Here is a 112,269-nt window from a genome sequence, read left to right as displayed (position 1 = left end):
GAGCGCCGTCGCGAAGGCGTCCTCGCGCTCACGAAGCCGGAAGGGCGCGATCAGCGGCGGGAAATCGGCATCCTCAAGCGCAGGCAGGTCCATACGGCGCGGTCATCCTGTCCATCCGGGCTCCGATACGGGATTTGAACGCATTTTCCGCACGCCCCTTGTCTCCCGGAACGCAACGTTATTTGTAGGGATTCCAAAAAAGACAAGGGCGAAGCGAGATTGCGCCGCCTGCCGCCGAGGGAGAACCGACCCGCCATGACCGACGCGATCGCACGCCCGGAATCGCCGGAATCGCCGCGGGAAACGCTGTTCGTCTGCTCCTGCGAAGGCAGCTTCACACCGGATCTTGCGGCGATCGGCCAGACGATCGCCGGGAGCGACGTCGTGTTGCGCGCCTGCGAGCATCTCTGCGGGCCCGAGCGCGACCGGCTCGCCGAGGCTGCGCGCGGCAGCGCCGTCACCATCGCCTGCCGCCAGGAGGAGGCGGGATTGCGCGCCGCCCTCGACGATCTCGGCTTCGAAGGCACGCAGACCTATGTCGATATTCGCGATTCGGCCGGCTGGTCGCGCGAGGGCGCGGCAGCCGGCGCGAAAATGGCGGCACTCATCGCCGCCGCGCGCCTCGCGCCGCCCGCCCTGCCCTTCGTGACGCTCGAGAGCCAGGGCGTGATCCTCGTCTATGGCCGGGACGAGACCGCCATCGAGGCCGGGCGTCAGCTCGCCGAGAGCCTCGACGTCACGGTGATGCTGAACGCCCCGGGCGATATCATCCCGCCGGTCGCGCGCGATTTCCCGATCCTGCGCGGCCGCATCCGCCAGGCGAAGGGCTGGCTCGGCAATTTCGAGCTGACCTGCGACGAGGTCGCGGCCGCGCGGCCCTCCTCGCGTGCGCGCCTCGAATTCGGCCCGCCGAAATCCGGTGCCGTCTCGCGCTGCGACCTTATCCTCGATCTTGCCGGCGAAACGCCGCTCTTCGCGGCCGGCGCGCTGCGAGACGGCTATCTGCGCGCCGATCCGAACAGCCCGGCGGCGGTTGCGGCCGCGATCGCCCGCGCGCGTGATCTCGTCGGCACCTTCGACAAGCCGAAATACGTCGATTTTCACGCCGAGCTCTGCGCGCATTCCCGCAACCGGATCACCGGCTGCGCGCGCTGCCTCGAAATCTGCCCGACCGGAGCGATCACCCCCGCCGGGGATCATGTCGCCATCGATCCGCATATCTGCGCCGGCTGCGGCGGCTGCGCGTCCGTCTGCCCGACCGGCGCCGCCGCCTATGCGCTGCCTTCGGCCGAGGAGACGATGCGGCGCCTGCGCACGCTGCTCGCCACCCATGCCGCAGCCGGCGGGCGCGACGCGGTGCTCCTCGTCCATGACACGCCGCACGGCGCCCCGCTGATCGCGGCGCTCGCCCGCCATGGCGAGGGGCTGCCGGCACGCGTCCTCCCGCTTGCGCTCAATGAAGTCACACAACTCGGCATCGGCGAGATCGCCGCCGCCTTTGCGTATGGCGCGGCGGGGATCGCCTTCCTCGTACCGGAGAAGCCCAAGCACGATCTGGCGCCGCTCAGCCGGCTCGCGGCGCTCGCGGGCGCGCTCATGCCGGCGATGGGCCACGCGGCCGAGGCACTCGCCGTGATCCAGACCGACGATCCCGATGCGCTGCTCGCGCGGCTCCGCGCCCTGCCCCGCGGCGGCGCGACGCCGCCCGCGACCTTTCAGCCGCGCGGGGCCGGGCGGGCGCTGACGATGCTCGCCCTGCGCGAATGGCACGCGCATGCCCCGGCGCGACCGGAGCGGGTGGCGCTGCCGCCGGGCGCCCCCTTCGGCCGCGTGACGATCGAAGCGGAGGGCTGCACGCTCTGCCTCTCCTGCGTCTCCGCCTGCCCGGCCGCGGCGCTTTCCGCCAATCCCGACCGGCCGGAACTGCGCTTCCAGGAGGATCTCTGCGTTCAATGCGGGCTCTGCGTCGCGACCTGCCCAGAAGACGTGATGACGCTGGAACCCCGTCTCGACTTCACCCGCATCACCGCGCCGCCGCTGACGCTGAAGCAGGAGGAGCCCTACCCTTGCGACCGCTGTGGCAAGCCCTTCGGCACGAAGGCGACAATCGAACGGATCAAGGCCAAGCTCGCCGGCCAGCACTGGATGTATTCCGGCCCCAATGCCGACCGCCTGAGCCTCGTCGGCTATTGCGACGATTGCCGGATCGAGACCGCCGCCTTGGCCGGGTTCGATCCCTATGGGGGACCGGCGCGGCCGCTGGTCCGGACCAACGAGGATTATCCGCGCACAAACCATGACGCCGCGGCGGATGGGGAACACAACTGACGGATTGGGCGACAGAACCTCCCGCCCTCCGCCGGGTTCAGTCCTCGTCGAAGAAATAGAAGCGGCCGATCACCGGCAGATGGTCACTCACGTTGTCGACGATCCATTCGAGCGCCTTGCGGCTGCCGTCGAGCTTCGTCCATTGCAGGACTTCGGCCTTGGTATGCGCGGCCGATGTGGCCTTGCTCGCGCCGGCCGAGAGCATGATGTAATCGAGCCGCGATTTCTTGCCATTCTTGAAGAGATGGCTCGCCTCGTTCTTTGGGTTGTAGGATTCGAACGCCACCTCGCCCTTCTCCTCCAGTGCGCGGATCGGCGCGAATTCCGGGCGCTCGGCCAGCGTGTTCCAATCGCCGGCCATGATGAGGTCGGAATCGGTGGCATCGCCCTCGATCCATTCGGCGAGCTTCCTGGCCGCTTCCTCGCGCTGGGCGGTTCCGTCATCGCCCGACGCATCCGGGCGCTGGCTCTTCAGATGCAGGCCGACCAATTCGAAATCGAACGGCGAGAGCTCCCCGCTCGGCTCGCGGGCGAGGACCGTGAGTCCGACCTGCACCGGCAGGCGCGGAAAGACCCGCTTGCGCGTGCCGGGAATGACGAGATCGGGCGAGAACAGCTCCGTCGGATTCGAGGTCGCGCGCACGAAGGCGGTATCGTAGAGCAGGGTTACGCGCTGATCGCCGCCGAGCGAACCGTAATAGCTCTTGTAGGAGCCCGCGCCGTATTCGAACAGCTTCCGGATGACCGGCTCCATGGATTGATCCTCGATCTCCTGGAGCACGAAGACATCCGCGTTGATCTCGGCCATGATTTGGGCAATCAGATCGACCCGCTTCGGATCCTTGACGTTGAACCATTTGATGTTCCACGTCACGAGATCGAGAAACTTGTCGCTTCCCCGCTGTTCCGGGGTCAGGAAATCGTTGAAGACGATCTTGCCCAGATTGTCGTTTTCGACGGCGACGACATCAACGAGCGGTTTCTTCGGCGTCTTTCTGGTTTTCTTAGCCATGAAAGTATTCCTCCCCCCGTATTGGAGGAGGATGCCAGAATATAGGAATATAAGCAAACCTGCCGTGGATTTCAGCGACTTGCCTTGTCGAGGAAATCCACCAGCGCCTCGCGGTCCGCGGCGCCGGTGATGATCTGCTCCGGCATCTTGGTTCCCGGAGTATAGGCATTGGGGCCGATCTCGAACAGCCGCGCGACGGTCTCGCGCGTCCAGACGATATCCATCCCCGTCAGCGCCGGGGAAAAGGCATAGCCGGGGGCGGTGGCGATCCGGCGCCCCATGATCCGGTGCAGGCTCGGCCCGGCGCGGTTGCCGTCATCCTCGGACAGGGTATGGCAGGCGATGCAGGCCCGGAACACCTCAGCGCCCGGATGGTCGGCGAAGGCTTGGAGCCGCGCCTCCGTGGCCTCGGCCAGGATCGGATTCACCGGCTCGCCGGTGGCGAGCGTCCAGCGCCGGACGAGCCGGTCCGCGCCGCCGGTGAGGATCTCCGCGCCATCCGGGGAGAAGGCCAGCGACCAGACGGGAAATGCCGGCCCGGCGAGGCGCCGGACGATGCCGCGGCTGTGCCGGTCGATGATTGCGAGCGCGCCGCGGAACCCGGCCGCGGCGATCATTCCGCCATCCGGGCTCACCGCGAGCGCGACGATCGGGGTCTCCGCGATCTCGATCCCGGCCGCGACGCGTCCCGTCTGATCGATGAAGCGGAGCATGCCGTCTGCCCCCGCGGCGACGATCTCGCCGCCGGCGAGCGCAAGCGCGTTGAGTGGCACGCCGAGTTCGAGGATGGTCGGCGCCCCCGCCGACGGGTGGAGGCGCAGCGTGCCGTCATAACCGGCGGTCGCGAGCCGGCCGTCGGGCAGGAACAGCACCGCATTGACCTGCCCGCGATGCCCTTCGATCACCCGCGCGCGTCCGGTTGCGAGATCCCAGATCCGGGCCGTCCCGTCCCAGCCCGCCGAGGCAAGCGACGCGCCGTCTGGCGCGAGCGCCAGCGCCGCGATCGGTGCCTCGTGGCCTTCGAGAACCCGCACCGGGGCAGCCGCGTCGGAATTCCAAAGCGCGATCCGCCGGTCCTCGCCGGCGCTGGCGATCCCGCCGCCGGGCAACGCGGCCAGCGCATTGACCACGCCGTCATGGAAGCGGAGGACATCGCGCGCCGTGCCGCGCGCGGGATCCCAGCGGATCACATGCGTATCGAACCCCGCTGTCGCGATCTCTCCGGGGCTGACCAGGATGGCCCGCACCGGCCCGCCATGGCCGCGCAGGTCGCGCGCGGCAACGGAGCCCGCTCCAGCGCCAAACAGGCCGAGGACGAACGCGCCGACGGCAAGGACGACGATGAGGCAGCGGGCGCGAAATGGCATGGCGGGCTCGACAACAGGCGAATGGCGCAGCATATGGCGACCGGCGCGGTGACGGGAAGCCCCCGGATCGCCGCAGCTTTTCCGGAGCAGCGCGACCCCGATGCCCCCCCGAACACTCGATCTTTTAGGTTTGAAATGTCCCCTGCCGGCGCTCAAGACCCGCAAGGCGCTCAAGGGGTTGCAACCGGGCGAGCGTCTTGTCGTCACCTGTTCGGACCCGATGGCCGCAATCGACATCCCCAATCTCCTCCGCGAGACCGGCGATTACCTGCTCGCGGCGCATCGCGAGGAGGCGCGCCTCGTCTTCGAGATCGAGAAGCGCTGAAATCCAGCCGGAGCCACTAATGCGCCGGCGCCGCGAAGGCGAGCGCCGCCGCGAGCCCGATCATGCCCTTGCGCCTGCCGCCGGGCGCGACGAGCCGGCGCAGACGCTCCTCGGCGAAGCGGTTGCGGCGGCGCGTCCTCAGCCGCTCCGTCAGCAGCGCACGGGCGATGTCGCCGGCACCGGCGCGCAGCGCCGCCTCGACCAGCACCTGCTCGAACACGTCGCGCTGCGCATCCGAACCGCCGATCAGCACGCGCTCGCCACGCGCTGCCAGCAGGCGCTCGAGCGCGCGGTCCATGTCGCCATCGGCGAAATGCACGAGCCCCTCGGCCAGCGCCCGGCCGGTGCGCTCGACGACCGGCACCTGCGCGGCATGGCGCGGCTCGGCGCGGCCGATCGAACGCGCAAGCGTCAGCGCGGCGGCATTGCGCCCCGCGCCGATGAGCGCCAGCAGGTAATGGAGATCGGCGAAGACCAGGCTGCGGTCGGCCAGACGGGCCTCCGCCTTGTCCGCAAGTTCCTCCCAGCGCGCCCCGACATCGTGGCCGTCGAGTTCGAGCCGCGTCAGCAACGAGGCGCCGTTGGCGATATCGCGGAAATCATCGCTCTCCTCGGCACGGATGCGACGGTCATAGAGGTCGAAAACCTCTGCAATAGCACCGCTTTCGAGCTTGAACAGCGCGAGATGCCAGAAGAGATGTCCGCCGAAATTGTTGCAATGCCGGAAACTGTCGGCCCCGGCCTCGATCCAGCGGATGCCCTCCGCGTGCCGGCCGGTCATCTCGTGGACATGGCTCACCGCGTGCAGCCCCCAGGCATCGCGCGGCTCGAGCGCCACGGCGTGGCGGCCCGCCGCCTCCGCCTCGGCGTAGAGGCCGTTCTCCTCCAGCGCGAAGGCGTGGCAGCCGGCGAGAAACCCGGCATGGGCATGGCCGGCCGGGAGGCGGCGCCGCGCGCGCGTGATGGAGCGTAGCATCCCGGCCTTGTCGCCCAGCATGAAGCGCAGCGCGTGGCTCATCTTCACCGAAAGCGAATCGCTCGGATCATCCGCAAGCGCGGCCTCGATCTGGTCGATCGCCACCCGCCAGGCGCCGTGGGCGGCCGCACCCGCCGCCGCGACAAAGGCCTTTTCGCCGGGGCCAGCCCCGGCATCGAGGCATCGCGCCGCATGCGCGGCGCTTTCCCGTGCCGCGCCAACCAGTTCGCCGCGCGCAAGCAGCACCAGCATCAAGGCCTTGGTCGCATGGAGCCGCGCACTTTCCGGCGCCGCATCGAGCGCCGCCTGGAGCAGCGCGGGCGTTTCCCGGCTATGCGCGAGAAACGCCCCGGCCAGCCGCTGGCCATCCGGTTCGGCATGGATGGGCGCGGACGCGCCGCGTTCGGAAGGCTGCCGGAGCCCCGGATCATGGGTCATGGAATCCTCGCTGAAGGGCGGTCGCGGAACCCGGTTCCGCCTGCTCCGCATTCTGCGCGAGGGCGACCGCGCAAGGAACGCACAAGCGCTCGCGCCACGATCAAGGCTTTGTGAGACCTGGCGAAAACGCATCCCGGCTTGTTCTGCAAACCGGACGATCGTAAGGCTTGACAGAACAGGTCCTGCCGGACCGCCGGAGTTGCCATGCGCGATCTCGATCGGGCTCTACCTCATCCGCGCGCCGCCCTTGCGCGAACCCTCCCCGCTTTGGCCGGATTCGCGCTGCTCGCGGCGCTTGCCGGTGCCATGGGCGGGCCGCGCCTCGCCCTGCTGGCCCTGATCGGCCTGATGGCAGGCGTGGCGCTCTACCATGCGAGCTTCGGCTTCACCGCCGCATGGCGCCGCTTCATTCTCGAGCGGCGCGGCGCCGGCCTGCGGGCGCAGATCCTGCTGCTTGGCGTGACGAGCCTCGCCTTCTTCCCGCTGCTGGGCATGGGCGAGCTGTTCGGTCGGCCGCTGGGCGGGTTCGTCTTCCCGATCGGCTGGGCGCTGCTGCTCGGCGCCTTCCTGTTCGGCATCGGCATGCAGCTCGGCGGCGGATGCGGCTCCGGCACCCTGTTCACGGTCGGCGGCGGCTCGGCGCGCATGGTGGTGACGCTCGCCTTCTTCATCCTCGGCTCGACCTTGGCCACCGCCACATCGGATCATTGGCTCGCCTGGCCGGATCTTCCGCCCCTGTCGTTCATCGCGTGGTTCGGCTGGCCGGCGGCGCTCGGCGCGATGCTGGCCGCGCTCGCACTGCTCTTCGCCCTCGTCCGCGCCGCCGAGCGCGCGCGCCATGGTGATATCACGCCGATCCACCGCCTGGAGACGCGCTGGCTCACCGGGCCGTGGTCGCTCGCCGCCGGGGCCCTCGCGCTCGCGGGCGTGAATGTCGCGGTGCTGCTGGTGCAGGGCTGGCCCTGGGGCATCACCTCGGCCTTCGCGCTCTGGGGATCGAAACTCGCGGCGCTGATCGGCTTCGCGCCAGCGCAATGGGCCTATTGGCGCGGCCAGGAGGCGGTTCTCGCGGCGCCGATCCTCGCCGATCCGACGAGCGTCACCGATTTCGGGATCATGCTCGGCGCGCTGCTTGCCGCCCGCGCGGCCGGGAAGTTCCGGCCGAGCCTTGCGATTCCCGCCCGCTCGCTGGCTGCGGCGATGCTCGGCGGCCTGCTGCTGGGGATCGGCGCCCGGCTGGGCACGGGGTGCAATATCGGCGCCTTCTTCTCGGGCACCGTCTCCGGCAGCCTGCATGGCTGGGTCTGGCTGGTGTTTGCCTTCGCCGGAAACATCATCGGCGTGCGCCTGCGCCCGGTTTTCCGGCTCGATTGATCATTCCGCCGGCGCGGCGCGGGGCACGGCATCGCCGCCGTTCGACGCCGCTTCGGGGCGGGATCGCGGCGCGGAACCGGGTTTGCCGCCGCCCTTGTAATCGCGCGCGAGCACCGCGACGAGCACCAGCCCGGCGAAGCCGGCGAGATTGACGAGCGCGATCACGCCCTGCGCGCGGCCGAGCGCATCGAGCAGCATGCCGCCCGCCCAGGCGAGCAGGATCGAGGCCATGAAGGTGGCGAGCGCCTGCTGGCCGACCAGCACCACCGGGCGGATCGTGGCGAGCCGTGCCCGGACCGGCTCCACCAGGGTCAGCACGACATAGGCGCTCGCCAGAAAATGCAGGTAAAGCGCGGGTGCAAGGTCGGTCTTCCCCCCTTCCGGCACGAAGCGGTCATGGATCGCCGCCAATGCGGGAAAGGCATCGGTGAAGGCCCAGAAATTCACCGGGACCGACAGGACGAGCAGCGCGGCGCAGCACCAGAACAGCCCGCCACGCCGCAGGGCGGGGCGCGGCAGCCAGCCCATGCCGAAGGCGAATCCGCTGAAGAACACGAGCTGCCAGGCGAAGGGATTGAAGAACCAGACGCCGCCCGGCGCCGGTCCGCCCGGCAGGTTGAACCCGTAAATCTGCACCGAAAGCCAGAGCACCGGCAGCAACGCCAGCGGCAGCAGCGGCGTCAGCGCCGCCGCACCCATCACCAGCGGCACCATCGCCAGCAGGACGAGATACATCGGCAGGATATCGAGGAAGGCGGGCATGAAGCCGAGCGTCATCAGCGCGAGGAGCCCCTCCCCGGCATGGGAGAGGAACCAGTCGAGCCCGAGCCGTCCCGGATAATCGATGCCCGTCAGCCGCAGCGCGGCAACGCTCAGGGCCATCAGCGCCAGCGCAAGCCCGATATGCGCCCAATAGACCTGCCAGATGCGATGCAGGATGCGGCGTGTGCCGGCGCGCCAGCCCTCTCGGGTGAAGACCCGGCCGAAGGCGAAGGCCGAGGCGAGTCCGGAGCAGAAGACGAACAATTCCGCCGCCGAGGAGAAGCCGAACCGCGCGGGAATGAAATCGAACCAGGAATTGCCCGGCAGATGCGCGATGAAGATGACGAACATCGCGAGGCCGCGGAAGAAATCGAGCCGCACATCGCGCCGGGAACCGCCGGCCTGCGGCGCGGCGGGACCGGAAAAGGCGGGTTCCGGCGCCATCACAGCCGCCCCGCATAGGCGTCGGGTGCGATCCGCGCCGCGATCAGCGAAAACCGGTCGCGCCGGGCGAGCGCGGCGGCGAAAGCGGCCGCAAGCCCACCCCGATCCGAGACATTGACGCCGGCGCCGCCGAAGGCCGTCGCGACGGCCGCGAAATCCGTGCCGCCGAAGCGCACGCCGCACTCGACATGGCCCAGCGCACGCTGCTTGAGGTCGATCAGCGCCAGCCTCTCATCCTGAAGCACCACGATGATCACCGGCAGGCCGAGATCGCGCGCCGTCGCCAGCTCGCCGATGCCCATTTCGAGCCCGGCATCACCGACGAAGGCGATCACCACCGCCTCCGGCGCCGCGAGCTGGGCGCCGAGCGCGAGCGGCAGCGCGCAGCCCATGGTGCAGAGCGCGGAGGATTGCATCAGCCCGCGCGGCGCGCAGGTCGTCCACATCTGGCTGAGCAGGATGCGGTGCGCGCCGGAATCGGCGCTCGCGAGCGCCGCGCGCGGCGCGAGGCGGCGGATGGTATCGAACACCACGCCCGGCCCCCATTCCGGCTCCGGTGCGAACGCCGATGCGAGATCGTGCCGGAGCCTTGCGATCGCCGCGGATCGGGGCTGGCTCCGGCGCCCGACGGCCGCGTGCAGCGCCGCCAGCATCGCGCCGATATCGCCGATCAGCAGGTGATCCGCCCGATGCATCTGGTGGGTCGGCAGGGTCGAAGCGATCTTGATCGCCGGCACGCCGGGCGGAAACGGGTCGCGCCAGTTCGCGCGCATCTCGATCGGATCATACCCCGCGAGAAGGATGCAATCGGCCTCGGCGAGAAAGGGCAGGACGAGGCTGTCCGCCCTGGGCGAGAGGCCGATTCCGCCGAGCGCCAGTTCGGAATCCTCGGCGATCAGCCCCTTTGCCTTGTAGGTGGTGAGCACCGGCACGCCGAGATCCGCGGCGAAGGCCTGCAGGGCGGGACCGGCCCCGTCATTCACCGCATCGACGCCCGCGATCATCACGGGGTTGCGGCTCGCGCGGAGCAGCGCCCCGATTTCCGACAAGCCCGCTGGTGCAGGCGCGGGGCGCATCGGTGCCGGTCGCGCAAAGGCATGCGCCGGCTCCGCCCCTTCCGCAACCGAGATCGGCACATCAACATGAACCGGCCCCGGCTGCCCGTCGAGCGCGATCCGCACCGCCCGGTCGATCACGCGGGCGACGGCGCCGCGGCTCGCGCTCAACGTTGCTTTGGTAACGGGCCGGAACAGCGCCTGATGGTCGAAAACCTGATGCGTGTAGCTTTCCGCATCAGCGGCATCGACGCGTCCCGTCAGCACGATCAGCGGCACGCGGTCCTGATACGCGTTCGCGACCACATTGACCGCGTTGGCCGCGCCCGGCCCGAGCGTCGCGACAAGGATGCCCGGCGCCCGCACGCCGCTCTCGGCCTGGCGGTGCCAGAATCCCTCCGCCATGAAGCCTGCCGCGTTCTCGTGCTTGGTCAGCACGAAGCGTATACCGGCTTGGGCGAGCCCGTCGATCAGGGCGAGAACCTCGCCGCCGGGCATGCCGAAGGCGATACGGCACCCTTCGGCCGCCAGACGCTCCGCGATGATCGCCGCTCCGCTGGGCATTTCGTCTCCTCTCGGCCTTCCTGCCCGATCGCCGGGACAAGCGCATTTCGCAATTGCGTGATCGTCGCGAAAGCGGGAAAAGCGGAATCCCGCCCTTTCTCCGCCAGGCTCCGCCATGCCGCGTTTCGCCGCCAACCTGACGATGATGTTCACCGAAATGCCGTTCCTGGACCGTTTCGAGGCGGCGGCGCAGGCCGGGTTCCGGGCGGTGGAATTCCTGTTCCCCTATGCGTTCCCGGCCACGGCGATCGGCGCGCGGCTCGCGGCGCTGGGGCTCGAGCAGGCGCTGTTCAACCTGCCTCCCGGAGATTGGGAGCGGGGCGAGCGCGGGCTTGCGAGCCTTGCCGGCCGCGAGGCGGAATTCGCCGCGAGTCTCGTCGAGGCCCGCCCCTATGTCGAGGCGACCGGCGTGAAACGGCTGCACCTGATGGCCGGCCACGGCAACCGCGCCGATGCCGCCGCCCTGCGCCGCTACCGCGACGCGATCACCCGCGCGGCCGAGGCCTTCGGCCCCATGGGGGTGGAGATCCTGCTCGAACCGCTCAACCGCCGCGACATGCCGGGCTACATGCTCGACGATTACGATTTCGCCGCCGAGCTGATCACCGGGCTCGGGCTTCCGAATGTCCGGCTCCAGTTCGATCTCTACCATTGCCAGATCCTGCACGGCGACATCACCACGCGGCTGCGCCGGTTTTTGCCGCTCATCGGCCATATTCAGGTGGCGAGCATTCCCTCCCGCCACGAGCCGATGAGCGAGGAACTGAACGATCGCTTCCTTTTCGACGAACTCGATCGATTGGGCTATGCCGGCTTCGTCGGCTGCGAATACCGCCCGCGCGGCGAGACACGCGCCGGCCTCGGCTGGTTCGCGCCCTATGCCGCCCCCGGAAGCCCGGGGGCCTGAGACCCGGAGATCCTCATGCAGATACGCGAATTCGGCCGGACAGGCGACGAGACAATCGCCGAGATCGAACTCGGCAACGCCGCCGGCGCCGTCGCGAAGATCATCACTCATGGCGCAGTTCTGCGCGATCTCGTGGTGCCGAAGCCGGGCGGCGGCACGCAGCGCGTGGTTCTGGGGCTGGAGACGCTCGAGGATTACCGCAACCATTCCCCGCATTTCGGCGCCATTGCCGGCCGCTATGCCAACCGCATCGGCCAGGGCCGGTTCCTGCTCGACGGAAGGGCCTACCAATTGCCGCTCAACCAGGAGAACCGCCATTCGCTGCATGGCGGCGGCCACGGCTTCGGCAAGCGCGCCTGGACCCTGCTCCATGCCGAGCCCGGCGCGGCGACGCTCGGCCTCGTCTCGCCGGACGGCGATGCGAACTATCCCGGCACGCTGGCCGTGACCTGCCGCTACCTGCTCGGCACGCTGCCCGCGATCGACGCCGCACAGAACCCTGAAGCCCCGCCGCGCAGCGTCCTGCGTGTCGAACTGTCCGCCTTCACCGACGCGCCGACCATCGTCAATCTCTGCCATCATTCCTATTTCAACCTCGACGGCGGCCCGGACATCCTCGACCATGATCTCATGCTGCGCGCGCCGATGATGACGCCCGTCGATTCCGACCTGATCCCCGACGGCGCGATCGCCCCGGTCGCCGGCACGCCCTTCGACTTCCGCCGGCCGCGTCCCATCCGGCATCTGGACGAGGACGGCACGCGGTTCTGGTACGACCATAATTTCGTGCTGCGCCGCGAGAAACGCGAACCCCCGCTCCATGGCGTGGAACTGGCGCACGCGGCCACGCTGGCGAGTGCCCGCTCCGGCCTCACGATGGAGGTCTGGACCACCGAGCCCTGCCTGCAATTCTACGACGGCTTCAAGCTGAACCTGCCGGTCAGCGGGCTTGACGGCACGCATTACGGCCCCAATGCCGGGCTGTGCCTCGAACCGCAGCACGCGCCGGACAGCCCCAACCATGCGCATTTCCCCACGACCGTGCTCCGGCCCGGCGAACTCTACCGGCAGGTGACGGAATTCCGCTTCGGCCCGGCGGCCTGAACGTTCAGCGGAAGATCATGCCGAGGCGGGTCGTCATGTCGGCCAGCGCGGCTTCCACCGTCTTGCCGCCGGCGAGCACGGCATGAAGATTGCCCCGGATGATCTCCGACACCTCGCCGTAGCGCGGCGTCGCCGGCCGCGCCCTTGCGCTTCCGATGACCGGCAGAACGGCGGCGAGCCATGGACGCGCGCCCAGCAGGTCCACCTCTCCGTAAAGCGCCGGGAAGACCGGCATCAGCCCCGCTTCCCGCGCGAATTGGCGCCCCGCCGCCGGCCCGGCGAGATACCGGGCAAGCCGCACCGCCTCCGGCTTCTGGCGCGAGAAGGCGCTGACCGCGACAAGCCAGCCGCCCGCGCAGCCGGCCCCCGGAAGCGGCGCGATGCCGACCCGTCCGTGCATCGTGGATTCCGCATCCTCCTCGAACCGCGCGCGGGCATAGCCCCAGCCGATGGCGAAGATCAGCTCCCCCGCCTGCATGTTGAGCCGGACGCGGTCCGTATGGATCTCGGCGAGATTGGCCGGTGCGATCCCCGCAGCCTTGAGATCCAGCCAGAGATCGAACGGCCTGCGCGCCGCCTCGCCGGGCAGCGCGAGCCGACCCTCCTTCAGCAGCTCCTCACCGAGGCTCCAGAGCGGCGCCAGATACGAGCAGACCGCGCTCTCGACCGGCGCGCCCACCGTCTCGAACCCGCGCAGGGCCGGGTTATTCTCGCCGGCGAGGACCACCCGCGCCGCCGCCTTCAGCTCATCCCAGCTCGTCGGCGGGGCGAGGCCGTATTTCTGCAGCAGGTCGCTGCGGTAGTAGAGGAACTGCGCATCCGCCAGCATCGGCAGCGCGACCAGCTTGCCGCCGACGATCCCCGCCTCGCGCCAGACCGGGAAATAGCCCGCGAGCACCGAATCCCGCTCGGCGCCGAGATGGGAATCGAGCGGCTCGACCCATTGCGCGGCAGCGAATTGCGCCGGGCGGAGCATGTCGAGCAGGAAGAGATCCGGCCCGGGATCCCGCGTCGCGAGGACGCGGTTGAGATAGGCCTGCCGCTCCTCCGGCGTCGCGCCGCCGCTCTCGATCTCGACGCGCACCGAGGGATGGGCGGCCATGTAGCCTTCGAGCACCGGGCGCAGCATCTCGGCGGGCAGGGCCTGGCCGGAAAAGATCCGGAGCACCGTCTGCGCCCCGGCGTCACCGGTCCCGGCGAGGATGCCGCTGAGCACCAGCAAGGCGGCGGCGATCCGCATCCGACAGATCCGAATCCGGCCGTGCCCGGTGCGGACGAAGCCCCCATCCTCGCCTTGGAGCAAGTGCGTTTGCGTTGCGCGCCGGCTTCGCGCAGTTCGCATTCGGTGTCTTGTAAAAGATATAAGACTTGATAGCATGCTCTTGCCAATCCGCCGCCGCTGCGGTTCAACCCGCCCGGCCGCCCGGCGTCAACAGGATGCGCATGCCCCGCCTTCTCGCAATCGGAATCGCCGTGCTCGACGAGATTTTCGTCGTGCCCGTGCCATTGCGACCCGGCGAGAAGCACCGCGCGAGCGCGGTGCGCACGGTGATCGGCGGCAATGCCGTGAACGCCGCCTTGGCGATCGCGCGGCTTGGCGGCGAACCCTTCCTCGTGACGCGGTTCGGCGACGATCCCGCCGCCGGCACGATCCGCGCCCGGCTTGCCGATCTGGGTATCGACGCGAGCCTGTCGCGCGCCTGTTCCGGCAGCGCCTCCTCGCGTTCCGCGATCGTGATCGAGCCCAATGGCGACCGGACGATCGTCAATTATCTCGATCCCGACCTGCCCGATCTGCCGGAATGGCTGCCCGCCCGTCTGCCGGAGGGCACGCGCGCCGTGCTGGGCGATACGCGCTGGGAAGCCGGAAGCCGCCATGTTTTCACGCTGGCGCGGGCCGCCGGCATCCCGTCGCTGTTCGACGGCGACCGCGCCCCGCAGGACCCCGCGCTGCTCGAAATCGCAAGCCATGTCGTGTTCTCGGCGCGCGGCGCGCGCGAACTCGCCGGAACCGACGACCTCGCCGCCGCCCTGCTGCGGATCGCCGCCGGCCGCTCGACCTTCATCGCCGCCACCGACGGCGGCAGGGGGGTGTTCGCGGTGGAGAACGGCACGGTCCGGCATCACCCGGCCTTTCCGGTAACCCCGGTCGATACGCTCGGGGCGGGCGATGTCTGGCACGGCGCCTTCGCGCTGGCGCTGGCCGAGGCGATGCCGCTTGACGCGGCGATCCGCTTCGCGAGTGCCACCGCCGCGATCAAGTGCACGCGGCCGGGCGGTTCCGCCGGCACACCGTCACGCGAGGAGGTGATGCGCCTTCTCGCCGGGCAGGGGTTCTGAAGGAGAGCGACATGAAAAGTCTGAGCGCGGGCAAGCTCAGGGGCCTGCGGCGTATGGCCGATGCCGCCGGCCGCTTCAAGATGACGGCGGTGGATCAGCGCCCGCCGATCGTCAACCCGATCGCCGCCGCGCGCGGCGGAACGGCGCCATGGGGCGATGTCGCGCGGTTCAAGACCATGCTCGTCGAGGAATTGCAGGGCGAATCGACCGCCATGCTGCTCGACCCGAACTACGCCTATCCGATGGCGGTGACCCGGCTCGACCCGCGCCTCGGGCTGATCATGACGCTCGAGGATTCCGCCTTCCGCGAGACCGGCGAGGGGCGGCTCTCCGCGGAGATCGACGATTGGTCGGTCGAGAAGATCAAGCGCGCCGGCGCCGACGCGGTGAAGGTGCTCGCCTGGTATCGGCCGGACGCACCGGAAGCCGTCAACCGCCATCAGCGCGATTTCGCGCGGAGGATCGGGGAGGCCTGCCTGCGCTACGACATCCCCTATCTCTTCGAACTGCTCGTCTACCCGCTGCCCGGCGAGAAGAACCAGACGACGCAATATATCGAGATGGCGGAGAAGAAGAGCGAGCTCGTGCTTGAAAGCGTGCGCGAATTCGCGAAACCGGAATACGCGATCGACGTGTTCAAGCTCGAAAGCCCCGTCCCCGCGCGCGATTGCGACGGGTCGGCCGGGGTGCAGGCGCTGTTCGACGAGATGGGCCGGCTTGCCGGCCGCCCCTGGGTGATGCTCTCGGCCGGGGCCGGCATGGCCGAGTTCCGCAACGTGCTGGGCCATGCCTATGCCGCCGGCGCCTCCGGCTATCTCGCGGGCCGCGCGATCTGGTCCGAGGCGTTCAAGGCCTTCCCGGATTGGGACGGCATCCGCCGTGGTCTCCAGCAGGGCGGCGTGTCCTATATGCGCGACATCAACCGCCTGACGGATCATCAGGCGCATCCGTGGTGGCATGCCTGGGGCGGCGCGGACATGGCGCATGCCGATGCCGGCTTCCGCCACGCCTATCCCGGCTTCGGGGAGGCCGCGCGATGAAGCCGGTCCTGACCCTCGCGCTTGCCCGGGCGACCTTCGACGTCCCCTTCGCGGAGGATCTCGCCCAGCGTGCCTTCGCCGCCGCCGACCGGACGGGGCTGCCGACGATCGGCCCGCGCGAATTGCTGTTCGACGCCGATTCCGCCCGCGCCGCCATCGCGGGGATTGATCCGGCTTCGGTGAGCGGGGTCCTGCTGATCCAGGCAACCTTCACCGACGCGACGATGACGGTCGAGATCGCGCGCGCCTTCGCCGGAACCCCGATCGCGATCTGGGCCTTTCCCGAACCGCGGCTCGGCGGGCGGCTGCGGCTCAATGCCTTCTGCGGCCTCAATCTCGCCGCGCACGCGCTCCAGCGCGCGGGGATCGCGCATGGCTGGCTCTATGCGCTGCCGGAAGCCTCGCATATCGTCGAGTTCCTGCGCGATCTCGCAGTGCCGAACCAGGCGCGACGCTCGCGCCAGCGTCTCGCCCGGCCGCTCGACGACACGGTGAAGGCAGCGGCCGAACGGATCGACGCCCGGCTCGGCGGCCGCCGGATCGGGCTGATCGGCGAGCATCCGGTGGGGTTCGACACCTGCCGCTACGAGCCCGAGGCTCTGGTCGCCCTCGCGGGAATCGCCGTCGCGCCGATCCCGCTCGACGAGACCTTCGCGCGCGCCCGCGCCGTGCCGGACACCGCCATCGCCGCGCGGCGCCTGAAGGCGGCACGGGATTATGAAGGCCTCGATTCGGTCGATCCCGCACAGCTCGGCCGCTCGCTGGCGCTCCACGCGGCACTCGAGGATATTGCACGGGAACGGGGCCTCGATGCCCTGGCGATGCGCTGCTGGCCCGAGACCTTCACCGAATTCGGCTGCGCCGTCTGCGGGCCGCTCGGCATGCTGACGGAGGCGGGCACGCCCTGCGCCTGCGAGGCGGATGTCTATGGCGCGCTGACCGCGCTGCTGATGCAGGAGGCCGCCGGCAGCCCCGCCTGGCTGGTCGACATCGTCGATATGGACACCGCGAGCGACACCGCCGTGCTCTGGCATTGTGGCTCGGCGCCGCTCTCGATGCGAGACCCCGAGGCGGCCGCGCGCGCGCAGATCCATTCCAACCGCCGCATGCCGCTGCTCGCCGAATTCCCGCTCAAGCCCGGCCGGATCACGCTCGCCCGCGTTTCGCAGGCGCGCAACCGTCCGCTCCTGGTGCTGGGCTCCGGCGAGGTGCTGCGCGCGCCGAAGAGCTTCACCGGCACCTCGGCGGTCGTGTCGCTGAAGGGGGGCATCGCCCCCGCGCTCGCGACCCTCGTGGACGAGGGGATCGAGCACCATCTCGCCATCACCTACGGCGACCAGCGCGATCTTCTCGAAGCCTGGGCCGGCCATCGCGGCCTGCCCGTTCTCGATCTCACCGCGTGAACCCCATGACCAGAACCCTCCGCTATGGCCTGATCGGCGCCGGCATGATGGGCCGGGAACATATCCGCAATCTCGCGCTCATCCCCGGCTCGGCGCTGACCGCGATCTCCGACCCCACCAATGCGCAGATCGCGCTCTCCGTCGCCGAGGCTGAGCGGGTGCTCGGCCAGGCACCGCGCGCCTTCGCGAACCATCGCGACCTCCTGGAAAGCGGGCTCTGCGATGCCGTGGTGATCGCGAGCCCCAACGACACCCATGTCGAGATCCTGCACGACATCTTCCGCATGGCGCCGATGCTCGGCATCCTCTGCGAGAAGCCCGTCGCGACATGCGAGGCGGATTGCGCGGCGCTCGAAGCCGCGGCGGCAACCCATCGCGCGCCGATCTGGGTGGCGATGGAATACCGCTACATGCCGCCCGTGGCGGAGTTGCGCCGGGCGGTGCGCGCCGGCGAGATCGGCACCCTGCGCATGTTCGCCATCCGCGAGCATCGCTTCCCCTTCCTGGAGAAGGTCGGTGACTGGAACCGCTTCGCGGAACGCACCGGCGGCACGCTGGTCGAGAAATGCTGCCATTTCTTCGATCTGATGCGACTTGTGGTCGGCGCCGAGCCGGTGCGCGTCTATGCCTCCGGCGCCGCCGATGTGAACCACCGCGACGAGCGCTACGCCGGCCGAGTGCCGGATATCCTCGACAACGCCTTCGTGATCGTCGATTTCGCCAATGGCTTGCGCGCGGCGCTCGATCTCTGCATGTTCGCGGAAGGCGCCTATTTCCAGGAGGAGATCGCCGCGACCGGCGATGCCGCCCGGATCGAGGCGCTGATCCCCGGCCCCGCGCGCTTCTGGCCGGGCGGCACCGAGCGCGAGAGCGAGATCGTCGTCTCGCCGCGCGCGCCGAAAGGGCCGGTCCGCCGCAAGATCCATGTCGACGAGCAGGTGCTGCGGGCGGGAGATCACCACGGCTCGACCTATTTCCAGCATCTCGGCTTCCGGGCTGCGATGCTCGACGGGGGCAAGGTGGATGTCACCCTTGCGGACGGGATCGCCGCCGTGCGGATCGGGCTCGCGGCGGAACAATCGGCGCGCGAGGGACGGGCGATCGATCTATAGCCGGCACATCACCGCATAGAGGCGGAATAATGCGCGTCATCCGTCAGGCACAGGCTGACGCGCCATTCGACCGCGCGCCCGTCGAGCGCGAGCGCCACGCGGCTCACCTGCAGCGCCGGATGGCCCGCCGGCCGCCCGAGGATCGCGGCATCCTCCGGCGACAGCACGATGGCCTTGAGCTTCTCGCGTGCGAACGCGATCGTCACGCCGTAGCGCGACGAATAATAGGCATAGAGCGAATTCGGCACCTCGCCCTCGGTGATGCCGGGAAAGATCGCGTCGGGCAGGGACAGCGTCTCGACGATCAGCGGATCGCCGTCGATGAAGCGAACCCGGCGCACGCGCGCAACCCGCGCGCCGGGTTCGATGTCGAGCCCCGCGCATTCAGCCGCGCTGGCCTCGGCGACCTCCGCCGCGAGCACCTGGCTCTCCGGAAAGCGCGGGATCCCGTCATCGCGCACCAGCTTGAAGAACTGGAACAGGATCCGCTTCTCGTCGTGCTGCGCGACGAAGGTGCCCTTGCCCTGTTGGCGGACGACGAGGTTCTCCGCCGCCAGTTCGTCGAGCGCCTTGCGCACCGTCCCCTGACTGACCCCGATCTCGCCAGCCAGGACACTCTCGCTCGGCAGCAGGAAGCCGGGCGGCCAGAGTCCGTCGGCCATGCGCTTGATGAAGGCATCCTTCACCTGCCGGTAGAGCGGCCGGAATCCGACCGGCGCCACCGCGGGATTTGTCGCATCTGGGCACGATTCCGGCTTGTCTGAAATCATAGGTCTTATATAAGACACATTATCGCGCGACGTCGAGAGGGCATCGCCTCCGCCGTCCGCCTTCGTCCACAGCCGAGGAATGAAGCATGTCCGCACCCCATCTGCTCGTGCATGAGCACAAGGATACCGTTGGCGTCGTCGTCGTCGAGAATCTCAAGGCCGGCACGGACATGCTGGCGGTCGTGACGCATGACAACAAGGATTTCCGCATCACCGCCAAGGCCGATATCCCGATCGGCCACAAGGTTGCGCTCACGGACATCAAGAAGGGCGACACGATCTGGAAATACGGCCAGGACATCGGCATTGCCAAGGCCGATATCGCCAAGGGCGAGCATGTTCACGTTCACAACGTGAAGACCAAGCGCTGGTGAGCGCCGCGCCGCCCCTGCCCCTCCATCATCCGCCCCTTTCACCCCTCGCGAGGCAATTGACCATGGCCAGCGCTCCGATCGTCGCCAATTTCGACCTCAACACCAACCGCCTGAAGCATGTGAAGGGCCGCCGCATCGAGGCGCCCGCCTTCAAGGCCCCGCTGGCGAAGAAGGCCCGCGGAGGCACCGAGTCCTTCCTGGGCTGGCGCCGCGAGAACGGCCGCGTCGGCGTGCGCAATCATGTCGTGCTGCTGCCGCTCGACGATCTCTCCAACGCGGCCTGCGAAGCCGTCGCCAACAACATCAAGGGCACGCTGGCCTTGCCGCATGCCTATGGCCGGCTGCAATTCGGCGCCGATCTCGATCTGCATTTCCGCACATTGATCGGCATCGGCTCGAACCCCAATGTCGCTGCCGTGGTGGTGATCGGCATCGAGGACGCCTGGACGAAGATCGTGGTGGATGGCATCGCCAGGACCGGAAAGCCCGTGGTCGGCTTCGGGATCGAGGGGCATGGCGACATCGCAGTGATCGCGAAAGCCTCCTATGTCGCGAAGGAATTCGTCCAATGGGCCTCCGAATTGCGGCGCGAGAAATGCCCGATCTCCGATCTCTGGGTCTCGACCAAATGCGGCGAGAGCGACACGACCACGGGTCTCTCCTCCTGCCCGACCGTGGGCAACATGTATGACAAGCTGATCCCCAAGGGCATTTACGGCGTGTTCGGAGAAACCTCCGAGATCACCGGCGCCGAGCATCTGTGCAAGGCCCGCGCCGCCACGCCAGAGCTTGGCGAACGCTGGTACAGGATGTGGAAGGCCTACCAGGACGAGGTGATCGAGGCGCACAAGACTTCCGACCTCTCGGACAGCCAGCCCACAAAGGGCAATATCGCCGGCGGGCTGACGACGATCGAGGAAAAGGCGCTGGGCAATCTCGAGAAGATCGGCCGGGAATGTCGGTATATCGACATCCTCGAACCCGCCGAAACGCCGGCGAAGGGGCCGGGGCTCTATTTCATGGACACCTCTTCGGCGGCGGCCGAATGCGTGACGCTGATGGCGGCGGGCGGCTATGTCGTCCACACCTTCCCAACCGGCCAGGGCAACGTGATCGGCAACCCGATCGTGCCCGTGATCAAGATCACCGGCAATCCGAAGACGATGCGTACCATGCCCGAGCATATCGATCTCGACGTGTCCGGCATCCTGCGCCGCGACATGACCATCCCCGAGGCGGGCGACGCGCTGATCGAGACCGTTATCCGCACGGCGAATGGCCGCCTCACCGCCGCGGAAGCGCTCGGCCACCGCGAATTCGTGATGACGAAGCTCTACCGCTCGGCCTGAACCCATGGCGGGCGGCGCCTCCATCGGAGCCGGAGGGGCGCTGCGCGCCCTGGCTCCCGGATTGCTCCTGGCCTTCGCGGTGGCGCTCGCCGCCGAGGGGGCGGCGCCGCTGCTGAAATCCGCGACCGGCGGACGGCTCGCCCTGCCCGCCATGGTCGTGGCGCTGGTGATCGGCATCCTGCTGCACGGATTCGCGGTGCGGCCGGGCTTCGAGCCCGGCATCGCCTATGCCGTGAAGAAGCTCCTGCGCTACGCCATCGCGCTGCTCGGCCTGCGGATCGCGCTCGGCGACATCCTCGCGCTCGGCGCCGGCACGGTGGTGCTGGTGGTGGGGGCGATGGCGGCGACGATCGCCGGAACGGTGCTCATCGCGCGCCTGCTCGGCCGCGAGAGCGGGTTCGGCGCGCTGGCCGGCGCGGCAAACGCGGTCTGCGGCGCCTCGGCCACGCTCGCCACGGCCACCGTCGTGCCGGAATACCGGGGCAAGGGCGCGGATATCGCCTTCACGGTGGTGATGGCCAACGCCATTTCGACCGTCGTGATGCTGGCCTATCCGCCGCTTTGCCGCTGGCTCGGCTTCGACGATGCCGCCACAGGGCTGATGCTCGGCATCACCATCCAGGACATGGCCCAGGTCGTCGGCGCGGGCTATGCCGTCTCGGAGCCGGTCGGCAACGCGGCGGTGGTGGTGAAGCTGTTCCGGGTCTTCCTGCTGCTGCCGGCGGTGCTGGCCATCGGCTGGTGGTTCACACGGCAGGGCGAGACGACGGGTACGGCCAAGGTGCCGGCACCAATCTTCGCGATCGTGTTCCTCGGGCTCTGCCTCGTCAATTCCGTGCTGCCCGCGACGCCGCTCGCCGCGCCCTATGCCGCGATCAAGGCCATTCTCGGCCAGGCCTCGCATTGGGGCCTGCTGATCGCCATCGCGGCGCTCGGGCTCGGCACCTCGATCGGCCAGATCCTGGCGATCGGCTGGCGCCATGTCGCGGTCTTCCTTGGCGGCGCCCTGCTCATTCTCGTCGTCGGCACCGGCGGGCTGATCCTGCTGCGCTGACCCCATCCGGAGGAGGGCGCCATGCCCGCGATCATCATCACCGAATTCATGGACGAGGCCGCGGTGGCGCGCCTCGCGGCCCGGCACGACACGCTCTATGATCCCCGGCTCGTGGACGATATGCCCCGCCTGCTGGCGCTGCTGCCGGAGGCGCGGGCGCTGATCGTGCGCAACCGCACCCAGGTGCGCGGAGCGGTTCTGGCAGCCGGCGCACGGCTGGAAATCGTCGGCCGGCTCGGCGTCGGGCTCGACAATATCGACACGGACGCCTGCGCGGCACGGCGGCTACCGGTCGTTCCGGCCACCGGCGCGAACGATCTTTCCGTCGCCGAATGGGTGATCACCTCGGCGCTGCTGCTGCTGCGCGGCGCCTATCACGCGACCGATGCGGTGATCGCCGGCGAATGGCCGCGCAACCGCCTGATGGGCCGCGAACTCTCCGGCCGCGTGATGGGGCTCGTCGGCTTCGGCGCCATCGCCCGCGAGGTGGCCCGGCGCGCCCGCGCTCTCGGCATGGACGTGATGGCGCATGATCCATTCGTGAAGGATGGCGACCCCGCCTGGGCGCTCGCCCGCCCGCACGGGCTCGAACCCCTGCTGCGCGAGGCGGATGTCGTGTCGCTCCATGTGCCGCTCACCGACGGCACCCGCCATCTGATCGACGATCTGCGGCTGCGGCGCATGCGGAAGGATGCGGTGCTGCTCAACGCCGCGCGCGGCGGCATCGTCGACGAGGCGGCTCTGGCCCTGGCGCTAAAGGACGGCCGGCTCGCCGGCGCGGCGCTCGATGTGTTCGAGGAGGAGCCGCTGACGGCGGCGCGGGCGGCGATCTTCCGGGATTGCCCCAACCTGATCCTGACCCCGCATATCGCCGGCGTGACGGCGGAATCGAATATCCGCGTCTCGACGCTGATCGCGGACAAGGTTCTCGCCGCCCTCGACGGAGGGCACTGAGCATGTCCGCCAACACGCTCTCCCTCGCCGAGGCCGAGGCGCTGGTTGCCGGCGCGCTCGAACGGTGCCGGACGAGCCCGGCCAACGCCGCCCTGGTCGCGCGGGCGCTCGTCGCCGCCGAGGCGGACGGGCTCCGCGGACACGGTTTCTCGCGCGTCACGAGCTACGCCGCGCAGGCGCGGGCCGGCAAGATCGACGGCTTCGCCGAACCCTCGGTCACGCATGTGAGCCCGGCCCTGGCGCGGATCGATGCCCGCCACGGGTTTGCCTATCCCGCCCTCGCCGCCGCCGAGGCCGCCCTGGCCGAGGCCGCGCCGATCATGGGCATCGCCTGCGCGGCGATCACGCGCTCGCATCATTGCGGCGTCGCCGGCCATCCCGTGGAACGGCTGGCCGATAGGGGGCTCGTCGCGCTGCTCTTTGCCAATACCCCGGCCGCCATGGCGCCCTGGGGCGGACGGACCGGGGTGTTCGGCACCAACCCGATCGCCTTCGCCTGCCCGCTGCCGGACGAGGCGCCGATCGTCGTCGATCTCTCGCTGTCGAAGGTCGCGCGCGGCAATATCCTCGCCGCCCGGCAGAAGGGCGAGGCGATCCCCGAGGGCTGGGCGCTCGACCGCGACGGCCGCCCCACCACCGACGCGGCCGCCGCACTCGCCGGCACGATGCTCCCGCTGGGGGACGCCAAGGGCACGGCGCTCGCGCTGATGGTCGAATTGCTCGCGGCGGGCCTCACCGGCGCCAATTACGCCGCCGACGCCTCCTCCTTCCTCGACGATCGAGGGGCACCCCCCGGCACCGGCCAGCTGCTCATTGCCCTCGATCCCGCGATGATCGGCGGCAAGGGTGCATTGCAGCATTTCCGGCGCCTCGCCGAGCAGATCCGAAGCCAGGAGGGTGCCCGCCTGCCCGGCGCACGGCGGATCGCGCTGCGGGCGAAGGCAAAGGCCGAGGGGCTCGCGATCGCGCCGGCCCTGCGCGCCGAGATCGAGGCGCTCTGAGCGCGGGACGCCCCGAGATCGGCACCTCCGGGTAACCGAAATATTTGCCGCGCCCTGCTGCCCTGCGGATCGCGATATGCGATAGCAACCGGCAGGGGAGCAAAACGGCGCCGGCCCGGCCGGTCGCCCCATGCTGGAGTATGCCATGCTGACCAAGCTCGAATTCAGGCAGGAGAAGAATTTCATCGGCGGCGAATGGGTCGCGGCCGATGGCGGCGGCACGATCCGTGTCACCGATCCGGCAACCGGCGACGTGCTCGGCACCGTGCCGAATTGCGGCGCCGCCGAGACGCGGCGCGCCATCGAGGCCGCCCATGCCGCCTTCCCTGCCTGGCGGAAGAAGACCGCCGCCGAGCGGAGCGCGCTGCTCATGAAGCTCGCGCAACTCATCCGCGACAATACCGAGGCGCTCGCCACGCTTCTGACGATGGAACAGGGCAAGCCGCTCGCGGAGGCGCGCGGCGAGGTCGGCGGCTCGGCCGCCTATGTCCAATGGTTCGCGGAGGAGGCCCGCCGCGCCTATGGCGACGTGATCCCCTCGCCCTGGGGCGACCGGCGCATCCTCGTGACCAAGGAGCCGGTCGGGGTCGTCGGCGCGATCACGCCCTGGAACTTCCCGTCCTCGATGATCGCGCGCAAGCTCGGCGCCGCGCTCGCGGCCGGCTGCACGATCGTCGTCAAGCCGGCGGATCTGACGCCCTATTCGGGCCTGGCCTGGGGCCTGCTCTGCGAGAAGGCCGGCATCCCGGCCGGCGTGGTCAACATCGTCACCGGCGAGGCGCCGGCGATCGGCGCAGAGCTGACCGGCAACCCGCTGGTGCGCAAGATCACCTTTACCGGCTCCACCCCGGTCGGCAAGCTGCTCGCGGCGCAGAGCGCGCCGACGATGAAGCGCGTCTCGATGGAACTCGGCGGCAACGCGCCCTTCATCGTGTTCGACGACGCCGATCTCGACCGCGCGGTCGAGGGGGCGATGCTCGCCAAATACCGCAATGCCGGCCAGACCTGCGTGTGCACCAACCGGTTCTACGTGCAGGCCGGCATCCATGACACCTTCGCCGAGCGGCTGGCGGCGGCAGTGGCGACCGTGAAGGTCGGCAACGGGTTCGAGGCCGGCGTCCAGCTCGGCCCGCTGATCGATCAGCGCGCCCTTGCCAAGGTCGAGGCCCATCTCGCCGACGCCACCGGCAAGGGCGCGACGATCGTCACCGGCGGCGGCCGCCACGCGCTCGGCGGCAATTTCTTCGAGCCGACGGTCGTCAAGGGCGTGACGCAGACGATGCGCGTTGCCACCGAGGAGACCTTCGGACCGCTGGCGCCGATCTTCCGCTTCGAGACCGAGGAGGAGGTCGTCGGCTGGGCGAACGCCACCGAATACGGCCTCGCCGCCTATTTCTACACCCGCGACCTCGCCCGCGCCTTCCGCGTCGCCGAGGCGCTGAAATACGGCATGGTCGGCGTCAACGAGGGGCTAATCACCACCGAGGTCGCGCCCTTCGGCGGCGTCAAGGAATCGGGCATCGGCCGCGAGGGCTCGCGCTACGGCCTCGACGATTACATGGACGTGAAATACGTCTGCCTGGGCGGCATCGCGTGAGCGAGGCCGCGTCCCGGGCCGGCGACGTCGTCCGGCACGCGCTCTACGAGGATGCGCTGGCCATCCTGATGGCCACGCTCTTCGTTGCGTTCGGGCTGGTGATGTATACGGAGGCGGTGCTTGTCACGGGCGGCACCGCCGGCCTGGCGCTCCTCCTCCACCACGCGACCGGAACGGGGTTCTGGCTGGTTTTCTCGGCCCTGAACCTGCCCTTCTACCTGCTGGCCGCGCATCGGATGGGGATCGGCTTCGCCCTGCGCACCTTCGCAGCGGTGAGCCTCGTGGCGGTATTCACGGCGCTGGTGCCGCGCTGGGTCGCGTTCGCGCGGCTCGACCCGCTCTTCGCGACGCTGGTCGGCGGCGGGCTGATGGGGGTCGGGCTGCTGATGCTGTTCCGGCACCGCACCGCACTCGGCGCCGTCAATATCGTCGCGATGCATCTCCAGGAGCGCTGGGGCATCCGCGCCGGCTATTTCCAGCTCGGGCTCGACCTCGCGATCTTCGCCGGCGCCTTCTTCCTGCTCGAACCGCGGAACATCCTGCTCTCGGTTCTCGGCGCGGCGGTGGTCAACCTCACCCTGGCGATCAACCACCGCCCCGGCCGCTACATGGGCATGTCCTGACCCGGGCATGTCCTGACCTGAACCGGGCAGGCCGAACGGCCCGCCCGGTTCCAGCGCAAGGCGCGTTATTCGGCCTTGATGCCGGCCTTCTCGATGATGCCCTTCCAGTTCGCGATCTCCGCGACGAGCCGCTGGCGGAGGAAATCCGGGTTCGCCTGCTTCTCGGTGGCGGCGATGGTGGAGAGCGTGTCGAGGCGCTTGAGGATCGTCGGATCCTTGAGCGCGGCCTTGAGCGCACCGTTGAGCTTGGCGATCACATCCGCCGGCGTGCCCTTCGGCGCATAGAGCCCGTGCCAGATGGTGATCTCGAAATCCTTGATTCCGGATTCCGCGACCGTCGGCAGCTTCAGCGCCGCGACCGGGGCTTTCGAGGTCACGGCATGGGCCTTGACCGAGCCACCCTGGATCTGCGGCAGCGCCGAGGTGATCTGATCGCAGAGGAGATCGACCTTCCCGGACACGATATCGCTGAGCGCCGGGCCGGTGCCGCGATAGGGGATCTCGTTCATCCGGGCGCCGAGCGCGTTCTGGATCATCAGCCCGCAGAGATGCGAGCCGGAGCCGACCCCGGCATGGGCATAGGAGATCTTCTCGCCACCGGCCTTGATCTTCTGGAACAGCTCCGCCACCGAGCCGGCCGGGAAATCCTTCCGCGAAACCAGGACGAAGGCGCCGTCGGTCATCATGCCCACCGGCGCGAAATCGCCGACCGGATCGTAGGTCAGCGTCTTGTAGAGGCTCGCGGTCGTGGCGTGGCTGATATGCGAGACGAGAAGGGTATGCCCGTCCGGCGCGGCCTTCGCCACCCGGCCGATGCCGATCGTCGAGCCGGCGCCGGCGACATTCTCGACGATGACCTGCCCGCCCAATGTCTGCCCCATGGAGGCGGCGAAAAGCCGCGCGATCGTGTCGCTCGGCCCCCCGGCCGCGAAGGGCACGATGATCGTGACCGGTTTGGTGGGGAAGGCCCCGGCCGCTCCCGTGCCTGCGAGAACCAGCGCCGCCGCGCCCAGCGCCAGCGCCGCGCGCCGCCGGATATGCCTGAAAATCTCCACGCCGCTCATCCAATCCTCCCGGATATCCGCATCCCGTCTTGTCTTTCGCGCCCCGCCTGGGCAGAGCCGGCGCAAGTGTCCCGGAAGCGATCGAAACCCGCAAGCACCCTGAACGGGTAGCGGTCATTTCAGCCCGAATTTCCCGCGCCGCCCGCGGCGGGATCGAAAACCGGGCTTCCCGCATCGATCCGCACCACCTTGCCCGGATTGAGCAGGTTGAGCGGGTCGACCGCCCGCTTGATCACCGCCATCAGGGCCAGTGCCGCAGGGTCCTTGTAGCGCGGCAATTCATCGCGCTTGATCAGCCCAACGCCGTGTTCGGCCGCGATGGAGCCGCCGCGCGCATGCACCGCGTCATGGACGATCCGGTTGAAGCGATGCCATTCGGCGAGGAAGGCCGCCTTGTCCATGCCCGGCGGCTGGCTGAGATTGAAATGGATATTGCCGTCGCCGATATGACCGAAGGCGCAAGGGCGGATGCCCGGCATCGCCGCTTCGCAGGCGGCGATCGTCTCGACCATGAAATCGGCAACGCGCGAGATCGGCACCGAGACGTCATGCTTGATCGAGCCGCCCTCATGGCGCTGGCATTCCGACACCGCCTCGCGGATGCGCCAGAAATCCCCCGCCTCGCGCTGGCTCGCCGCGAGCGCAGCATCGAGCACCAGCCCCGCCTCCAGCGCCGCGCCGAGCACCTCGGTCAGTTGCTCGTCGAGTATCGCCCCGGCCTCCGGTGAGGTCAACTCCGCGAGCGCATACCAGGGCGCGGGCGCGCCGAGCGGATCGCGGCTGCCGGGCGCGTGCCGGAGCACGATCTCGAGTGCGAAGCGCGGCAGGATCTCGAACGTGGTCAGCCTTTCGCCCGCCGCTGCGCGCAGCCGCTCGAACAGCGCCACCACCGCGCCGGGATCCGCCGCCGCGATGAAGGCCGTCGCGCGGGCGCGCGGCAGCGGGAACAGCTTCAGCACCGCCGCCGTGACGATGCCGAGCGTGCCCTCCGAACCGATGAAGAGATGCTTGAGATCATAGCCGGCATTGTCCTTGCGGAGCCCCGAAAGCACGTCGAGAACCTGCCCGTCCGGCAAGACCGCCTCGATGCCCAGCACCAGGTCGCGCATATTGCCGTAGCGCAGCACCGCCGTCCCGCCGGCATTGGTGGCGATATTGCCGCCGATCGTGCACGAGCCTTCCGAGGCGAGCGAGAGCGGGAACAGGAAGCCCGCCGCCCGTGCCGCCTCCTGCACGTTCTGGAGCACTGCGCCGGCCTCGACCCGCAGCGTCGCGTTGGCCGCGTCGACCACCCCGATCCGGTTCATCCGTTCGAGCGAGAGCACGATGCCGCCGAAGGGCACGCCGCCGCCCGTGAGCCCCGTGCGGCCGCCGAGTGCGACGACCGGAACGCGATGCGCCCGCGCGAGCCGCATCAGCGCCGCCACCTCATCCGTGTTGCGGGGCCGGAACACCGCCCCGGCCTCGCCCTCGATCAGCCCGCGTGCCTCGACGAGATAGGGGCGGATACGATCCGGCGTCGTAAGCATGCCATCCTCGGGCAGGATCGCCCGCGCCGCATCGAGAAACCCGGAGGGGAGCCGCCCCGCCGCCTGCATCTCATCCGCCATCCTGCCGTTCATCCGCGCGATCCCGTTTGACCTTGCCGGGGTCGCATCCTATTCCAGCTTGCTGCCATTTCGGCAATCGATGCCGGCCCCGGAAGCGGAGTTCCCGATGCCTCTCCCCGCCCTGATGCAGCAGATCCGCTTCACCGCGCCGGGCGGCCCGGAGGTCATCGCCCTCGGGAGCGCGCCCGTCCCCCGACCGGGGCCGGGGCAGATCCTGCTGAAGGTCGCCTATGCCGGGGTCAACCGGCCGGATTGCCTGCAACGCGCCGGCGCCTATCCGCCACCGCCCGGCGCGCCGGAAATCCCCGGCCTGGAGGTCGCGGGAACCGTCGCCGCGCTCGGCGACGGGGTGGAGGGCTGGCGCCCGGGCGACCGGTTGACCGCGCTCGTCGCCGGCGGCGGCTATGCCGAATTCTGCCTCGTCGAGGCGCCGCTCGCGATGCCCATTCCCGAAGGACTCGGGCTGCTCGAGGCGGCCGCCCTGCCCGAGAACGTGCTGACCGTGTATGACAACATCGTCACGCGCGGCCGCCTCGCGCGGGGCGAGACCATCCTGATCCATGGCGGCGCGAGCGGCATCGGCTCCATCGCCATCCAGCTCGCGAAAGCGCTGGGCGCGCGGGTGCTGGCCACCGCCAGCGCCGGCAAGACCGGGTTCTGCCGCGATCTCGGCGCCGACCGCGCGATCGATTACAACGGCGAGGATTTCGTCGCCGTGGTGCGGGCCGAGACCGGGGGGCGCGGCGCCGACCTCATCCTCGACATGGTGGGCGGCGATTACATCGCCCGCAATCTCCGCTGCCTCGCCATCGAGGGCCGCCTCGTGCAGATCGCCTTCCTGCGCGGATCCGTGGCCGAGATCGATTTCCGTTTCCTGATGGTCCGGCGTCAGACGATCACCGGCTCGACATTGCGCCCGCGCACGCTCGCCGAGAAGCAGGCCGTGGCCGATGCGGTGCGGCGCGATGTCTGGCCCCTCGTCGCGGCCGGCGCGGTCCGGCCGCGCATCGACCGGGTCTTCCCGCTCGCCGAGGCGCGCGCCGCGCATGAGCGCATGGAATCCTCGCGGCATATGGGCAAGATCATGCTCGCGATGGCAGGCGGTTGAGCTTCAGCGCAGACGCAGCCGCCGGCCCGGCAGCAGAACAATGGTCGCGCCGCGCGGGATGCGCGGCTCGGTGCGGACAGCGCGCGGCGGCGCGGCGGATGCAGGCTGGCGCCGTGCAGCGTCCTCGCGGTCGAGGAGATCACCGAGCAGCGCCGAGCCCGGCTCGGGATCGATCGCGCCGACCGCCGGCCCCGCGGCCGCAACCGGCATGGCGGCCGATAGGGCCACGAAGAGCGGCAGAAGGCCCGGTAACAGACGAAACCCGGTGGCGCGACGCATGACTGATCCATCCGGAACCCGAAAAACGCCCGAGCATGGCATGAAGAGCTTCAGAAATGCTGAAACCCGGCGCGGTTATTCCTCGTGGAAGCCGGGCGACGCCGGGCTCTCGGGCAACGGGAAGCCGTCCTGCCTTCCGAACCGCACGGCCAGGCCAAACCGCCCGGCAATGCGGACAAGGTCGCGCCGGTCGCGCGCACCGGTCTTCTTGCGGATGTTGAGCCGGTGCGTCTCGATCGTGCGCACGCTGAGATCGAGCCGGCGGGCGATGGCCTTGCTGCTGAGCCCGGCCGCGATCAGGCCGAGCACCTCCTGCTCGCGCAGGGTCAGCGCCAATTCGCCCTGCCCGCGCCGCTCGCGCCCCGGCGCACCCGCGCAAGCCTGGAGCAGGCGCGCGGTGAGGAAGGCGCCGCCGCTCGCGACGGCACGCACCGCCGGCACGATATCGGCGGCGGCGTGATCGTCGAGCACGAACCCCCGCACCCCTGCCCGCACCAGCAGCGGCAGCACGCCGAGCTCATCGAGCGTCAGCAGCACGATGGCCCGCCGCTCCGGCCGCGCGCGCAATTCACGCTTGAGTGCCCGGATCAGGCGCGGCGGATCGGCGCTGATCCCGGCGATCACCATGTCCGGCGCCGGCGCGCCGCGCTCCGTCGGCCCTGGCGCGAAATCCTCGGCCACCCGGATCCCGCCGGCGAGCCTGGAAACCTCGAGCGCGATCTGGCACTCCGCGCGCGTGAGGAGATCCTGGTGGATGATTTCGATGAAGGGGCGGTCTGGCAGCACGGAGGATCACCTCAGCAGGCAGCAACAGGCGACCGCGACGAGTCCTGATTGTCGGGGCCACCCACGGGAATTGTGTTCTCCCATCGTTCTCGGAGCGTTGTCGGAACTCTCACCAGACAATCCTCGTGCCATACAACCATCATGGGGTGGAATCACCCTGATCGCAACCAGCAAGATATTGAAATACAATCATAAAGTGTATTCACGCATGCGAATATCCGTCTCTTGGCGGAATTCCGCCCCTCTCCGTCATGCGTTTGTGTCATTCGGGAACAAGGCTTGCGCCTCGATTCGGGACAGAGAAGGGTTCGCCGCGATGCTCTCCACGCTGGTTTTTGATGTCGGCAACGTGCTGATCCATTGGGATCCGGACCTGCTCTATCGCCGGCTGATCCCCGATCCTGCCGCACGCGCGGCCTTCTTTCGCGACATCTTGCCGCCGGACTGGAACCGCGAGCAGGATCGCGGACGCCCCTGGGCCGAGGCCGAGGCCGAGCGCATCGCATTGTTTCCCGAGAAGGCCGAGCTGATCCGTGCCTTCCGCGCCGAATGGCACGACATGGTTCCGCACGCGCTGGACCGCAATGTCCGCCTGCTGGAAACGGCGCGGGAGAAGGGCATCCCCTGCTACGCGATCACCAATTTCGCGGCCGACACCTTCGCGGAGACGCAGGAGCGGTTTCCGTTCCTGACCGCGTTCGACGGCATCGTCGTCTCCGCCGCCGAGCAACTCCTCAAGCCGGATCCGGCGATCTTCACGCTCTTTCTCGACCGCTATGGCCGCCGCGCCGAGGAATGCCTGTTCATGGACGACAGCGCCGCCAATGTCGCGGCCGCAGCGGCATTGGGATTCGCGACGATCCTCGTCATGCCGGAAACCGACCTCGCAGCCGAAGTGCGGGCGTACGGCTTCCGGGTCTAATCGCCGCCCCCGCCGCCGCCATCACCCCCGCCGCCATCGCCGCCACTGCCGTCACCCGAATCGGACGCGGCCAGCCCCTCGACGAGATCCGCGAGCCAGGACCCTTCGGCCGGATTCTCCGGCAGGGAACCGCGCAGCGCGGCGACCACGCCGCCGGCGATCCCCAGTCCGCAAGCGAGGAAGACGAACGCCGTCGCACCCGCCGAAAGGCCGAGAAACGCGAGACCGAGGCCGGCGGCGAGCAGGAGCATCGCGTAAAACGGTCCGCGCCGCAGGATCCGGCCGAGAAGGCGGAAGCCGCGCATGGCGCTCAGATCGTCTGGTTATAGGCGCCGACCTCGCGGTTCTCGCGCAGGATGGCGTCGATCGCCGCGAACATCTCCCGCATGCGCGCCTCGGAGACCGGGCTCTCGACCACGACCACGAGTTCCGGCTTGTTCGAGGACGCGCGAACGAGCCCCCAGGTGCCGTCCTCGGCGGTGACGCGCACGCCGTTCACCGTCACGACATCGCGGATCGGCTGCCCGGTAATGGTTTCGCCGGCCGCAGCCATGTCGGTGATGCGCTTCACAACCCGCGCAACGACCTCGTATTTGATCTCGTCATCACAATGCGGACTCATGGTCGGCGAGCCCCAGGTCTTCGGCACGGCCCGATAGAGATCGGCCATCGAACGGCCGGGGTTGCGGTCGAGCATGTCGATCACCGCGATGGCGGTGACGATCCCGTCGTCATAGCCGCGGCCGACCGGGGCGTTGAAGAAGAAATGGCCGCTCTTCTCGAAGCCGGCGAGCGCGTTGAGTTCGCTCACCCGCTTCTTGATGTAGGAATGGCCGGTCTTCCAGAAATCGGTCCGGGCGCCGAGGCGGATCAGCTCGGGATCGGTCGCGAACAATCCGGTCGATTTCACGTCCACCACGAAGGTCGAGCCGGGATGCAGCGTCGAGAGATCGCGCGCGAGCATCACGCCGATCTTGTCGGCGAAGATCTCGTTGCCCTCGTTGTCCACCACACCGCAGCGATCACCGTCGCCGTCGAAGCCGAGACCGACATCCGCGCCATGCGCCTTCACCGCCTCGGCGATGGCATGGAGCATCTTCATGTCCTCGGGGTTCGGGTTGTAGCGCGGGAAGGTGTGATCGAGTTCGACATCGAGCGGGATCACCTCGCAGCCCAGCGCCTCGAGGATCTGCGGCGCGAAGGCGCCGGCGGTGCCGTTGCCGCAGGCCGCGATCACCTTGAGCTTGCGGGTGATGCGCGGCCGGTTGGTCAGGTCCTTGAAATAGAGGTCATAGAGATTGTCCACGAAGGTATATCCGCCGCCGCCATCGAGCGCGAAGGCGCCGGAGAGCACGATCTCCTTGAGGCGGCCCATCTCGTCCGGCCCGAAGGTCACCGGCCGCTGGCAGCCCATCTTCACGCCGGTCCAGCCATTGTCGTTATGCGAGGCCGTAACCATCGCCACCGCCGGCACGTCGAGCGCGAACTGCGCGAAATAGGCCATCGGCGACAGCGCGAGCCCGATATCGACCACCTGGCAGCCGGATGCCATCAGCCCGGCGACGAGCGCCAGCTTGATCGAGGCCGAATAGCCGCGGAAATCGTGCCCGACGACGACGCGCCGCTCGATACCGCGCTCCTTGAGGAAGGTGCCGAGGCCGATGCCGAGCGCCTGGATGCCCATCAGGTTGATCTCGGGCGCCTTGTCGGAGCCGGGATGCCCGAACCACCAGCGCGCATCGTATTCGCGGAAGCCGGTCGGCTTCACGAGCGGAATGGTCTCGAAGGCGCGCGTGTTGGGGGCGATCGCGGGGAGCGGCGTCGGAAAGGCGGTCATGGGGGGATCCGTTCGGTTGAACATGCACGCCGAATAGCGCGCAAGGCATGAACATTCGACAACATCGCGCGCCGATACGGCGAAAATCGTCCCGCACGGGCTATTGTTTCAGAACCAGCGTGCCGCCCTGCATCTCGAACCCGGCGAGCCGCTTGAGGAAGCTCATGCCGAGCAGCGTGCCCTTCAGCGCCCCCGGCGGCAGGATCGCCGCCTCGACATCGCGGACGACGATCGATTGCAGCCGCAATTCGGCGATCCGCACCCGTGCGGCCCGCACCTCGCCGTTCGCGGTCTGCATCCGCGCGGTATAGGCGTCGCGCGGCGCTTCCAGCCCGGCGGCGCGCGCATCCTCCGCCGAGAGCACCACGATCGAGGCGCCGGTATCGACAAGCACCCGCACGAAGCGACCGTTGATCTGCGCATCCGTCTGGAAATGTCCGCGATTGTCGCCCCGGAGCGCGACGACGCGCGACCCGGCGACGACCGGCGCGGAAGCCTGCACAACCGTCCCGGCAGCCGGCACCGTCCCGGGCTCCGCGAGCCTGTCGCCGAGAACGAGCCCCGCCCCGGCGAAGAACGCGGCCAGCACCAGCGCCAATCCGACAATCCTGCCCATCGCCGCGAATCCTGATCCCCGCATGGCCTCGGGCGCGATGCCGTGCGATCCGTTCCCGCGCCCGATGACGCGCAGCATAGCGCCATGGCGCTACCAAACCGTCCCGGCCACCCCTCCGAAACGCGGCGATCCGGTTAGGTCGGTGCTAACCCTGCCGGGGCGCGGGCGGCGCGGCATCCGCGAGGCTGAACGCCGCGCGGAACAGGTCGCGCGTATAATCCTCGCGCGGCGCCGCGAACAATGCCGCCGCCGGCCCCTGCTCGACCACGCGCCCGTTGCGCATGACGATCACATGGCTCGCCAGCGCCCGCACCACCTTGAGATCGTGGCTGATGAACAGATAGGCGAGCTGCCGGCGGATCTGGAGCGTGCGCAGCAGATCGACGATCTGCGCCTGAACGCTCATGTCGAGCGCCGAGGTCGGCTCGTCGAGAACGACGAATTTCGGGTCGAGCGCCATGGCTCGCGCGATGGCGATGCGCTGGCGCTGGCCGCCCGAGAATTCGTGCGGATAGCGGTCCATCGCCGCCGGATCGAGCCCGACATCGTCGAGCGCGCGCGCGACGATCGTCCGTGCCTGCGCGCTCCGCAGGCCGGGCTCCTGGATGTAAAGCCCTTCCGCGACGATCTCCGCCACGGACATGCGCGGCGAGAGCGAGCCGTAGGGGTCCTGGAAGACGATCTGCATGTCCTTGCGCAGCGGCCGCAAAGCCCGGCTGCCGAGCGCGTGGATATCGCGCCCCAGAACGGCAATCCGCCCCTCGGAGCGGATGAGCCGCAGGATCGCCTGGCCGAGCGTCGTCTTGCCGGACCCGGACTCGCCGACGATCCCCAGCGTCTCGCCGGCGCGGACGGTGAGGGAGATCCCGTCCACGGCCTTGACATGGCCGGTCACGCGCCGAAGGAGGCCGCCGCGCACCGGGAAATGCACCTTGATGTCGCGCGCCTCGACGACAACCGGCGCCCCGGCATGCGGCAGGGCGGGTTCGCCCTTGGGCTCGGCCGCGAGAAGCGCGCGGGTATAGGAATGGCGCGGCCCGGCGAAGACCGCCCCGACGGGACCATGCTCCACCACCGCGCCCTGCTTCATCACCATGACGCGATGCGCGACCCGGCGCACGAGACCGAGATCATGGGTGATGAACAGCATCGCCATGCCCGTCTCGCGCTGGAGATCGCGCAGCAGGTCGAGGATCTTCGCCTGCACGGTCACGTCGAGCGCGGTCGTCGGTTCGTCGGCGATCAGGAGGTCCGGCGCGTTGGCGAGCGCCATCGCGATCATCACCCGCTGGCGCTGGCCGCCGGAGAGCTGGTGCGGATAGGCGCCGAGTCGGGTCGCGGGATCCCGGATGCCGACCTTCGCCAGCAAGTCGAGCACCTGGGCGCGCGCCGCCTCGCCCGAAAGCCCGCGATGCACGGCGAGAATCTCGCCGATCTGCCGCTCGATCGTGTGGAGCGGGTTGAGCGAGGTCATCGGTTCCTGGAACATCATCGAGATCGCGTTGCCGCGCACGGCCCGGAGCCGCTCCTCGTCGGCCGAGAGCAGATCAAGCACCGCGCCGCTGCGCGGCCGGAACAGGATCTCGCCCGAAGGATGCGAGGCCGCGGGGTAATTGAGCAGCCGCACGATCGACAATGCCGAGACCGATTTCCCGGACCCGGATTCGCCGACGATCGCCAGCGTCTCGCCGCGGTCGATCTCGAACGAGACGCGATCGACCGCGAGCGTTTCCGCCTTGCCATGCCGGAAGGCGACGGAGAGATCCCGGACGGAGAGAAGCGGCGCGGCGCTCATCCGAAGCTCTTCCGCGGATCGAAGGCATCCCGCACCGCCTCGCCGATGAAGACCAGCAGCGAAAGCATCGTCGCGATCACAACGAAGCCGGAAATGCCGAGCCAGGGCGCCTGGAGGTTCGACTTTCCCTGCTGGAGCAACTCCCCGAGCGAGGGCGAGCCCGGCGGCAGCCCGAAGCCGAGATAATCGAGCGAGGTCAGCGTGGTGATGGAAGCGTTGACCACGAAGGGCAGATAGGTCAGCGTCGCCACCATCGCGTTGGGCAGCATGTGGCGGACCATGATCTGCCGGTCGGAAAGTCCCAAGGCACGGGCGGCGTTGACATATTCGAAATTGCGCGCGCGAAAGAACTCCGCCCGCACGATGCCGACCAGCGTCGTCCATTTGAACAGGAGCAGGATGCCGAGCAGGATCAGGAAGCTCGGCGTGATCACCGCCGAGAGGATGATCAGCAGGTAGAGCTGCGGCATCGAGGTCCAGATCTCGATGATCCGCTGCCCAATGAGATCGATCCAGCCGCCGAAATAGCCCTGCACCGCCCCCGCAGCGACGCCGATCACCGACGAGACCAGCGCCAGGACCAGCCCGAATAGCACCGAGATGCGGAACCCGTAGATGAGCCGCGCCGCGACATCGCGGCCGCGATCATCGGTGCCGAGCCAGTTCCATTCGAGATCCTGGCAGCCGCTGCCGCCGCGCTTTGCCGCGATGGGCGCGCATTGCGCCTCCGTCAGCCACCAGGTTGGCGGCGAGGGCGCGGGCGTCGGCAGATCGCGCTGGATCGTCTGATGATGGAAGCGGATCGGCGGAAAGACGAGGAAGCCATGGGCGCGGATCTCGTCGGCGATCACCGGGTCGCGGTAATCCGTCACCGCGAGGAAGCCGCCGAATTTCTCCTCCGGGTAATCGATGAGCACCGGAAACAGCCATTCGCCCTTGTAACGGCCGATGATGGGCCGATCATTGGCGATGAACTCGGCGAACAGCGTCAGCACGAACAGCACGAGAAACAGCCAGAAGGCCCAGTAGCCGCGCCGGTTGGCACGGAAATTCTGAAGCCGGCGGCGGTTGAGCGGCGAGAGGCGGATGAAGCGGCCGAGAACGCCGCCCATCGGCGGCAGCGGCGGCGCCTCCGGCACCCGCGCCGCCGCGCTGAGCCCGCCCGCTGCGCCGGTCTCCGCGCCCCGTTCCACCGGCTCAGACATCGCGCGCCTCGAAATCGATGCGGGGATCGATCAGCGTGTAGGTGAGATCGGTGATCAGCGTGATGACGAGCCCCATCAGCGCGAAGATATAGAGCGTCGCGAACACGACCGGGTAATCGCGGTCGAGCGTCGACTGGAACGAGAGATAGCCGAGCCCGTCGAGCGAGAAGATCGTCTCGATCAGCAGCGCCCCGGTGAAAAAGGCATGGATGAACGCGCCGGGAAACCCGGCGATGACGATCAGCATCGCGTTGCGGAAGACATGGCCATAGAGCACGCGGCGCTCGGTCAGCCCCTTCATCCGCGCGGTCAGGACATATTGCTTGCGGATCTCGTCGAGGAAGGAATTCTTGGTCAGCAGCGTCAGGGTCGCGAATTGCGAGATCACCATCGCCGTTACCGGCAGGGCGATGTGCCAGGCATAATCCGCCACCTTGCCGAGCGGCGACAAGTCCGCGAAATTGGCCGAAGTGAGCCCGCGCAGCGGGAAGATCTGCCAGAACGATCCGCCCGCGAACAGAACCACCAGCAGCACCGCGAAAAGGAAGCTCGGGATCGCGTAGCCGATCACGATCACCGCGCTCGTCCAGACATCGAAGGCCGTGCCGTCGCGCCGCGCCTTGGCGATGCCGAGCGGGATCGAGATCGCGTAGGAGATCAGCGTCATCCACAAGCCGAGCGAGATCGAGACCGGGAGCTTCTCCTTGATCAGGTCGATCACGCTCGCATCGCGGAAGAAGGAGCGGCCGAAATCGAAGCGCGCGTAATCGCCGACCATCTTGAGGAAGCGCTCATGCGCCGGCTTGTCGAAGCCGAACTGGCGCTCCAGCTCCTTGATGAAGGCCGGGTCGAGCCCCTGCGCGCCGCGATAGGCCGAGCCCGCATCGGCCTGGACCGCGTTGGCGCCGATATCACCCGCCCCCCCGCCGAGCCGGCTCTGGGCGGAATCCTGCCCCTGGATCTGGGCGATGATCCGCTCGACCGGCCCGCCGGGCGCGAACTGGATGATGACGAAGGACAGGGCCAGGATCCCGAGCAGGGTGGGAATCATCAGCGCCAGGCGACGGAGGATATAGGCGAGCATGGCGGCCTATTTCCCGAGCTTCCGCGCCTTCTCGGCGTCATACCACCAGATGCCGGCCGCCACGCTGTCCGCCGTTCCGGAGGCGAGCGCCGGAAAGGGCTCGGGCTTGCCGAACAGGTCCCAATAGGCGAGCCGCCGGTCGCCGGAATACCAGGCCGAAACCCAGTAGCGCCCGGCGCGGAGCAGCCGGTCGAGCACGCGGGTGGCGATCGTGAGGTCTTCGCGCGTCCCGGCTGCGACGATCCGCTCGAGGATCGCATCGATGGCCGGATCGGCGATGCCGGAGAGGTTGCGCGCGCCCGGCACATTCGCGAATTCGGAGCCGAAGATCAGCTTGAGTGAATCGCCCGGCGTCATGGACATCGCGTAGCGGCGCATCACCAGGTCGAAATCGAAATCCTGCACCCGGCGCTGGAACTGGGCGGGATCGATCACCCGGATATTCGCCTCGATGCCGATCGCGCGCAGCCCATTGACGAAGCCGGTCGTGTGGCGGTTGAGCGCATTGTCATCCTCGAGGAACTCGATCGTGATCGGCTTGCCGTCGGGCAGGCGCATCTTGCCGTCCTGCCCGCGCCGGCACCCGGCCTCGGCGAGAAGCTGCGCCGCCTTGCGCAGCACCGCGCGGTCCTGCCCCGAACCATCCGTCACCGGTGCCGAATAGGGCTCGCCGAACACCTCGTCCGGAACCTTGCCGCGTAAGGGTTCGAGGAGCGCCAGTTCCTGCGGCGAGGGCTTGCCCGCCGCCTTGAGCGGCGAATTCTCGAAATAGGAATTCGTCCGCTTGAAGAGCCCGTACATCAGGTTCTTGTTGGTCCACTCGAAGTCGAAGCAGAGCGCGATCGCCTCGCGCACGCGGGGATCCTTGAATTGCGGCCGGCGCGTGTTGATGAACCAACCCTGCGTGCCGGAGGGACGGCCATCCGCCACCACCTCGCGCTTCACGCGCCCGTCCCGCGCCGCGGGAAAATCGTAGCGCGTCGCCCAGATGATCGAGGTGAACTCCTCGCGGAAGGTGAAGGTGCCGGCGGTGAAGGCCTGAAACGCCGCCTCGCGATCGCGGAAATATTCGTAGCGGATGCGGTCGAAATTGCCCTGCCCGACCGAAACCGGAAGATCCTTCGCCCAGTAATCCTCGACCCGACGGAAGACGATCGTCCGGCCCTGATCGATCCGCTCGACCCTGTAGGCCCCGGAACCGAGCGGGCTCTCGAGCGTCGCCGCCTCGAAATCGCGGCTGGCGTAATAGGCTTTCGACAGGATCGGCAGGCCGGCGACGATCAGCGGCAATTCGCGCGAGCGGCCCGCCTCGAACCGGAACTCGACCGTGAGGGGATCGAGCGCGCGCGCCTCGGCGACACGCCGCAGCAATTGCCGGTAGGTGGGGTAGGCCTTCTCGCCCTTCAGCGTTTCGAGCGTAAAGACGACATCCTCGGCACGCAGCGGCGAGCCATCATGAAACCGCGCCTCGGGCCGCAGCGCAAAACGATAGCGGAGCCCGTCGGCGCTGGCCCGCACCGATTTCGCGACAAGCCCGTAGAGCGAATCCGGTTCGTCAGCCGAGCCGGCCATCAGGCTGTCGAAGATCAGCCCCATCCCGGCCGCGCCATTGCCCTTCTGGGAATAGATGTTGAGCGTGTCGAAGGTGAGGAAGTTCTGGTTCCCGCCGGTGCTGCCGACCTGGAGCGCGATCTCGCCACCTTTCGGCGCGTTCGGATTCACATAATCGAAATGCCGGAAATCCGGCGGATAGCGGAGATCGCCGAAGATCGACATGCCATGGCGTTCGGGGCCGAATTCCGGTTCCGCGGGCTGCGCGGCCGCGGGCAGACGCGGCAGGATCGTCGCAACCCCGATATGGGCACCGAAGCGGAGCGCTGCGCGGCGCGTCATCGCCGGGCGCGCGTGCCGCGGGGGGCCGTTCCATTCCGCCATGCCGTCTCCTCGGGCCGGACCCGCCTTCCCCACCGAATCGGTGCAGCGGGTCAGGCCGAGAATATGCCGCACCGGTGCGGCATGGCCAGCCCGCTGCGCGCCCCCTCCGCATAACAACAAAAAAGGGCCGGAACCGGCCCTTTCCCGTGCGCGAGACGCGCGCTTATTGCGGCAGCGGCGCCGGCTGGTCCGCGAGGCTGCGCAGATAGGCGATGATATTCGCGCGCTCATCCGGCCGCGCGACGCCGGCAAACCCCATCGAGGTGCCGGAGATGTAGCCCTTCGGGTTCTTGATGAAGGCGTCGAGCGCCTCGTAATCCCATTTCTCGCCCTTGCCGGCACGCTCCTTAAGCGCGGCGGAATAGTTGAACCCCGCCTTGGCGCCCTTGGCATTGGCGACCACGCCCCAGAGCGCCGGTCCCTGGCCGTTCTTGCCGTCCTTCACGAACTGGTGGCAGGAGGCGCATTTCTTGGCCGCAGCCTCGCCCTTGCCGACATCCGCGCTCGCGAGCCGCTTGGCGATCGGCTCCTCGGCCGCCGCAGCCGCCGGCGCCGCGCCCTGTCCGCCGCCGGCGGCGGTGTTGTCGGGCAATTCGTAGCCCGCCTTCTGCATGGCTTTCGGCGCCACCAGCGCGCTGGAGAAGAACCCGATGCCCATCGCCAGCGTCAGCGTGCCGAGGATGGCCCCGGCGATCTTGTTGACTTCGTTCGAATCCATGCCTGCAACCCCGTGGCCCCGGCGCGGAGGAGCCGGAACGCTTCGCGAAACCTTGGCTGATTACCCGCTTTCAATGGCGGATTGCAACCCGTATAAGCGCGTCCTTGTTGCTACGTTCCGCCACTCCGGCCGAAGCTGACCTCCCGTGCGTTCCGCCATGTCCGATCCGATCATCGTCATCCCCGCCCGCATGGCCGCGCTGCGGCTTCCCGGCAAGCCGATGGCCGACATCAACGGCCTCCCTATGATCGTGCATGTCTGGCGCCGGGCCGGCGAGGCCGGGATCGGCCCGGTGATCGTCGCGACCGATTCGGACGAGATCGCCCGCGCGGTCCGGCAGGCCGGCGGCGAAGCGGTGATGACCCGCGCCGACCATCCGTCCGGCTCGGACCGCATCCATGAGGCGGTCGAGCGTTTCGACCCCGAGGGCCGGCACGACGTCGTCGTCAATGTCCAGGGCGACCTGCCGACGATCGACCCGCGGATCATCGCCGATTCGCTCCTGCCGCTCGCCGATCCCGCCGTCGAGATCGCGACGCTCGCCGCGATCATCCGCCGCGAGGAGGAGCGCACGGCGAGCCATGTCGTGAAGGCGATCGGCACGCCGATCGGAACCCGCCGGCTGCGCGCGCTCTATTTCACGCGCGCCACCGCGCCGTGGGGCGAGGGCGATCTGCTTCACCATATCGGCCTCTATGCCTATCGCCGGGCGGCGCTGCGCCGCTTCGTGGCGCTGCCGCCCTCCCCGCTCGAGATGCGGGAGAAGCTCGAGCAGCTCCGCGCGCTGGAAGCGGGGATGCGGATCGACATCGTCACGGTCGAGACCGTGCCGCTCGGGGTCGACACCCCGGACGACCTCGCGCGCGCCCGCACCATGCTCGCGCCCGCCAGCTAGACAGGAGCATCCATGCCGAAGGTCATCGCGTTCCAGGGCGAGCGGGGCGCCAATTCCGAGATCGCCTGCAACGAGGTCTATCCCGATTGGGAGGCGCTGCCCTGCGCGACCTTCGAGGATGCCTTCGCCGCGCTCGGCGACCGCAGCGCCGATCTCGCGATGATCCCGATCGACAATTCGATCGCCGGCCGCGTGGCCGATATCCATCACCTGCTGCCGGGCTCGGGCTTCCACATCATCGGCGAGCATTTCCTGCCGATCCATTTCCACCTGATGGCGCCGAAGGGCGCGACGCTCGCAACAATCCGCGAGGCGCAGAGCCATATCATGGCGCTCGGCCAGTGCCGCCGCACCTTGCGGAAGCTCGGCCTGAAGCCCGTGGTGGCGGCGGATACGGCGGGCTCGGCACGGCAGGTCGCGGAAGCGGGCGACGTGACCCGCGCCGCGATTGCACCCCGCCTCGCCGCCACGGTCTACGGCCTCGAAATCCTCGCCGAGGACATCCAGGACGAGAACCACAACACCACCCGCTTCGTCATTCTCGCGCGCGAGCGCCGCGACGCGCCGGCTGATTCCGGCCCAGTGATGACGAGCTTCGTCTTCCGGGTGCGCAACGTGCCGGCGGCGCTCTACAAGGCGATGGGCGGCTTCGCGACCAACGGCGTCAACATGACCAAGCTCGAGAGCTACATGATCGAGGGCCAGTTCTCGGCGACGCAGTTCTATGCCGAGGTCGAGGGCCACCCCGAGGCGCGGCCGCTCCGCCTCGCGCTCGAGGAATTGCAGTTCTTCTCGAAGGAATTGAAGGTGCTCGGCACCTATCCCGCGCATCCCTACCGCGCGCAGATCGCCCCGCCGGCGGAATGACGCGCGCCGGCGCGGGAGCCCGGAACGGCCGCCCCTCACGCCCCCGCGAAATGCCGGATGAGATGATTCGCGATCGCCATCCCGACCGGCACGGTGATCCCCTCGGGATGCCGTCCTTCGATCATCAGCTTCACCGCATCGCGCGAGAACCAGCGGCAATCCTCGAGTTCGTCGAGATCGACGGCGATCCTGGTCGAGCGGGCCTCCACGAAGGCGCCGATCATCAGGCTCATCGGGAAGGGCCAGGGCTGGTTCGCAAGGATGGTGACGCGCCCGCCGAGGATCCCGGCCTCCTCGAAGGTCTCGCGGCGCACCGCATCCTCGATCGTCTCGCCGGGCTCGACGAAGCCCGCGAGGCAGGAATACATGCCCGGCGGAAAGCGCGGCGAGCGGCCGAGCAGGCAGTTCTCGCCGTCGATCGTCAGCATGATGACCACCGGGTCCGTGCGCGGGAAATGCTCCGCCGAGCAGGAGTCGCACACGCGTTTCCAGCCGGCTTCGGCGATCCGCGTCGGCGCACCGCAATTGGCGCAGAACCGGTGCCGGGCATGCCAGTGCAGCATCGCCTTGCCCTGCGCGATCGCGCCGAGATCGGCCGGGGCGAGGCGGGCCTCGATCGCCAGCGCCCGCAGGCCGACCAGCGTCAGCGCCGGATCGGCCTTGAGCATCTCCGCCTGCCCCGGATCGATCGCCACGGCGAAGCGCGCCGCCTCGCCGTCCCGCCCGAGGAAGAGCGTCTCGGCATGATGATCCGGCAGCGGCAGCGCCGGCCGGGTGAAGAGCGGCGCGTATCCCTCGCTCCGCAGCACGGCATGATCGCCGCAGAAGGCGTAGAACCGCGTCTCCGGGCGGCCGAGCAGGGCTTCGACGATCTCCGGCCGGGCGCGGAACTGGGCCGAGCGGTCGAGCGCGCCATGGGCGAAGCCGAGCCCTTCCGGCGCACCCGTCTCCATCAGCGGCCGGAACAGCAGAGGCGCCGCGCCATTCATCGCGCGAGCGCCTCGCTCAGCCGGTCGATCAGCGGGCCGGCCATGTGCGGCGGATAGGGCCGGCGCTCGCCATGCCCCCAGACCGGGCCGGGCCAGGCGGGATCGGACTGGAAGCGGCCGACGACATGGACATGGAGCTGCCGGACTATATTGCCGAGCGCGCCGATATTGAGCTTGTCCGGCGCCGAGACCGCGCGCAAGGCCGCAGCGGCGCGCAGGGTCTCGTCGAAGAGCTGGCGACGATCCGCCTCCGCAAGATCGAGGATCTCGGTGATCCCGGCACGGCGCGGCACGAGCATGAGCCAGGGGAAGCGCGCATCGTCGAACAGGAAGATTGTCGAGAGCGGCAGATCGTGAAGCGCGATCCCCACCTCGTCGAGGCGCGGGTCGAGGACGAAACCGGTTTCCGGCATGGGCGTTCCTGCGCGGGGCTTGGGGCTCCATCTTCTAGCGAAGCGCGCAGCGCTCCGCCATCCCCAGCCGGCACTTGTTTTCACGCGCCGGATCGCCGATATAGCGCGTGGGAGGTTGGCGATGGACGCATCCCTCGCCAACCGGGTCAGGTCCGGAAGGAAGCAGCCCTAACGAGACCGGGCGGGTCATTGTTCCAGCCTCCCACCTCGCTTTTGCCTCGCGCGCCCCCGCTGGCCGTCTTGATGGGTGAGGCCGCAGCCGGATGGCAGCCGACGATATCTCCCTCGATCCTGGCCCGGCCGCCGCAGCGGGCGCCTATCGCGTGCTGGCGCGCAAATACCGCCCGCAGAGCTTCATGGATCTGATCGGCCAGGAGCCGATGGTGCGGACGCTCCGCAACGCCTTCGCCACCGGCCGCATCCATCAGGCCTATATCTTCACCGGCGTCCGCGGCGTCGGCAAGACGACGACCGCGCGGATCCTCGCCCGCGCGCTCAACTACGAAACCGAGACGATCCGCCAGCCTGCGATCGACATGCCCGAGCCGGGCCTGCATTGCCAGGCGATCATGGAAAGCCGGCATGTCGACGTGATCGAGATGGACGCGGCCTCCAACACCTCGATCGACAATGTGCGCGAGATCATCGAGGCGGCGCGCTACAAGCCGGTCTCGGCGCGCACCAAGGTCTACATTATCGACGAGGTTCACATGCTGTCGAAGGCGGCCTTCAACGGCCTGCTCAAGACGCTCGAGGAACCGCCTCCGCATGTGAAGTTCCTGTTCGCCACCACCGAGATCCGCAAGGTGCCGGTGACGGTGCTCTCGCGCTGCCAGCGCTTCGACCTGCGCCGCATCGAGATGCCGGCGATGATCGCCTATCTCGACCGCATCGCGGAAGCCGAGGCCGTCCGGGTCGAGCCGGAGGCGATGGCCCTCATCGCGCGGGCCTCGGAAGGCTCGATGCGCGACGCGCTCTCCCTGCTCGATCAGGTGATCGCGCATGGCGGCGGCGCGGTGCGCGCCGAGGAGGTCCGCGCCGCGTTGGGCCTCGCCGATCGCGCCCGGGTCATCGATCTGTTCGAGGCGCTGATGCGGGGCGAGATCGCCGCTGCGCTCGAGGAATTCGCAAGCCAATACGATTCCGGCGCCGACCCGGCCGCGATCATCACCGATCTTGCGGAATTCGTGCATGTCGTGACGCGGCTCAAGCTCGTGCCGGACGCCGCGAGGGATCCTGCGCTCAGCGAGACGGAGCGGCGACGCGGTGGCGAATTCGCGAAAGCGCTCCCGATCCGCGCGCTGACCATGGCCTGGCAGATCCTGCTCAAGGGCATCGGCGAGGTGCAGGCCGCGGCGCGGCCGCGAATCGCCGCCGAGATGGTGCTCGTGCGCCTCGCCTATGCGGCCGAGCTGCCGAGCCCGGCGGAGGTGATCCGCGAACTGAAGGGCGGGGCTGCTGCCTCCGCCACGTCGCGGGCGCCCGTTCCTTCGGCCGGCGAGCCCCGCGGCATGGCACCGCAGCAGCAGGCCGGCGCCACGCCGCCCCGGCTGGTCTCGGATCGCGGCGCCATGCGCGTCGAGGCGCCCGCCCATGCCGAACCTCTCGCCCGCGCCGAGGCAACCCTGCCCGCCCCGGCGCTGCCGGGCTCGCTGCCCGAGATCGTCGCCTTGGCCGAGCGCCATCGCGACATCCGCCTCCAGACCGCGCTCGAACGCGATATCCGCGTCGTCGCCTTCGAGCCCGGCCGGATCGAGATCGCGCTGCTTCCGGCCGCCGAGGCCGATCTCCCGAACCGCCTCGCCAAGGCGCTGCTCGACTGGACGGGAACCCGCTGGGGCATCTCGATCGCGCGCGAGCCCGCCCCCGATTCCCGCGTACCTACCCTGCGCGAGGCGCGGGAAGCCGAACGCCAGGCCGGACGCGCCGGCGTGCAGAACAACCCGGCGGTGCGCGCGGTGCTCGACCGGTTCCCCGGTGCCGAGATCACCGCCGTGCGCGAGCCGGCCGCCGCCGACCACCTCGCGGCGCCCGACGATGCGCCCGCCGGCGAGGATGCCGCCACGTTCACCGAGGACGATCTCTGATGAAAGGGAGACTGCAACCGCCATGCGCGACCTGATGGGCATGATGAAGGAAATGGCCGGGCTCAAGGCCAAGATGGAGGCGATGCAGGCCGAGCTTGACGCTACCCTTGTCGAAGGGCGAGCCGGGGCCGGGCTGGTCATGGTGACGCTCACGGCCAAGGGCGCGCTGCGCGCGGTTTCGATCGACCCCACACTGATGAAGGCGGAGGAGAAGGAGATCCTCGAGGATCTGATCGTCGCGGCCCATGCCGATGCGCGAACCAGGATGGAGAGCGTCATCGCCGAAAAGACACAGGGGCTGATGGGCGGGCTGCCGCTGCCGCCCGGCTTCAAGCTGCCCTTCTGACCAGTGCGCGCCCCGGCGCGACGGATAAACGACCCGAAACCCGCATGGCCCAATCCCTCGCCGGCCCCGAAATCGAACGGCTGATCCAGCTTCTCGCGCGCCTGCCCGGCCTCGGCCCGCGCTCGGCGCGGCGCGCGGTGCTGCACCTGATGCGCAAGCGCGAGGAACTGCTCGCCCCGCTGGCGGAGGCGATGCGCGTTGCCGCGGAGCGGATCGTCACCTGCTCGACCTGCGGCAATCTCGACACCGCCGATCCCTGCACGCTCTGCCGCGACCCGCGCCGCGACCGCTCGATCATCGTGGTGGTGGAAAGCGTCGGCGATCTCTGGGCGCTGGAGCGCGCCGGGGCGCTGCGGGCGGATTACCACGTGCTCGGCGCGACGCTCTCGCCCTTCGACGCCATCGGCCCCGAGGATCTCGCGCTGCCGCGTCTTGTCGAGCGCGCCACCCGGCCGGAGGTGCGGGAGGTGATCCTCGCGCTCAACGCCACGGTCGAGGGCCAGACAACGGCGCATTACATCACCGACCTGCTCGGCGAGGCCGGAGTGACGGTGACGCGGCTGGCCCATGGCGTGCCGGTGGGCGGGGAACTCGATTATCTCGACGAGGGCACGCTCTCGGCCGCGCTGCTGAGCCGGACCGGGATCTGAGCGCCCGCCATGGCTGTTCAACAAAACCCGGCCGATCCCGCACTCGCGCAGCGTTTCACCGCGGTCGAGAGCTGGATCTTCGATCTCGACAACACGCTCTATCCGCCCCATGCCGATCTCTGGCCGAAGGTGGACCAGAAGATCACGGCCTATGTCTCGAACCTGCTCGGGGTCGACGGGCTGACGGCGCGCGCCCTCCAGAAATATTATTACCAGGCCCATGGCACGACGCTGAACGGATTGATGCGCGAGCACGCGATCGACCCGCACGATTTCCTCGATTTCGTGCACGACATCGACCGTTCGAACCTGCCGGCCGATGCGCGCCTCGCCGATGCCATCGCGCGGCTGCCGGGACGGAAATTCGTGTTCACCAACGGCTCGCGCCGCCATGCCGAGGAGACGATGCGTCAGCTCGGCATCGACCATCTCTTCGCCGACGTGTTCGACATCGTCGCCTCGCGCTTCACGCCGAAGCCGGCGCGCGAGACCTATGAACGCTTCCTCGCGACGCATGCGATCGCCCCGGCCGCGGCGGCGATGTTCGAGGATATCCCGCGCAATCTCGACGTGCCGGTACAGCTCGGCATGCGCACCGTGCTGGTGGTGCCGGATGCGCGCGGCGACCACAAGGAGGATTGGGAGCGCCTGGGCGTGGCCGCGCCGCGCCCGATCTTCGATGCGATCACCGCGGACCTGCCGCGCTTCCTCGATCTGCTCGCCGCGGCGCTGCCCCGTCGCCCCGCTTGACAACCACATCCCGATCCCGGACCAGAACCGCCGAACCGGAGACCTTGAAGGAGCCGCCATGTCGCTCGCCGCCACCATCGATGCCGCCTGGGAAAACCGGGCCGAGATCAGCCCCGCCACCCGCGGCGCGGTGCGCGAAGCGGTGGAGGAGGCCCTGGCCGGGCTCGATTCCGGCCGCCTGCGCGTCGCCGAGCGCCGGCCCGGCCAATCCGGCCCCGCAGCCTGGATTGTCCATCAATGGCTGAAGAAGGCCGTTCTGCTCTCCTTCCGCCTCAATGACATGGCGCCGATCCCTGGTGGTCCCGGCGGCGCGACCTGGTGGGACAAGGTGGACTCGAAATTCGCCGGCATGGATCCGGCCGCGTTCCAGACCGCCGGGTTCCGCGCCGTCCCGAACTGCGTCGTGCGCCGCTCGGCCTATATCGGGAAATCCGTGGTGCTGATGCCGAGCTTCGTCAATGTCGGCGCCTATGTCGACGAGGGCACGATGGTCGATACCTGGGCGACCGTCGGGTCCTGCGCGCAGATCGGCCGGAACGTGCATCTCTCGGGCGGCGTCGGCATCGGCGGCGTGCTGGAGCCGTTGCAGGCGAACCCGACCATCATCGAGGACAATTGCTTCATCGGCGCGCGCTCCGAGGTCGTCGAGGGGGTGATCGTCGGCGAGGGCTCGGTGATCGCGATGGGCGTCTTCATCTCGGCCTCGACCAAGATCATCGACCGCAACACCGGCGCGGTGCATATCGGCCATGTGCCGCCCTATTCGGTCGTCGTCTCCGGCAACCTGCCGGGCCGCCCGCTGCCGGACGGAACGCCCGGCCCCTCGACCTATTGCGCGGTGATCGTCAAGACCGTCGATGCCCAGACGCGCTCCAAGACCGGAATCAACGAGCTGCTGCGCGATTGACGCCGCGCCGGTTCCGCACCGTCATCATCTTGCCATCGCGCTTCGTCACCCCAGATCCCGTCAGCGGAATTGAAACGAAAGGGTGAACTCGATGTTTGACGCGCGCAAGCTGCTCGACATGCTCGTCCAGTCGGGATCCGGAGGCGCGTCGGGCCTCGGGCAGATCGGGGCCGTGGTCGGCCAGGTGCTCAACCAGGCGACGGCCGGCATGAGCCAGGCCGCAGGCCAGATCGATGCCGCGACCGGCGCCTCGCAGCGCGCCTCGGACATGGTCACCCAATCCACGGGCCGCACCCCGTCGGATTTCATCGCCCAGGCGAAGGACCTGGCGGCGCGCAACCAGCTCGCGACCGGCGCGGCGCTCGGCGGCCTCGCCGCCGTGCTGCTCGGCACGGAAGGCGGCCGGAAGCTCACCGCCGGCGCGGCGAAGATGGGGGGGCTCGCGCTGATCGGAGGGCTCGCCTACAAAGCCTTCCAGAACTACCAGGCCGGCAAGCCGCTGCTCGACCTTCAGGACGCCGCGTCCGGACCGACCCCGGCCGCCCTGCCTGCCCCGGCCGACGAGCAGGGGCATGCGCTCCGCCTGGTGCGGGCGATGATCGCCGCGGCCTCCGCGGACGGCATCGTCGACGCCACCGAACGCGCGGCAATCGCCGGCAACCTCAAGGCGGCGGGCCTCGACCAGGAGGCCGCCGCCTTCCTGGAGCAGGAATTCGCCAACCCGGCCGATCTCGCAACCTTGGCCGCGGGCATCGCCACGCCCGAGGAGGCCGCGCAGGTCTATGCCGCCGCGCGCCTCGCCATCGATCCCGACCGGCAGGAGGAGAAGGATTTTCTCGCCGCGCTGGCCACGACGCTGCGGATCGAACCGGGCCTCGTCGCGCATATCGATGCCGCGGCGCAATCGGCCAAGGTCTGAGCCGGGATCTCGCCGGCCTTGCCCGCTGAACCACCCGCCTCGCGCTTCCGTGGCCTGCTGCGCCTCGATTGGGGGCTCGCCATGGTGGCGGGCCTGTCCTTCGGCGCGGCCGGCTATGTGTTTGCGACCGAAGGCGGCAGCGTCGCGCTTCGCATCCTGGCGGAGGATCTCTGGCTCTTCGCCGCGATCCTGCCCAAGGTGGCGCTCGGCTGCCTGATCGGCGCGCTGATCCGGCTGCTGATCGCGCGCGAGACCATCGAGCGCTTCGTCGGCGAGGGCTCCGGGCTGCTCGGCCTCGGGCTCGCGGCGCTGATCGGCATGCTCTTCCCGGCCGGCCCGTTCACGATCTTCCCGCTGGCGGCGGTGCTGCTGACATCGGGAGCGGATCGCGGCGCGGCAATCGCCTTCATTTCCGCCTGGCTGCTCGTCGGCATCAACCGCGCGATCATCTGGGAAATGCCGTTCTTCGGGCCGGATTTCGTGCTGTTCCGCTTCCTGATCTCGCTGCCGCTGCCGGTCCTGCTCGGGCTTCTCGCCCGCGCGCCGGTTCTCGATCGTATCGCACCGCGCACGGCGAAGGCGCCGCCGGCCGGCAACGGCGGTGAGGCCGGATCGTGATCGTTCTCGGCTTCACGCTTCTGCTGGCGGCGATCACGATCCTGCTCTCCGGCATCGCCCTGCGGCGCGGCCGCTCCACCTTCATCAAGGGGCTGGAGGACGCGCAGGGCCAGTTCCTGCATCTGCTGCCGCGGCTGATGATCGGCATTCTCGGCTCGGGCTTCCTTGCGCATCTGATGCCGAAGGAGACCGTTCTCGCCTGGTTCGGCCCGGATTCCGGCTTCACCGGCACGCTTCTCGCGAGCCTTGCCGGCGTGCTGACGCCGGGCGGCCCGGTGGTCGGCTATGCGCTCGGCGCCGCGGCGCTGAAGGCCGGCGCCGATTTCGCGCAGGTGATCGCCTATGTAACCGCCTGGTCGCTGCTGACGCTGAACCGCATCATCACCTGGGAGATGCCGTCCATGCCGGGGCGGCTGGTGGCGCTGCGCTGCCTGGTATCGCTGCCCTTCCCCTTCCTCGCCGCCTGGGTGACGATGGCCCTGCGCGGATAGGGCTCAGGCGAGCCAGCGCTTGCGCCGCTTGTAGCTCTTGACCTCCCGGAACGACTTGCGGTCCCCCTCCGAGACGCCGAGATAGAATTCCTTGACGTCCTCGTTCTCGCGCAGGGACTGGGCGTCGCCATCCATGACGATGCGGCCGGTCTCCATGATGTAGCCATAGGTCGCGTATTTCAGCGCCATGTTGGTGTTCTGCTCGGCGAGCAGGAACGAGACGCCCTCCTTGGCGTTGAGATCCTTCACGATCTCGAAGATCTCCTCGACGATCTGCGGCGCGAGGCCCATCGAGGGCTCGTCGAGCAGGATCATCTTCGGCCGGCTCATCAGCGCCCGGCCGATGGCGCACATCTGCTGCTCGCCGCCGGACGTGTAGCCCGCCATGGATTTCATCCGCTGCCGCAGGCGCGGGAAATAGGCATAGACCATCTCCATGTCGCGCTTGATGGCGCCCTGGCCGTCCCGCCGCGTGAAGGCGCCGGTGAGCAGGTTCTCCTCGATGGTCAGATGGCCGAAGCAATGCCGGCCCTCCATGACCTGGATGCAGCCGCGGCGGACGAGATCCGCCGGGCTCATCGCGTCGACCCGTTCGCCCTCGAAGACGATCGAGCCCTTGGTGACATCGCCGCGCTCGGCCCTGAGCAGGTTCGAGACCGCCTTGAGCGTCGTGGTCTTGCCGGCGCCGTTGGCGCCGAGCAGCGCCACGATGCCGCCGCGCGGCACCGTGAGCGACACGCCCTTGAGCACGAGGATCACGTGATCGTAGATCACCTCGATATTGTTGACCGAGAGGATCGGCTCGGCGGTTTCATGCGCGGCGGACATGGGATTCTCCGGGCGGGCCATTGGCAATGGGCAGTCGGCGATCGTCTGACCGGGGTTCGGGCCGAGCCCGATTGCCCGTTTCCGATTGCCGACTGTCGTTTTCGTTACGCGCCCTTCTCGCAGGGCTCGGTGCGCTGTGGCCAGCCGGTGTTCTTGGCGACGTAATCCTTCGCCTCGGCCTCGATCAGCGGCCGGACGATGTTCTTGATCGGCTCCATCCAGTCCGATGCCTTGACGTATTTCGTGCCATCCCATTGCGAGACGAACACCCGGTTATGGCCGTTGTGATCGTTGCAGGCGATCTTCACCGGATTGGCGAAGCCTTCCATGCCGATCTCCTTGAGCCGCGCCTCGGTGAGGTTCAGCGCCTCGAGCCCGCGCCGGACATCCTCGCCCGTCACCGCCTTCTTGCCGGTGATCTTCTGCGCGGTGCGCACGGCCTCGGCGATCAGCATCGAGTTGTAGACGCCGCGATTGTAGAGATTCTCGCCGACCTGCTCGCGCTTGCCCTGGCTCAGCCCCTTGTCATGGACATGCTTGAGAATGTCTTGCATCACCGGGAAATTGGCGCCGGTATTGTGGAAGTTCAGCGTCTTGTAGCCCTTGGCGGCGGCTTCGCCCGCGCGGGCATCGTCATCCCCGCCGGCCCACCAGACGCCGACGAGCCTGTCGATCGGGAAGCCGTTCTTGATCGCTTCCTTGACCGCCGTCGGGTTCATCGCCCCCCAGCCCTGGTTGTAGATCCAGTCGACGCGGTCGCGCCGGATGGCAAGCCATTGCGAGGATTGGTTCTGCATCTGCGCGGCCGGAACCGGATAGAGCTTCAGATTGAAGCCGTATTCCTTGGAGAGCGCCTCGAGCACGGGGATCGGCTCCTTGCCGAACGGCGCATCGAGATGCAGGAGCCCGATCGTCTTGCCCTTGATGTTGCCGCCCTCGGTGGCGAGCACATGCTTCACGAACACCGAGGCGCCGTCCCAATAGGTCGCCGGCGGGTTGAAGATCCACGGGAAGTTCGTCCCGTCCGCCGAAGCCGAGAGCCCATAGGCCATCGACAGGACCGGAACCTTGTCCACCGCCGCCTTGGGAATGAGCTGGAGCGTGGTGCCGGTCGAATACGGGTTCACGATGACCGGCTTCTTGCCCTTCATCGATTCATAGCACTCGACACCCTTCTTGGTGTCGTAGCCGGTCTCGCATTCCTCGATGACGATTTTCGCGCCTCCGATGCCGCCGTCGCGCTGGTTGAGCATCTCGAGATAGTCGCGCATGCCGTTGGCGATATGGATGCCCGACCCCGCGAAAGGGCCGGTGCGGTAGGTGAGCAGCGGGACATAGATCGAATCCTGCGCCGCCGCCGGCACCGCGAACGCGGCGAAGGTCGCCGCGGCAAGTGCCGTGAGGGTCAGATTGGTCTTCATCGGCCTTTCCTCCTTGTGTCCGCCCCTCGCGGGAGGCGGTTCGGTTGATCTTGCGCGCCCGGGAGCCGGGCAACAAGATGGTGTTGCGCCGCGCCTCAATAGGGGAACGGCCAGGTTCGCAGCTTCTGCTTCATGATCTGCCAGAGCCGCGCGAGCCCGTGCGGCTCGACGATCAAGAAAAAGATGATCAGCCCGCCCACGAAAAGGTGGTTGATATGCTCGGCGGTGGCGCCGCCGAGCGGCACGCCGAGCGCCGGGAGGCCGAATTTCAGGATGATCGGCACCACGTTCAGGAGCGCCGCCCCGAGGAAGCAGCCGATCAGCGAGCCGAGCCCGCCGATGATCACCATGAACAGGATGTTGAAGCTCTGATTGATGTTGAAGGCGTCGCTGGCCTCGCCACCGCCATACCAGAGGAACATCATCACCGCGCCGGCAACGCCGCAATAGAAGGAGGAGAGCGCGAAGGCCATCAGCTTCGCCGGCAGCAGCCGGATGCCCATGAGTTCCGCCGCGATATCCATGTCGCGCACCGCCATGAAGGTGCGGCCGATCCGCCCATGCAGGATGTTCGAGGCCACCCAGGTCAGCAGCACGACAAGCCCGAGAATGACGAGATAGCGCGTCGTCGGCGTCGCCGTGGCACCGGTGACCGGAATGCCGAGCAGCGTCCGCGTGGGAACCTCGATCGCGCCGGAGGCGGCGTAATTGTAGAGCCAGGGGATGCGGACGAAGCACCATTCGAGGAAGAATTGCGCCGCGAGCGTCGCCACCGCGAGATAGAAGCCCTTGATCCGCAGCGAAGGCAGCCCGAACACCGCGCCGATGGCAGCGGAAAAGAAGCCCGAGACCAGGATCCACACGACGATGTTCACGCCGGGAAAGGCCGTCGTCAGCTTGTAGCAGGCATAGGCGCCCACCCCCATGAAGGCGCCGGTGCCGAGCGAGATCAGCCCGGTATAGCCGGTGATGATGTTGAGCCCCATCGCCGCGAGGCTGAAGACGAGGAACGGGATCATCACCGACGACAGGAAGAAATTGGACCCAAAGGCCGGGATGAAACCCGCCGCGACGACGAGGATCACGGCGAGGCCGATCCGGTCCTGAAGGATCGGGAACACCGCCATGTCCGCGGCATAGGTCTTCTTGAACTGGCCGGTCTCGCGGTAGAGCATGCTGTTCCGTCCCTCAGATCCGCTCGATGATCTTGTCGCCGAAAAGGCCCTGCGGCCGCACCATCAGGAAGGCGAGCGCGATGACATAGGCGACCCAGTTCTCGATGCCGCCGCCGACCAGCGGCCCCCAGTAGAATTCGCCGAGCTTCTCGCCGAGGCCGATGATCAGCCCGCCGACGATCGCGCCGGGAATCGAGGTGAAGCCGCCGAGGATGAGCACCGGCAGCGCCTTGAGCGCGATGACCTGGAGCGCGAAGGAGACATCCGAGCGCGCGCCCCACATGATGCCGGTGATGAGCGCGACGATGCCGGCCGCGAACCAGACGATGACCCAGATCTGGTTCAGCGAGATGCCGACCGAAAGCGCCGCCTTGTGGCTGTCGGCAACCGCGCGCAGCGCCCGGCCGATGCGCGTATACTGGAAGAACAGGGCGAGCCCGGCGATCATCAGCGAGGCGATGAGCGCTGCCGCGATGTCGATCTTCTGGAAGGTCACGCGACCGCCCAGCACCGCCACGTCGATGGCGCCGCGCGGGATGAACAATTCCTCGGTGATCATCTGCTTCGGCTCGCCGCCGAAGATGAATTCCCCGAGTCCGATCAGCACATAGGTCAGCCCGAAGGTCGCCATGAACAGGATGATGTCCGGCTGGTTGACCAGCGGCCGCAGCACCACGCGCTCAACCGCCATCGCGAGCAGCGCCATGACCCCGAGCGTCAACGCCACCGCCAGCCAGGCCGGCACGCCCTTCTCGTGGAAGCCGACCAGCGTCAGCGCCGCGAACACCACCATGATGCCCTGCGCGAAGTTGAACACGCCGGATGCCTTGAAGATCAGCACGAAACCGAGCGCGATCAGCGCGTAGAGCACGCCGGAGACGAGCCCCTCCCAAAGGGTCTGCACCAGCAGATCCGGCGCGGCGCGCATCTGGAGGAAGGGATCGACGAAGACGTTGAAGAGGATGTCCATCACGCAGCCTCCCCTCAATGCGCCACGCCGAGATAGGCGTCGATGACCTTCTGGTCGGCCTTGACCTCATCGGGTGTGCCGTCGGCGATCTTGCGGCCGTATTCGAGCACGACGACACGGTCGGACAGGTCCATGACGACGCCCATGTCGTGCTCGATCAGCGCGATCGTGGTGCCGTATTGCTCCTTCACGTCGAGGATGAAGCGGCACATGTCCTCCTTCTCCTCGAGGTTCATGCCAGCCATCGGCTCGTCCAGCAGCAGCAATTCCGGCTCCATCGCCAGCGCGCGGCCGAGTTCGACGCGCTTCTGCAAACCGTAGGGCAGCTTGCCCACCGGCACCTTGCGGATATGCTCGATCTCCAGGAAATCGATGATCTCCTCGACGAATTTGCGGTGCTCGATCTCCTCGGCCATGGCCGGACCGTGCCGCCACAATTGCCAGAAGAAGGAGCGGCGCATCTTCAGCGTCCGCCCGATCATGATGTTGTCGAGCGTCGTCATGCCCTTGAACAGCGCGACATTCTGGAAGGTGCGCGCGATGCCCTGGCTCGCCGCCACATGCGGGCGCATCTTCGTCCGCGTCGCGCCGCGATAGGTGATCCGGCCGTCCTGAGGATGGTAGAACCCGTTGATCACATTGAGCATCGAGGTCTTGCCGGCGCCGTTGGGGCCGATGATGGCCCGCACCTCGCCCTTGCGGATATCGAAGGAGACGTCGGTGATCGCCTTCACCCCGCCGAAGCGCAGCGACACGTTCTCGACCGCAAGCAGCGTCGCGCCGGGTTCGATGGTCTGGATTTGACGCATGATGCCGGCTCCCTCACGCCGCCCTGGCCGGCGCCGCGGCCGGGACCGGGAATGTCCGGGCATCCATCACGCGGAGCCGGGCCGAGATCACGCCCTTGCGGCCGTCCTCGAAGGTGACCTCGGTCGAGATGGCGGCCTCGGTCGAACCGTCATAGAGCGCGGTGATCAGCGGCGCGTATCGCTCCGCGATGAAGCCGCGGCGGACCTTCTGCGTGCGGGTCAGTTCGCCGTCATCGGCGTCGAGTTCCTTGTGCAGGATCAGGAACCGGGCGATCTGCGCGCCCGCCATCAGCGGCTCCTCGGCGAGCTGGCGGTTGATCTCGGCCACATGCCCGGCGATGATCTCATAGACCTGCGGATGCGCGGCCAATTCCTGGTAGGAGCCATAGGAGACATTGTTGCGCTCGGCCCAGTTGCCCATGGCGGTAAGGTCAATGTTGATGAACGCCGTCACCGCGTCCTGCCCCTGCCCGAAGGTGACTGCCTCGCGGATATTGGGGAAGAATTTCAGTTTGTTTTCGAGGTATTTGGGGGCGAACAGCGCACCGGAGCGCAAACGACCGACATCCTTGGCGCGATCGATGATCCGGAGCTGGCCGTCCTTCTCGAAGAAGCCGGCATCGCCGGTCCGGACATAGCCGTCCTCGGTCATCGCCTCGGCCGTCTTCTCGGGATCCTTGAAATAGCCGAGGAACTGGCCCGGCGAGCGGTAGAGCACCTCGCCGCTCTCCGAGATGCGGATATCGACATTGGGCGTCGCCGGGCCCACGCAATCGGCGCGCACGGCGGTATCCGTCTGGCAGGTGACGTAGAGGAACGCTTCCGTCTGCCCGTAGAGCTGCTTCAGGTTGAGCCCGATCGAGCGGTAGAACGAGAAGAGTTCCGGCCCGATCGCCTCGCCGGCGGTATAGGCGACGCGCACGCTCGTCATCCCGAGCACGTTCTTGAGCGGTCCATAGATCAGCAGATGGCCGAGCGCGTAATTGAGCCGTGCCGGCAAGGGCACCGGCTTGCCGTCGAGGATCTTCTCGCCCCAGCGCTTCGCGACCCCGATGTAATAGTGGAACAGCCTGCGCTTCAGCCAGCCGGCATCCTCCATGCGGATCATGATCCGCGTCAGCAGGCTCTCATAGACCCTCGGCGGCGCGAAGGCGAAGGTGACGCCGATCTCGCGCCGATCCTCCACCGCCGTCTCGGGGCTCTCCGGGCAGTTGATGGTGCAGCCGGCGACGATGGCCTGGGCGTAGTTGAGATAATGATCCCCGACCCAGGCGAGCGGCAGATAGGCGATGATCTGATCGCGATCCGTCAACCTGTCGAAGGCGACAGTGTCGCGCGCCGCGGCGACGCAGCGTCCGGCCGCGAGCATCACGCCCTTGGAGCGCCCGGTCGTGCCCGACGTATAGAGGATGATCGAGATATCGTCGCCGCCGCCTTCGGCGATCCGCGCATCGAGCCGGCGGACGGCATCGGGATCGGCCAGGATCTGCGCCTTGCCCTGGCTGATCAGATCCTCGATCGGCCGAAGGCGGGCGTGATCGTAATCGCGCAGGCCGCGCGGCTCGTCGTAGAACACCATGTCCAGCGTCTTGAGCCGGTCGGAGATCGCAAGAAGCTTGTCGACCTGCTCCTGGTCCTGCACGCAGGCGAAGCGCACCTCGGCATGCTCCAGCACATAGGCCATCTCGTCGGCGACCGCGTCGGCGTAAACCGGCACCGGCACCGCGCCGGCCATCTGCGCCGCCATGATCGACCAGTAGAGTTTCGGGCGGTTGCTGCCGATGATCGCGATCTTGTCGCCGCGTTCGAGGCCATGCGCCATGAGGCCAAGCGTCAGCGCGCGCACGATGTCGTTGACCTCGGCCCAGCTCCATTCCTTCCAGATGCCGAGATCCTTGTGCCGCATCGCCGGCCGGACCGGCCGGACGGCTGCGTTATACGCAAGCCATTTCGGAAAGGTATCAAGCTTGGCGGTGGCGTCATCCGTCACGCGCGCACTCCCCGTGTTTCCGTCCCTCCGGCTCCTGCGGAACCGGTTATGATTTTCACGGACGTTCGCAGCAGTTCGGCAGATGCGCAAGCCCGGTCTTGACAGACAAATGCACGATCTGCCTTTATGATGGGTGGCGGAAGCCTGATGCGCCTCGCCCCCTGCTCGGCCGCCTTGATGCCGTGCATTGTCTTCCTGCTCGATTTCGTCCCGCTCGCTGTATCTACCCCGCTGCCGGCCCACCGGATGCAGGCGCAGATCACGGGCCCGCCTTGAGGTTCGCGCCCTAATCCCGCGTCCGGTAGGCGAGCAGATCCGTCCGGTCGCGAACCGTGACGCCGCCGCGCCCGACCGTCAGCACGCCAGCCGCCTCGAGCATTTTCAGCGCCTGGTTCGTCACCTGACGGGATAGGCCGGAGAGCAGGCCGATCTCTTCCTGCGTGATGGCGATCGATTGCCCGACGCCGGGGTAGAGCGCCGGGTTGAAGATGGTTGCCAGCGCCCGCGCGACGCGGGCCGGCGCATCGAGCATCCGGTCGTTCTCGACCTGGCCGATGAAATGGCCGACGCGCTCGTTGAGCTGGCAGACGAGGAAACGGTTGAACCCGACCGAATGCTCGTAGAGCCAGAAGAAGGTGGCGGCATCCATCAGCGCCAGCCGGCTCTCGCGCAGGGCGACGAGATCATACCGGCGCGGCTCGTGCTTGAGCACGCTGCCTTCGCCGAACCAGCCGCTTTCGGGCACGCCGGCCAGCGTGACCTGCTTGCCGGAATCCGACATCGTGGCGACCTTGATGAGCCCGGAAACCACCCCGGCCCAGCATTCGAACCGGTCACCCTGATGGCAGATGAAGGCGCCCTTGGCGTAGGTCTTCTCGATGATGCCGCGCCGCGCGCGCTCGGCTTCCGGTTCGCTGAGTTCATGCGACCAGGCGGCAATCCGGCGCAGATGGTCGAGTGAAATCACGTCGCGCAGGCCTTCCAGCACGCGAGTCGCCGCGTGCGGCCCAATATCGCGCCGGCGGCGCGCGGATGCAACCGCGCCCTATTCGGCGGCGGTCCGCAGCGGCGCGGGGCCAGCCTCGAAACGCGCGAGCAGCGTCGCTTCCAGCCGGTCCGCCTCGGCGGCGTTGCCGGCCCGGACATGGCCGAAGCCGCGGATCCGTTCTGGCAGGGCGGCGATCTCGGCGGCCGTGGCGAGATTATGCGGCCCGAGACGCGGCAGCAGCCCCTCGATCCGGGCCCGGTAGCGGCCGATCCGCGCGCGTTCATCCCGCCGCTCCGCCGTCCGCCCGAACGGATCGAAGGCCGTGCCGCGCAGGAACTTGAGCCGCGCCAGCAGCCCGAAGGCGCGCATCATCCAGGGGCCGAAGGTCATCTTGCGCGGATGGCCGCTCGCGGGGTCGATCCGCGCAAGCAGCGGCGGCGCGAGATGGAAGGTCAGGCGCATCGCATCGCCGTCGAAGGCTTCCCCAAGCTGGCGGCGGAACTCCGGACCGGCGAAGAGGCGCGCCACCTCGTATTCGTCCTTGTAGGCCATGAGCTTGAAAAGCCCCCTGGCGACCGCCTCGGCAAGCTGGGTCGAGCCCGGCATCGCCGCCTGCTCGGCGGCGCGGACCGTTTCGACAAAGGTGCGGTACTGTCCGGCATAGGCGGCGTTCTGGTATCCGGTGAGGAAATCGCTCCGCCGCGCGATCATCTCGTCGAGGCTCGCCGAGAGATGATGGCCCGGCGCGGTATCGGTTCCGGCGAGGAGCCGCGTCGCGAGATCCGGATCCTGCGCCACCGCACGCCCCCAGGCGAAGGCTTCGCGGTTCATCCGCACCGCCTCGCCGTTGAGTTCGATCGCGCGCTCGATCGCGGCTGCATGCAGCGGCACCGCGCCCTGCTGATAGGCATGGCCGAGAAGGAACATGTTCGCCGCGATGGATTGGCCGAACAGCGTCGTGGCGATCCGCGTCGCATCGAGGAACGCGACATTTTCCGCGCCCGCTGCTCCGGTGATGCCGCGGATGAGCCGCTGCACGGGCAAGGAATAATCCGGGTTGCGGGTGAAATCGCCCGGCAGGACCTCGGCCGTATTGACCACGAAACGCGTCGCGCCCGGCTTGACGCTGGCCAGCACCTTCTTCGAGCCGGAGACCACGAGATCGCAGCCGAGGATCAGGTCGGCCATGCCGGCCGAGACACGGATTGCGTGGATGTCCTCCGGCGATTTCGCGAGCCGGATATGGCTGAACACCGCGCCGCCCTTCTGCGCGAGCCCCGCCATGTCGATCATGCCGCAGCCGCGCCCCTCGAGATGCGCGGCCATGCCGAGGATCGCCCCGATCGTCACCACGCCCGTGCCGCCGACACCGGTGACGATGGCCGCCCAGGGCTCGTGGTCGAGATCCGGCACCGCCGGCTCGGCGAGCTTCGGCAGCGTCAGCCCGCGCGCGGAGCCGGCGAGCCGCTTCGGCGTGGCGCCGGAGACGGTGACGAAGCTCGGGCAGAACCCGTCCACGCAGGCGAAATCCTTGTTGCAGGAGGATTGGTCGATCTTCCGCTTGCGCCCGAATTCGGTCTCGACCGCCTGCACCGAAACGCAGTTCGAGGCCTTCCCGCAATCCCCGCAGCCCTCGCAGACCAGTTCGTTGATGAAGACGCGCTTGTCGGGGTCGGGATAGGTGCCGCGCTTGCGCCGCCGGCGCTTCTCCGCCGCGCAGGTCTGGTCGTAGATCATCACGGTGACGCCGGGGATCTCCGCGAGTTCCTTCTGCACCGTCATCAGCTCGGAGCGGTGATGGAAGGTCACGCCCGCCGGCCAGACATAGCGCGAATCGTATTTCTCCGGCTCGTCCGAGACCACCGCGATGCGCTCGACGCCCTCCGCCCGCACCTGTCGGGCGATCCTGTCCGGCGTGAGATTGCCCTCGTGATGCTGGCCGCCGGTCATCGCGACGGCATCGTTGAACAGGATCTTGTAGGTGATGTTGGTCTTGGCCGCGATCGCCCAGCGCAGCGCCAGGATGCCGGAATGATTGTAGGTACCGTCGCCGAGATTCTGGAAGATGTGGCCGCGCTTCGAGAACGGCGCCTCGCCGATCCAGTTCGCGCCCTCCCCGCCCATCTGGGTGAAGCCTTCCGTGGCGCGATCCATCCACTGCACCATGTAATGGCAGCCGATCCCGGCATAACCGCGCGCGCCCTCGGGCAGCTTGGTCGAGCTGTTGTGCGGGCATCCCGAGCAGAAATACGGCGTGCGCGTCGCGAGATCGAGCGTCTCGCCGAGCACGCCCTGCGCATGACGGAGCCGCTCGACGCGCGCCGCGAGATCCGGATCGGGATCATAGGCGAGAATGCGCGAGCCGAGCGCGATGGCGATCTCGTTCGGATCGAGCGCGCCCTTGACCGGAAACAGCCAGCGCCCCGCCTCGTCCTTCTTGCCGATCACGATCGGCTGATGCGCCGAGCCGTAGAGCTCCTCGCGCACCTGGACCTCGATCAGGCTGCGCTTCTCCTCCACGACCATGCACAGTTCGATGTCGCGCACGAAATCCTTGAGATGATCGGGGTCGACCGGCCAGGGCGAGGCGAGCTTGAGAAGCTTGATACCGAAACGATCGGCCTGCCGGTCGTCGATGCCGAGCGAATCGAGCGCCTGACGCACATCGAGATAATTCTTGCCGACCGAGATGATGCCGATGCGCGGCCGGGCGCCGCCGGCATAGATCAGCTTGTCGAGCTGGTTCGCGCGGAAATAGGCCAGCACGGCGGCGCGCTTGTATTCATGCAGCCGCGCCTCCTGCTCCAGGAAATTGTCGTTGGGGCGGATGTTGAGCCCGCCCGGCGGCATCTCGAAATCGTTCGGGATAGCGATCGTCACCCGGTCGATCCGGCCGTCGACGGAGGCGGTGGATTCGACATTGTCCTTGACGCCCTTGAGCGCCACCCAGACGCCGGCATAGCGCGAGAGCGCGAAGGCATGGAGCCCGAAATCGAGAATCTCCTGCACCCCGGCCGGGTTGAGGATCGGGATCATCGTATCGACGAAATTGAATTCCGTCTGATGCGCGTTGGTCGAGCTTTCCGCCGTGTGGTCATCGCCCGAAAGGCAGACCACACCGCCATATTTCGAGGAGCCGGCCATGTTGGCGTGGCGGAACACGTCGCCGGTGCGGTCCACCCCCGGCCCCTTGCCATACCACAGCGCGAACACGCCCTGATATCGACCCTCGCCGCGCATCTCGGCCTGCTGCGTGCCCCAGCACGCCGTGGCCGCGAGATCCTCGTTGAGCCCCGGCTCGAAACGGATCCGATGCGCTGCAAGCTGCTTCGCCGCCCGGAACATCTGCTGATCGAGCCCGCCGAGCGGCGAGCCGCGATAGCCCGAGACGAACCCCGCCGTGTCGAGCCCGGCGCGGCGGTCGCGCTCCTGCTGCATCAAGAGCAGGCGGACGATGGCCTGGGTGCCGGACAGGAAGACCTGCTCGGCGGCGAGGTCATACTTGTCCTCGAGCGATACATCCTTGAGCGGAACGGGCCTGTTCATGGGCGCTCTCCCTGAGCGGTCGCGCTTCGGGCCGCGATGGCCGGTCCATCCTGCGCGCTTCTTTCGTCAAGGTATATGTCAGCAATACTGACATTTCCAGCCCCTTTTGACTCCTTCCAGGCTGCTCACTGGCATTCGCGGGATAGAATCGCCATTTTACCGCCATGCTGCCGGGTGAAACGTGGCGAAGCGTCGGCGCTGGAACCATCGCGCCGGCCGCGGGAAGGCCGGGAGAAGCGGAGGGCCGGGAGAATGGAGGCCGGAGGAATGCGCCATCATGTCGCGGCTCTGCTCGCGAGTCTGGGGATTCTGGCCGCAGCCGCGCCGGCCGATGCTCACCCGCATGTTTTCGTGACGGTGCGGACCGAGGTGCTGCTCGGGGATGACGGCACCATCGCCGCGCTCCGACACGCCTGGACCTTCGATGAGCCGTTCTCGACCTATGCCACGGCAGGCATGGACAAAAACAAGGACGGTCGGCTCGACCGCGCCGAACTCGCCGAACTCGCCAAGGTGAACGTGGAATCGCTCAGCGAATACGGCTTCTTCAGCTTTCTCAAGAAGGGCAAGACCAATTCGGCCTTCGCCCCGCCGCGCGATTACTGGCTCGAGCATGACGGCAAGGCGCTGACGCTGCATTTCACGCTGCCGGTGGAGAAGCAGCCGCTGCCGATCGCGCAATCGGTGCTCGAGGTTTACGATCCAAGTTATTTCGTCGCCTTCGAATTCGCGAGGGAGAATCCGGTCACGGTCTCCGGCGGGAAGCTCGCCTGCACCGCCTCGATCAAGCCGCCGAGCGCCGCGGTGACCCAGCGGCTGTCGCAGCTGAGCGAGAGCTTCTTCCAGTCGCTCCAGCCCGGCGGACAGGCGGAATGGGCGATCCCGGTCCGCTTCACCTGCCAGTGATCGCGGCGCGCATGCGTCTTCCGCCGCTCATCCTGGCTTGCCTCGCGGCGGGCATGGCCACCGCCCTGGCACAGGGCAATCCGTTCGGCGTCGGCGCACCGCCGGGCCCCGCCGCACCGCCGGCGGATGGCCTTGTCGCCTGGCTGCTGATGCAACAGGCAGCCTTTCACCGCGCGCTGAGCGCCGCGATCGCCGCCGTCGCGACCGATCCGCGCGCGCTCTTAAGCCTTGTCGGGCTCGCCTTCAGCTATGGCGTGCTGCATGCGGTCGGCCCCGGCCACGGCAAGGCGGTGATCGCGAGCTATCTCGTCGCCAACGAGACCGCGATGCGCCGCGGCATCGCGCTCGCCTTCGCCGCTGCCGGCGTGCAGGCGCTGATCGCGATCGGCATTGTCGGCATCGTGTCCGGGCTGATGCGCAGCGACGCCGCGACACTCGCCCGCTCCGGTACCGCCATCGAGCAGGCGGGCTTCCTGCTCCTGGCGGCGATGGGGCTCTGGATCGCCTTCCGCAAGGGCCGCGCCCTGCTCGCGCCGGCGCGCGTGCAGGCCGCCAGCTGCGGGCCGGATTGCGGTCATCTCCACGGCGCGGATCCCGCCCGGCTGGCACGCGCCTCGCGACGGGACCTCGTGCTGACGGCGATCGGCGCCGGTATCCGCCCCTGCACCGGCGCGGTGATCCTGCTCGTTTTCGCGCTTGCGAAGGGGCTGTTCCTGGCCGGCGCCCTTTCCGTCGCGGCGATGGCGCTCGGCACCGCGCTCGGCACCAGCCTGTTCGCGCTGCTGGCGGTGAAGGCGAAGCTGCTGGCGCTCAACGCCATCTCGCGGGGCGGCCGCCGGTTCCGCCTCTCGGTGGTTCTGGAATTTCTCGCCGGGCTGGCGCTCGCCGCGCTCGGCGCGGCGCTGTTCCTCGGGGCGATCGCCGCCGGCAATTGACCAGGGGTCAGAGCCCGGCCGCGCCGCCATCCGAGCGCGGATCGTGCCCGGCCTCGATCCGCCCACGCGCATCACGGATCAGCATGCCGGCATGGCCGAACATGTCGGCATAGGGCCGGTCGATGATCTCGACCCGGTGACCGATCCGTTCGAGCGCCGCAGCAAGTGCTGGATCGACGCGGTTCTCGAGCTTCAGGGTCGCGGAATCCGAGCCCCAGGTCCGGCCGAACAGGAAGCGCGGCCGATCCAGCGCCTCGGCCACGGAAAGGCCGTAGCGGATGGCGCGGAAGAAGACCTGGGCCTGGAATTGCGGCTGCCCGTCGCCGCCCATCGCGCCATAACTTGCGATCCGCCCGTCATCAAACACCGCGAGCGGGCAGTTGAGCGTGTGGAACGGCCGCCGCCCCGGCTCCAGCGGGTTGAGCGCCCCCGGATCGAGCGAGAAGGCGATGCCGCGATTCTGCCACAGGATGCCGGTTGCCGGCAGCACCAGGCCGGACCCGTATTCCCAGTAGAGCGACTGGATGAACGACACGGCGAGCCCCGAGGCATCGATCGCCCCCATCCAGATCGTGTCGCCCTCGGCCGCCGCGAACGGCCATTCGGCCGCGCGATCCATCGCCACCGCCCCGGCCTCGCGCGCGAGCCGCTCCGGGGTGAGAAAGGCGGCGGGCTCGGCGATCATCCGGTCGAAATCGGTCACGATCCGGTCGCGGATGGCATAGGCGCGCTTCGCCGCCTCGACGAGCCCGTGCAGATGCGCCAGGCTCTCGGCTTTCGGCGCGTCGAGGCGGTCGAAAATGCCGTGCAGCAGCAGGGAGGCGAGCCCCTGGCTCGGAGGCGGGCAATTGTGGAGCGCCGCCCCGCCGATCCGCGCCGAGAGCGGCGTGCGCCAGCGCGCGGCATAGCTTTCGAGATCCGCGCGGTTCACCGGCGCGCCGGCGCGGTCGAGATCGGCGGCGATCTCGCGGCCGATATCGCCGCGGTAGAAATCCTCGAGCCCGGCATGCGCGAGTTGCGCCAATGTTCCCGCCAGTGCCGGCTGGCGACGGAGCGACCCCGCTTCCGGCTGGGCTCCGCCCTCGCCCATGAAATGCGCCGCGAAGCCCGGAACGGCGAGAAGCTCCACGCGTTCCTTCACCGAATAGCGCCCCTCGCTGCGGCTGACCGGCGCACCTTCGCGCGCAAGCCGGGTGGCCTCGGCGAGAAGATCGCGCAGCGGCACCCGCCCGCCGAGCCCGGCCGCGAGTTCGAGCGCCCGGATCCAGCCGCCCACCGCGCCCGCCACCGTCAGCGCCGCATCGCGCCCGCGCACGGGGATGCGCTCATACCCCTTCTCGCGATAGAGGGCGATGGTCGCGCGCGCGCCGGCCGGCCCGCAGGCCTCGATGGCGCGGACCACGCCGTCCGGGGTCCGGATCAGCCAGAATCCGTCACCACCGAGCGCGTTCATATGCGGATAGACGACGGCCACCGCCGCGGCCATCGCGACCATCGCCTCGATGGCATTGCCGCCCTCGGCGAGAATGGCCCGGCCGGCTTCCGCCGCAAGGTGATGCGGGGCGGCGACGGCGGCGCGGGAGAAGATGCGGGTTTCGGTCATGGTGGGCCCGGAGCGGCGGCGGCCCGTCGCCGGGCCGATTGCGAAACGACGAAAATCGTTATAGCGCTGCGCGGCTCCGGCGCCATGCCGGATCAGCGAACGGAGCACCCATGGCCGAGAAACGTTTCAACCGCGCCAATTTCGTCGCGATCACCTGTGCGGCGATCCTCGTCGGCACCGAGATCATCGCCGCCGCGCTGGCGCTCGGCTGGGCGCTCGGCGGACTCTCGGGCTGGGGACAGGAATTCACGGCCGGCCTCGTCGTGGTCTGCCTCGCCATCGGGATCTATCTCACCTACCGCTTCATCCGCGGCGCGCTCAAGGCGGAACCGATCTACGAGTAAGCCCGCGGTTTGCGGCGCCCGGCGCTTGCGATGCCGCGCCTGTTATACTATAACAATTTTTATGCTCGACATTTCCGTTCCACCCGCTGCGCCCGGCGGCCGGCCTATCGGCGCCGTGCAGCGTCATCGCACCCTTCAACCCGACGGCGCCGTGCAGGGCCACGATGCGGTGCATGATCACGATCATCACCACCACGACCAAGATCACCATAGACATGACCATGCCCGCGTGATCCGACCGCGCCGTTCGGCGCCACCCCTGTCGCTGATCGCTCTTTCCGGCTGGACGCGGCTCGCGCTCGTCCTGCCGGCGATCGCGCTGCTCTGGCTCCTGACGCTGCGGGTGACCAACCATGGCTGACCCTGCGCGCGACGCAGCGCCGCTGCTCGCCTTTCATGATCTGACGCTGGGCTATGACCGGCATCCGGCGGTGCATCACCTGACCGGCGCAATCGCCCCGGGCGCGCTGATGGCGATCGCAGGCCCGAATGGCGGCGGCAAATCGACATTGCTCAAGGCGATTGCCGGCCGGCTCGCGCCGCTCGGCGGCCGGATTGAGAACCGCGCCGCGCGGCTTGCCTACATGCCGCAGATCGCCGATCTCTCCCGCGATTTTCCGATTTCCGTGCTGGACCTCGCGCTGACGGGACTCTGCGGTCGGCGCGGCATGTTCGGCGGCCTGGCGAGGGCGGAGCGCGAGGCGGCGCGGGCCGCCATCGAAGCCGTAGGACTCCACGGGTTCGAAACGCGATCGATCCGCACCCTGTCCGGCGGCCAGCTCCAGCGGCTGCTCTTCGCCCGGCTGATGCTGCAGGACGCGGACCTGATCCTGCTCGACGAGCCCTTCACCGCCATCGATGCCCGCACCACTGAGGATCTGGTGGCGATCATCCATCGCTGGCATGGCGAGGGGCGGACGGTGCTGGCCGTGCTCCATGATCTGCCGCTGATCCGCGCGCATTTCCCGAAAACGCTGCTGCTGGCGCGCGACCCCGTGGGCTGGGGCCCGACACCCGCGATCCTCACCGAGTCGCGGCTCGCCGCGGCGCGGGCCATGTCCGAGGCGTTCGACCGCTTCGCGCCCGAATGCACCCGCGCGGCGTGAGGCGGCGATGCTCGGCGAGGTTGTGATCACCCCCTTCGCGGAATATCCGTTCATGGCGCGCGCGCTGGTCGGCTCGCTGGCAATCTCGCTCGGCGCCGCGCCGATCGGCGTGTTCCTGATGCTGCGTCGGATGAGCCTGATCGGCGATGCCATGGCCCATGCGATCCTGCCCGGCGCGGCGCTCGGCTTCATTCTCGGCGGATTGTCGCTCGGCGCGATGACGCTCGGCGGGCTCGCGGCGGGGTTCGGCGTCGCGCTGGGCTCGGGGCTGGTCGCGCGGTCCACGCTCGTCAAGGAGGACATGGCGCTTGCCGCCTTCTACCTGATGTCGCTGGCGCTCGGCGTCACGCTGGTTTCCGCCAGCCGGGCACAGATCGACGTGCTGGCGCTGCTGTTCGGCTCGATCCTCGCCCTGGATGACGCGACGCTGGTGCTGATCGTCGCGGTCGCCAGCGTGACGCTCGCCCTGCTGGCCCTCGGCTATCGCGGCCTGGTGATGGAATGTCTCGATCCCGGCTTCGCGGCCGGCGTCAGCCGCGCGGGGCCGCTGTTTCATCTCGGCTTCCTGGCGCTGGTCGTGCTCAATCTCGTCGCGGGTTTCCACGCGCTCGGCACGCTGCTCGTCGTCGGCATCATGATGCTGCCGGCCGGCACGGCGCGGCTCTGGAGCGACGACGTCGCCGCCATGCTCGGCATCGCGGTGCTCGCGGCGTTGATCGCCAACATTGCCGGCCTGCTGCTCTCGTTCCACGCCGGCCTCGCCTCCGGCCCGGCGATCATTCTCGTCGCCGGCGGGCTCTACCTCGCCTCGCTCGTCTTCGCCCCGCTGGGGCTGCTGCGGCGCTATCTGCCGCGGCGCCATCTCGAAGCCTGATCATTCCAGGAGGACAGGATGACCTTGACCCGTGCCCGCTTCACTTCAAAATATAATGTTATATCATCAAGGCGTCGCATGCTGCGGCATGCGCTTGTCCTCGTGGCGCTGCTGCCGCTCGGCACGGCCGGCGCCCAGGAGGCGGGCAAGCCGCTGCCGGTCGTTGCCTCCTTCTCGATCCTCGGCGATCTCGTGAAGCAGGTCGGCGGCGCGCGCGTCGCGGTGACAAATCTGGTCGGCCCGGACCAGGATGCGCATGTCTACCAGGCGAAACCGGCCGATGCGAAAAGCGTCCGCGAGGCGCGGCTTGTCGTCATCAACGGCCTCGGCTTCGAGAGCTTCATGCCACGCCTGATCAAATCCTCCGGCACGAAAGCCCACATCGTTACCGCGAGCACCGGCATCCGCACGCTCGAGAAAGCGGAAAAGCCGGCCCATGAGCACGGACATGGACACCGGCACGGGCACGGGCACGACCATGGCAAGATCGATCCGCATGCCTGGCAATCGATCGAGGCGGTGAAGGTCTATGTCGCCAATATCCGCGACGGCCTGGCGAAAGCCGACCCGGCCGGCGCCGAGATCTATGCGCGCAACGCCCACGATTACCTCGCCCAACTCGATACGCTCAAGACCGAAATCGCGGCGCTCTTCGCCGACGTGCCGCGCGAAAAGCGCGTCATCATCACCACCCACGATGCGTTCGGCTATTTCGCCCGCGACATGGACGTGACCTTCGTCGCCGTGCAGGGGCTCTCGACCGAGGGCGAGGCATCCGCCAAGGACGTAGCGCGCGTGATCAAGCTCGCGAAGGAGCGCAAGGCCGCCGCAATCTTCATCGAAACCATGACGAGCCCGCGTCTCGCCGAGCAGATCGCCCGCGAATCCGGCGCGCGCGTCGGCGGGGCGCTCTATTCCGACGCGCTCTCCGATGAAAAGGGCCCGGCGGCGACCTATATCGCGCTGATGCGGCACAACGCCAAGGCGATCCGCGCCGCGCTCGGCGAATGAGCCGGGCGCGGCCTTGCGGTCGCAACCGTCTTGCGCTTGAACAGGGCCTCCGCCCGAAGGATTGAATGATGTCCGAGAAGATCCCCGTCACCGTGCTCACCGGCTATCTCGGCGCCGGCAAGACCACGCTCCTCAACCGCATCCTCTCCGAGCCGCACGGCAAGAAATATGCCGTGATCGTCAACGAATTCGGCGAGATCGGCATCGACAACGACCTCGTCGTCGGCGCCGACGAGGAAGTGTTCGAGATGAACAACGGCTGCATCTGCTGCACGGTGCGCGGGGATCTGATCCGGATCATCGAGACGCTGATGAAGCGCCGCGGCAAGTTCGACGCCATCATCGTCGAGACGACCGGCCTCGCCGATCCGGCGCCGGTCGCCCAGACCTTCTTCGTCGACCAGGATGTGCAGGATAAGGCCCGCCTCGACGCCGTGGTGACGGTGGCGGATGCGAAATGGCTGCGCGACCGGCTGCGCGATGCGCCCGAAGCCAAGAACCAGATCGCCTTTGCCGATGTCATCCTGCTCAACAAGACCGATCTCGTGACGCCGGCCGAGCTGCGCGAGGTCGAGGCGCGCATCCGCGCCATCAACCCCTATGCCACGCTGCACAAGACACAGAAATGCGCCATCGCGCTCGATCAGGTGCTCGACCGGGGCGCCTTCGATCTCGACCGCATCCTCGAGATCGAGCCGGCCTTCCTCGAATCCGCCGAGCACGATCATCACCACGACCACGATCACGATCACGAATGCGGCCCCGGCTGCACGCACGAGCACCACCACCATCACGGCGGGCTGAAGCATTTCCACGACGAGGACATGCAATCGGTCGCCATCGCGCATGAAGGCGAGATGGACCCCGAGAAATTCATGCCCTGGATCAACGATCTTGTGCAGGCGGAGGGGCCGAACATCCTGCGTTCCAAGGGCATCCTGGCTTTCCGGCAGGAACCAAGGCGATTCGTGTTCCAGGGCGTGCACATGATTCTCGACGGCGATCTCCAGCGCGACTGGAAGCCGGATGAGAAGCGCGTGTCGCGCATCGTCTTCATCGGCCGCGATCTCAACGAGAAGGCGCTGCGCGAGGGCTTCCTCGCCTGCGCGGCCTGAACGAGGCCGCTCTTCCGCGCAGCCTTGCGCCGCGCGGAAGAGCATGGGAAGACCCGCCGATGAATGCGCCGCTCCAGACGCTTGCTGATCGCGTCACCACCCTCGCCTTCGACCAGCACGTGCTCCATGCCGGCTTCCTCGGCGACGCGCCCTGTTTCGTGCTCGCGGACGGCACCATCCATATCGGCCGCGAACGCCCCGCGATCCGCCCGCATGCCGACGGCATCCTCGTCGTCGCGGCGGACAGGACGCGAATCCTTACCGGCGGCGATGACGGACGGGTCTTCGAGAGCCGCCCCGACGGCGCGACCCGGCTCCTCGGTGAGGAAAAAGGCCGCTGGATCGACGCTGTCGCGTGCGGTCCGGACGATTCCGCCGCCTGGAGTGCGGGGCGGAAAGCTTTCGTGCGCGACGGCAAGGGCCGCATCAAGACGCTCGACCTGCCCTCCTCCTCGCAGGGGCTTGCCTTCGCGCCCAAGGGGTTCCGGCTGGCCATCGCCCATGTCGACGGCGCCAGCGCCTGGTTCCCGCTCGCCGGGGCGCCGCCGGAACGCTACGCATGGAAGGGCTCGCATCTCGACGTGACCTTCTCGCCCGACAACCGCTTCCTGATCACCTCGATGCAGGAGAACCAACTTCATGGCTGGCGGCTGGCGGACAAGGGGCATATGCGGATGTCGGGCTATCCGGCGAAGACGCGCTCGCTGTCCTGGTCGCAGGACGGGCTCTGGCTCGCGACCTCCGGCGCCGAAGGGGCGATCGTCTGGCCCTTCGCCAAGGACGGCCCGACCGGCAAGGCGCCGCGCGAATGCGGCATCCGCCCGGCCCGAGTCACCCGCGTCGCCTTCCACCCGAAGGCGCTGGTGCTGGCGATCGGCTATGCCGATGGCTGGGTGCTGCTTGTGCGCCTCACCGATGCCTCCGAACTGCTGGTCCGCGCCGGCGGGGATGGCAGCCCGATCTCGGCGCTGGGCTGGGATGGCGACGGCACGCGCCTCGCCTTCGCCTCGGAAGCCGGCGGCGGCGGGTTGCTGACGCTGCCGGTGTGACGGGCACATGGCGGGCTTTGTCAACCCCTTCCGCAGGAAGCCGCCGCGCGACGCGGCCGCGCTGGCGCGGATCCGCGCATGGGCCGCAGCCGCGCTCGGCGATCCGCCGGGGCTCGATCTCACCATTTCCGAGGTCGAGTGCGCGGACCCCGCCTGCCCCGGCCTTGAAACCTTCATCCTGGTGATGCGCGCCGGCGAGCCGACCGTTGCGGCGAAGGTCAGGAAGCCGATCGCAGAGATCGGGGAGGCGGACATCGCCGCGGCGCTGCGCCATCTCTGAGCCGGTTGCGGCTGTCACCGGCTTGTCATCCCCGCCCCCTAGGGCGGAGCGTCCTGACCCGGCGATCCCCGTCGATCCCGCCCGAAACGCCCAGAGCCATATCCGCCCCGTGATGCCCGAAACCGCCACGCCCGCCCCGCTCATCCGCCGCCTTGTTCCCGCCGATGCTTCAAGCTTCAAGGAATTGCGGCTGCGCGGTCTGACCGATCATCCCGACGCCTTCACGTCCTCGGTCGCGGATTGGGACAAGCCGCTCGCGGTGTTCGTGGAGCGGATCGAACAGGCGCATGTGATCGGCGCCTTCATGCCGGAAGGGCGGCTTGTCGGGCATTGCCTGGTCGCGAACCATGTCGCGACCGGCGCCAAGACGAAGCACAAATGCGAACTCTGGTCGGTCTATGTCGCGCCGGAGGCACGGGGCCGCGGCGTCGCGCGGCCGATGGTTGCACAGGCGATCGAGACCGCCCGCGCGCTCGGCTTCGCCTGGCTGAAGTTGCAGGTCGCCGCCCATAATGAGCCGGCGAAGCGTTTGTATCTGAGCCTCGGCTTCGAAATCTATGGCGAGGAGGAGGATTACCTCCGCCTGCCCGATGGCCGCAGCATCACCGAACTGATGATGCAGAGGCGGCTCTAGGCCGCCCGCCTCGCTTTACCGCACCAGCACGTTCCGGAACTGCCACGGATCGGTGTAGTCCACATCCTCCGGGAACAGCTTCTCGCGATCCTTGGTCGGGTTCCAATCGGTGTAGAAGCCGCGCACCGGGCCGAGATAGGGCAGCTGAACCGCGAGGCAGCGCTTGTAATCCATCTCGTCGGCCTCGACGATGCCGCGATCCGGGTTCTCGAGCGCCCAGACCATGCCGGCGAGCACGGCCGAGGTCACCTGCATCCCGGTTGCGTTCTGATAGGGGGCGAGCCGCCGCGTTTCCTCGATGGAAAGCTGCGAGCCATACCAATAGGCGTTGTTCCGGTGGCCGTAGACCAGCACGCCGAGTTCGTCGATCCCGTCGACGATCTCGTGCTCGTCGAGAATGTGGTGCTCGGGCTGGATATTCCCGCCATTGCCGAACATCTCGTGCAGCGAGAGCACCGCGTCGTTTGCGGGGTGATAGGCGTAATGGCAGGTCGGCCGGAAGATCGGCGTGCCGTTCGCGTCGCGCAGCGTGAAGTAATCCGCGATCGAGATCGACTCGTTATGCGTCACGAGGAAACCGTATTGCGCGCCGAGCGTCGGGCACCAGGTGCGCACGCGGGTATTCGCGCCGGGCTGGAGCAGATAGATCGCGGCACCGCAGCCGCTGTCATGCGTACGGCCGTTCTCCGGCATCCAGGTCTCGTGCGTGCCCCAGCCGAGTTCGGCCGGCTGCTGCCCCTCGGAGAGGAATCCTTCCACCGACCAGGTGTTGACGAAAACATTCGCCGGCTTAGGGTTTCGGGCACGCTGTGTGTCGCGCTCGGCGATATGCACGCCCTTGACACCGGCCTCCGCCATGAGCCGTGCCCAGCCCTCGCGCGTCGTCGGCTCGTCGAACTGAAGGCCGAGATCCGAGGCGATGTTGACGAGCGCCTGCTTGACGAACCACGAGACCATGCCGGGATTGGCGCCGCAGCACGAGACGGCCGTGGTGCCGCCGGGATTCTTCCGCTTGGCGGCGAGCACGGTCTCGCGCAGCGCGTAATTGGAGCGCGCCGCCGGCCCGGCCGACGTGTCCCAGTAGAACCCGAGCCAGGGCTCGACGACCGTATCGATGTAAAGCGCGCCGATCTCGCGGCAATATTCCATGATGTCGAGCGAAGAGGTGTCGACCGAGAGATTGACGCAGAAGCCCTGCCCGCCGCCGGCCGTCAGCAGCGGCCCGAGCAGATCGCGGTAATTCTCGCGCGTGACGGCCGCATGGATGAAGCGGATGCCGCGCTCGTCGAGCAGGCGGCGATCGGAATCGTCCGGATCGATGACGACGAATCGCGAGCGATCGAACGCAAAGTGCCGTTCGATCAGCGGCAGCGTGCCCCGCCCGATCGAGCCGAAGCCGACCATGACGATGGGACCGGAAATGGTGCCGTGGATGGGCCAGTCGGTCATCGGAGAAACGTCCTTCTGTCAGGGAATTCACGGGAAGGGGCCGTGGCTTCTTGAAAGCCACGGCCCGGAAGGTCAAGCCTCGTTCGTGGGATGGTGCGCCTCAGGCGGCGCGACGATGGCCGTCGCGGACACGCGGGAAAAGCGGCACCGCGCCGGTAGCCCGCACCAGGCCGCGCGCGCCCGCCAGCGCGCCGGGCACGAGTTCGAGCGCGAGGAACCGCGCCGGATCGACCGGCCCCGGCAGTTCGAGCTTCGCCGTCAGTGATGCCGAGAAGCCGAACCGGCCGTAATAGGGGGCATCGCCGACGAGGATCACCGCCCTGTGCCCGTGCGCCGCCGCGCGCTGAAGGGCTTCGCGCATCATCCGGGTGCCGAGCCCCTCGCCGCGGAACAGCGGGTCGATCGCAAGCGGGCCGAGCATCAGCGCCGGCACGCCGCCGGCATTGACATGCCAGAGGCGCAGCGTGCCGACGAGCCGCTCGCCGACCCGCGCGACAAGCGCCAACCCCTCGGCCGGCAACCGCCCCTCGCGGAGGCGCTCGGAAGTCTTGCCGAACCGGTTCGGACCGAAGACACGGTCGAGCAGCGCCTCGCGCTGGCCGACATCGAAAAGCATTTCCTGGTCAATATGGATCATGGAGGTGGTTCCCTCTGGTCTGAGTGAGAGAACCCTCGCACCATGCGCGGGGCAAAAGCCTCGCACACGCCGAACGGGGTGAAGCGCGGGCCGGGCCGGCCCGAAAGCGCGCCCGGATCAGATAACGATCTGGCGCAGGCCCGACATGCCGTTGAAATCGCGCGACGAATAGGTGGTCGTATAGGCACCCGTGCCCTCGATCAGCACCTTGTCGCCGATCTCGAGGCTGAAGGGGAGCAGATACGGCTCCTTCTCGTACATCACGTCGGCCGAATCGCAGGTCGGCCCGGCAAGCACGCAAGGCACGAGATCATCGCCGTCGCGCGGGGTGCGGATCGGGTAGCGGATCGCCTCGTCCATCGTCTCGGCAAGCCCGTGGAACTTGCCGATATCGAGATAGACCCAGCGGATCTCGTTGGGATCATCCGACTTCTTCGAGACGAGCACGACTTCGGCCTCGATGATCCCGGCATTGCCGACCATGCCGCGGCCCGGCTCGATGATCGTCTCCGGAATGCGGTTGCCGAAATGCGTGCGCAGGGCGGCGAGGATCGCCTGGCCATAGGCCTTCACCGCCGGGATGTCCTTCAGGTATTTCGTCGGGAAACCGCCGCCGAGATTGACCATGGTGAGCGGAATGCCGCGCTCGGCCATCTCGCGGAAGATCGCCGCGGCGCTCGCGAGCGCGCGGTTCCACATCAGCGGATTGCGCTGCTGCGATCCGACATGGAAGGACACGCCATGGGCGACGAGGCCGAGGCGATGCGCGTGCTCCAGCACCCGCGGCGCCATTTCCGGCACGCAGCCAAACTTGCGCGAAAGCGGCCATTCCGCCCCCTCGCCATCGCAGAGGATGCGGCAGAACACCTTGGAACCGGGTGCCGAGCGCGCGATCTTCTCGACCTCGGCCTCGCAATCGACCGCGAAGAGCCGCACGCCGCGCTCATAGGCACGCGCGATGTCGCGCTCCTTCTTGATCGTGTTGCCGAAGGAGATGCGGTCGGCGGAAGCGCCGGCGGCAAGCGCCATCTCGATCTCGCCGATCGAGGCGGTATCGAAGCAGGAGCCGAGCTTTGCGAGCAGCTCGAGGATTTCCGGCGCCGGGTTCGCCTTCACGGCATAGAACACGCGGCTGTCCGGCATCGCCTGCGCGAACGCCTTGTAATTGTCCCGCACGACATCGAGGTCGATCACGAGACGCGGACCCTCGTCGCGGCGCGAACGGAGGAATTCACGGATACGGTCGGTCATGGCAGCATCCCCTTCACGCGGATCGTCCGCATCGGCGATGGATCATGATGGATGCCGGCCGGGCGCGGCCCGCGCGGTGGAGGCGCGAGCACGTGATCGATCCTGCATCCTGCCGCGCGGGGATCGGAGAGAACCCGTTGCGGCGATGACGCTGCGCCGTGGCCGCTCCTCAGGTCAGGACGCGCGAAAGACTCACGCCGCCGCAGGAGAAGCCATCGTTTGGAAGGGGAAACCCCAACCGCACGCCCGGCAAGATGGACAAGCCTCTTCAGTTCGCCGGACTTGGAACCCGGCTGAGACCAAAAAAGCCCGCTCCGTCGTTGCTTTGAGCTGCGTCACCCGCTTCGGGCGGGGCCGCCGGTTCGCCTCCGGCTGCCGGTCCGTTCCTTGGGAGGGCGGAAGCGAACTTCCTGCTCCCCAACGACTGGCGTTTTTCCGGCCTCTTGTCCGGAGATCCGCCGACCGACACGCAACCACAGGCACGTGCGAAATTGGGCAAAGGGTGTATACGGCCGATCGCCATGCGGCGCAAGCAAAACCGGGCTCCGCCCCGAAAAAAATTTCTATGAAATTTTTGTGACTTTCCAGAGCGTTAACGTGGAGGTCGCGCCAGCCGCATTGCGTTGAGCGCAACCGAGATCGACGAAAGCGCCATGGCTGCCCCCGCCAGCGCCGGCGACAATTTGCCGGCAACCGCCAGCGGGATCGCGATCCCGTTGAACAGGAAAGCCAGCAGGAGGTTCTCGCGGATGCCGGCCCGCGTCCGCCGCGCGATGCGCACGAAGATGGCGACCAGGCCGGGATCCGGGCGCGCCAGCACCACCGAGGCCGCGCCCTTGGCGACATCGGTGCCCGATCCCATCGCGATTCCCACATCGGCGGCGCGCAAGGCGGGCCCGTCATTGAGCCCATCACCGACGAAGGCGACCGAGGCGCCGCCAGTCCGCAGCGCTTCGAGCGCGGCGAGCTTGTCCTCCGGTTTCAGACCGCCGCGCGCATCGGCGATCCCGAGCGGCGTCGCGATCGCGCGGACGACCTCCGGCCGGTCGCCGGAGAGCATCACGGGCACGAGCCCCGCCGCGCGGATCGCATCCATCGCCGCGGCGATCCCGGCGCGGAGCGGGTCACCCACGACAAGGATCGCCGCGAAGCGTCCGTCGATCATAAGATAGCTCGCCGGCGAAACCCGCACCTCGGGCGCAAGCCGCGCCTCGGCGGCGGCGATCCGCGCCGCCTCCCGCCCGTCCGGGTCGATGAAGGCGCGCGCGCCGAGGCGGATCTCCCGACCTCCGACGCTCCCCGACAATCCGCCCCCCGCAACGGCACGGAACCCGACCGGTTCGCCCGCAGCGATCCCCCGCCTGCGCGCCGCGGCGTCGATCGCGCTGTCGATGGGATGGTCGGACCGCGCGGCAAGCGCCGCCGCCGCCGCCAGCGCCGCCGCCTCGTCGATCCCCTCGGAAACGATCGCAACCAGATCCGGGCGCCCGGTGGTAAGCGTGCCGGTCTTGTCGAAGGCGATATGGGTGAGCCCGGCACCGGCCTCGAGCGCGGCGTGATCGGCGAGGATCAGCCCGGCCCGACCGGCGGCGCCCGCGCCGGCCGCCAGCGCGATCGGCATCGCGAGCCCGAGCGCGCAGGGACAGGCGACAACGAGCACCGAAACCGCCACGACCAGCGCGCGCTCGGTGCCCGCTCCGGCGATCGCCCAGCCGGCAAAGGTCATCACCGCGAGCGCGATGATCGCCGGCACGAAGATCGCGGAGATCCGGTCCGCGAGGCTCGCCGCAGGTGCCGCGTCGAAGCCCGCATCCTCGATGAGCCGCGCAAGCCGCGCGAGCCGCGTCTCGTCCTCGACCGCCTCGACCGCGACGACCAGCGCCCCGCCTGAAACCCCGGAGCCCGCCTGCACCACATCCCCCACGCCGCGCACCACCGGCACGCTCTCGCCGGTCAGGCTCGATTCGTCGAGGAAGGCGTGGCCTTCGACGACACGACCGTCGACCGGCAGGATCGTTCCCGGCTTGGCGACGACATGCTGACCGGGTGCGAGCGATGCGCGCGCGACGACCCGCTCGCCCTCCGGTGATCGCACCGTCACGGCATCCGGCAGCAATTCGGCCAAGGCTGTCAGCGCCGCCCCGGCCTCGCGCTTGGCGCGTCGCTCGATCAACTTGCCGATCAGCACGAAGGCGATCACCGCCACCGCACCTTCGAAATAAAGCGGCGAATCGTGATGCGCCGAACCATCAAGCACATGCCACAGGCTGAGCAGGAATGCCGTGCCCGTGCCGAGCACGACGAGCACATCCATGTTCGATGCCCCGGTGCGGACGGCGCTCCAGGCCCGCGCATAGAGCGGCCAAGCGCAGAAGAGCTGCACCGGCAGCGCCATGGCAAGCTGCCAGAGCGGCGGAATCAGCCCATGCTCGCCCCGCAAGGCCTCGATCACCATCGCGATCAGGAATGGCAGCGCCAGAACGGCCGCGACCACCGCGCGCAGCTGGAGCCAGCGCTGCTCGGCGCACATGGCCGCCTCCCGCCGGGCCCGGTTCAGCCGACGCTCGGCGGCGGTGCCGCCGCGCGCGAACCCGCGATAGCCCGCGCCGTCGATCGCGGCGATCGCCGCCGCCAACGCCGCCTCCGGCGCGATGCCGGGCCGCGGGAGGATCATCGCCCGGTCCCGCGCGAGATCGACAGCCGCCTCGGCGATTTCCTCGCGCCGGCTCAGCACCTTTTCGATCCGCTGGGCACAGGCCGCGCAGGTCATGCCGGCAATATCGACGGCGATCCGCTTTGGTGTCATTGTAGCGTCATCAAACTGTGGTGGCTGGCTTCGCGCCGGGCATCGCCGCCGGGACGATTGTGCCGCTTGTAGCACGGCCGGGCCGACGAACCAGCGTCCAAGAATGATCGGTCGGCCGTTCAGACATGGCCGCCGAGGCAACGCGAATCGGCGGGGGATATCGCGTGAAGCATCCAGCGCGGAAATCGGTCGGGTTCCAGCTCATGCTGTCGGCCCGGCTGCACCGGACGAGAATGGCGATGCTGCTCGGGGAGATCGGCCTCTTCCCTGGCCAGGAACAGGCCCTCCAGGTTCTCGCCCAGAACCCAGACGGCATGACCATGGGTGATCTTTCGCGCACCTTGCATGTCCGACCGCCCACCGCCTCGAAGACGGTGGCGCGGCTTTCGGCGCAGGGACTGGTCGAACGCGCGACCGCCTCGGCCGATGGCCGGGTGGTTCGGGTGCGCCTCAGCGAGGCCGGCCGCGACAAGCTCGCGCATATCGAGGCCGTGACGCTGGATCTCGAGAAGGAGATCGTCGCCCTGTTCGAGTCGAAAGAGGCCAAGCGCCTGCGCAAGGCCCTGCGGAAGATCTCGCGCCATCTCGGCGAGAAGGTCGACCCCAACGCCGATTCCGCCGATCTGCTCGGCGACGACGATAGCGATCTCGACGACGACGAGTGAGCGCGCCGGCGATTGCATCCGGCGCGCGGGCGCGGTCTAATCGCTGGCTCGCGGCATCATGGCCGCCAACCGCCGCAAGGATGTCGCCCCGTGCCTGATTTCGAAGTGCTGATCACCGGCCCCGTCATGCCGCTCATCCGCGAGGGGCTGGAGGCGAGGTTCACGGTGCACAAGCTTCACGAGATGCCTGACAAGGAGGCATTCATCGCCGCCCATGGCGCACGGATCCGCGCGCTGGTCGGCGGCGCCGGGCATGGCCGGATCGATTCGGCCTTCATGCGGCGTTTCCCCAATCTCCGCATCGTCGGCAATTTCGGCGTCGGCTATGACGGGATCGACGCCGCCTGGGCCGGCCAGAATGGCATCGTGGTGACCAACACGCCCGACGTGCTGACCGACGAGGTCGCCGATCTGGCGATGGGGTTGCTGATCGCCACGATCCGCCGCCTGCCGCAGGCTGATGCCTATGTCCGGGCCGGCCGCTGGCTCGATGGGGCCTTCCCGCTCACCGGGTCGCTGCGCGAGAAATCCATGGGTATTCTGGGCCTTGGCCGCATCGGCTCGGCGATCGCCGCGCGCGCGCAGGCCTTCGGGCTAGAACTCGCCTATCACAGCCGCACGCCGAAGCCGGACGTGTCCTTCCGCTATTACGCCTCGCTGGTCGAGATGGCCCGCGATGTCGATATCCTGATGGTCATCGCACCGGGCGGCGAGGCGACACGCCGCATCGTGAGCCGCGCGGTGATGGAGGCGCTCGGCCCCGCCGGCACGCTGATCAATGTCGCGCGCGGCACGCTGGTGGACGAACCCGCGATGGTGGAATTGCTGCGAAGCGGCAAACTGGGTGCGGCCGGGCTCGATGTCTTCGAGGACGAGCCGCGCGTGCCGGAGGCGCTGTTCGGCCTGGAGAACGTGGTGCTGCTCCCGCATGTCGGCTCGGCCTCGCATTACACGCGCAACAAGATGGGCCAGCTCGTGGTCGACAATATCGCAAGCTTCGCCGAGGGACGTGGGCCGCTCACGCCGGTACCGGAAACCCCCTGGCCGCCGATAGGTTGAACCGCGCCCCGTTCTCCGCGCCCCGCGCGCGGCAAACGCTCAGGCGATCACGCCGCCGAGTTCGTCCTTCACATGCACGCGGAGAATCTCGTCGAAGCTCGCCTCGGCAACGAAACCGAGTTCCGTTGCCCGCCGCGCATCGAATTTTCGCGGCCAGCCGGCGACGATTCGCTGGATCAAGGCATCCGGCTCGCGGCGGATGCGGCGCACGACCTTGTCCCCGCCGATGCGCCGCAGCGCCGCGATCTGCTCGCCGACCGTGCAGGCAAGACCCGGCATGGTGAGGTTGCGGCGCGGCCCAACCCGCGCCCCGTCGATTGTCGCGGCATGGAGGAGGAAGCCGATCGCGGCACGCGGGCTCGCATGCCAGTGCATGACATCTTCGTCAACCGGCAGCACCGCTTCCTTCCCCGCGAGCGGCTCGCGGCAGATATTCGAGAAGAAGCCCGAAGCCGCCTTGTTCGGCGCGCCCGGCCGCACGCAGATGGTCGGCAGGCGGATGCCGATCCCGTCGAAAATGCCGCGGCGCGTGTAATCGGCAAGCAGCAATTCGCCGATGGCCTTCTGCGTGCCGTAGCTCGTCAGCGGCGTCGTGAAGAAGTCGTCGCCGATCGCCTCCGGGAACGGCGCGCCGAAGACCGCGATCGAGGAGGTGAAGACCACGCGCGGGCGGTAACCGTCGCCAACCGCGCGGATCGCGTCGAAGAGCAGCCGCGTCCCGTCGAGATTGATCCGGTAGCCCTTGTCGAAATCGGCTTCCGCCTCGCCCGAGACGATGGCCGCAAGATGGAAGATCACATCCGGGCGCGCGGCGACGAGCGCCGCCGCCGCGCCGGGCGCAGCGAAATCGGCGGCACCGCATTCAACCGGGAACGGCGCGGCGGCCGGGGCCGCCGGCATCACCACATCCTGCAGCACCACCCGCGTGATCGCCACGCCGCCGAGATGCCCGTCCCTCGCGAGCCGCTCGCCAAGCTTGCGGCCGACCATGCCGGCCGCGCCGAGAATCAGAATGTTCATGCATCCCTCCCTTGCGCGAACCGCCGGAGAAGCCCGGCGCGCGCGGCATCACGGGCGCGCGTCACAGGCTCCAGCCGCCATCGACCATATGGATCGCGCCGCTCGTGAATTTCGATTCGTCCGAACCGAGATAGACCGCAAGCATGGCCACCTCCTCGGCGGTGCCGAGGCGCCCCATCGGCTGGCGGGCGATGAAGGCGTCCCGCACCTCCTGAAGGCTCTTGCCGGAGGATTTCGCGAGCGCCTCGATGCGGCTGTCGAGCGAGGGCGACTGGATGGTGCCGGGGCAGATCGCGTTGGCGCGGATGCCCTTCTGGATGAAATCGATCGCCAGCCCCTTGGTCAGCCCGATCACCGCCGCCTTGGTGGCGCCGTAGACATAGCGGTTCGGCGCGCCCTTCACCGAGGACGCGCCGGAGGCGATGTTGATCACCGAGCCGCCGCCGCGCGCCAGCATGCCGGGAAGCAGCGCCTTCGTCATCCGATGCATGGATTTGACGTTGAGATCGAAGGAAAAATCCCAGGCCTTGTCGTCGGTTTCGAGGATCGTGCCGTGATGCACATAGCCGGCGCAATTGGCGAGGATATCGATCCCGCCGACCTTCTCGGCGAATTTCGCCACCTGCCGGTCTGAAAGAACGTCGAGCTTCACCCGCTTCACGCGGGCGAGCGCGTCGAGCGCCTCGCGGTTGATATCGGTCGCCCAGACCGTGGCGCCCTCGGCCGCGAAGGCCGCCGCGATGGCCTGCCCGATCCCCGCGCCCGCCGCCGTGACGACCGCAATCTTCCCTTTCAAACGTCCTGCCATGCCCGATCTCCGGTTCTGAGGTCCAATTCCGCCCGGCACGCCGCGAGCGTGCGCTTCTGCCGGCCCGCCGCGTCGAAATTCGCAGGGGAAAGCCAGGTTTCGTAGGCCGCTTTCAGCATCGGCCATTCGCTGTCGATGATGGAGAACCAGGCGGTGTCGCGGTTCGCGCCCTTCGCCACCATGTGCTGGCGGAACAAGCCCTCATAGGTGAAGCCGAACCGCGCCGCCGCACGCTTGGAAGGGGCGTTGGCACTATTGCATTTCCACTCGAAGCGCCGATAGCCGAGATCGTCGAAGACATAGGCGGCGAAGAGGTAGAGCGCCTCGGTGGCGACGCGCGAGCGGGCGATCGCCGGTCCCCAGAGGATCGAGCCGATCTCGATCACGCCATGGATCGTGTCGATCCGCATCAGGGTCTGCCGGCCCTCGCAGCGCCCGGTCTCGGCGTCGATCACCGCGAAGAACAGGGGATCCTCGCTCGCGGCGCGGGTTTCGAGCCAGGCTTGGAAATCGCCGCGTTCCATCGGCGTCTCGAACAGGTAGCGGTGCCGTTCCTCGGCACCCGGCGCCATCGAGGCCGCGAAGAGGTCGTCGCCATGCCGCGCGGGGTCGAGCGGTTCGAGCCGGCAATAGCGGCCCTGCAGCGGCATGCGTGCCGGCCGGTCTCGCGGCGTCCAATGGGCGAGATCGGTCACGGGCGCGTTCTCGCGAGGATGAGGTGCCGCAGAAGCCGTGCGAGAAAACGCAGGGCTGCGTCCGTCAGCCGGACGATTCCCGCCCGGACAATGCGCGCCGACGCCGCGTCGACGGACTGGCTGATCATGGAGAGGCTCCGTTCCGGTTGAACGATCGACCGCAGCCGCGTTCAGTGGTTGTCCCGCGGCGTTCCGTGGGTGCGCACGATGCGGCGATATTTCACTGCCGGCTTCAACACCATGCCCTGGGCGAGACCGTCCGTCATCTTGCGCTGGATCTCCTGCCACGGCGATTGGCTCTTCGGCACCTTGTAGCCGCCATGCGCCTGGAGTTCGGCGCGGCGCCGGTCATATTCCGCCTTGGCGATGAGAATATCGGCGGAGCGCGTATTGAGGTCGATCCGCACCCGATCCCCGGTCCTGAGCACCGCGAGCCCGCCGCCGGCCGCGGCCTCCGGCGTGGCGTTGAGGATCGAAGGCGAGCCGGACGTGCCCGATTGCCGGCCATCGCCGATGCAGGGCAGCGCCGTGATGCCCTTCTTGATCAGGTAGGCCGGCGGGCGCATGTTCACGACCTCCGCCGCGCCGGGATAGCCGATCGGCCCGGTGCCGCGCATGACGAGGATCGCGTCCGCGCCCATCCCCAGCGCCGGATCATCGATCCGGGCATGATAATCCTCCGGCCCGTCGAACACGAAGGCGGTGCCCTCGAACGCGTTGGGATCCTTCGGGTTTTCGAGATAACGCGTCCGGAATTCCTCCGTGATCACGCTCGTCTTCATGATCGCGCTGTCGAACAGGTTGCCCTTGAGGTTGAGGAAGCCGGCCTTGGCCTTGAGCGGCGCATCGAACGGCTTGATCACCGCGCGATCCCCCGAGAACCGGCCGCGATTGTTGTCGCCGAAGCTGCGGCCGTTGACCGTCATCGCCCCTTCATGGATCAGCCCCCTGGCAATGAGTTCCGCCGCAACCGCCGGCACCCCGCCCGCGCGGTGATATTCCTCGGCGAGATACTCGCCGGCCGGTTGGAGATTGACGAGCAGCGGGATCTCGTAGCCGAGCCGCTCCCAATCGTCGTTGTCGAGCGCGATTCCGAGATGCCGGGCGATGGCGTTGAGATGGATCGGCGCGTTGGTCGAGCCGCCGATTGCGGAATTGATCCGGATGGCGTTCTCGAATGCCTGCCGCGTCATGATCTTCGAGGGGCGGAGATCCTCCCACACCATCTCGACGATGCGCTTGCCGGTCTCGTAGGCGGCCTGCTGGCGCTCGCGATAGGGCGCGGGGATCGAGGCCGAGCCGGGCAGGCTCATGCCCAGCGCCTCGGCGAGGCTATTCATCGTCGAGGCGGTGCCCATCGTGTTGCAATGCCCGGTCGAGGGCGCCGAGGAGGCGACGAGATCCACGAACTGCTCGTAATTGATCTCGCCGGCGGCCATCATGTTGCGCGCCTTCCAGACGATCGTGCCCGATCCGGTGCGCTCCCCCTTGAAATAGCCGTTCAGCATCGGCCCGGAATTGAGCGAGATCGCCGGGATATCGACCGTCGCCGCCGCCATCAGGCAGGCGGGGGTGGTCTTGTCGCAGCCGGTGGTCAGCACCACGCCATCGATCGGGTAGCCGTAGAGGATCTCGACAAGGCCGAGATAGGCGAGGTTGCGGTCGAGCGTGGCCGTCGGCCGCTTGCCGGTCTCCTGGATCGGGTGGACCGGAAATTCCATGGCGATGCCGCCCGCCTCGCGGATGCCCTCGCGGATGCGCTCCGCCAGCACGATATGGTGCCGGTTGCAGGGCGAGAGATCCGATCCCGTCTGCGCGATGCCGATGATCGGCTTGCCGGATTGCAGTTCCGCGCGCGTCAGGCCGAAATTGAGATAGCGCTCGAGGTAGAGCGCGGTCATGTCGGGATTGGACGGGTTGTCGAACCAGTCGCGCGAGCGCAGGCGCGCGATCTGGGCTTTGGTCGGCTTGCGGGTCACGGGATTATCCCTGTCGTTCCTCTGGCCGCCTTTCCGGGATCGCGATCCCGGGACGGGCGGGCGTTCCTCCGGTCGCCGGCTGATCCGCATGTGGCGCGGCGGCGGCGACCTTGCGTTGATCTTCGCGCCGCCATGCCCCATCGTGCAAGCGAAAATCGAACGCGCCGGCGGCAAGTGCGCCGGCGCCCAACGCAGCGTGCCGGGGATCCTTCATGCTCGATATCGTGCCCGCCTTCGCCCGCATCGGCGAGGAGAACGCCTTCGCCGTGCTCGCCCGCGCCACGGAATTGCAGCGCCAGGGCCGCGATATCGTCAATCTCGGCATCGGCCAGCCGGATTTTCCCACCCCGCCGCATATCGTCGAGGCGGCGGTGAAGGCGCTGCGCGACGGCCATCACGGCTACACGCCGGCGACCGGCATCCTGGCCTGCCGCGAGGCGGTCGCGGCGGATGTCCATCGCCGTTACGGCGTCTCGGTCTCGCCGGAGCGGGTGATGATCGTTCCGGGCGGCAAGGTGACGATGTTCATGGCGATCCTGATGTTCGGCCGGCCCGGCGTCGAGATTCTCTACCCGGATCCCGGCTTCCCGATCTACCGCTCGATGATCGAGTTCACCGGCGCCACACCGGTTCCGGTGCCGATCCGCGAGGAGAACGGCTTCGCCTTCTCGGCAGAGGAGACGCTGTCGCTCATCACCCCGCGCACGCGCCTGCTCATCATCAATTCGCCCGCCAACCCCACCGGCGGCGTGACCCCGAAGGCCGAGATCGACGCGCTGGTGGCCGGCCTCGCGCGCTTCCCCCGCGTCGCGCTGATGTCGGACGAGATCTACGACCAGATGACCTATGACGGCGCGGTGCATGTGACGCTCCTCGCCTATCCCGAGATCCGCGACCGGCTGATCCTGCTCAACGGCTGGTCGAAGACCTATGCGATGACGGGCTGGCGGATGGGCTGGTCGATCTGGCCGGAAGGCGCTTACGAAGCGGCGCGCAAGCTTGCGGTGAATTCCTATTCCTGCGTCAATGCGCCGGCGCAATGGGCGGGCATCGCCGCGCTCGAGGGCCCACAGGACGACGTCCGCGCCATGGTCGAGGAATTCGACCGGCGCCGCAGGGCGCTGGTCGCCGGGCTCAACGCATTGCCGAATGTCACCTGCCTGACACCGAGAGGCGCGTTCTACGCCTATCCTAACATCAAGGCGACCGGGTTCCGGGCGAAGGTGCTCGCCGCGGCGCTGCTGGAAGAGGCGGGCGTGGCGACGATCGGCGGCCCCGATTTCGGCATCCATGGCGAGGGCTATATCCGGCTCTCCTACGCCAATTCGCTGGAGAATATCGAGAGGGCGCTGGCGCGGATGGCGCGGTTCCTGGAAAGCGCCAGGATTCCGGCCTGATCCGACCAGGAAGCCCCCAAAACGGACCGGGAGGAACGATGAGCGAGCATTTCGACGCGGCGGAAACCCGCGATCCCGAACAGCGCGAAATCGCGCTGCTGGCCGACCTGCGCGATCTTCTCGCCTGGGCGGCGCCGGCGACGCCGGCGCTGGCGCGCCAGCTTGCCGGCATCGACATCGCCAGCCTGACGGACCGTGCCGCGCTCGCCGCCATTCCCGTGCTGCGCAAGAGCGAATTGCTCGGCATGCAACGCGTGGCCCCGCCCTTTGCCGGGCTCGCGACCACGGCACCGGGTGGACTGAAACGGCTCCTGATGTCGCCCGGCCCGATCTTCGACCCCGAAGGCTATGCCGCGGATTGGTGGGGCTGTGCGCGGGCGCTCGCGGCCGCCGGGTTCCAGAAGGGCGACATCCTGCTCAACACCTTCAGCTACCATTTCACCCCCGGCGCGCATATCATGGAATCCGGCGCCCATGCACTCGGCTGCGCCGTGATCCCGGCCGGACCGGGCCAGACCGAGATGCAGATCGAGGCGATCGCGGCGCTGAAGCCGAACGGCTATGCCGGCACGCCGGATTTCCTCAAGATCATCCTCGAAAAGGCCGAGGAGGCCGGCAAGCCGGCGCTCTCGCTCCGCAAGGCGCTCGTCTCGGGCGCCGCCTTCCCGCCGAGCCTCCAGCAATGGGTGGCCGGGCGCGGCATCGACGCCTATCAGGCCTATGCGACCGCCGATCTCGGCATCGTCGCCTACGAGACCGCGGCACGCGAGGGGCTCGTCGTCAACGAGGGCATCATCGTCGAGATCGTCCGGCCCGGCACCGGCGAACCCTTGCCGGAAGGCGAGGTCGGCGAGGTTGTGGTGACGCGCCTCAACCGCGATTACCCGCTGCTGCGCTTCGGCACCGGCGATCTCTCGCGCATCCTGCCCGGCCGCTCGCCCTGCGGCCGCACCAACCAGCGTCTTGCGGGCTGGCTGGGCCGCGCGGACCAGCGCACCAAGGTCAAGGGCATGTTCGTCGATCCGGCGCAGATCGCCGAGATCGCGCGCGAACATGCCGGGCTCGGCCGGCTGCGGCTGGTGGTGACGCGCGAGGCCGAGCAGGACGCGATGCTGCTGCGCGCGGAGAGCGAGAGTTTTGCGCCCGAACTCGCGGAGGCGCTGGGCGCCGCGCTGCGTCGGGTGACCGGCCTCAAGGGCGCGGTGGAACTGCACCCGATGGGCAGCCTGCCGAATGACGGCCGGGTGATCGCCGACGAGCGGCCCGTGGGCTGAGCGTCACTTCGGGCTGAGCGTCACTTCGCGACGATCCGCCCCTCGACCTTCACCTCGACGGTGCCGAGCTTGCGGATATGCACCATGACGACATTGGCCATCAGCGCGCCATCGGTGCGGCCGATCAGCGTCCGGCCGCGCGCCAAGGCGGCATAGCCGTCGCCGCCCGCGAACATGAACTCGTTCGAGGCGACCTTGTAGGTCGCGGCATGGTCGAGCGGCTTGCCGCCGATCTCGACCGAGAGTACCCGGCTGCCGGGCGCCGCCTTCGGATCATAGGTGAAGGCCAGCCCCGAGACCTGCGGAAAGCGCCCGGCGCGGTTGTCCACCTGGCTCACGCCGTTCTCGAGCGCGTCGCGGATATCCTTGCCCGTGATCTCGACCAGCACGGTCGAGTTGCCGAAGGGCAGTTCCGAAAGCACGTCGCGGCGGGTGATGGTCGCGCCGGCGGCATATTGCCGGTTGGCGCGGATGCCGCCGCCATTGATGATCGCCGCGTCCGCCCCAGTCGATGCGCGGATCGCGTCGGCGATCAGGTTGCCGATCGCCGCCTCCTGGCTGCGCACGGTGGCGGAGCGGCTGTCGAGCGGCAGCGCGGTCGTGCCGAGCGGCACGTCGAGCTCGCGCGAGAGTTCGGCCTCGTAGCGGCGGACGATCGCCAGTGCCGCCGGGTCCGGGGTCACCTGCGCCGAATCGATCGGCCGGAAGGCCGGACGCCAGCTCACCTGGCGCTTCCCGTCGCGCTCGCCGATGATGCAATAGATATCGATCGCGGTGACGTATTCGCCTTCCTCGCCGGATTCGACCATGGCGACGCGGTTGTCATAGGCGATGCGCAGGTCGTGGTCGTGCCCGGTCAGCAGCACATCGACCAGCCGCGAGCGCATGATTTCAAGATCGCGCGCGAAATCGGTATGCGTCACCGCGACGACGAGATCCGCCCCCGCCGCGCGCAGCGCCTTGGCCTGGTCGCGCACGGCCGCCATCTCGTCGGTGAAGCGGAACCCGGCGGCGGAGGACATCAGCGGCGTGTTGGCGAGCGCGACGCCGAACACCCCGACCTTGACCGGCCCGAGCTCGAAGATCCGCCGGTCCTCGTGCCCCGGCAGGGGCGCGCCATCCGCGTCGCGCAGATTGGCGGCAAGGAACAGCGCTTTCGATTCGGCCCGGCGCTTCAGATAGACCTCCTTGCCGAAATCGAATTCATGATTGCCGGGCACGAACACATCCGGCGGCTCGACATTGAGCAGTTCGACCGTATGCGCGCCCTGATCGAAGCCGCTCATCAGCGACGGCGAATACATGTCCCCGGCATGCGCGTAGAGCACCGGCACGCCGCCCGCGCGCTCGGCCTTGGCGATCGCGGCGAGGCGGGCGAACCCGCCCTTCCCGCCAACCTCGGCCATCTTCCCGCCAACCTCGGCCATCTTGTAGATGTCGTTGACGAGCAGCAGCCGGAAGGTCGGCGCCGCGCCCTGGCGGGCCGCCTGAGCCAGCGCCTCCTCGGGGCTCGCGGCGAGGATCGCAGCACCCGCCACCCCGCCCGCGACCGCGATCCGGAACATGTCACGCCTGTCGATGCCGCCCATGACCGCCTCCCGTCATTCTGGAATCGATCGAACCACGCCGCCCCGCGATCGGCAAGCGGCGGCGCGTCGCAAGGCCGCGCCGGAAATCGCCGCGCCCGGCCGTTTCGCGCTTAACAAACCGCGACGGCGCGTTATTTGAACCATTATGAACACGCTTGTCCCCCCTCCCGTCCCCCCCGCCGGTGCCGATGCCCCCGCGATGCGGGCCATCCGCCTGCCCGAGGGCCATCCTCCCGTGCGAAAGGGCAGGATCGGCGTCCTGCTGCTCAATCTCGGCACGCCGGATGCCACCGATTACTGGTCGATGCGGCGCTACCTCAAGGAATTCCTCTCCGATCGCCGCGTGATCGAGGTGCCGCGCCTGCTCTGGTGGCCGCTGCTCAATCTCATCATTCTCACCACGCGTCCGGGCCGGAAAGGCAAGGATTACGCCTCGATCTGGAACAACGAACAGAACGAAGGACCGCTCAAGACCATCACCCGCGCCCAGGCCGAGAGGCTCGCCGCCCGCCTTGCCGACGACCCGCGCATCCTGGTCGATTTCGCGATGCGCTACCAGAACCCGTCCACCAAAAGCCGGATCGAGGCACTGCGCGCCGAGGGCTGCGACCGGATCCTCCTGGTGCCGCTTTATCCGCAATATGCGGCGGCGACCACCGCCACCGCCTGCGACCAGGCCTTCCGGGCGCTGATGGCGATGCGCTGGCAGCCCTATATCCGCGTCGCTCCCGCCTATGCCGACGAGCCGGCCTATATCGCGGCGCTCGCGGCCTCGATCCGTGCCCATCTCGCGACGCTCACCTGGGAGCCGGAGGTGCTGGTCGCGACCTTCCACGGCATGCCGCAGAAATATCTCGAGAAGGGCGACCCCTATCATTGCGAATGCCAGAAGACCGGGCGCCTGCTGCGCGAGGCGCTGCAATGGCCGCAGGAGCGTTTCCGCGTCACCTTCCAGTCGCGGTTCGGCAATGATCCCTGGCTCCAGCCCTATACCGACGAGACCGTGGCGGCGCTCGCGAAATCCGGCATCCGGCGCCTCGCACTCGTCGCGCCCGGCTTCTCGGCCGATTGCCTCGAAACGCTCGAGGAACTCGATGTCGAGAACCGCGAAATCTTCACCCATCACGGCGGCGAGCACTTCACCTATGTCCCGGCGCTCAATGCCGGCGATGCGGGAATCGACGTGATCGAAACCGTCGTCCGCCGCGAATTGCAGGGCTGGCTCTAGCCGGCCGCAAGTCCCACCGCGCCGCGCGCGAGAAAGGCGGCGGCGGCCGAATGCACCGCCTCGGCCCCGAGAATGCGGCGATGGCCGAGCCCCGGCATCGCCCGCAGCACGACCCGCGGCCCGGCCGCGGCCAGCGCCTCGGCCTCCGCGAAGGGGATTTCCTTGTCGTCCGGCGCATGCATCACCAAGGTCGGGATCTGGGTGAGGCGCAGGGCATCGACACCGGAGAAGCTTGCCATCGGCCGGCCCGTCAGCGCCTGCACCGCGGCCTCGAATGCCGCATGGCCGCGCCGCGTCAGCCCGATCGTCTCGGCGAAGTGCCGGCCGTAATGCGCCATGCCCATCGGCGCGGCGATCGTCACCAGCCGCCGCACCGGCACCGGGGGCAGGCCTGCGACCCCGGCGGCGGCCGCCACCAGGGCGATGGCGCCGCCGAAGGAATGGCCGATCATCCCCGCGAGCGGCGCACCGCCCGGCCCGATCTCGTCGCGCATCGCGGCGTGGATCGCCGCGATCGCGCGCGGAAAGGTCAGCCGCCGCCCGGAGGAGCCGCCATGCGCCGGCAGATCCATCACCGCGACGCGGAAGCCTTCTGCCAGCAGCGGCCGGACGAAACCCGCCATGTGCAGCCCCTGGCCGGTCCAGCCATGCAGGACCAGCACCGCGCCGAGAGCCGGGCGAGCGGGCTCGAACCGGGTAACCCGCACGAAACCATGCTCGTAGGGGATATGCGCCGTGCGCCCCTCCGCAAACAGCGCCCGCGCCTGCCGGATGGCGGGGTTGTCGTCCCGCACCGGCGCATGGCCGAGCGGCGTGCAGAACAATCGGAACGCCGCCCGCCCTGCGGCACCGGGCGCAAGGGCGCTGCCGAACCGCACCAGGGGACGGATGACCTTCAGCACTGCCTGTGTCATGCTGGCGATCTCATAGAATGTTCAATTATGAACATATAAAGTTCAAAATTGAACAATGTCAAGCGGCATGAGACCGCACCGAGGGGTGATGACTGACCTTCCGTGGAACCGACCGCGCTTCAAGAACTGGCTCGCCGTGGCGCGGACCAGCGCGCTCTGGCACCAGCGGCTCGCGGCGGATATCGCGCCGCTCGGGCTGCGGATGAACCAGTTCGACATCATGGCGAACCTGCTCTACGAGCCCGGCATGACGCAGCAGCGGCTCGCGGAGAAGATCTTCGTCGGCCGGTCCAACCTGTCGATGAGCCTGCCCGACATGGAAGCCACGGGCTGGGTGCGCCGCGAGCCCGATGCCGAGGATCGGCGCGTCAAGCGCCTGTTCCTCACCCCGGAAGGCGAATCCGTTGCCCGGCTTGCACTGGAGGCGGAATGCCGCCTGCTCGATGAGATGATGGAGGCCTTGAGCGAGACCGAGTGCAACCAGCTCGGCGATTACATGCGCCGCATCGGCGATCGGCTCAGGGCGGGCGCCGCCGCCGCTAATGATGCCGCTCGATGATCGCGACGATTCCCCAGAGCAGCAGCCCCGTCCCGCCGGCAAGGATGCCGTAGGCGAGGCCGGGAAGGCGCGGCGGCCAATCGGGATCAGGCCAGAAAGGCCGGAGCGCGAGCGCAACGGCGCCTCCCGCAACAAGCCCGCCGAGATGCGCGGCATTGTCGATGCGAACCAGGAAGCCGGCGAAAAGCCCGATCAGCAGCGTGATCCCGACGAGCCCGCGTACCAGGTCGAGATCGATCTTGCGCTCCCGCCCCGGCGGCAGGCGCAAGCCCAGAATGCCGAGGAAGCCGGCAAGCGCCATTACCCCGCCGGACGCGCCGACCGCGGCGATCTCCGGCGGGTTCCACAGCATCGAGGCGAGGCTGGCGCCGATCGTGCCCAGGATGAACAGCGCCAGGAACCACCCGGCGCCGATCCGCGGCTCGATCCGCCGGCCAAGCGCGAAGAGGCAGAGCGCGTTCATGCCGAGATGCAGCGCGCCGCCATGCAGGAAACCGAGCGTCAGCAGGCGGAAATACTCGCCCTCGCGGAACACGAGGTCGCGCACGCCCGCGCCGAGCAGCACCATGCTCTGCAGCGCCGGCGGCGCAAGCTCGGGCAAAAGCAGCATGCTGTGCGTCAGCTCCGCGAGATAGACGAGGCCGAAGGCCGCGATCAGCGCGATGGTCGCCGCCGGGCGCTCCGACGGCGCCGGCACCGTCTCCCCGGCACGCGGCACGGGCGGAACGGTGCCGCGGGATCCTTCATGCCCCATTCTTCCGCGCTCCCTTCCCGCGCTCCGTGCCTTGCTCCCGCACCCCGCCGCCGGAATTTCCGGCACGCCCTTGTTCGGCGGAAGGCGGGCCGGTAAGCTCCGGCCATCAAGGGAGGCTTGCGATGTTTCTCGACGCCGGACAATGGGTCGCGCTGATTTTTGTGGCCTTCGCGCTCGTCACCCTGATGGCCGGCATCCGGCAGGTGCCGCAGGGCAAGCATTACACCGTGGAGCGGTTCGGGCGCTACCATCGCACGCTGACCCCCGGCCTCGGCCTCGTCATCCCCTATATCGAGACGGTCGGCGCCAAGATCGTGATGATGGAGCAGGTGCTCGACGTGCCGACCCAGGAGGTGATCACGAAGGACAATGCCTCCGCCAAGGTCGATGGCGTGATCTTCTACCAGGTGACGGACGCCTCGCGGGCGACCTATCAGGTCGCCCAGCTCGATTACGCGCTGCTCAACCTCACCATGACCAATATCCGCAATGTCATGGGCTCGATGGATCTCGATCAGCTCCTGTCGAACCGCGACGACATCAACCAGAAGCTCCTCGCCGTGGTCGATGCCGCCGCCTCGCCCTGGGGGGTCAAGGTCACGCGCATCGAGCTCAAGAATATCGAGCCGCCTGCCGATCTCGCCGCTGCGATGGCGCGGCAGATGAAGGCCGAGCGCGATCGCCGCGCCGCGATCCTCGAGGCGGAGGGCCAGCGGCAGGCGGCGATCCTCAAGGCCGAGGGTGAAAAACAGGCGCAGATTCTCGCGGCGGAGGGCCGCAAGGAGGCCGCCTTCCGCGATGCCGAGGCCCGCGAGCGCGGCGCCGAGGCAGAGGCGAACGCCACCCGCCTCGTCTCCGAGGCCATCGCCAGGGGCAATATCGGCGCCGTGAACTATCTCATCGCCGAGAAATACGTCGCCGCCTTCGCGAAGCTCGCCACCGCCCCCAACCAGAAGACCGTCATCGTGCCGGCCGAGATGGGCGGCCTCATCGGCACGCTCGGCGGCATCGCCGAGATCGCGCGCGAGACCTTCGCCGAGGGCGGCCGGGAGAGCGGCCGGGGCGAGGCGCCGCGCCGCCCCTGGCCCGATCAGCCGAAGGCGTGAGGGGGCCATGGCACTCCTCGGTCTCCCGTCGCTCTGGGGCTGGCTCGGCGTCGGGCTTTTGCTGATCGCCGCCGAGATCTTCCTCGTGCCGGGCACCTATCTGCTGTGGATCGGGCTTGCGGCGCTGGCGATGGCGGCGATCTCGGTGCTGTGGGCGCTGCCGGTCGCGCTCGAACTCGCGCTGTTCGGCGCGCTGGCGCTCGGCTGCGGCGTGCTGGGCTGGCGGATCTACGGCGCGCGGCCGCAGGACGACGCCGCGCGCGACCTGCACAATCCTGAGGTCACGCTGGTCGGCCGCACCACCATTCTCATCGGCGGGATCGGCCCCGGCCAGAGCGGCCAGGCGAAGCTCGACGATGTCTTCTGGCGCGTCACGGGGCCGGAACTGCCGGCAGGCGCGCGGGTCCGCGTCCTCGCCGTTGATGGCTCGACGCTGGTGGTCGAGGCGGCCTGAACTTCGGGCCGCCTCCCCCGGCTCAGGCCGCGCCGGCGCGCAGCAGATCGAGATAATGCACGAGCCCGACGGGCCGCCCCGCTTCCACGACGATGAGCGCCGTGATCTTGTGGCGCTCCTGGAACTCGATCGCCGCGGCGAGCAGCATGGCCGGCGGCACGGTCTTCGGCGTCCGCGTCATCACCGCCGTCACCGGAAGCTGCATCAGATCCGGCCGGAGATGGCGGCGCAGATCCCCGTCGGTGACGATCCCGGCCAGCCGGCCGGAATCGTCGATCACGAGCGTGCAGCCGAAGCCCTTGGCGCTGATCTCGGCCACCGCCGCCTCGACGCGCGCATCCTCGGCGATGATCGGAATCCGCGCGCCGCGATGCATGATGTCGCGCACGGTCTTGAGCTGCGCCCCGAGCTTGCCTCCGGGATGGAAGGTGCGGAAATCATCGCGGGTGAAATCGCGCCTTTCGAGCAGCGCCACGGCCAGCGCGTCGCCGAGCGCGATCTGCATCGTTGTGGAGGTGGTGGGCGCGAGCCCGTTCGGGCAGGCTTCCTCGGCGCGGGGCAGCACCAGTGCGAGATCGGCCTTCTCGGCCAGCGTGCTCTCGGGATTGGCGGTGATCGCGATCAGCGTCACGCGGAAACGCCGTGAATAGCCGATGAGATCGGCGAGTTCCGCCGTCTCGCCCGACCAGGACAGCGCCAGGATCACGTCCTCGGAGCGGATCATCCCGAGATCGCCGTGGCTTGCCTCGGCCGGATGGACGAAATGCGCCGGCGTGCCCGTCGAGGCGAGGGTCGAGGCGATCTTGCGCCCGACATGACCACTCTTGCCCATGCCGGTGACGATCACCCGGCCGGTGCCGCTGCCGATCCGCGCGACGCTCTCGGCGAATACCGCGCCGAGCGGGCCGGCCAGCGCCTCCCGCAATTTCTCAAGCCCTGCGATCTCGATGGCGATGGATCGTCCGGCGCTGGCGCGCGCGCCCGCCTCCCCCGTTTCGGTCATGCTGTCTTCGCTCCATCCGGGTCGGCGCCCGCGCGGGCGGCAGAATATGCCGCGCCGGCAACGAAGCGTTAACCCTCGATCTTTACTTCTTGGCAACAGGTCGGGCCCGGGCCCGGCCCCGCTTGGCGGATTTCGCGAACCGGAAATCCGCGCCGCAAGGTTGCCCCGTTGACGCGCCGACCTGATACGCGTTTCGTCGCCGGATGGATAGCCCGCCTCGCCGCGGCCGGGCTCGCCGGCGTCGCATGGGCGGCCGCGGGCGGCATGAGCGCGCGGGCACAGATCCTCGGCAGCCAGACCCCCGGCACGCCCGGCGCGCTCGACGGCGAATTGCGCATCCGCCCGGCGTCGCCACCGCTGCCGCGCGCAGAACCGGCGCTCCGACCGCCGGATGCCGAGAGCGCGGGCCCGCCGGCAAGCCGGCGTTCGGGCATCCGCCGCACGCCAAACACCGCGTTGCGGCGCGAAACCGGCTCCGGACAGAACCGCCCCGGCGGCTTCGCAGGCGCGTCGCCGGCCGGTGCCAGCGGCATCGTGCGCCCCCCCGCGCCCGGCAACGCCCCCGGCGACCTCACGGGAACGCGCTTCGAGACGATCCGTCCGGACATCGCCCCGCCGCCGGCCCGCCCCTCGGCGACAACCCTCGTGGCACCCGGCCTGCCGCCCGCGGCCCCGCCCCCGCTGCGCCGTCCCCGCCCGGAAGACGACCCCTATGCGCCACTCGGCATCCGCGCCGGCAGCCTGATCCTGCGGCCGGCGATCGAGATCGACGGCGGCTACGACACCAATGCCCAGCGCACCAGCAGGAATCGCCGCGGCTCGGCCTTCTGGCGGACGGAGGGCGAATTGAACGCGACCTCCGACTGGTCCCGCCACCAGTTCGATCTCGGTCTGCGCGGCGCCTACACGGCCTTCACCGGCGTCTCGAACGCCAACCGGCCGGAAGGCGAGGCGCGTCTCGGTCTGCGCCTCGACGCGAGCCGCGACCAGACGATCGAGACCACGCTCACCGCGCGCATCGACACCGAAAGGCCGGGCTCGGCGAACCTGCCCGGCGGCGTCTCGGAGCGCGTGCCCTATTACAATCTCGGCGCGAGCCTCGGCGGCACGCAGCGCTTCGGCCGCACCAGCCTCGCCCTGCGCACCACGGCGGAACGCGCCCTCTACGAGGATGCCAGGGCCGGCGGGGTGACGATCAGCCAGGAGGCGCGCAACGTCACGACCTATGGCGCCCGCGCCCGCCTCGGCCACGAGATCACGCCCGGCCTCGCGCCCTTCGCGGAAGCCGGGATCGACACTCGCCGGCACGATCTCCGCCTCGACCAGAGCGGATACGAGCGCGATTCCCGCGGGCTGACGCTGCGCGCCGGTTCCAGCTTCGAACTCGAACGCTCGCTCACGGGCGAAGCGTCGCTCGGCTACACCTTCCGCGCCTACGAGGATGCGCGCCTGCGGGCCTTGCGGGCGCCGGTGCTCGACGCCGCGCTGACCTGGTCGATCTCGCCGCTGACGACGCTCAACCTGCGCGCCCAGAGCGAGATCGCCGAGACGACGATCGCCGGCTCCTCGGGCGCGCTGACCTATCGCGGCACCGCGACGCTGACGCATGCCTTCCTGCGCAATTTCACCGCAACGGCGACGCTCGGCATCGCCCGCGCCGATTACGACCGCGTCAACCGCGAGGAAACGACGCTGACGGCGGGCCTGAGGCTCGAATACCGCTTCAGCCGCCTGCTCGCCGCACGCGCGAGCTATGCCTTCGAGCGCTATTCGGTGAACACGCCAGGCGAGAATTACCAGGCGCATACGATGCTGCTCGGTCTGAGGCTCACGCCATGAGGCCGCGGATTCCCGCCCGGCCCGGCCCCGGCTCAGACCTTCCGCGCGACGAGAAACGGACGCACGTCCCGGCCCTTCGTGGCGTGGCGCTCGCGGGCGATGATCGTGAACCCTGCCTCCGCGATCGCGCGTTCCAGTTCGCCCGCGGAGAAGAACGCCACATAGGGCGCCTTGCCGATGAGCTGCATCAGCGGCACGGCCAGACGGATGAGCGGGTTCATCTCCGAGAGGCAGGGCGTCTTGGTAACAAGCAACCCGCCGGGCTTCAGCATCCGCCGCAGGCCGGCGAGGCTCGCCGCGCGGGTTCTGATGAGATGCAGCGCGTTGAAGCCGAGCACCGCATCGAAGCTCTCATCGGGGAAGACGCCATCCTCCGGCGTGCCGACCGCGAATTCGAGCCCCGGCGCGGCGCCGACGCCGGCCTTCTCGCGGGCGATCGCGATCATTTCCGGCGAGATATCGGTCGCAACATAGCGCGCGACGGATGGCGCCAGCCGCAGCGCGGTGGTCCCGGTTCCGCAGGCGAATTCCAGCACATGATCGCCGGGGGCGAGCAGCGCCTGCGTCCGGGCAAGCGTCCGCTCGTAGCCGCCCTCGTCCCGGATCGGGTCCGCGGCGTATTTCCGCGCGATCCTGTCCCAGAAGCGGGCATCCTGCGCGATGTCTAGCATGGTTCCGCTCCCGTTCCCGCACAGGCGCCGCGCGCCGGCGCGTGGGTGCACGCCATTATTTCAGCATGCCTTCGATGATGCTCCGGAACTCGGGGCCGAGATCGGGGCGCTTCAGGGCATAGGCGACATTGGCCGAAAGGAAGCCGATCTTCGAGCCGGTATCATAGACCTGCCCGTCGAAGCGCACGGCGTGAAACGGCTCGCTCCGCGCCAGGGTGAGCATGGAATCGGTGAGCTGGATCTCGCCGCCGGCGCCCCGCTCCTGCCGGGCGAGCAGATCGAAAATGGCCGGCTGGAGGATGTAGCGGCCCGAGATCGCGAGGTTGGAGGGCGCCGTGCCGCGGGGCGGCTTCTCGACCATGGCCCGGATCGCCGCGACCTTCGCGGTCGAGCCCCCGACATCGACGATGCCGTATTGATGCGTCTCGTGGTCGCCCACCGGATAGACCCCGATGATGTTGCCCCCATGGGTCTCGTGCGCCGCGATCATGTCGGCCAGGAACGGGCGCTCGCCATGATGCAGCATATCCGGCAGCAGGAGCGCGAAGGGCTCGTTGCCGACGATGTCGCGCGCGCACCAGACCGCGTGGCCGAGCCCCAGTGGCGTCTGCTGGCGGGTGAAGCTGGTGGCGCCGGCATTCGGCGTTTCGGTCTCGAGCTGTTCGAGTTCGCGCAGCTTCTGGCGCTCGCGCAGCGTGGATTCGAGTTCGAACTGCTTGTCGAAATGCTCCTCGATCACCCCCTTGTTGCGCCCGGTGACGAAGACGAAATGCTCGATTCCCGCCGCGCGGGCCTCGTCGACGACATGCTGGATGACGGGTCGGTCCACGACGGTCAGCATTTCCTTGGGGATCGCCTTGGTCGCGGGGAGGAAACGCGTGCCGAGCCCCGCGACGGGGAAAACGGCCTTGCGGATTCGGGCCATGGAGTGTTCGGGTCCTTGCCGAAGGGGTGGGACGACGCCATGAAAGGCGGCGCATCCTTCCCCATGCCGGGTGGCAAAGCAAGCTTCGCGCAGGGAAACGCTGCAGAAACGCGCGTGGAAAACAGGGGTTAGGCGATGGCAATCCTCGTCACCGGCGGTGCCGGTTATATCGGCTCGCATATGGTGCTGGCGCTGGCCGATCGCGGCGAACCGGTCGTCGTGATCGACAATCTCTCGACCGGGTTTCCTTGGCTGCTGCCGCCGCATGTCGCGCTGCGCGGCGGCGATGTCGGGGATAGCGCCTTCGTGCGCGCGGTGATCGAGGAATTCGGGGTGACCGAAATCGCGCATTTCGCGGCCAGGATCGTGGTGCCGGAATCGGTCGCGAACCCGCTCCTTTATTACGGCGCCAACACCGCGCGCAGCCGCACCCTGCTCGAAACCGCCATCGCGGCCGGCGTGACGCGCTTCATCTTCTCGTCGACCGCCGCGGTCTATGGCGAGGTGAGCGGCGCGCCGATCGGCGAGGATGTGCCGCCCAACCCGGTCTCGCCCTATGGCCGCTCGAAGCTGATGACGGAATGGATGCTGGAGGATTGCGCGCGCGCGCATGATTTCCGCTTCGTCGCGCTGCGCTATTTCAATGTCGCGGGCGCCGATCCGCAGGGCCGGTCCGGGCAATCGACGCCGAACGCCACGCATCTCATCAAGGTCGCGGTGCAGACCGCGCTCGGCCAGCGCCCGGCGATGGACATTTTCGGCACCGATTACCCGACCCCGGACGGCACCTGTATCCGCGATTACATCCACGTCACCGATCTCGCCTCCGCCCATGTCGACGCGCTCGCGCATCTGCGCCGGGGCGGCGAGAGCCTGATCCTCAATTGCGGCTATGGCCGCGGCTTCTCGGTGCTCGAGGTCGTCGATGTGGTCCGCAAGGTCACCGGCATCGATTTCACCGCGAACCGCGTCGCCCGCCGGCCGGGCGACCCGGCTGCGATCATCGCGAAATCGGACCGGATCCGCGCCCTGCTCGGCTGGACGCCCCGGCACGACGATCTGGAGGAGATCGTCCGCCAGGCCTATGAATGGGAACGCCAGCTTGCCGGACGCAATGCCTGAACAGCCGGGAGGAGCGAGCGCGATGCGCCATAATCGCCGAATAGCAGGGTCCATCCCCGTTCTTTTCGCCCTGCTGGCCCTGCTCGGCGCGCCACCGGCGATCGCGAGCCGCAAGGAGGCCCCCGGCCACACGGCGGGCACCCCCGCGAAAGCCGATTTCCAGGCCTTCCTCGCGCGGCTCTGGGCAGATGCGCAAAAGCAGGGCATCGCGCGCCGGACCTTCGATCTCGCCTTCTCCGGCGTGAGCCCGGATCCCTCGATCGTCGCGCTGACGAAGAAGCAGAGCGAGTTCGTCAAGCCGATCTGGTCCTATCTCGACAGCGCGATCTCCGCCACGCGGCTCGAACGCGGCCGCGCCATGGCCGAGCGCTACGCCGCCGAGCTTGCCGCGATCGAGCGCAAATACGGCGTCGACCGCCGCATCGTGCTCGGCATCTGGGGCATGGAGACGAATTTCGGCTCCTTTACCGGCGACAAGGACGTGATCCGCTCGCTCGCGACCCTCGCTTTCGTCCGCTATCGCGACGATTTCTTCCGCGATGAGCTGCTCGTCGCGCTGCGCATGCTGGAAGAAGGGCATGTCGAACGCCGCGCCATGCGCGGCTCCTGGGCCGGCGCCATGGGGCAGACGCAGTTCATGCCGTCGAGCTTCATGAAATATGCCGTCGATTTCGACGGCGATGGCGCCAAGGATGTCTGGGGCACCATCCCCGATGCGCTCGCCTCGACCGCGAATTACCTCGCCGGGCATGGTTGGCAGCGCGGCCAACCCTGGGGGCTGGAGGTCCGCCTTCCGGCCGGCTTCGACCTCGCCTCGGCCAACGGCTTCGCCGATTTCGCACGCTGGAGCAGCGCCGGCCTTGCCGGCGCGACCGGCGCCCTGCCGCGCGCTGGCCAGGCGATGCTCTATCTCCCGGCCGGCATCCGCGGCCCCGCCCTGCTCGTGACGGAGAATTACCGCGTCATCAAGAAATACAATTCCTCGGATGCCTATGCCCTCGCCGTCGCGCATCTGGGAGACCGGATCATGGGCGGCGGCGGCTTCGCTGCGGATTGGCCGCGCGGCGACAAGCGCCTGTCCATGGCGGAGGTCAAGGAAATCCAGCGTCATCTGGTGCGGATGGGGCTTCCGGTCGGCAAGATCGACGGTCGCATCGGCGAGATCAGCCGCGAATCGGTGCGCAAGGCGCAGATCCGTCACGGCCTGCCCGCCGATGGCTACCCGACGCTTGCGCTTCTCGCCCGGCTGCGTCAGAAACCCTGAGCGGCCTCGCGGCGGCCATATTCCTCGGCCAGCATGCGGCCTGCCGGAATGAACCGCGAGCCCTTGCCCCGCAAGGCCCTGCCCGAAGCCGGTGACGCCCTTTTCAGGACCGATGGAAGATGCGGATGCTCCGTTCCCTCGCTCTGGTCGCGCTCCTCGCCGGCCTCGCGGCGGGCACGGGGCGACACGCTGCACGGGCGGAGAGCGAGCCCTCGGTGCAGCCCTGGCGCGTCATATCCCTGCCGCGCGCCCAGCCGCAGCGGGCGGCGCCGCAGACCTATCGTCCCCACCGGCGCTATGACCGGCCGGTGCTCGCCCCCGCCTTCCCCGAGGATTGGACGCTCGGCCTCGTCATGCCGCCGGTGACGGCGCCGGATGCCGGCACGGCTGGCGCTGCGCCGGCGATCCCCGATTCCCTGAAACCGCAGGTGCTGGTGATCGGCGATTCGCTTGCCGATGCCCTCGTTGCCGGCTTCGAGGCCGACCCGGCCGCGAAGGCGGACCTGCTCTTCCGCCACAAGAGCATCAGCGCCTCCGGGCTCGTGCGGGGCGATTACCATGATTGGCCGAAGACACTCGCCGCGCTGCTTGCCGAGACACCGAAACCCGCCGCCCTCGTCGTGATGCTCGGCCTCAACGACCGCCAGCCGATCCGCGCTGGCGATCAGACGCTCGAACCGCTGTCCGAGCCCTGGCGGGACGCCTATCGCAAGCGGATCGACGCGATCATCGACCGCGCCCAGCAGGCGCGGGTGCCGCTGGTCTGGGTCGGCCTGCCGGTGATGCGCAGCCCGCGGCTTTCGGCCGAACTCGCGATGCTCAACGAGATGATCCGCGAGCGGGTGACAGCGGTCGGGGAGACCTTCGTGGAAACCTTCGACGGTTTCTCCGATCAGGCGGGCGGCTTCACCGCCAGCGGGCCGGATATTATCGGCGACATTGTGCGCCTGCGCGGCCCGGACGGGATCCATTTCTCGCCCGCCGGCCAGCGCAAGCTCGCCTTCTTCGTCGAGAAACCGCTGCGCCGCCGCCTTGGCGACCGCCCCGGCGCCGAACCACAGCCGGCCATGGCGACACTTCCCGTCGCGCCCGGCGCGGGCCAGATCCCGGCCGTCGCGCCACCGCCGCTGCCCGCCCCCGCAATCAGGCTCCGCGACCCGATCGGCGAGATGCGCCCGCTATCGCCCCCGGCCTCCGCGGCCACGCTGACCAGCCGACGCTCGAACCCGCCCGCCGACCCCGCGACGCGCGACCTGTTCGATCGCGGTCTCGCGCCGGAGCCGCGCCCAGGCCGCGCCGACGATTTCCGCTGGCGCTGAACGGGCCACCGCCTCAGGCCACCCCGCCATCCTGAAGATGGCAGGCAACCATCCGCCCGCCGGGTACCACCATCTCGCGCGGCCGCTCGCGCGCGCAGCGCGGCCCGGCTTCCGGGCAGCGCGGGTGGAAATGGCAGCCGGACGGCGGGCGGAGCGGCGAGGGAATCTCGCCCCGGATGGTCGTGAACGCGCGACGCCGCGCATCAAGGCGCGGCACGTTCTCGATCAACGCGCGCGTATAGGGATGCAGCGGCCCGGCGAACAGCGCCTCCGTCGGCCCGCTTTCCACGACCCGGCCGAGATACATGATCACGATCCGGTCCGAGATATGCCGCACGACGCCGAGATCATGGCTGATGAAGAGATAGGCGAGCCCCAGCGCAGCGCGCAGATCCATGAACAGGTTGAGCACCTGCGCCTGGATCGACACGTCGAGCGCCGCAACCGATTCGTCGCAGACGAGCAGCCGGGGCCGGACCGCCAGCGCCCGCGCGATGCCGATGCGGGCGCGCTGCCCGCCCGAGAATTGATGGGGAAAGCGCCGCCGGTAATCGGGGTCGAGCCCGACACGGCGGAACAACTCGGCGACATAGCCGTCGACCTCGCCCTTCGCGACAAGGCCGTGCACGCGCGGCGCCTCGCCGACGATCTCGCCGGCCCGGATGCGCGGATTGAGCGAGGACATCGGATCCTGGAAGATCATCTGCACGCCGAGCGTATAGGCTTGCCGCGCCGGGCCCGTGAGCGTGGCGATGTCCCGCCCCTCCCAGAGCATGCGCCCGGCGCTCGGCGCGTGGATGCCCGCCACGACCCGGCCGAGGGTCGATTTACCGCAGCCGGATTCCCCGACCAGCGCCACCACCTCGCCCGGCCGGATCGCGAGATCGACGCCGTCGACCGCGTGCACCACGCTCTCGCGGTTGCGCGCGCCGAGCAGGTTGGCGATCCGCCCGGCGAGATCGACCGGCCGAACGAACCGCTTCGCCACGCCCTCGACCCGGACGAGGTCCACCGCGCCGGCTTCCGCCCCCGCCGCACTCATGCCGGCATCTCCGGCAGGGCAGCACCCTGCGGCACGGGATTGTGGCAGCGGAACGCGCGCCCGTCCGGCGTCCGCGACAGGGACGGCGCCGCGCGGCAGACCGGAATCGCGCGCGCGCAGCGCGGCTCGAACGCACAGCCCGGTGGCAGGCGCAGCAGCGAGGGCGCGGCGCCGGGAATCTGGCGGAGCCGCGCCCCGTGCCGCGCCGTTCCCGGCACCGATCCGATCAGCCCCTGGGTATAGGGATGGATCGGCGAATCGAGCACGGAATCGACCGCGCCCTGCTCGACGATCCGGCCCGCATACATCACCGCAACCCGGTCCGCGAGGCCGGCGACCACCGCGAGATCATGGGTGATCCAGATCAGCGCCGTGCCGTGATCGCGCACGAGCCCCTGCATTTCGGCCAGAATCTGGCTCTGGATCGTGACATCGAGCGCGGTTGTCGGCTCGTCGGCGATGATCAGCGCCGGGCGATGCAGCAGCGCGATGGCGATCGCGACGCGCTGGCGCATGCCGCCGGAGAACTGGTGCGGATAGGCATTCAGCCGCTCCTCGGGCGCGGGAATGCCGACGAGCCCCAGCACCTCGACCGCGCGCGCCCGCGCGGCTTTCACGCTCACCGCCTCATGCGCCGTGACGGCCTCGATCATCTGGGTGTCGATCCGCAAGACCGGGTTGAGCGTCATCATCGGATCCTGGAAGATCATCGCGAAGCGGCGGCCGCGCAGCGCCCGCATCGCAGCCTCGCCGCGCCCGACGAGTTCCTCGCCCTTGAGCCGGATCGACCCCGCGACGATCCGTCCCGGCGGGTCGATCAGCCCCAGGATCGAGAACCCGGTCACGGATTTTCCCGAGCCGGATTCGCCGACGAGCCCCAGCACCTCGCCGGCATGGACCGCGAAGGAAACGCCGTCCACCGCCTTCACAACCCCCTCACGCGTGAGGAAATGCGTGGCGAGATCGGAGACCTCGAGTACCGGCCGCCCCCGGCCCGCCGCCGCCATGTCAGCGCTCCAGCCGCGGGTTGAGCACGTCGCGCAACCGGTCGCCGACCAGGTTGATCGCGACGATCGTCACCAGCAGCGCGATGCCGGGGAAAAACGAGATCCAGTATTTGCCCGAGAGCATGTATTGGAACCCGTTCGCGATCAGCACGCCGAGCGACGGCTCGGTCTGCGGCAGGCCGACGCCGAGGAAGGACAGCGTCGCCTCGAGGCTGATCGCATGCGCGGTCTGGACGGTGGCGATCACGATCACCGGCGCGAGGCAGTTCGGCAGGATGTGCCGGAACACCGTGCGGGCATGGGAGAGCCCCAGCGAACGCGCCGCCTCGACATATTCCTTCCGCCGCTCGACCAGCGCCGAGCCGCGCACCGTGCGCGCGTAATAAGCCCATTGCACGATGACGAGCGCGAGGATGATCTTGTCGATGCCCTTGCCGAGCAGCGCGACGAGGATCAGCGCCACGAGCACCGAGGGCAGCGACAATTGCAGATCGACAAGCCGCATGATCAGCGTTTCGGTCCTGCCGCCGGCATAGGCCGCGACCAGACCGAGCGTCATGCCGATCGCCGCCGCGATCAGGCCGGAGACGAGCCCGACGGCGAGCGAGATCCGCAATCCGTAGAGGATCCCGGAGACAAGATCCCGCCCCACGCCGTCGGAGCCGAGCCACATCGTGAACCCGTCCCCGGCGCGGGCGCCCGGCGGCTGGCGCGAATCCATGATGTCGACCCGCGCGAGATCATAGGGGTTCTGCGGTGCGATGAACGGCGCGATCAGCGCCAGCCCCGCGATCACCAGCAGCAGCACGAGGCCGAAAAGCGCCACGCGATCCTCCGCGAAGCGCCGCGCGAAGCGGCCGAGCCCGCCCGCGCCCGCCATCTCCGCGCCCGGCATGCCCGCCTCGGCGCTCATGCCGTATCCCCGGTGAGCCGCACACGCGGATCGAGCGCGGAATAGAGGATGTCGACGATGAGGTTGATCGTCACGAAAAGCATCACCACCACCATGACATAGGCGACGATCAGCGGCCGGTCGAGGCGCTGGATCGCCTCCAGCAGCAGCTTGCCCATGCCCGGCCAGGCGAAGATCGTCTCGGTGACGACCGAGAAGGCAACCAGCGAGCCGAATTCGAGCCCGAGCACGGTGACGATCGGGATCAGGATGTTCTTGAGGATATGCACCCCGACGATCCGCCGCCGGGAAAGCCCTTTGGCGCGGGCGAACTTGACGTAATCCTGCAGCGCCGCCTCGCGGGCACCGGAGCGCGTCAGCCGGATGACGAGGCTCACCTTCAGCAGCGCGAGGTTGAGCGCCGGCAGGAGAAGGTGCCGCCAGCCCTCCAGGCTCAGCATCGAGGTCTCGATCCCGAACACCGAGACAGTCGGGCCGCGCCCGGTCGCGGGCAGCCAGCCGAGCATCACCGAGAACAGCATGATCAGCATCAGCCCGACCCAGAAGGTCGGCAGCGAGAAACCGAGGATCGAGCCCGCCATGATGGCGCGCGCCGGCGCCGCCTCCGGGTTGAGCCCGGCATAGAGTCCCAGCGGAATGCCGAGAACCACCGCCATGAGCAGCGCCGCGAAGGCGAGTTCGAGCGTCGCCGGCATACGCTCGAGGATCAGCGCGAAGGCCGGGCCGCCATGGACATAGGAGCGGCCGAAATCCCCCTGTGCGATATCACGCAGGAAGGCCAGGAATTGCCGATGCGCCGGCTGGTCGAAGCCGAATTCGCGCCGGACCTGCTCGACCTGCTCCTGCGTCGCGTCACCCGGCACCATCATCCAGACCGGATCGCCGATGACATGGGTGCCGAAGAAGACGAGCACCGTCATCACGAGGATGACGGCCAGCGCCTGCCCGACGCGGCGGATGATGAAGGCGATCATGACCCCGGACACCGGTTGGCGGGCCGGCCGGGGCGGCGGACGAACCGCCGGCCCGGCCCGCGCCGCTCAGGGACGAACCGACATGGCGAAAGTGTATTCGTCGGTCCTGGGCGTGACCTTGAGGCCCTTCTTCGCCGCCCATGTGTTCTTCTGGTAATGGATCGGGATCAGCCCGACATCGTTCATCACCACCTCGGCGGCCGAGGCGAAGATCTCGGCGCGCTTCGCCGCATCGACCGTGGCGAACCCTTTCTGGATGAGCTGGTCGAATTGCGGGTTGGAATAGCGGCCGCGATTGGCCGAGCCGGTTCCGGCCTGCGGATCGAAGCTCATCAGCAGCGAGCGCATCGAATCGCCCGGCTCGCCCGTTCCCGCCGACCAGCCGGCAAGGATCATCGAGAATTCCGGGGTCTTGTCCGGCCCGCCGGATGAGGCACGCGAGAAGAACACCGCCGGCGGCAGGGTTTCGACCGTGGTCTCGACACCGAGCCGCGTGAACATCTGCGCCACGGCCTCGATGATCTTGGTGTCGTTGGTATAGCGGCCGTTCGGCCCGTGGATCGTCAGCCGGAAGCCGTTCGGATAGCCGGCCTCCGCGAGCAATTTGCGCGCCGCTTCGAGATCATAGGCGACAGGCTTCAGGTTTTTCGAGGTCCCGGCATAGACATCGGGCAGAAGCTGGCTCGCCGGCACCGCCTCGCCTTCCATGATCCGCTCGACGATGGCCGGGCGGTTGATCGCCCGCGTCAGCGCCTGCCGCACCTTGAGATTGTGGAACGGGTTCTTGATCGCCGAGCCGTCCTTGCTCTTCACGAAGGGCGATGTCTCGCGCAGCCTGTCCATGTGGAGATAGATCACGCGGTTCGAGAGCGCGCTGGCGAGGGCGACCTTCGGCTCCTTCGCGAGGCGCTGGGCATCGGCGGTCGGCACGGTCTCGATCACGTCGACATCGCCGGAGAGCAGCGCCGCGACGCGCGTCGGGTCCGACTTGATGAAGCGGAAGGTCACCTTCTCCCAGGGTTCCCGCCCGCGCCAATAGGCGTCGTTGCGCTTCACCACGAGCCGGTCGCCCGGCACGAATTCCACGAACTGGTAGGGGCCGGTGCCCACCGTGCCCCGGCCGGCATTGAGATCCTCGGTGCTGGCGCTCGCGGCCGCCTTCGCCGACATGATCTCGATCTGCGCGAGGCTGTTCAGCATCAGCGCGTCCGGCCGCGCGGTCCTGATGCGGATCGTGTGGTCGTCGATCTTCTCGATCACCTTGCCGCGCACATAGGCGGTTTTCGGCGAGGGCGATTTCGGCACGTTCGGCACGCGGTTGAACGAGAAGAGCACGTCATCCGCCGTGAACGGCGATCCGTCATGGAACTTCACGTCCTTGCGCAGGCTGAATTCCCAGGTTGTGTCGTCGAGCGTCTTCCAGCTCTCCGCGAGGCCCGGCTTCATCGTCTGCACCTCGTCCATATCGACGAGCGCCTCGAAGACATGCCGCGCGACCGCGTTGTTGGGCGTGAGGTTGTGGTAATGCGGATCCGCCGAACTCGGTTCCGCCGCGAGCCCGATCCTGAGCTCCATCGCCGTGGCGCTGCCCCAGCCGCCAAGCACCAAAGCAGCCGCGAGGGCGGCGCCTTTCCAAACGGCAACCATGCCATGCTCCCTGTTCTTGGTCCGGCGCCGTTCTTGCCGCGCCGGTATCGAGCCGCCATTCTGGCAACCCGCGCGGGCGAAAGCCAGCCGGATTTCACAACCGCAGGCAAACCATGTGCCGGCGGCCCGGTATCTGCCCAGAATTCTCGGCGAGGCCGCATGATCGATTACGAAGCGGAATACAACAATCGCGCCCGGGTGCCGGAGCATCCCGCGATCATCGCCGGCTGGGCGCGGGATGCCGGCGCCTATCGCGCGGGGCGGCCGCACAGGGCCATCGCCTATGGCCCCTCCCCGCGCATGGCCTATGATCTCTTCCCGGCTGCCGGCGCCGGCCCGGTCGCGCTCTTCATCCATGGCGGCTACTGGCAGGCGCTCGACAAATCCTTCTTCAGCCACATGGCGGCGGGCGCGAATGCGCGCGGGCTCGATTGCGCGATCGCGGGCTACGATCTCTGCCCGGATGTGCCGCTCGCCGCAATCATCGACGAAATCCGCGCCGCCGCGCTGCATCTCTGGCGCGAAACGGGCCGCCCGGTCCTGCCCTTCGGCCATTCCGCCGGCGGGCATCTGGCGGCGATGCTGCTTGCAACCAATTGGCGCGCGCTCGCCCCCGCCGCGCCCACCGATCTCTGCCCGGCCGGGCTCGCGATCTCCGGCCTGTTCGATCTCGTGCCGCTGGTCGCGACCTCGGTGAATGCCAGGCTCGGCCTTGACGACGCGGAGGCGGCGCGGCTCTCGCCGCACCATCTCCGGCCCAATGCCGACACGCGGCTCGTCGCGGCGGTGGGCGGCGCGGAAAGCGCGGAATATCGCCGCCAGTCGCGGCTGATCGCCGCGAGCTGGGCGGCGCAGGGCGCCGGGACGCGTTATCTCGAAATCCCGGCGGCCAACCATTTCACGGTGATCGCCGGGCTTGCCGAGCCGCGCTCCGCGCTCACCGAGGCGCTGCTCGCCCTCGCTGCGCCCTGAGCGCCAAAGCGACCACGCTCACGATCTCGAACAGCATCTGCGCGCCGGCCTGGGCGGTGTTGCTGGTCGCATCATATTGCGGCGCGACCTCGACGACATCGCCGCCGACGAGGTCGAGCCCCGCCGCGCCGCGGATCAGCGCCATCGCCTCGCGGCTCGAAAGCCCCCCGGCCTCCGGCGTCCCGGTGCCCGGCGCGAAGGCGGGGTCGAGGCTGTCGACATCGAAGGAGAGATAGGCCGGCCCCGTGCCGATCACCGCCCGCATGCGCCGGATCGTCTCGTCCACGCCGAGCCGCATGAAGTCCTCGGCATGGATGACGTGCATCCCGCTGGCATAGGAGAATTCCCACAGGAACTCGGCATTGCCGCGGATGCCGATCTGGATCACCCGCTCGGGATCGAGCACGCCTTCGAGCACCGCCTGCCGGAACGGCCCGCCATGGTGGAAGCGCGAGCCCTCGAACGGGGCGCCGGTATCGCAATGCGCGTCGATATGGATCATGCCGAGCGGCCGCTTCGCGCCCAGCGCCTTCAGGATCGGCAAGGTGATCGAATGGTCGCCCCCGACCGAGACCGGCCGCAGCCCCGCCTCGGCGAGCGGGCGGTAGAACGCCTCGATATCCGCGTGGCTCTGCTCCAGCGAATAACGCGAGCGGAAGGGAACGTCGCCGAGATCGGCGACCCCGAACTCGGCGATCGGGACGATCCGGTGCACCTCGTGATAGGGACCGATCCGCTCAACCCCGCGCACCGCGCGCGGCCCGAGCCGCGAGCCGGGCCGATGCGTCACGCCGAGATCCATCGGCACGCCGATCAGCGGGATGTCGATACCGGAGAAATCCCCCGTCTTCGCGGCCTCGAGACGCAGGGGCGCGTCGAGGAAGGACGAGACTCCCTCATAGGGCTTGGCGCGGCGGTCCTTGCCGGTAAAGAGCAGGTCCACCACCTTGCGGAATTCCGCGTCCTGCACCTCGCTGGCCTCGGCCGCGCCGAACCGGGCGCGCAGCGCCGCGAGCTTCTCGGGATCCATGCCGTTTCTCCTTCCCGAGCGCGAGACTGGCAAGCCCCGGCCGCGAAGGCAAGGCGGCCCGCGGCGTCAGACCGTGACCTGCGCGCCGAGCTCGACGACGCGGCCGGTAGGGATGTGGAAGAAGTCCGTGGCGTTCGCCGCCGTGCGCGACAGGAAGATGAAGAGATTGTCCTGCCAGAGCGGCATGCCGGAACTGGCCGCCGCCTTGATCGTCCGCTTGCCGAGGAAGAACGAGGTCTGCATGATGTCGAAATCGAGCCCGCGCCGGCGTGCGAGCGCCAGGAAATGCGGCACGCGCGGGCTTTCCATATAGCCGACGCGGACGATGATCCGCTTCACGTCCTCGCTGAGATCCTCGACCGTCAGCTTCTCGGAATCGGTCACGCGCGGCGTATCCGCCGTGTGGATGGTGAGGATGATGTTGCGCTTGTGGAGCACCTTGTTGTGCTTGAGATTGTGCAGCAGGGCGCCGGGTGCCGTCTCCGGGTCGCTTGTCAGGAAGACGGCGGTGCCCGCCACGCGGACCGGCTTCGATTTCTCGAGCATCTTCACGAGATCGGGCAAAGGCACCGAATCGCGCCGCGACTTGTCGTAGACGATCCGGGTTCCGCGCACCCAGGTCCACATGGTCACGATCAGCACCGCGCCGAAGATGAGCGGCAGATAGGCGCCCTCGGGGATCTTGAGGCAATTGGCGCCGAAGAAGATCAGATCGACCGCCAGGAAGGGGATGCCGAACAGCGCCACCTGCCAGCGATCCCATTTCCAGACATGATAGGCGACGACGAAGAACAGCCCGGTATCGGCGAGCATCGCCCCGGTCACCGCGATTCCGTAGGCCGAGGCCAGCGCGCTCGAGGTCTTGAAGGACAGCACCAGCGCGATGACGCCCAGCGCCAGCATGCGGTTGACCTGCGGAATGTAGATCTGCCCGTGCTGGGTCTCCGAGGTGTGGCGGATCTCGATGCGCGGCAGCAGGCCGAGCTGCACCGCCTGCTGGGTGAGCGAGAAGGCACCGGTGATCACCGCCTGGCTGGCGATGATGGTCGCAACGCCGGACAGGATGACCAGCGGCAGCACGCCCCATTCCGGCGCCAGCAGGAAGAACGGGTTGGCGACGGATTTCTCGTCGCCGATATTCTTCAGGACGAAGGCGCCCTGCCCGAGATAATTGAGCACCAGCGCCGGGAAGACGAAGAAGAGCCACGCCGCGCGGATGGGGAAGCGGCCGAAATGCCCCATATCGGCATAGAGCGCCTCGGCGCCGGTGACCGCGAGGAAGACCGAGCCGAGGACGATCAGCCCGACGATCCCGTGATTGCCGATGAATTCCGCCGCATGCAGCGGGTTGAAGGCGGCGAGGATGCCGAGATCGTCGTTGATGTGGATGAGGCCGAGAAAGGCGAGCACGCCGAACCAGAGCACCATGATGGGGCCGAAGAACACCGCAACCCCCGCCGTGCCGCGGCTCTGCACGAAGAAGAGCGCGATCAGGATGGCGATGGCGAGCAGGATCACGTTCCACTGGTCGGCGAAGACCGGCGTCACCAGCTTCAGCCCCTCGACCGCCGAGAGCACCGAAATGGCCGGAGTGATGATCGAATCGCCGTAGAACAGCGCAGCGCCCATGACGCCGAGCAGGAAGATCGGCAGCGAGCGGCGGCCGACCGCCTTCTGCGCCAGCGCCATCAGCGAGAGCGTGCCGCCCTCGCCCTTGTTGTCGGCACGCATGATGAGCACGACGTATTTCAGCGTTACCACCACGATCACGGCCCAGATCAGCAGCGAGACGACGCCGATCACCTCGGCCCGCGTCAGCCCGTCATAGGCGACATGGTGGATCGATTCCTTGAGCGCGTAGAGCGGGCTCGTGCCGATATCGCCGTAGACGACACCGACCGAGCCCACCGCCAGCGCGAGATTGCGCCGGAAGCCGCCGCCCTGCGGCGCATGCTCCGGCGTGCCGCCGTCTTGCGGGGAGGAGGACGAGGCCGCGGGCTCGGTCGAAGCGGTGACGGTCATGATCGAGCTCCAAGGCGGCCGAACACGGCGGCTTCCTGCTCTGTGCCGAACCGGCGGCGGCCGGGCCGGAGCCCCGCCCCCCTTCCGGGCGGACGAAAGCGGCGGGCTTATACACCGTTCTTTCCCG

Annotated in this window: 104 protein-coding genes and 1 other RNA gene (1 of these 105 running past the window's edge); 53 read left to right on the top strand and 52 right to left on the bottom strand. The window is 68.5% G+C overall.

Features of this window, described 5'->3' with window-relative positions:
• Positions 1–93, bottom strand: the start of a protein-coding gene (locus FWJ24_RS03215) for a biotin/lipoate--protein ligase family protein (RefSeq protein WP_150286317.1). It extends 660 nt beyond the left edge of the window; the window shows 93 of its 753 coding nt (coding positions 1–93); the start codon lies at positions 91–93; its stop codon lies off the left edge, out of view.
• A 162-nt stretch (positions 94–255) separates the two neighbouring features.
• Here FWJ24_RS03215 and FWJ24_RS03210 point away from each other — a divergent pair, with 162 nt between their 5' ends.
• Positions 256–2,328: a 4Fe-4S dicluster domain-containing protein gene (locus tag FWJ24_RS03210; protein WP_150286316.1), complete on the top strand. Its 2,073-nt coding sequence runs from the start codon at positions 256–258 to the stop codon at positions 2,326–2,328.
• 37 nt (positions 2,329–2,365) lie between these two features.
• Here the strand turns inward: FWJ24_RS03210 and FWJ24_RS03205 are convergent, their stop codons facing one another.
• Positions 2,366–3,340 carry an endonuclease/exonuclease/phosphatase family protein gene (locus FWJ24_RS03205; RefSeq protein ID WP_150286315.1) on the bottom strand — a complete coding sequence of 325 codons (975 nt, stop codon included), beginning with the start codon at positions 3,338–3,340 and terminating at the stop codon, positions 2,366–2,368.
• 71 nt (positions 3,341–3,411) lie between these two features.
• On the bottom strand, positions 3,412–4,707 hold the full coding sequence (locus FWJ24_RS03200) for a c-type cytochrome (protein ID WP_150286314.1): 1,296 nt from the start codon (positions 4,705–4,707) through the stop codon (positions 3,412–3,414).
• A gap of 100 nt (positions 4,708–4,807) precedes the next feature.
• On the opposite strand from FWJ24_RS03200, the gene FWJ24_RS03195 reads away from it, so the two are divergent.
• Entirely contained in the window at positions 4,808–5,032 is a 225-nt protein-coding gene (locus FWJ24_RS03195) for a sulfurtransferase TusA family protein (RefSeq protein ID WP_150286313.1), read from the top strand.
• A 16-nt stretch (positions 5,033–5,048) separates the two neighbouring features.
• On the opposite strand, the gene FWJ24_RS03190 is transcribed toward FWJ24_RS03195, so the two are convergent.
• Complete coding sequence (locus FWJ24_RS03190; RefSeq protein ID WP_150286312.1) at positions 5,049–6,446, bottom strand: tetratricopeptide repeat protein; 1,398 nt, start codon at positions 6,444–6,446, stop codon at positions 5,049–5,051.
• Positions 6,447–6,650: 204 nt separating this feature from the next.
• Here FWJ24_RS03190 and FWJ24_RS03185 point away from each other — a divergent pair, with 204 nt between their 5' ends.
• Positions 6,651–7,820, top strand: a complete 1,170-nt coding sequence (locus FWJ24_RS03185) for a YeeE/YedE family protein (RefSeq protein WP_150286311.1) — start codon at positions 6,651–6,653, stop codon at positions 7,818–7,820.
• On the opposite strand, the gene FWJ24_RS03180 is transcribed toward FWJ24_RS03185, so the two are convergent.
• On the bottom strand, positions 7,821–9,026 hold the full coding sequence (locus tag FWJ24_RS03180) for an OpgC family protein (RefSeq protein WP_150286310.1): 1,206 nt from the start codon (positions 9,024–9,026) through the stop codon (positions 7,821–7,823).
• Positions 9,026–10,645, bottom strand: a complete 1,620-nt coding sequence (locus FWJ24_RS03175) for a thiamine pyrophosphate-binding protein (RefSeq protein WP_150286309.1) — start codon at positions 10,643–10,645, stop codon at positions 9,026–9,028. Before FWJ24_RS03175 ends, FWJ24_RS03180 begins: the two co-directional genes overlap by 1 nt.
• A gap of 115 nt (positions 10,646–10,760) precedes the next feature.
• Here FWJ24_RS03175 and otnI point away from each other — a divergent pair, with 115 nt between their 5' ends.
• Both otnI and FWJ24_RS03165 read left to right on the top strand, forming a co-directional pair.
• Complete coding sequence (gene otnI / locus FWJ24_RS03170) at positions 10,761–11,552, top strand: 2-oxo-tetronate isomerase (protein ID WP_150286308.1); 792 nt, start codon at positions 10,761–10,763, stop codon at positions 11,550–11,552.
• Between the two features lie 15 nt (positions 11,553–11,567).
• Positions 11,568–12,656 (top strand): aldose epimerase family protein, encoded by a 1,089-nt coding sequence (locus FWJ24_RS03165; protein ID WP_150286307.1) that lies wholly within the window; start codon positions 11,568–11,570, stop codon positions 12,654–12,656.
• 4 nt (positions 12,657–12,660) lie between these two features.
• Here the strand turns inward: FWJ24_RS03165 and FWJ24_RS03160 are convergent, their stop codons facing one another.
• Positions 12,661–13,896, bottom strand: coding sequence for an extracellular solute-binding protein (locus tag FWJ24_RS03160; protein WP_166443569.1), 1,236 nt, complete (start codon positions 13,894–13,896; stop codon positions 12,661–12,663).
• Positions 13,897–14,099: 203 nt separating this feature from the next.
• On the opposite strand from FWJ24_RS03160, the gene FWJ24_RS03155 reads away from it, so the two are divergent.
• Genes FWJ24_RS03155 through FWJ24_RS03140 form a run of 4 tightly spaced genes read left to right on the top strand, consistent with a single transcriptional unit; the run spans position 14,100 to position 18,551 of the window.
• On the top strand, positions 14,100–14,996 hold the full coding sequence (locus tag FWJ24_RS03155; protein ID WP_166443568.1) for a PfkB family carbohydrate kinase: 897 nt from the start codon (positions 14,100–14,102) through the stop codon (positions 14,994–14,996).
• An 11-nt stretch (positions 14,997–15,007) separates the two neighbouring features.
• A complete protein-coding gene (locus FWJ24_RS03150; protein WP_150286304.1) occupies positions 15,008–16,036 on the top strand; it encodes a tagatose 1,6-diphosphate aldolase in 1,029 nt (342 codons plus the stop codon).
• Entirely contained in the window at positions 16,033–17,439 is a 1,407-nt protein-coding gene (locus tag FWJ24_RS03145; protein WP_150286303.1) for an L-fucose/L-arabinose isomerase family protein, read from the top strand. Before FWJ24_RS03150 ends, FWJ24_RS03145 begins: the two co-directional genes overlap by 4 nt.
• A gap of 5 nt (positions 17,440–17,444) precedes the next feature.
• On the top strand, positions 17,445–18,551 hold the full coding sequence (locus FWJ24_RS03140) for a Gfo/Idh/MocA family protein (RefSeq protein WP_150286302.1): 1,107 nt from the start codon (positions 17,445–17,447) through the stop codon (positions 18,549–18,551).
• Positions 18,552–18,559: 8 nt separating this feature from the next.
• On the opposite strand, the gene FWJ24_RS03135 is transcribed toward FWJ24_RS03140, so the two are convergent.
• The gene (locus FWJ24_RS03135) at positions 18,560–19,273 is read right to left on the bottom strand and encodes a GntR family transcriptional regulator (protein WP_246155485.1); all 714 of its coding nucleotides are present in this window, start codon (positions 19,271–19,273) and stop codon (positions 18,560–18,562) included.
• A 134-nt stretch (positions 19,274–19,407) separates the two neighbouring features.
• Here FWJ24_RS03135 and FWJ24_RS03130 point away from each other — a divergent pair, with 134 nt between their 5' ends.
• The 7 genes from FWJ24_RS03130 to FWJ24_RS03100 all read left to right on the top strand — a co-directional run bounded on the left by FWJ24_RS03130 (position 19,408) and on the right by FWJ24_RS03100 (position 26,273).
• Positions 19,408–19,695 (top strand): UxaA family hydrolase, encoded by a 288-nt coding sequence (locus FWJ24_RS03130; RefSeq protein WP_150286300.1) that lies wholly within the window; start codon positions 19,408–19,410, stop codon positions 19,693–19,695.
• A gap of 62 nt (positions 19,696–19,757) precedes the next feature.
• Complete coding sequence (locus FWJ24_RS03125; protein ID WP_150286299.1) at positions 19,758–21,044, top strand: UxaA family hydrolase; 1,287 nt, start codon at positions 19,758–19,760, stop codon at positions 21,042–21,044.
• Positions 21,045–21,105: 61 nt separating this feature from the next.
• Positions 21,106–22,098 (top strand): YeiH family protein, encoded by a 993-nt coding sequence (locus FWJ24_RS03120; RefSeq protein ID WP_246155484.1) that lies wholly within the window; start codon positions 21,106–21,108, stop codon positions 22,096–22,098.
• 21 nt (positions 22,099–22,119) lie between these two features.
• A complete protein-coding gene (locus FWJ24_RS03115; protein WP_150286297.1) occupies positions 22,120–23,052 on the top strand; it encodes a hydroxyacid dehydrogenase in 933 nt (310 codons plus the stop codon).
• A 2-nt stretch (positions 23,053–23,054) separates the two neighbouring features.
• Positions 23,055–24,053: an Ldh family oxidoreductase gene (locus FWJ24_RS03110; protein ID WP_150286296.1), complete on the top strand. Its 999-nt coding sequence runs from the start codon at positions 23,055–23,057 to the stop codon at positions 24,051–24,053.
• 145 nt (positions 24,054–24,198) lie between these two features.
• Positions 24,199–25,650, top strand: a complete 1,452-nt coding sequence (locus FWJ24_RS03105) for an NAD-dependent succinate-semialdehyde dehydrogenase (RefSeq protein ID WP_150286295.1) — start codon at positions 24,199–24,201, stop codon at positions 25,648–25,650.
• 68 nt (positions 25,651–25,718) lie between these two features.
• Positions 25,719–26,273, top strand: a complete 555-nt coding sequence (locus tag FWJ24_RS03100; RefSeq protein WP_150286644.1) for a YitT family protein — start codon at positions 25,719–25,721, stop codon at positions 26,271–26,273.
• Positions 26,274–26,338: 65 nt separating this feature from the next.
• On the opposite strand, the gene FWJ24_RS03095 is transcribed toward FWJ24_RS03100, so the two are convergent.
• Positions 26,339–27,337 carry a tripartite tricarboxylate transporter substrate-binding protein gene (locus FWJ24_RS03095; protein ID WP_150286294.1) on the bottom strand — a complete coding sequence of 333 codons (999 nt, stop codon included), beginning with the start codon at positions 27,335–27,337 and terminating at the stop codon, positions 26,339–26,341.
• 119 nt (positions 27,338–27,456) lie between these two features.
• Positions 27,457–28,947: an FAD-binding oxidoreductase gene (locus FWJ24_RS03090; protein ID WP_425468886.1), complete on the bottom strand. Its 1,491-nt coding sequence runs from the start codon at positions 28,945–28,947 to the stop codon at positions 27,457–27,459.
• A gap of 106 nt (positions 28,948–29,053) precedes the next feature.
• Between FWJ24_RS03090 and FWJ24_RS03085 the strand changes: the two genes are divergently transcribed.
• On the top strand, positions 29,054–30,055 hold the full coding sequence (locus FWJ24_RS03085; protein WP_150286293.1) for an NAD(P)H-quinone oxidoreductase: 1,002 nt from the start codon (positions 29,054–29,056) through the stop codon (positions 30,053–30,055).
• Between the two features lie 3 nt (positions 30,056–30,058).
• On the opposite strand, the gene FWJ24_RS03080 is transcribed toward FWJ24_RS03085, so the two are convergent.
• Positions 30,059–30,334 carry a hypothetical protein gene (locus FWJ24_RS03080; protein ID WP_150286292.1) on the bottom strand — a complete coding sequence of 92 codons (276 nt, stop codon included), beginning with the start codon at positions 30,332–30,334 and terminating at the stop codon, positions 30,059–30,061.
• 75 nt (positions 30,335–30,409) lie between these two features.
• Positions 30,410–31,120 (bottom strand): response regulator transcription factor, encoded by a 711-nt coding sequence (locus FWJ24_RS03075; RefSeq protein ID WP_150286291.1) that lies wholly within the window; start codon positions 31,118–31,120, stop codon positions 30,410–30,412.
• A gap of 316 nt (positions 31,121–31,436) precedes the next feature.
• Between FWJ24_RS03075 and FWJ24_RS03070 the strand changes: the two genes are divergently transcribed.
• A complete protein-coding gene (locus FWJ24_RS03070; RefSeq protein ID WP_150286290.1) occupies positions 31,437–32,042 on the top strand; it encodes an HAD-IA family hydrolase in 606 nt (201 codons plus the stop codon).
• Here the strand turns inward: FWJ24_RS03070 and FWJ24_RS03065 are convergent.
• The 8 genes from FWJ24_RS03065 to FWJ24_RS03030 form a co-directional block, all read right to left on the bottom strand.
• Entirely contained in the window at positions 32,039–32,347 is a 309-nt protein-coding gene (locus FWJ24_RS03065; RefSeq protein ID WP_150286289.1) for a hypothetical protein, read from the bottom strand. The two genes, FWJ24_RS03070 and FWJ24_RS03065, sit on opposite strands and share 4 nt — an antisense overlap.
• A 5-nt stretch (positions 32,348–32,352) precedes the next feature.
• Entirely contained in the window at positions 32,353–33,879 is a 1,527-nt protein-coding gene (locus tag FWJ24_RS03060; RefSeq protein WP_150286288.1) for a phosphomannomutase/phosphoglucomutase, read from the bottom strand.
• Between the two features lie 100 nt (positions 33,880–33,979).
• Positions 33,980–34,495: a retropepsin-like aspartic protease family protein gene (locus tag FWJ24_RS03055; RefSeq protein ID WP_150286287.1), complete on the bottom strand. Its 516-nt coding sequence runs from the start codon at positions 34,493–34,495 to the stop codon at positions 33,980–33,982.
• 145 nt (positions 34,496–34,640) lie between these two features.
• Positions 34,641–36,290 carry an ABC transporter ATP-binding protein gene (locus FWJ24_RS03050; RefSeq protein ID WP_150286286.1) on the bottom strand — a complete coding sequence of 550 codons (1,650 nt, stop codon included), beginning with the start codon at positions 36,288–36,290 and terminating at the stop codon, positions 34,641–34,643.
• Positions 36,287–37,495: an ABC transporter permease gene (locus FWJ24_RS03045; RefSeq protein WP_166443567.1), complete on the bottom strand. Its 1,209-nt coding sequence runs from the start codon at positions 37,493–37,495 to the stop codon at positions 36,287–36,289. The genes FWJ24_RS03050 and FWJ24_RS03045 overlap by 4 nt, the downstream gene beginning before the upstream one ends.
• A complete protein-coding gene (locus tag FWJ24_RS03040) occupies positions 37,488–38,579 on the bottom strand; it encodes a microcin C ABC transporter permease YejB (RefSeq protein WP_150286285.1) in 1,092 nt (363 codons plus the stop codon). The genes FWJ24_RS03045 and FWJ24_RS03040 overlap by 8 nt, the downstream gene beginning before the upstream one ends.
• 6 nt (positions 38,580–38,585) lie before the next feature.
• Positions 38,586–40,514, bottom strand: a complete 1,929-nt coding sequence (locus tag FWJ24_RS03035; RefSeq protein ID WP_246155482.1) for an extracellular solute-binding protein — start codon at positions 40,512–40,514, stop codon at positions 38,586–38,588.
• A gap of 163 nt (positions 40,515–40,677) precedes the next feature.
• Complete coding sequence (locus tag FWJ24_RS03030) at positions 40,678–41,232, bottom strand: c-type cytochrome (protein ID WP_150286284.1); 555 nt, start codon at positions 41,230–41,232, stop codon at positions 40,678–40,680.
• A gap of 157 nt (positions 41,233–41,389) precedes the next feature.
• On the opposite strand from FWJ24_RS03030, the gene FWJ24_RS03025 reads away from it, so the two are divergent.
• On the top strand, positions 41,390–42,127 hold the full coding sequence (locus tag FWJ24_RS03025) for a 3-deoxy-manno-octulosonate cytidylyltransferase (protein WP_150286283.1): 738 nt from the start codon (positions 41,390–41,392) through the stop codon (positions 42,125–42,127).
• 12 nt (positions 42,128–42,139) lie between these two features.
• Positions 42,140–42,994: a prephenate dehydratase gene (locus FWJ24_RS03020; protein WP_150286282.1), complete on the top strand. Its 855-nt coding sequence runs from the start codon at positions 42,140–42,142 to the stop codon at positions 42,992–42,994.
• Positions 42,995–43,029: 35 nt separating this feature from the next.
• On the opposite strand, the gene nudC is transcribed toward FWJ24_RS03020, so the two are convergent.
• Complete coding sequence (gene nudC / locus FWJ24_RS03015) at positions 43,030–43,983, bottom strand: NAD(+) diphosphatase (protein WP_150286281.1); 954 nt, start codon at positions 43,981–43,983, stop codon at positions 43,030–43,032.
• Positions 43,980–44,396, bottom strand: coding sequence for an HIT domain-containing protein (locus FWJ24_RS03010; RefSeq protein ID WP_150286280.1), 417 nt, complete (start codon positions 44,394–44,396; stop codon positions 43,980–43,982). Before FWJ24_RS03010 ends, nudC begins: the two co-directional genes overlap by 4 nt.
• Positions 44,397–44,506: 110 nt before the next feature.
• On the opposite strand from FWJ24_RS03010, the gene ffs reads away from it, so the two are divergent.
• The 9 genes from ffs to FWJ24_RS02965 all read left to right on the top strand — a co-directional run bounded on the left by ffs (position 44,507) and on the right by FWJ24_RS02965 (position 51,164).
• An RNA gene (ffs, locus tag FWJ24_RS03005) (signal recognition particle sRNA small type) lies at positions 44,507–44,602 on the top strand.
• A 57-nt stretch (positions 44,603–44,659) separates the two neighbouring features.
• Positions 44,660–46,483, top strand: coding sequence for a DNA polymerase III subunit gamma/tau (locus tag FWJ24_RS03000; RefSeq protein WP_150286279.1), 1,824 nt, complete (start codon positions 44,660–44,662; stop codon positions 46,481–46,483).
• A 22-nt stretch (positions 46,484–46,505) separates the two neighbouring features.
• The gene (locus FWJ24_RS02995) at positions 46,506–46,829 is read left to right on the top strand and encodes a YbaB/EbfC family nucleoid-associated protein (RefSeq protein ID WP_150286278.1); all 324 of its coding nucleotides are present in this window, start codon (positions 46,506–46,508) and stop codon (positions 46,827–46,829) included.
• A gap of 44 nt (positions 46,830–46,873) precedes the next feature.
• Entirely contained in the window at positions 46,874–47,479 is a 606-nt protein-coding gene (gene recR, locus FWJ24_RS02990) for a recombination mediator RecR (protein WP_150286277.1), read from the top strand.
• Between the two features lie 9 nt (positions 47,480–47,488).
• Complete coding sequence (locus FWJ24_RS02985) at positions 47,489–48,229, top strand: pyrimidine 5'-nucleotidase (protein WP_150286276.1); 741 nt, start codon at positions 47,489–47,491, stop codon at positions 48,227–48,229.
• A gap of 58 nt (positions 48,230–48,287) precedes the next feature.
• On the top strand, positions 48,288–49,136 hold the full coding sequence (dapD, locus tag FWJ24_RS02980) for a 2,3,4,5-tetrahydropyridine-2,6-dicarboxylate N-succinyltransferase (RefSeq protein ID WP_150286275.1): 849 nt from the start codon (positions 48,288–48,290) through the stop codon (positions 49,134–49,136).
• Positions 49,137–49,227: 91 nt separating this feature from the next.
• Positions 49,228–50,055, top strand: coding sequence for a tellurite resistance TerB family protein (locus FWJ24_RS02975; protein WP_246155481.1), 828 nt, complete (start codon positions 49,228–49,230; stop codon positions 50,053–50,055).
• Positions 50,056–50,073: 18 nt separating this feature from the next.
• Positions 50,074–50,673 carry a permease gene (locus FWJ24_RS02970; RefSeq protein WP_150286274.1) on the top strand — a complete coding sequence of 200 codons (600 nt, stop codon included), beginning with the start codon at positions 50,074–50,076 and terminating at the stop codon, positions 50,671–50,673.
• Positions 50,670–51,164, top strand: a complete 495-nt coding sequence (locus tag FWJ24_RS02965; RefSeq protein WP_150286273.1) for a hypothetical protein — start codon at positions 50,670–50,672, stop codon at positions 51,162–51,164. The genes FWJ24_RS02970 and FWJ24_RS02965 overlap by 4 nt, the downstream gene beginning before the upstream one ends.
• A 3-nt stretch (positions 51,165–51,167) precedes the next feature.
• On the opposite strand, the gene FWJ24_RS02960 is transcribed toward FWJ24_RS02965, so the two are convergent.
• The 8 genes from FWJ24_RS02960 to FWJ24_RS02925 form a co-directional block, all read right to left on the bottom strand.
• Complete coding sequence (locus FWJ24_RS02960; protein ID WP_206110771.1) at positions 51,168–51,992, bottom strand: ABC transporter ATP-binding protein; 825 nt, start codon at positions 51,990–51,992, stop codon at positions 51,168–51,170.
• Between the two features lie 104 nt (positions 51,993–52,096).
• Positions 52,097–53,413, bottom strand: a complete 1,317-nt coding sequence (locus FWJ24_RS02955; protein ID WP_150286271.1) for an ABC transporter substrate-binding protein — start codon at positions 53,411–53,413, stop codon at positions 52,097–52,099.
• 95 nt (positions 53,414–53,508) lie between these two features.
• Positions 53,509–54,588, bottom strand: a complete 1,080-nt coding sequence (locus tag FWJ24_RS02950) for a branched-chain amino acid ABC transporter permease (protein WP_150286270.1) — start codon at positions 54,586–54,588, stop codon at positions 53,509–53,511.
• Positions 54,589–54,601: 13 nt separating this feature from the next.
• Positions 54,602–55,558 carry a branched-chain amino acid ABC transporter permease gene (locus FWJ24_RS02945; RefSeq protein ID WP_206110770.1) on the bottom strand — a complete coding sequence of 319 codons (957 nt, stop codon included), beginning with the start codon at positions 55,556–55,558 and terminating at the stop codon, positions 54,602–54,604.
• Positions 55,559–55,572: 14 nt separating this feature from the next.
• Positions 55,573–56,367: an ABC transporter ATP-binding protein gene (locus FWJ24_RS02940; protein WP_150286269.1), complete on the bottom strand. Its 795-nt coding sequence runs from the start codon at positions 56,365–56,367 to the stop codon at positions 55,573–55,575.
• A gap of 13 nt (positions 56,368–56,380) precedes the next feature.
• Positions 56,381–58,357: an AMP-binding protein gene (locus tag FWJ24_RS02935; protein WP_150286268.1), complete on the bottom strand. Its 1,977-nt coding sequence runs from the start codon at positions 58,355–58,357 to the stop codon at positions 56,381–56,383.
• A 286-nt stretch (positions 58,358–58,643) separates the two neighbouring features.
• Complete coding sequence (locus FWJ24_RS02930) at positions 58,644–59,324, bottom strand: Crp/Fnr family transcriptional regulator (RefSeq protein ID WP_150286638.1); 681 nt, start codon at positions 59,322–59,324, stop codon at positions 58,644–58,646.
• 78 nt (positions 59,325–59,402) lie between these two features.
• A complete protein-coding gene (locus tag FWJ24_RS02925; RefSeq protein ID WP_150286267.1) occupies positions 59,403–62,891 on the bottom strand; it encodes an indolepyruvate ferredoxin oxidoreductase family protein in 3,489 nt (1,162 codons plus the stop codon).
• A 267-nt stretch (positions 62,892–63,158) separates the two neighbouring features.
• On the opposite strand from FWJ24_RS02925, the gene FWJ24_RS02920 reads away from it, so the two are divergent.
• Positions 63,159–63,797 carry a DUF1007 family protein gene (locus FWJ24_RS02920; protein WP_150286266.1) on the top strand — a complete coding sequence of 213 codons (639 nt, stop codon included), beginning with the start codon at positions 63,159–63,161 and terminating at the stop codon, positions 63,795–63,797.
• Positions 63,798–63,850: 53 nt separating this feature from the next.
• Entirely contained in the window at positions 63,851–64,732 is an 882-nt protein-coding gene (locus FWJ24_RS02915; RefSeq protein WP_206110769.1) for a nickel/cobalt transporter, read from the top strand.
• A 7-nt stretch (positions 64,733–64,739) separates the two neighbouring features.
• Here FWJ24_RS02915 and FWJ24_RS02910 read toward each other — a convergent pair whose 3' ends face one another.
• Positions 64,740–66,335: a gamma-glutamyltransferase family protein gene (locus FWJ24_RS02910; protein ID WP_150286264.1), complete on the bottom strand. Its 1,596-nt coding sequence runs from the start codon at positions 66,333–66,335 to the stop codon at positions 64,740–64,742.
• A gap of 110 nt (positions 66,336–66,445) precedes the next feature.
• Between FWJ24_RS02910 and FWJ24_RS02905 the strand changes: the two genes are divergently transcribed.
• The 9 genes from FWJ24_RS02905 to FWJ24_RS02865 all read left to right on the top strand — a co-directional run bounded on the left by FWJ24_RS02905 (position 66,446) and on the right by FWJ24_RS02865 (position 72,748).
• On the top strand, positions 66,446–66,679 hold the full coding sequence (locus tag FWJ24_RS02905; RefSeq protein ID WP_150286263.1) for a hypothetical protein: 234 nt from the start codon (positions 66,446–66,448) through the stop codon (positions 66,677–66,679).
• Between the two features lie 151 nt (positions 66,680–66,830).
• Complete coding sequence (locus FWJ24_RS02900) at positions 66,831–67,040, top strand: hypothetical protein (RefSeq protein WP_150286262.1); 210 nt, start codon at positions 66,831–66,833, stop codon at positions 67,038–67,040.
• On the top strand, positions 67,033–67,785 hold the full coding sequence (locus tag FWJ24_RS02895) for a metal ABC transporter ATP-binding protein (RefSeq protein WP_150286261.1): 753 nt from the start codon (positions 67,033–67,035) through the stop codon (positions 67,783–67,785). The genes FWJ24_RS02900 and FWJ24_RS02895 overlap by 8 nt, the downstream gene beginning before the upstream one ends.
• Positions 67,786–67,792: 7 nt before the next feature.
• Positions 67,793–68,659, top strand: a complete 867-nt coding sequence (locus FWJ24_RS02890) for a metal ABC transporter permease (protein ID WP_150286260.1) — start codon at positions 67,793–67,795, stop codon at positions 68,657–68,659.
• Between the two features lie 78 nt (positions 68,660–68,737).
• Positions 68,738–69,670, top strand: a complete 933-nt coding sequence (locus FWJ24_RS02885) for a metal ABC transporter solute-binding protein, Zn/Mn family (protein ID WP_150286259.1) — start codon at positions 68,738–68,740, stop codon at positions 69,668–69,670.
• A 68-nt stretch (positions 69,671–69,738) separates the two neighbouring features.
• On the top strand, positions 69,739–70,785 hold the full coding sequence (locus tag FWJ24_RS02880; RefSeq protein ID WP_150286258.1) for a CobW family GTP-binding protein: 1,047 nt from the start codon (positions 69,739–69,741) through the stop codon (positions 70,783–70,785).
• A 59-nt stretch (positions 70,786–70,844) separates the two neighbouring features.
• Positions 70,845–71,834: a WD40 repeat domain-containing protein gene (locus tag FWJ24_RS02875; RefSeq protein ID WP_150286257.1), complete on the top strand. Its 990-nt coding sequence runs from the start codon at positions 70,845–70,847 to the stop codon at positions 71,832–71,834.
• 7 nt (positions 71,835–71,841) lie between these two features.
• Positions 71,842–72,114: a hypothetical protein gene (locus FWJ24_RS02870; RefSeq protein WP_150286256.1), complete on the top strand. Its 273-nt coding sequence runs from the start codon at positions 71,842–71,844 to the stop codon at positions 72,112–72,114.
• 112 nt (positions 72,115–72,226) lie between these two features.
• Entirely contained in the window at positions 72,227–72,748 is a 522-nt protein-coding gene (locus FWJ24_RS02865; RefSeq protein WP_246155533.1) for a GNAT family N-acetyltransferase, read from the top strand.
• A gap of 15 nt (positions 72,749–72,763) precedes the next feature.
• Here FWJ24_RS02865 and FWJ24_RS02860 read toward each other — a convergent pair whose 3' ends face one another.
• The 4 genes from FWJ24_RS02860 to FWJ24_RS02845 form a co-directional block, all read right to left on the bottom strand.
• Positions 72,764–74,197, bottom strand: a complete 1,434-nt coding sequence (locus FWJ24_RS02860; protein WP_150286254.1) for a homospermidine synthase — start codon at positions 74,195–74,197, stop codon at positions 72,764–72,766.
• A 100-nt stretch (positions 74,198–74,297) separates the two neighbouring features.
• On the bottom strand, positions 74,298–74,834 hold the full coding sequence (locus tag FWJ24_RS02855) for a GNAT family N-acetyltransferase (RefSeq protein ID WP_150286253.1): 537 nt from the start codon (positions 74,832–74,834) through the stop codon (positions 74,298–74,300).
• Between the two features lie 117 nt (positions 74,835–74,951).
• Positions 74,952–76,085 carry a type III PLP-dependent enzyme gene (locus FWJ24_RS02850; protein WP_150286252.1) on the bottom strand — a complete coding sequence of 378 codons (1,134 nt, stop codon included), beginning with the start codon at positions 76,083–76,085 and terminating at the stop codon, positions 74,952–74,954.
• A gap of 592 nt (positions 76,086–76,677) precedes the next feature.
• Positions 76,678–78,891 carry a heavy metal translocating P-type ATPase gene (locus tag FWJ24_RS02845; RefSeq protein WP_150286251.1) on the bottom strand — a complete coding sequence of 738 codons (2,214 nt, stop codon included), beginning with the start codon at positions 78,889–78,891 and terminating at the stop codon, positions 76,678–76,680.
• A gap of 164 nt (positions 78,892–79,055) precedes the next feature.
• On the opposite strand from FWJ24_RS02845, the gene FWJ24_RS02840 reads away from it, so the two are divergent.
• Complete coding sequence (locus FWJ24_RS02840; protein WP_150286250.1) at positions 79,056–79,556, top strand: MarR family winged helix-turn-helix transcriptional regulator; 501 nt, start codon at positions 79,056–79,058, stop codon at positions 79,554–79,556.
• A gap of 90 nt (positions 79,557–79,646) precedes the next feature.
• On the top strand, positions 79,647–80,615 hold the full coding sequence (locus tag FWJ24_RS02835) for a 2-hydroxyacid dehydrogenase (protein WP_150286249.1): 969 nt from the start codon (positions 79,647–79,649) through the stop codon (positions 80,613–80,615).
• A gap of 39 nt (positions 80,616–80,654) precedes the next feature.
• Here the strand turns inward: FWJ24_RS02835 and denD are convergent, their stop codons facing one another.
• From denD to FWJ24_RS02815, 4 genes are all read right to left on the bottom strand, one after another.
• Positions 80,655–81,635, bottom strand: coding sequence for a D-erythronate dehydrogenase (gene denD / locus FWJ24_RS02830; RefSeq protein WP_150286248.1), 981 nt, complete (start codon positions 81,633–81,635; stop codon positions 80,655–80,657).
• A 61-nt stretch (positions 81,636–81,696) separates the two neighbouring features.
• A complete protein-coding gene (locus FWJ24_RS02825) occupies positions 81,697–82,443 on the bottom strand; it encodes an SDR family oxidoreductase (RefSeq protein WP_150286247.1) in 747 nt (248 codons plus the stop codon).
• Positions 82,428–83,093: a GNAT family N-acetyltransferase gene (locus tag FWJ24_RS02820; protein WP_150286637.1), complete on the bottom strand. Its 666-nt coding sequence runs from the start codon at positions 83,091–83,093 to the stop codon at positions 82,428–82,430. Before FWJ24_RS02820 ends, FWJ24_RS02825 begins: the two co-directional genes overlap by 16 nt.
• Positions 83,094–83,308: 215 nt before the next feature.
• Positions 83,309–85,117: an IlvD/Edd family dehydratase gene (locus tag FWJ24_RS02815; protein WP_206110768.1), complete on the bottom strand. Its 1,809-nt coding sequence runs from the start codon at positions 85,115–85,117 to the stop codon at positions 83,309–83,311.
• Between the two features lie 212 nt (positions 85,118–85,329).
• On the opposite strand from FWJ24_RS02815, the gene FWJ24_RS02810 reads away from it, so the two are divergent.
• Together FWJ24_RS02810 and FWJ24_RS02805 are read left to right on the top strand one after the other, a co-directional pair.
• Positions 85,330–86,514, top strand: coding sequence for a pyridoxal phosphate-dependent aminotransferase (locus FWJ24_RS02810; RefSeq protein WP_150286245.1), 1,185 nt, complete (start codon positions 85,330–85,332; stop codon positions 86,512–86,514).
• Positions 86,515–86,552: 38 nt separating this feature from the next.
• Complete coding sequence (locus FWJ24_RS02805) at positions 86,553–87,788, top strand: phenylacetate--CoA ligase family protein (protein WP_150286244.1); 1,236 nt, start codon at positions 86,553–86,555, stop codon at positions 87,786–87,788.
• 20 nt (positions 87,789–87,808) lie between these two features.
• Here the strand turns inward: FWJ24_RS02805 and FWJ24_RS02800 are convergent, their stop codons facing one another.
• Positions 87,809–89,377 (bottom strand): bifunctional metallophosphatase/5'-nucleotidase, encoded by a 1,569-nt coding sequence (locus tag FWJ24_RS02800; RefSeq protein ID WP_246155479.1) that lies wholly within the window; start codon positions 89,375–89,377, stop codon positions 87,809–87,811.
• 199 nt (positions 89,378–89,576) lie between these two features.
• Between FWJ24_RS02800 and hemH the strand changes: the two genes are divergently transcribed.
• On the top strand, positions 89,577–90,605 hold the full coding sequence (hemH, locus tag FWJ24_RS02795) for a ferrochelatase (RefSeq protein WP_206110767.1): 1,029 nt from the start codon (positions 89,577–89,579) through the stop codon (positions 90,603–90,605).
• Here hemH and FWJ24_RS02790 read toward each other — a convergent pair.
• On the bottom strand, positions 90,602–91,519 hold the full coding sequence (locus FWJ24_RS02790) for an alpha/beta hydrolase (protein ID WP_150286242.1): 918 nt from the start codon (positions 91,517–91,519) through the stop codon (positions 90,602–90,604). The genes hemH and FWJ24_RS02790 overlap by 4 nt on opposite strands.
• A gap of 88 nt (positions 91,520–91,607) precedes the next feature.
• Here FWJ24_RS02790 and FWJ24_RS02785 point away from each other — a divergent pair, with 88 nt between their 5' ends.
• Positions 91,608–92,078: a MarR family winged helix-turn-helix transcriptional regulator gene (locus FWJ24_RS02785; RefSeq protein WP_166443565.1), complete on the top strand. Its 471-nt coding sequence runs from the start codon at positions 91,608–91,610 to the stop codon at positions 92,076–92,078.
• Here FWJ24_RS02785 and FWJ24_RS02780 read toward each other — a convergent pair.
• Positions 92,059–92,832, bottom strand: coding sequence for a rhomboid family intramembrane serine protease (locus tag FWJ24_RS02780; protein WP_150286240.1), 774 nt, complete (start codon positions 92,830–92,832; stop codon positions 92,059–92,061). The two genes, FWJ24_RS02785 and FWJ24_RS02780, sit on opposite strands and share 20 nt — an antisense overlap.
• Positions 92,833–92,954: 122 nt before the next feature.
• On the opposite strand from FWJ24_RS02780, the gene FWJ24_RS02775 reads away from it, so the two are divergent.
• Together FWJ24_RS02775 and FWJ24_RS02770 are read left to right on the top strand one after the other, a co-directional pair.
• Positions 92,955–93,938: an SPFH domain-containing protein gene (locus tag FWJ24_RS02775; protein ID WP_150286239.1), complete on the top strand. Its 984-nt coding sequence runs from the start codon at positions 92,955–92,957 to the stop codon at positions 93,936–93,938.
• A gap of 7 nt (positions 93,939–93,945) precedes the next feature.
• The gene (locus FWJ24_RS02770; protein WP_150286238.1) at positions 93,946–94,392 is read left to right on the top strand and encodes an NfeD family protein; all 447 of its coding nucleotides are present in this window, start codon (positions 93,946–93,948) and stop codon (positions 94,390–94,392) included.
• A 22-nt stretch (positions 94,393–94,414) separates the two neighbouring features.
• Here the strand turns inward: FWJ24_RS02770 and FWJ24_RS02765 are convergent, their stop codons facing one another.
• Entirely contained in the window at positions 94,415–95,395 is a 981-nt protein-coding gene (locus FWJ24_RS02765; RefSeq protein WP_150286237.1) for a KpsF/GutQ family sugar-phosphate isomerase, read from the bottom strand.
• Positions 95,396–95,659: 264 nt separating this feature from the next.
• Here FWJ24_RS02765 and FWJ24_RS02760 point away from each other — a divergent pair, with 264 nt between their 5' ends.
• Complete coding sequence (locus tag FWJ24_RS02760) at positions 95,660–97,234, top strand: outer membrane beta-barrel protein (RefSeq protein ID WP_150286236.1); 1,575 nt, start codon at positions 95,660–95,662, stop codon at positions 97,232–97,234.
• Between the two features lie 32 nt (positions 97,235–97,266).
• Here the strand turns inward: FWJ24_RS02760 and FWJ24_RS02755 are convergent, their stop codons facing one another.
• Positions 97,267–97,905 carry a class I SAM-dependent methyltransferase gene (locus FWJ24_RS02755; RefSeq protein ID WP_150286235.1) on the bottom strand — a complete coding sequence of 213 codons (639 nt, stop codon included), beginning with the start codon at positions 97,903–97,905 and terminating at the stop codon, positions 97,267–97,269.
• Positions 97,906–97,960: 55 nt separating this feature from the next.
• Positions 97,961–98,830 carry a UTP--glucose-1-phosphate uridylyltransferase GalU gene (gene galU / locus FWJ24_RS02750; protein ID WP_150286234.1) on the bottom strand — a complete coding sequence of 290 codons (870 nt, stop codon included), beginning with the start codon at positions 98,828–98,830 and terminating at the stop codon, positions 97,961–97,963.
• 135 nt (positions 98,831–98,965) lie between these two features.
• Between galU and galE the strand changes: the two genes are divergently transcribed.
• The 3 genes from galE (at position 98,966) to FWJ24_RS02735 (ending at position 102,535) form a co-directional block, all read left to right on the top strand.
• Positions 98,966–99,952: a UDP-glucose 4-epimerase GalE gene (galE, locus tag FWJ24_RS02745; RefSeq protein WP_150286233.1), complete on the top strand. Its 987-nt coding sequence runs from the start codon at positions 98,966–98,968 to the stop codon at positions 99,950–99,952.
• 22 nt (positions 99,953–99,974) lie between these two features.
• Positions 99,975–101,216, top strand: coding sequence for a lytic murein transglycosylase (locus FWJ24_RS02740; RefSeq protein WP_150286232.1), 1,242 nt, complete (start codon positions 99,975–99,977; stop codon positions 101,214–101,216).
• 125 nt (positions 101,217–101,341) lie between these two features.
• A complete protein-coding gene (locus FWJ24_RS02735) occupies positions 101,342–102,535 on the top strand; it encodes an SGNH/GDSL hydrolase family protein (protein WP_166443564.1) in 1,194 nt (397 codons plus the stop codon).
• Between the two features lie 13 nt (positions 102,536–102,548).
• Here FWJ24_RS02735 and FWJ24_RS02730 read toward each other — a convergent pair whose 3' ends face one another.
• The 5 genes from FWJ24_RS02730 to FWJ24_RS02710 form a co-directional block, all read right to left on the bottom strand.
• Positions 102,549–103,577, bottom strand: a complete 1,029-nt coding sequence (locus tag FWJ24_RS02730; RefSeq protein WP_150286230.1) for an ABC transporter ATP-binding protein — start codon at positions 103,575–103,577, stop codon at positions 102,549–102,551.
• The gene (locus tag FWJ24_RS02725; protein ID WP_150286229.1) at positions 103,574–104,584 is read right to left on the bottom strand and encodes an ABC transporter ATP-binding protein; all 1,011 of its coding nucleotides are present in this window, start codon (positions 104,582–104,584) and stop codon (positions 103,574–103,576) included. Before FWJ24_RS02725 ends, FWJ24_RS02730 begins: the two co-directional genes overlap by 4 nt.
• 1 nt (position 104,585) lies before the next feature.
• Positions 104,586–105,497: an ABC transporter permease gene (locus tag FWJ24_RS02720; RefSeq protein WP_150286228.1), complete on the bottom strand. Its 912-nt coding sequence runs from the start codon at positions 105,495–105,497 to the stop codon at positions 104,586–104,588.
• Positions 105,494–106,471, bottom strand: a complete 978-nt coding sequence (locus tag FWJ24_RS02715) for an ABC transporter permease (RefSeq protein ID WP_150286227.1) — start codon at positions 106,469–106,471, stop codon at positions 105,494–105,496. The genes FWJ24_RS02720 and FWJ24_RS02715 overlap by 4 nt, the downstream gene beginning before the upstream one ends.
• 66 nt (positions 106,472–106,537) lie before the next feature.
• Positions 106,538–108,118 (bottom strand): ABC transporter substrate-binding protein, encoded by a 1,581-nt coding sequence (locus FWJ24_RS02710; RefSeq protein WP_150286226.1) that lies wholly within the window; start codon positions 108,116–108,118, stop codon positions 106,538–106,540.
• Positions 108,119–108,277: 159 nt separating this feature from the next.
• On the opposite strand from FWJ24_RS02710, the gene FWJ24_RS02705 reads away from it, so the two are divergent.
• The gene (locus FWJ24_RS02705; protein ID WP_150286225.1) at positions 108,278–109,090 is read left to right on the top strand and encodes an alpha/beta hydrolase; all 813 of its coding nucleotides are present in this window, start codon (positions 108,278–108,280) and stop codon (positions 109,088–109,090) included.
• On the opposite strand, the gene speB is transcribed toward FWJ24_RS02705, so the two are convergent.
• Both speB and FWJ24_RS02695 read right to left on the bottom strand, forming a co-directional pair.
• Complete coding sequence (speB, locus tag FWJ24_RS02700) at positions 109,056–110,120, bottom strand: agmatinase (protein ID WP_150286224.1); 1,065 nt, start codon at positions 110,118–110,120, stop codon at positions 109,056–109,058. The genes FWJ24_RS02705 and speB overlap by 35 nt on opposite strands.
• 66 nt (positions 110,121–110,186) lie before the next feature.
• Positions 110,187–112,142 carry a potassium transporter Kup gene (locus FWJ24_RS02695; RefSeq protein ID WP_150286223.1) on the bottom strand — a complete coding sequence of 652 codons (1,956 nt, stop codon included), beginning with the start codon at positions 112,140–112,142 and terminating at the stop codon, positions 110,187–110,189.
• Between the last annotated feature and the right edge of the window lie 127 nt (positions 112,143–112,269).

The sequence above is a fragment of the Rhabdaerophilum calidifontis genome (assembly GCF_008641065.1).
GTDB classification, from domain to species: domain Bacteria; phylum Pseudomonadota; class Alphaproteobacteria; order Rhizobiales; family Beijerinckiaceae; genus Rhabdaerophilum; species Rhabdaerophilum calidifontis.
The sequence above is the reverse complement of the archived record's forward strand: the minus strand, read 5'-3'. Positions and strand labels throughout refer to the sequence as shown.

Excerpts from the sequence above, each read along its gene's own strand:
- recR (WP_150286277.1), top strand. The coding sequence starts at position 46,874 with ATGGCCCAATCCCTCGCCGGCCCCGAAATCGAACGGCTGATCCAGCTT.
- FWJ24_RS02905 (WP_150286263.1), top strand. The coding sequence starts at position 66,446 with ATGGCCGAGAAACGTTTCAACCGCGCCAATTTCGTCGCGATCACCTGT.
- FWJ24_RS02910 (WP_150286264.1), bottom strand. The coding sequence starts at position 66,335 with ATGACCGAAACCCGCATCTTCTCCCGCGCCGCCGTCGCCGCCCCGCAT.
- otnI (WP_150286308.1), top strand. The coding sequence starts at position 10,761 with ATGCCGCGTTTCGCCGCCAACCTGACGATGATGTTCACCGAAATGCCG.
- FWJ24_RS02885 (WP_150286259.1), top strand. The coding sequence starts at position 68,738 with ATGCTGCGGCATGCGCTTGTCCTCGTGGCGCTGCTGCCGCTCGGCACG.
- FWJ24_RS02870 (WP_150286256.1), top strand. The coding sequence starts at position 71,842 with ATGGCGGGCTTTGTCAACCCCTTCCGCAGGAAGCCGCCGCGCGACGCG.
- FWJ24_RS02790 (WP_150286242.1), bottom strand. The coding sequence starts at position 91,519 with ATGACACAGGCAGTGCTGAAGGTCATCCGTCCCCTGGTGCGGTTCGGC.
- FWJ24_RS03105 (WP_150286295.1), top strand. The coding sequence starts at position 24,199 with ATGCTGACCAAGCTCGAATTCAGGCAGGAGAAGAATTTCATCGGCGGC.
- FWJ24_RS02895 (WP_150286261.1), top strand. The coding sequence starts at position 67,033 with ATGGCTGACCCTGCGCGCGACGCAGCGCCGCTGCTCGCCTTTCATGAT.
- FWJ24_RS02730 (WP_150286230.1), bottom strand. The coding sequence starts at position 103,577 with ATGAGTGCGGCGGGGGCGGAAGCCGGCGCGGTGGACCTCGTCCGGGTC.
- FWJ24_RS02960 (WP_206110771.1), bottom strand. The coding sequence starts at position 51,992 with ATGTCCGCCGCGCATGAAACCGCCGAGCCGATCCTCTCGGTCAACAAT.
- FWJ24_RS03055 (WP_150286287.1), bottom strand. The coding sequence starts at position 34,495 with ATGGGCAGGATTGTCGGATTGGCGCTGGTGCTGGCCGCGTTCTTCGCC.
- FWJ24_RS02950 (WP_150286270.1), bottom strand. The coding sequence starts at position 54,588 with ATGCTCTACCGCGAGACCGGCCAGTTCAAGAAGACCTATGCCGCGGAC.
- FWJ24_RS03160 (WP_166443569.1), bottom strand. The coding sequence starts at position 13,896 with ATGCGGATCGCCGCCGCCTTGCTGGTGCTCAGCGGCATCCTCGCCGGG.
- FWJ24_RS03165 (WP_150286307.1), top strand. The coding sequence starts at position 11,568 with ATGCAGATACGCGAATTCGGCCGGACAGGCGACGAGACAATCGCCGAG.
- FWJ24_RS02710 (WP_150286226.1), bottom strand. The coding sequence starts at position 108,118 with ATGGTTGCCGTTTGGAAAGGCGCCGCCCTCGCGGCTGCTTTGGTGCTT.
- FWJ24_RS03045 (WP_166443567.1), bottom strand. The coding sequence starts at position 37,495 with ATGTCTGAGCCGGTGGAACGGGGCGCGGAGACCGGCGCAGCGGGCGGG.
- FWJ24_RS03080 (WP_150286292.1), bottom strand. The coding sequence starts at position 30,334 with ATGCGTCGCGCCACCGGGTTTCGTCTGTTACCGGGCCTTCTGCCGCTC.
- FWJ24_RS02915 (WP_206110769.1), top strand. The coding sequence starts at position 63,851 with ATGGCCACCGCCCTGGCACAGGGCAATCCGTTCGGCGTCGGCGCACCG.
- FWJ24_RS02820 (WP_150286637.1), bottom strand. The coding sequence starts at position 83,093 with ATGCCGCTGCAGGGCCGCTATTGCCGGCTCGAACCGCTCGACCCCGCG.
- FWJ24_RS02740 (WP_150286232.1), top strand. The coding sequence starts at position 99,975 with ATGCGCCATAATCGCCGAATAGCAGGGTCCATCCCCGTTCTTTTCGCC.
- FWJ24_RS02770 (WP_150286238.1), top strand. The coding sequence starts at position 93,946 with ATGGCACTCCTCGGTCTCCCGTCGCTCTGGGGCTGGCTCGGCGTCGGG.
- FWJ24_RS03150 (WP_150286304.1), top strand. The coding sequence starts at position 15,008 with ATGAAAAGTCTGAGCGCGGGCAAGCTCAGGGGCCTGCGGCGTATGGCC.
- FWJ24_RS02715 (WP_150286227.1), bottom strand. The coding sequence starts at position 106,471 with ATGATCGCCTTCATCATCCGCCGCGTCGGGCAGGCGCTGGCCGTCATC.
- FWJ24_RS02780 (WP_150286240.1), bottom strand. The coding sequence starts at position 92,832 with ATGGGGCATGAAGGATCCCGCGGCACCGTTCCGCCCGTGCCGCGTGCC.
- FWJ24_RS03100 (WP_150286644.1), top strand. The coding sequence starts at position 25,719 with ATGGCCACGCTCTTCGTTGCGTTCGGGCTGGTGATGTATACGGAGGCG.
- FWJ24_RS02775 (WP_150286239.1), top strand. The coding sequence starts at position 92,955 with ATGTTTCTCGACGCCGGACAATGGGTCGCGCTGATTTTTGTGGCCTTC.
- FWJ24_RS02725 (WP_150286229.1), bottom strand. The coding sequence starts at position 104,584 with ATGGCGGCGGCGGGCCGGGGGCGGCCGGTACTCGAGGTCTCCGATCTC.
- hemH (WP_206110767.1), top strand. The coding sequence starts at position 89,577 with ATGCGGGCCATCCGCCTGCCCGAGGGCCATCCTCCCGTGCGAAAGGGC.
- FWJ24_RS02940 (WP_150286269.1), bottom strand. The coding sequence starts at position 56,367 with ATGCGTCAAATCCAGACCATCGAACCCGGCGCGACGCTGCTTGCGGTC.
- FWJ24_RS02890 (WP_150286260.1), top strand. The coding sequence starts at position 67,793 with ATGCTCGGCGAGGTTGTGATCACCCCCTTCGCGGAATATCCGTTCATG.
- FWJ24_RS02925 (WP_150286267.1), bottom strand. The coding sequence starts at position 62,891 with ATGAACAGGCCCGTTCCGCTCAAGGATGTATCGCTCGAGGACAAGTAT.
- FWJ24_RS03070 (WP_150286290.1), top strand. The coding sequence starts at position 31,437 with ATGCTCTCCACGCTGGTTTTTGATGTCGGCAACGTGCTGATCCATTGG.
- FWJ24_RS03030 (WP_150286284.1), bottom strand. The coding sequence starts at position 41,232 with ATGGATTCGAACGAAGTCAACAAGATCGCCGGGGCCATCCTCGGCACG.
- FWJ24_RS03060 (WP_150286288.1), bottom strand. The coding sequence starts at position 33,879 with ATGACCGCCTTTCCGACGCCGCTCCCCGCGATCGCCCCCAACACGCGC.
- FWJ24_RS02955 (WP_150286271.1), bottom strand. The coding sequence starts at position 53,413 with ATGAAGACCAATCTGACCCTCACGGCACTTGCCGCGGCGACCTTCGCC.
- FWJ24_RS02735 (WP_166443564.1), top strand. The coding sequence starts at position 101,342 with ATGCTCCGTTCCCTCGCTCTGGTCGCGCTCCTCGCCGGCCTCGCGGCG.
- FWJ24_RS02755 (WP_150286235.1), bottom strand. The coding sequence starts at position 97,905 with ATGCTAGACATCGCGCAGGATGCCCGCTTCTGGGACAGGATCGCGCGG.
- FWJ24_RS02800 (WP_246155479.1), bottom strand. The coding sequence starts at position 89,377 with ATGGGCGGCATCGACAGGCGTGACATGTTCCGGATCGCGGTCGCGGGC.
- nudC (WP_150286281.1), bottom strand. The coding sequence starts at position 43,983 with ATGAATGGCGCGGCGCCTCTGCTGTTCCGGCCGCTGATGGAGACGGGT.
- FWJ24_RS03090 (WP_425468886.1), bottom strand. The coding sequence starts at position 28,947 with ATGGCGGATGAGATGCAGGCGGCGGGGCGGCTCCCCTCCGGGTTTCTC.
- galE (WP_150286233.1), top strand. The coding sequence starts at position 98,966 with ATGGCAATCCTCGTCACCGGCGGTGCCGGTTATATCGGCTCGCATATG.
- FWJ24_RS02945 (WP_206110770.1), bottom strand. The coding sequence starts at position 55,558 with ATGGACATCCTCTTCAACGTCTTCGTCGATCCCTTCCTCCAGATGCGC.
- FWJ24_RS03145 (WP_150286303.1), top strand. The coding sequence starts at position 16,033 with ATGAAGCCGGTCCTGACCCTCGCGCTTGCCCGGGCGACCTTCGACGTC.
- FWJ24_RS02995 (WP_150286278.1), top strand. The coding sequence starts at position 46,506 with ATGCGCGACCTGATGGGCATGATGAAGGAAATGGCCGGGCTCAAGGCC.
- FWJ24_RS03000 (WP_150286279.1), top strand. The coding sequence starts at position 44,660 with ATGGCAGCCGACGATATCTCCCTCGATCCTGGCCCGGCCGCCGCAGCG.
- FWJ24_RS02720 (WP_150286228.1), bottom strand. The coding sequence starts at position 105,497 with ATGAGCGCCGAGGCGGGCATGCCGGGCGCGGAGATGGCGGGCGCGGGC.
- FWJ24_RS02985 (WP_150286276.1), top strand. The coding sequence starts at position 47,489 with ATGGCTGTTCAACAAAACCCGGCCGATCCCGCACTCGCGCAGCGTTTC.
- FWJ24_RS03085 (WP_150286293.1), top strand. The coding sequence starts at position 29,054 with ATGCCTCTCCCCGCCCTGATGCAGCAGATCCGCTTCACCGCGCCGGGC.
- FWJ24_RS03155 (WP_166443568.1), top strand. The coding sequence starts at position 14,100 with ATGCCCCGCCTTCTCGCAATCGGAATCGCCGTGCTCGACGAGATTTTC.
- FWJ24_RS03095 (WP_150286294.1), bottom strand. The coding sequence starts at position 27,337 with ATGAGCGGCGTGGAGATTTTCAGGCATATCCGGCGGCGCGCGGCGCTG.
- FWJ24_RS02880 (WP_150286258.1), top strand. The coding sequence starts at position 69,739 with ATGTCCGAGAAGATCCCCGTCACCGTGCTCACCGGCTATCTCGGCGCC.
- FWJ24_RS02760 (WP_150286236.1), top strand. The coding sequence starts at position 95,660 with ATGAGCGCGCGGGCACAGATCCTCGGCAGCCAGACCCCCGGCACGCCC.
- FWJ24_RS03115 (WP_150286297.1), top strand. The coding sequence starts at position 22,120 with ATGCCCGCGATCATCATCACCGAATTCATGGACGAGGCCGCGGTGGCG.
- FWJ24_RS03065 (WP_150286289.1), bottom strand. The coding sequence starts at position 32,347 with ATGCGCGGCTTCCGCCTTCTCGGCCGGATCCTGCGGCGCGGACCGTTT.
- FWJ24_RS02845 (WP_150286251.1), bottom strand. The coding sequence starts at position 78,891 with ATGACACCAAAGCGGATCGCCGTCGATATTGCCGGCATGACCTGCGCG.
- FWJ24_RS03020 (WP_150286282.1), top strand. The coding sequence starts at position 42,140 with ATGCCGAAGGTCATCGCGTTCCAGGGCGAGCGGGGCGCCAATTCCGAG.
- FWJ24_RS02805 (WP_150286244.1), top strand. The coding sequence starts at position 86,553 with ATGAGCGAGCATTTCGACGCGGCGGAAACCCGCGATCCCGAACAGCGC.
- FWJ24_RS02785 (WP_166443565.1), top strand. The coding sequence starts at position 91,608 with ATGACTGACCTTCCGTGGAACCGACCGCGCTTCAAGAACTGGCTCGCC.
- FWJ24_RS03130 (WP_150286300.1), top strand. The coding sequence starts at position 19,408 with ATGTCCGCACCCCATCTGCTCGTGCATGAGCACAAGGATACCGTTGGC.
- FWJ24_RS02920 (WP_150286266.1), top strand. The coding sequence starts at position 63,159 with ATGCGCCATCATGTCGCGGCTCTGCTCGCGAGTCTGGGGATTCTGGCC.
- FWJ24_RS03040 (WP_150286285.1), bottom strand. The coding sequence starts at position 38,579 with ATGCTCGCCTATATCCTCCGTCGCCTGGCGCTGATGATTCCCACCCTG.
- FWJ24_RS02705 (WP_150286225.1), top strand. The coding sequence starts at position 108,278 with ATGATCGATTACGAAGCGGAATACAACAATCGCGCCCGGGTGCCGGAG.
- FWJ24_RS03050 (WP_150286286.1), bottom strand. The coding sequence starts at position 36,290 with ATGAGCGCCGCGCCGCTTCTCTCCGTCCGGGATCTCTCCGTCGCCTTC.
- FWJ24_RS03035 (WP_246155482.1), bottom strand. The coding sequence starts at position 40,514 with ATGGCGGAATGGAACGGCCCCCCGCGGCACGCGCGCCCGGCGATGACG.
- FWJ24_RS03140 (WP_150286302.1), top strand. The coding sequence starts at position 17,445 with ATGACCAGAACCCTCCGCTATGGCCTGATCGGCGCCGGCATGATGGGC.
- FWJ24_RS02810 (WP_150286245.1), top strand. The coding sequence starts at position 85,330 with ATGCTCGATATCGTGCCCGCCTTCGCCCGCATCGGCGAGGAGAACGCC.
- FWJ24_RS02875 (WP_150286257.1), top strand. The coding sequence starts at position 70,845 with ATGAATGCGCCGCTCCAGACGCTTGCTGATCGCGTCACCACCCTCGCC.
- FWJ24_RS03125 (WP_150286299.1), top strand. The coding sequence starts at position 19,758 with ATGGCCAGCGCTCCGATCGTCGCCAATTTCGACCTCAACACCAACCGC.
- FWJ24_RS02695 (WP_150286223.1), bottom strand. The coding sequence starts at position 112,142 with ATGACCGTCACCGCTTCGACCGAGCCCGCGGCCTCGTCCTCCTCCCCG.
- FWJ24_RS03190 (WP_150286312.1), bottom strand. The coding sequence starts at position 6,446 with ATGACCCATGATCCGGGGCTCCGGCAGCCTTCCGAACGCGGCGCGTCC.
- FWJ24_RS03185 (WP_150286311.1), top strand. The coding sequence starts at position 6,651 with ATGCGCGATCTCGATCGGGCTCTACCTCATCCGCGCGCCGCCCTTGCG.
- FWJ24_RS02855 (WP_150286253.1), bottom strand. The coding sequence starts at position 74,834 with ATGATCCATATTGACCAGGAAATGCTTTTCGATGTCGGCCAGCGCGAG.
- FWJ24_RS03195 (WP_150286313.1), top strand. The coding sequence starts at position 4,808 with ATGCCCCCCCGAACACTCGATCTTTTAGGTTTGAAATGTCCCCTGCCG.
- FWJ24_RS03205 (WP_150286315.1), bottom strand. The coding sequence starts at position 3,340 with ATGGCTAAGAAAACCAGAAAGACGCCGAAGAAACCGCTCGTTGATGTC.
- FWJ24_RS02765 (WP_150286237.1), bottom strand. The coding sequence starts at position 95,395 with ATGACCGAAACGGGGGAGGCGGGCGCGCGCGCCAGCGCCGGACGATCC.
- dapD (WP_150286275.1), top strand. The coding sequence starts at position 48,288 with ATGTCGCTCGCCGCCACCATCGATGCCGCCTGGGAAAACCGGGCCGAG.
- FWJ24_RS02865 (WP_246155533.1), top strand. The coding sequence starts at position 72,227 with ATGCCCGAAACCGCCACGCCCGCCCCGCTCATCCGCCGCCTTGTTCCC.
- speB (WP_150286224.1), bottom strand. The coding sequence starts at position 110,120 with ATGGATCCCGAGAAGCTCGCGGCGCTGCGCGCCCGGTTCGGCGCGGCC.
- FWJ24_RS02850 (WP_150286252.1), bottom strand. The coding sequence starts at position 76,085 with ATGACCGACCGTATCCGTGAATTCCTCCGTTCGCGCCGCGACGAGGGT.
- FWJ24_RS03110 (WP_150286296.1), top strand. The coding sequence starts at position 23,055 with ATGTCCGCCAACACGCTCTCCCTCGCCGAGGCCGAGGCGCTGGTTGCC.
- FWJ24_RS02825 (WP_150286247.1), bottom strand. The coding sequence starts at position 82,443 with ATGGCAGGACGTTTGAAAGGGAAGATTGCGGTCGTCACGGCGGCGGGC.
- FWJ24_RS02860 (WP_150286254.1), bottom strand. The coding sequence starts at position 74,197 with ATGACCGACTGGCCCATCCACGGCACCATTTCCGGTCCCATCGTCATG.
- FWJ24_RS03200 (WP_150286314.1), bottom strand. The coding sequence starts at position 4,707 with ATGCCATTTCGCGCCCGCTGCCTCATCGTCGTCCTTGCCGTCGGCGCG.
- FWJ24_RS03180 (WP_150286310.1), bottom strand. The coding sequence starts at position 9,026 with ATGGCGCCGGAACCCGCCTTTTCCGGTCCCGCCGCGCCGCAGGCCGGC.
- FWJ24_RS03210 (WP_150286316.1), top strand. The coding sequence starts at position 256 with ATGACCGACGCGATCGCACGCCCGGAATCGCCGGAATCGCCGCGGGAA.
- galU (WP_150286234.1), bottom strand. The coding sequence starts at position 98,830 with ATGGCCCGAATCCGCAAGGCCGTTTTCCCCGTCGCGGGGCTCGGCACG.
- denD (WP_150286248.1), bottom strand. The coding sequence starts at position 81,635 with ATGAACATTCTGATTCTCGGCGCGGCCGGCATGGTCGGCCGCAAGCTT.
- FWJ24_RS03175 (WP_150286309.1), bottom strand. The coding sequence starts at position 10,645 with ATGCCCAGCGGAGCGGCGATCATCGCGGAGCGTCTGGCGGCCGAAGGG.
- FWJ24_RS03010 (WP_150286280.1), bottom strand. The coding sequence starts at position 44,396 with ATGCCGGAAACCGGTTTCGTCCTCGACCCGCGCCTCGACGAGGTGGGG.
- FWJ24_RS03025 (WP_150286283.1), top strand. The coding sequence starts at position 41,390 with ATGTCCGATCCGATCATCGTCATCCCCGCCCGCATGGCCGCGCTGCGG.
- FWJ24_RS02975 (WP_246155481.1), top strand. The coding sequence starts at position 49,228 with ATGTTTGACGCGCGCAAGCTGCTCGACATGCTCGTCCAGTCGGGATCC.